The 111,861-nt window shown below is 61.7% G+C and carries 110 protein-coding genes and 5 pseudogenes (2 of these 115 only partly in view); 67 read left to right on the top strand and 48 right to left on the bottom strand.

What is annotated here, in order from left to right; genetic code table 11:
- The 5 genes from B5P46_RS20395 to B5P46_RS35385 form a co-directional block, all read left to right on the top strand.
- Window positions 1-1,158: the 3' portion of a mechanosensitive ion channel family protein gene (locus B5P46_RS20395; protein WP_129420298.1), read on the top strand. The gene continues 999 nt to the left of window position 1, outside the view; only the last 1,158 of its 2,157 coding nucleotides appear in the window; its start codon lies beyond the left edge, outside the window; it ends in the stop codon at window positions 1,156-1,158.
- Between the two features lie 55 nt (window positions 1,159-1,213).
- Entirely contained in the window at window positions 1,214-1,615 is a 402-nt protein-coding gene (locus B5P46_RS20390; protein ID WP_129420297.1) for a hypothetical protein, read from the top strand.
- 107 nt (window positions 1,616-1,722) lie between these two features.
- Window positions 1,723-2,370, top strand: coding sequence for a MarC family protein (locus B5P46_RS20385; protein ID WP_129420296.1), 648 nt, complete (start codon window positions 1,723-1,725; stop codon window positions 2,368-2,370).
- A gap of 328 nt (window positions 2,371-2,698) precedes the next feature.
- On the top strand, window positions 2,699-2,899 hold the full coding sequence (locus tag B5P46_RS20380) for a hypothetical protein (protein ID WP_064653046.1): 201 nt from the start codon (window positions 2,699-2,701) through the stop codon (window positions 2,897-2,899).
- Window positions 2,900-3,193: 294 nt separating this feature from the next.
- Complete coding sequence (locus B5P46_RS35385) at window positions 3,194-4,213, top strand: GlxA family transcriptional regulator (protein ID WP_129420295.1); 1,020 nt, start codon at window positions 3,194-3,196, stop codon at window positions 4,211-4,213.
- 107 nt (window positions 4,214-4,320) lie between these two features.
- Here B5P46_RS35385 and B5P46_RS20370 read toward each other — a convergent pair whose 3' ends face one another.
- Complete coding sequence (locus tag B5P46_RS20370; RefSeq protein ID WP_129420294.1) at window positions 4,321-5,652, bottom strand: diguanylate cyclase; 1,332 nt, start codon at window positions 5,650-5,652, stop codon at window positions 4,321-4,323.
- A 186-nt stretch (window positions 5,653-5,838) separates the two neighbouring features.
- Window positions 5,839-6,669 carry a response regulator gene (locus tag B5P46_RS20365; protein ID WP_003540610.1) on the bottom strand — a complete coding sequence of 277 codons (831 nt, stop codon included), beginning with the start codon at window positions 6,667-6,669 and terminating at the stop codon, window positions 5,839-5,841.
- Window positions 6,670-6,967: 298 nt separating this feature from the next.
- Between B5P46_RS20365 and B5P46_RS20360 the strand changes: the two genes are divergently transcribed.
- Window positions 6,968-7,951: a squalene cyclase gene (locus B5P46_RS20360; protein WP_129420293.1), complete on the top strand. Its 984-nt coding sequence runs from the start codon at window positions 6,968-6,970 to the stop codon at window positions 7,949-7,951.
- Here B5P46_RS20360 and B5P46_RS20355 read toward each other — a convergent pair.
- The 3 genes from B5P46_RS20355 to B5P46_RS20345 form a co-directional block, all read right to left on the bottom strand.
- The gene (locus B5P46_RS20355; RefSeq protein WP_129420292.1) at window positions 7,937-8,551 is read right to left on the bottom strand and encodes a TetR/AcrR family transcriptional regulator; all 615 of its coding nucleotides are present in this window, start codon (window positions 8,549-8,551) and stop codon (window positions 7,937-7,939) included. The genes B5P46_RS20360 and B5P46_RS20355 overlap by 15 nt on opposite strands.
- A 15-nt stretch (window positions 8,552-8,566) precedes the next feature.
- The gene (locus B5P46_RS20350) at window positions 8,567-9,100 is read right to left on the bottom strand and encodes a DinB family protein (protein WP_129420291.1); all 534 of its coding nucleotides are present in this window, start codon (window positions 9,098-9,100) and stop codon (window positions 8,567-8,569) included.
- Between the two features lie 117 nt (window positions 9,101-9,217).
- Window positions 9,218-9,742, bottom strand: a complete 525-nt coding sequence (locus B5P46_RS20345) for a DUF6428 family protein (RefSeq protein ID WP_129420290.1) — start codon at window positions 9,740-9,742, stop codon at window positions 9,218-9,220.
- A 42-nt stretch (window positions 9,743-9,784) separates the two neighbouring features.
- On the opposite strand from B5P46_RS20345, the gene B5P46_RS20340 reads away from it, so the two are divergent.
- The 6 genes and pseudogenes from B5P46_RS20340 (at window position 9,785) to arsK (ending at window position 13,707) form a co-directional block, all read left to right on the top strand.
- On the top strand, window positions 9,785-10,141 hold the full coding sequence (locus B5P46_RS20340; protein ID WP_129420289.1) for an ArsR/SmtB family transcription factor: 357 nt from the start codon (window positions 9,785-9,787) through the stop codon (window positions 10,139-10,141).
- Window positions 10,138-10,668, top strand: coding sequence for an arsenate reductase ArsC (locus B5P46_RS20335; protein ID WP_129420288.1), 531 nt, complete (start codon window positions 10,138-10,140; stop codon window positions 10,666-10,668). Before B5P46_RS20340 ends, B5P46_RS20335 begins: the two co-directional genes overlap by 4 nt.
- Complete coding sequence (locus B5P46_RS20330; protein WP_129420287.1) at window positions 10,668-11,363, top strand: aquaporin; 696 nt, start codon at window positions 10,668-10,670, stop codon at window positions 11,361-11,363. Before B5P46_RS20335 ends, B5P46_RS20330 begins: the two co-directional genes overlap by 1 nt.
- The gene (gene arsC / locus B5P46_RS20325) at window positions 11,360-11,782 is read left to right on the top strand and encodes an arsenate reductase (glutaredoxin) (protein ID WP_129420286.1); all 423 of its coding nucleotides are present in this window, start codon (window positions 11,360-11,362) and stop codon (window positions 11,780-11,782) included. The genes B5P46_RS20330 and arsC overlap by 4 nt, the downstream gene beginning before the upstream one ends.
- Entirely contained in the window at window positions 11,757-12,482 is a 726-nt protein-coding gene (arsH, locus tag B5P46_RS20320) for an arsenical resistance protein ArsH (RefSeq protein ID WP_164986518.1), read from the top strand. The genes arsC and arsH overlap by 26 nt, the downstream gene beginning before the upstream one ends.
- Window positions 12,479-13,707, top strand: a pseudogene (arsK, locus tag B5P46_RS20315) (arsenite efflux MFS transporter ArsK). The gene arsH and the pseudogene arsK overlap by 4 nt, the downstream one beginning before the upstream one ends.
- A 21-nt stretch (window positions 13,708-13,728) precedes the next feature.
- Here arsK and B5P46_RS20310 read toward each other — a convergent pair.
- From B5P46_RS20310 to B5P46_RS20290, 5 genes are all read right to left on the bottom strand, one after another.
- Window positions 13,729-13,995 (bottom strand): hypothetical protein, encoded by a 267-nt coding sequence (locus B5P46_RS20310; protein ID WP_129420285.1) that lies wholly within the window; start codon window positions 13,993-13,995, stop codon window positions 13,729-13,731.
- Window positions 13,996-14,107: 112 nt separating this feature from the next.
- Window positions 14,108-16,654 carry a mechanosensitive ion channel family protein gene (locus B5P46_RS20305; protein WP_129420284.1) on the bottom strand — a complete coding sequence of 849 codons (2,547 nt, stop codon included), beginning with the start codon at window positions 16,652-16,654 and terminating at the stop codon, window positions 14,108-14,110.
- A gap of 92 nt (window positions 16,655-16,746) precedes the next feature.
- Window positions 16,747-17,298 (bottom strand): DUF924 family protein, encoded by a 552-nt coding sequence (locus tag B5P46_RS20300; protein ID WP_129420283.1) that lies wholly within the window; start codon window positions 17,296-17,298, stop codon window positions 16,747-16,749.
- 232 nt (window positions 17,299-17,530) lie between these two features.
- Complete coding sequence (locus B5P46_RS20295) at window positions 17,531-18,595, bottom strand: sensor histidine kinase (protein ID WP_129420282.1); 1,065 nt, start codon at window positions 18,593-18,595, stop codon at window positions 17,531-17,533.
- A gap of 278 nt (window positions 18,596-18,873) precedes the next feature.
- Window positions 18,874-20,319: an MFS transporter gene (locus tag B5P46_RS20290; protein WP_129420281.1), complete on the bottom strand. Its 1,446-nt coding sequence runs from the start codon at window positions 20,317-20,319 to the stop codon at window positions 18,874-18,876.
- A gap of 86 nt (window positions 20,320-20,405) precedes the next feature.
- On the opposite strand from B5P46_RS20290, the gene B5P46_RS34520 reads away from it, so the two are divergent.
- The 14 genes from B5P46_RS34520 to B5P46_RS20220 all read left to right on the top strand — a co-directional run bounded on the left by B5P46_RS34520 (window position 20,406) and on the right by B5P46_RS20220 (window position 32,837).
- A complete protein-coding gene (locus tag B5P46_RS34520) occupies window positions 20,406-20,555 on the top strand; it encodes a hypothetical protein (protein ID WP_164986506.1) in 150 nt (49 codons plus the stop codon).
- Window positions 20,556-20,999: 444 nt separating this feature from the next.
- On the top strand, window positions 21,000-22,325 hold the full coding sequence (locus B5P46_RS20280) for an ABC transporter substrate-binding protein (RefSeq protein WP_129420280.1): 1,326 nt from the start codon (window positions 21,000-21,002) through the stop codon (window positions 22,323-22,325).
- 114 nt (window positions 22,326-22,439) lie between these two features.
- Window positions 22,440-23,408, top strand: a complete 969-nt coding sequence (locus tag B5P46_RS20275; RefSeq protein ID WP_129420279.1) for a carbohydrate ABC transporter permease — start codon at window positions 22,440-22,442, stop codon at window positions 23,406-23,408.
- Window positions 23,405-24,358, top strand: coding sequence for a carbohydrate ABC transporter permease (locus tag B5P46_RS20270; protein ID WP_129420278.1), 954 nt, complete (start codon window positions 23,405-23,407; stop codon window positions 24,356-24,358). Before B5P46_RS20275 ends, B5P46_RS20270 begins: the two co-directional genes overlap by 4 nt.
- Window positions 24,355-24,573 (top strand): hypothetical protein, encoded by a 219-nt coding sequence (locus B5P46_RS20265; protein WP_129420277.1) that lies wholly within the window; start codon window positions 24,355-24,357, stop codon window positions 24,571-24,573. The genes B5P46_RS20270 and B5P46_RS20265 overlap by 4 nt, the downstream gene beginning before the upstream one ends.
- A gap of 3 nt (window positions 24,574-24,576) precedes the next feature.
- On the top strand, window positions 24,577-25,674 hold the full coding sequence (locus tag B5P46_RS20260) for an ABC transporter ATP-binding protein (RefSeq protein ID WP_129420276.1): 1,098 nt from the start codon (window positions 24,577-24,579) through the stop codon (window positions 25,672-25,674).
- On the top strand, window positions 25,667-26,674 hold the full coding sequence (locus B5P46_RS20255; protein ID WP_129420275.1) for an ABC transporter ATP-binding protein: 1,008 nt from the start codon (window positions 25,667-25,669) through the stop codon (window positions 26,672-26,674). The genes B5P46_RS20260 and B5P46_RS20255 overlap by 8 nt, the downstream gene beginning before the upstream one ends.
- A 53-nt stretch (window positions 26,675-26,727) precedes the next feature.
- Window positions 26,728-28,368 carry a dihydroxyacetone kinase subunit DhaK gene (locus tag B5P46_RS20250; RefSeq protein ID WP_129420274.1) on the top strand — a complete coding sequence of 547 codons (1,641 nt, stop codon included), beginning with the start codon at window positions 26,728-26,730 and terminating at the stop codon, window positions 28,366-28,368.
- A 52-nt stretch (window positions 28,369-28,420) separates the two neighbouring features.
- Window positions 28,421-29,035, top strand: a complete 615-nt coding sequence (dhaL, locus tag B5P46_RS20245) for a dihydroxyacetone kinase subunit DhaL (protein ID WP_129420273.1) — start codon at window positions 28,421-28,423, stop codon at window positions 29,033-29,035.
- Entirely contained in the window at window positions 29,032-29,430 is a 399-nt protein-coding gene (dhaM, locus tag B5P46_RS20240; RefSeq protein WP_129420272.1) for a dihydroxyacetone kinase phosphoryl donor subunit DhaM, read from the top strand. The genes dhaL and dhaM overlap by 4 nt, the downstream gene beginning before the upstream one ends.
- On the top strand, window positions 29,430-29,774 hold the full coding sequence (locus B5P46_RS20235) for an HPr family phosphocarrier protein (protein WP_026230806.1): 345 nt from the start codon (window positions 29,430-29,432) through the stop codon (window positions 29,772-29,774). Before dhaM ends, B5P46_RS20235 begins: the two co-directional genes overlap by 1 nt.
- Complete coding sequence (locus B5P46_RS20230; RefSeq protein ID WP_129420271.1) at window positions 29,758-31,362, top strand: putative PEP-binding protein; 1,605 nt, start codon at window positions 29,758-29,760, stop codon at window positions 31,360-31,362. The genes B5P46_RS20235 and B5P46_RS20230 overlap by 17 nt, the downstream gene beginning before the upstream one ends.
- A gap of 1 nt (window position 31,363) precedes the next feature.
- Entirely contained in the window at window positions 31,364-31,774 is a 411-nt protein-coding gene (locus B5P46_RS20225; protein ID WP_129420270.1) for a hypothetical protein, read from the top strand.
- A gap of 61 nt (window positions 31,775-31,835) precedes the next feature.
- Window positions 31,836-32,837 (top strand): dihydroxyacetone kinase subunit DhaK, encoded by a 1,002-nt coding sequence (locus B5P46_RS20220; RefSeq protein ID WP_129420269.1) that lies wholly within the window; start codon window positions 31,836-31,838, stop codon window positions 32,835-32,837.
- Between the two features lie 816 nt (window positions 32,838-33,653).
- Here the strand turns inward: B5P46_RS20220 and B5P46_RS20215 are convergent.
- From B5P46_RS20215 to B5P46_RS20205, 3 genes are all read right to left on the bottom strand, one after another.
- Window positions 33,654-34,382 carry an esterase family protein gene (locus tag B5P46_RS20215; RefSeq protein WP_129420268.1) on the bottom strand — a complete coding sequence of 243 codons (729 nt, stop codon included), beginning with the start codon at window positions 34,380-34,382 and terminating at the stop codon, window positions 33,654-33,656.
- Window positions 34,379-35,338 carry an acetylxylan esterase gene (locus B5P46_RS20210; protein ID WP_129420267.1) on the bottom strand — a complete coding sequence of 320 codons (960 nt, stop codon included), beginning with the start codon at window positions 35,336-35,338 and terminating at the stop codon, window positions 34,379-34,381. Before B5P46_RS20210 ends, B5P46_RS20215 begins: the two co-directional genes overlap by 4 nt.
- A gap of 81 nt (window positions 35,339-35,419) precedes the next feature.
- The gene (locus B5P46_RS20205) at window positions 35,420-36,019 is read right to left on the bottom strand and encodes an NAD(P)H-dependent oxidoreductase (protein ID WP_129420266.1); all 600 of its coding nucleotides are present in this window, start codon (window positions 36,017-36,019) and stop codon (window positions 35,420-35,422) included.
- 93 nt (window positions 36,020-36,112) lie between these two features.
- On the opposite strand from B5P46_RS20205, the gene B5P46_RS20200 reads away from it, so the two are divergent.
- The 3 genes and pseudogenes from B5P46_RS20200 to B5P46_RS20195 all read left to right on the top strand — a co-directional run bounded on the left by B5P46_RS20200 (window position 36,113) and on the right by B5P46_RS20195 (window position 38,339).
- Window positions 36,113-36,784 carry a TetR/AcrR family transcriptional regulator gene (locus B5P46_RS20200; RefSeq protein ID WP_129420265.1) on the top strand — a complete coding sequence of 224 codons (672 nt, stop codon included), beginning with the start codon at window positions 36,113-36,115 and terminating at the stop codon, window positions 36,782-36,784.
- A 9-nt stretch (window positions 36,785-36,793) separates the two neighbouring features.
- A pseudogene (locus B5P46_RS34975) lies at window positions 36,794-36,996 on the top strand (cysteine hydrolase); the annotation flags it as partial.
- Window positions 36,993-38,339, top strand: coding sequence for an epoxide hydrolase family protein (locus B5P46_RS20195; RefSeq protein ID WP_129420264.1), 1,347 nt, complete (start codon window positions 36,993-36,995; stop codon window positions 38,337-38,339). The pseudogene B5P46_RS34975 and the gene B5P46_RS20195, both read left to right, overlap by 4 nt.
- 88 nt (window positions 38,340-38,427) lie before the next feature.
- On the opposite strand, the gene B5P46_RS20190 is transcribed toward B5P46_RS20195, so the two are convergent.
- Window positions 38,428-38,820 (bottom strand): VOC family protein, encoded by a 393-nt coding sequence (locus B5P46_RS20190; protein WP_129420263.1) that lies wholly within the window; start codon window positions 38,818-38,820, stop codon window positions 38,428-38,430.
- Between the two features lie 184 nt (window positions 38,821-39,004).
- A complete protein-coding gene (locus tag B5P46_RS20185) occupies window positions 39,005-39,787 on the bottom strand; it encodes an alpha/beta fold hydrolase (protein WP_129420262.1) in 783 nt (260 codons plus the stop codon).
- Window positions 39,788-40,151: 364 nt separating this feature from the next.
- On the opposite strand from B5P46_RS20185, the gene B5P46_RS20180 reads away from it, so the two are divergent.
- The 4 genes from B5P46_RS20180 (at window position 40,152) to B5P46_RS20160 (ending at window position 43,163) form a co-directional block, all read left to right on the top strand.
- Window positions 40,152-40,838: a GntR family transcriptional regulator gene (locus B5P46_RS20180; RefSeq protein WP_129420261.1), complete on the top strand. Its 687-nt coding sequence runs from the start codon at window positions 40,152-40,154 to the stop codon at window positions 40,836-40,838.
- A 438-nt stretch (window positions 40,839-41,276) separates the two neighbouring features.
- Window positions 41,277-42,047, top strand: coding sequence for a siderophore-interacting protein (locus B5P46_RS20170; RefSeq protein ID WP_129420260.1), 771 nt, complete (start codon window positions 41,277-41,279; stop codon window positions 42,045-42,047).
- A 148-nt stretch (window positions 42,048-42,195) separates the two neighbouring features.
- A complete protein-coding gene (locus B5P46_RS20165; protein ID WP_129420259.1) occupies window positions 42,196-42,702 on the top strand; it encodes a MarR family winged helix-turn-helix transcriptional regulator in 507 nt (168 codons plus the stop codon).
- A 44-nt stretch (window positions 42,703-42,746) separates the two neighbouring features.
- Entirely contained in the window at window positions 42,747-43,163 is a 417-nt protein-coding gene (locus tag B5P46_RS20160; RefSeq protein ID WP_129420258.1) for an NUDIX hydrolase, read from the top strand.
- Window positions 43,164-43,205: 42 nt separating this feature from the next.
- On the opposite strand, the gene B5P46_RS20155 is transcribed toward B5P46_RS20160, so the two are convergent.
- Window positions 43,206-44,252, bottom strand: a complete 1,047-nt coding sequence (locus B5P46_RS20155) for a DUF3095 family protein (RefSeq protein WP_129420257.1) — start codon at window positions 44,250-44,252, stop codon at window positions 43,206-43,208.
- A gap of 117 nt (window positions 44,253-44,369) precedes the next feature.
- On the bottom strand, window positions 44,370-44,765 hold the full coding sequence (locus B5P46_RS20150; RefSeq protein WP_129420256.1) for an Ohr family peroxiredoxin: 396 nt from the start codon (window positions 44,763-44,765) through the stop codon (window positions 44,370-44,372).
- 279 nt (window positions 44,766-45,044) lie between these two features.
- Here B5P46_RS20150 and B5P46_RS20145 point away from each other — a divergent pair, with 279 nt between their 5' ends.
- Window positions 45,045-45,842 (top strand): class I SAM-dependent methyltransferase, encoded by a 798-nt coding sequence (locus B5P46_RS20145; RefSeq protein WP_129420255.1) that lies wholly within the window; start codon window positions 45,045-45,047, stop codon window positions 45,840-45,842.
- 17 nt (window positions 45,843-45,859) lie between these two features.
- On the opposite strand, the gene B5P46_RS20140 is transcribed toward B5P46_RS20145, so the two are convergent.
- From B5P46_RS20140 to B5P46_RS20130, 3 genes are all read right to left on the bottom strand, one after another.
- On the bottom strand, window positions 45,860-46,207 hold the full coding sequence (locus B5P46_RS20140; RefSeq protein ID WP_012757920.1) for a hypothetical protein: 348 nt from the start codon (window positions 46,205-46,207) through the stop codon (window positions 45,860-45,862).
- Between the two features lie 135 nt (window positions 46,208-46,342).
- A complete protein-coding gene (locus B5P46_RS20135; RefSeq protein WP_129420254.1) occupies window positions 46,343-47,668 on the bottom strand; it encodes an extensin-like domain-containing protein in 1,326 nt (441 codons plus the stop codon).
- Between the two features lie 151 nt (window positions 47,669-47,819).
- Window positions 47,820-49,637, bottom strand: a complete 1,818-nt coding sequence (locus B5P46_RS20130; RefSeq protein WP_129420253.1) for a methyl-accepting chemotaxis protein — start codon at window positions 49,635-49,637, stop codon at window positions 47,820-47,822.
- A 289-nt stretch (window positions 49,638-49,926) separates the two neighbouring features.
- On the opposite strand from B5P46_RS20130, the gene B5P46_RS20125 reads away from it, so the two are divergent.
- Both B5P46_RS20125 and B5P46_RS20120 read left to right on the top strand, forming a co-directional pair.
- On the top strand, window positions 49,927-50,313 hold the full coding sequence (locus tag B5P46_RS20125; RefSeq protein WP_129420252.1) for an acyl-CoA thioesterase: 387 nt from the start codon (window positions 49,927-49,929) through the stop codon (window positions 50,311-50,313).
- A gap of 18 nt (window positions 50,314-50,331) precedes the next feature.
- On the top strand, window positions 50,332-50,919 hold the full coding sequence (locus B5P46_RS20120) for a hypothetical protein (RefSeq protein WP_129420251.1): 588 nt from the start codon (window positions 50,332-50,334) through the stop codon (window positions 50,917-50,919).
- A 293-nt stretch (window positions 50,920-51,212) separates the two neighbouring features.
- Here B5P46_RS20120 and B5P46_RS20115 read toward each other — a convergent pair.
- The 5 genes and pseudogenes from B5P46_RS20115 to B5P46_RS20095 form a co-directional block, all read right to left on the bottom strand.
- A pseudogene (locus B5P46_RS20115) lies at window positions 51,213-51,899 on the bottom strand (DUF4405 domain-containing protein).
- Window positions 51,900-51,932: 33 nt separating this feature from the next.
- On the bottom strand, window positions 51,933-52,415 hold the full coding sequence (locus B5P46_RS20110) for a cytochrome P460 family protein (RefSeq protein WP_129420250.1): 483 nt from the start codon (window positions 52,413-52,415) through the stop codon (window positions 51,933-51,935).
- A 73-nt stretch (window positions 52,416-52,488) separates the two neighbouring features.
- On the bottom strand, window positions 52,489-52,905 hold the full coding sequence (locus B5P46_RS20105; RefSeq protein ID WP_206735375.1) for a carboxymuconolactone decarboxylase family protein: 417 nt from the start codon (window positions 52,903-52,905) through the stop codon (window positions 52,489-52,491).
- A 71-nt stretch (window positions 52,906-52,976) separates the two neighbouring features.
- A complete protein-coding gene (locus B5P46_RS20100; RefSeq protein WP_129420248.1) occupies window positions 52,977-54,065 on the bottom strand; it encodes an alpha/beta hydrolase in 1,089 nt (362 codons plus the stop codon).
- 141 nt (window positions 54,066-54,206) lie between these two features.
- Window positions 54,207-55,106 (bottom strand): LysR family transcriptional regulator, encoded by a 900-nt coding sequence (locus B5P46_RS20095; RefSeq protein WP_129420247.1) that lies wholly within the window; start codon window positions 55,104-55,106, stop codon window positions 54,207-54,209.
- Window positions 55,107-55,262: 156 nt separating this feature from the next.
- Between B5P46_RS20095 and B5P46_RS20090 the strand changes: the two genes are divergently transcribed.
- A complete protein-coding gene (locus B5P46_RS20090) occupies window positions 55,263-56,252 on the top strand; it encodes an aldo/keto reductase (protein ID WP_129420246.1) in 990 nt (329 codons plus the stop codon).
- Window positions 56,253-56,508: 256 nt separating this feature from the next.
- Here B5P46_RS20090 and B5P46_RS20085 read toward each other — a convergent pair whose 3' ends face one another.
- The 6 genes from B5P46_RS20085 to B5P46_RS20060 all read right to left on the bottom strand — a co-directional run bounded on the left by B5P46_RS20085 (window position 56,509) and on the right by B5P46_RS20060 (window position 63,834).
- Window positions 56,509-57,693: a DUF1501 domain-containing protein gene (locus B5P46_RS20085; protein ID WP_129420245.1), complete on the bottom strand. Its 1,185-nt coding sequence runs from the start codon at window positions 57,691-57,693 to the stop codon at window positions 56,509-56,511.
- A 110-nt stretch (window positions 57,694-57,803) separates the two neighbouring features.
- Window positions 57,804-59,315, bottom strand: a complete 1,512-nt coding sequence (locus B5P46_RS20080) for a DUF1800 domain-containing protein (protein WP_129420244.1) — start codon at window positions 59,313-59,315, stop codon at window positions 57,804-57,806.
- Window positions 59,316-59,436: 121 nt separating this feature from the next.
- A complete protein-coding gene (locus tag B5P46_RS20075) occupies window positions 59,437-59,784 on the bottom strand; it encodes a DMT family protein (RefSeq protein ID WP_129420243.1) in 348 nt (115 codons plus the stop codon).
- 270 nt (window positions 59,785-60,054) lie between these two features.
- A complete protein-coding gene (locus B5P46_RS20070; RefSeq protein WP_129420242.1) occupies window positions 60,055-61,305 on the bottom strand; it encodes an MFS transporter in 1,251 nt (416 codons plus the stop codon).
- 461 nt (window positions 61,306-61,766) lie between these two features.
- Entirely contained in the window at window positions 61,767-62,570 is an 804-nt protein-coding gene (locus B5P46_RS20065) for a class I SAM-dependent methyltransferase (RefSeq protein WP_129420241.1), read from the bottom strand.
- A gap of 214 nt (window positions 62,571-62,784) precedes the next feature.
- Window positions 62,785-63,834 carry a class I SAM-dependent methyltransferase gene (locus B5P46_RS20060; protein ID WP_129420240.1) on the bottom strand — a complete coding sequence of 350 codons (1,050 nt, stop codon included), beginning with the start codon at window positions 63,832-63,834 and terminating at the stop codon, window positions 62,785-62,787.
- Between the two features lie 98 nt (window positions 63,835-63,932).
- On the opposite strand from B5P46_RS20060, the gene B5P46_RS20055 reads away from it, so the two are divergent.
- Window positions 63,933-65,012, top strand: coding sequence for a GlxA family transcriptional regulator (locus tag B5P46_RS20055; RefSeq protein ID WP_129420239.1), 1,080 nt, complete (start codon window positions 63,933-63,935; stop codon window positions 65,010-65,012).
- 107 nt (window positions 65,013-65,119) lie between these two features.
- Here B5P46_RS20055 and B5P46_RS20050 read toward each other — a convergent pair whose 3' ends face one another.
- A complete protein-coding gene (locus B5P46_RS20050; protein ID WP_129420238.1) occupies window positions 65,120-66,001 on the bottom strand; it encodes an NmrA/HSCARG family protein in 882 nt (293 codons plus the stop codon).
- 100 nt (window positions 66,002-66,101) lie between these two features.
- Between B5P46_RS20050 and B5P46_RS20045 the strand changes: the two genes are divergently transcribed.
- The gene (locus tag B5P46_RS20045) at window positions 66,102-67,025 is read left to right on the top strand and encodes a LysR family transcriptional regulator (protein ID WP_129420237.1); all 924 of its coding nucleotides are present in this window, start codon (window positions 66,102-66,104) and stop codon (window positions 67,023-67,025) included.
- A gap of 486 nt (window positions 67,026-67,511) precedes the next feature.
- Entirely contained in the window at window positions 67,512-68,714 is a 1,203-nt protein-coding gene (locus B5P46_RS20040; protein ID WP_129420236.1) for an NAD-dependent formate dehydrogenase, read from the top strand.
- Window positions 68,715-68,738: 24 nt separating this feature from the next.
- On the opposite strand, the gene B5P46_RS20035 is transcribed toward B5P46_RS20040, so the two are convergent.
- The 3 genes from B5P46_RS20035 to B5P46_RS20025 all read right to left on the bottom strand — a co-directional run bounded on the left by B5P46_RS20035 (window position 68,739) and on the right by B5P46_RS20025 (window position 71,377).
- Entirely contained in the window at window positions 68,739-68,990 is a 252-nt protein-coding gene (locus tag B5P46_RS20035; RefSeq protein WP_129420235.1) for a hypothetical protein, read from the bottom strand.
- A 100-nt stretch (window positions 68,991-69,090) separates the two neighbouring features.
- The gene (locus tag B5P46_RS20030; RefSeq protein WP_129420234.1) at window positions 69,091-69,465 is read right to left on the bottom strand and encodes a response regulator; all 375 of its coding nucleotides are present in this window, start codon (window positions 69,463-69,465) and stop codon (window positions 69,091-69,093) included.
- 154 nt (window positions 69,466-69,619) lie between these two features.
- The gene (locus B5P46_RS20025) at window positions 69,620-71,377 is read right to left on the bottom strand and encodes a phospholipase D-like domain-containing protein (protein WP_129420233.1); all 1,758 of its coding nucleotides are present in this window, start codon (window positions 71,375-71,377) and stop codon (window positions 69,620-69,622) included.
- A gap of 207 nt (window positions 71,378-71,584) precedes the next feature.
- On the opposite strand from B5P46_RS20025, the gene B5P46_RS20020 reads away from it, so the two are divergent.
- A complete protein-coding gene (locus tag B5P46_RS20020) occupies window positions 71,585-72,562 on the top strand; it encodes a hypothetical protein (protein WP_245456201.1) in 978 nt (325 codons plus the stop codon).
- Between the two features lie 180 nt (window positions 72,563-72,742).
- On the opposite strand, the gene B5P46_RS20015 is transcribed toward B5P46_RS20020, so the two are convergent.
- Window positions 72,743-73,531, bottom strand: a complete 789-nt coding sequence (locus tag B5P46_RS20015; protein ID WP_129420232.1) for a DUF899 domain-containing protein — start codon at window positions 73,529-73,531, stop codon at window positions 72,743-72,745.
- 208 nt (window positions 73,532-73,739) lie between these two features.
- On the opposite strand from B5P46_RS20015, the gene B5P46_RS20010 reads away from it, so the two are divergent.
- A complete protein-coding gene (locus B5P46_RS20010) occupies window positions 73,740-74,387 on the top strand; it encodes an ankyrin repeat domain-containing protein (RefSeq protein ID WP_129420231.1) in 648 nt (215 codons plus the stop codon).
- 95 nt (window positions 74,388-74,482) lie between these two features.
- A complete protein-coding gene (locus tag B5P46_RS20005) occupies window positions 74,483-74,989 on the top strand; it encodes a YHS domain-containing (seleno)protein (RefSeq protein WP_129420230.1) in 507 nt (168 codons plus the stop codon).
- A 19-nt stretch (window positions 74,990-75,008) separates the two neighbouring features.
- On the opposite strand, the gene B5P46_RS20000 is transcribed toward B5P46_RS20005, so the two are convergent.
- On the bottom strand, window positions 75,009-77,225 hold the full coding sequence (locus tag B5P46_RS20000) for an adenylate/guanylate cyclase domain-containing protein (RefSeq protein ID WP_129420229.1): 2,217 nt from the start codon (window positions 77,223-77,225) through the stop codon (window positions 75,009-75,011).
- 230 nt (window positions 77,226-77,455) lie between these two features.
- Between B5P46_RS20000 and B5P46_RS19995 the strand changes: the two genes are divergently transcribed.
- Complete coding sequence (locus B5P46_RS19995; RefSeq protein ID WP_129420228.1) at window positions 77,456-78,223, top strand: adenylate/guanylate cyclase domain-containing protein; 768 nt, start codon at window positions 77,456-77,458, stop codon at window positions 78,221-78,223.
- Between the two features lie 357 nt (window positions 78,224-78,580).
- On the opposite strand, the gene B5P46_RS19990 is transcribed toward B5P46_RS19995, so the two are convergent.
- Window positions 78,581-78,922 carry a lipoprotein gene (locus B5P46_RS19990; protein ID WP_129420227.1) on the bottom strand — a complete coding sequence of 114 codons (342 nt, stop codon included), beginning with the start codon at window positions 78,920-78,922 and terminating at the stop codon, window positions 78,581-78,583.
- A 445-nt stretch (window positions 78,923-79,367) separates the two neighbouring features.
- Between B5P46_RS19990 and uvrB the strand changes: the two genes are divergently transcribed.
- Window positions 79,368-82,361, top strand: coding sequence for an excinuclease ABC subunit UvrB (uvrB, locus tag B5P46_RS19985; RefSeq protein WP_129420226.1), 2,994 nt, complete (start codon window positions 79,368-79,370; stop codon window positions 82,359-82,361).
- Between the two features lie 502 nt (window positions 82,362-82,863).
- On the opposite strand, the gene B5P46_RS19980 is transcribed toward uvrB, so the two are convergent.
- Window positions 82,864-83,301 (bottom strand): hypothetical protein, encoded by a 438-nt coding sequence (locus B5P46_RS19980; RefSeq protein WP_129420225.1) that lies wholly within the window; start codon window positions 83,299-83,301, stop codon window positions 82,864-82,866.
- Between the two features lie 433 nt (window positions 83,302-83,734).
- Between B5P46_RS19980 and B5P46_RS34970 the strand changes: the two are divergent.
- The 8 genes and pseudogenes from B5P46_RS34970 to dusA form a co-directional block, all read left to right on the top strand.
- Window positions 83,735-83,852, top strand: a pseudogene (locus B5P46_RS34970) (GNAT family N-acetyltransferase); the annotation flags it as partial.
- 310 nt (window positions 83,853-84,162) lie between these two features.
- Window positions 84,163-85,014 (top strand): hypothetical protein, encoded by an 852-nt coding sequence (locus B5P46_RS19970; protein ID WP_129420224.1) that lies wholly within the window; start codon window positions 84,163-84,165, stop codon window positions 85,012-85,014.
- A gap of 59 nt (window positions 85,015-85,073) precedes the next feature.
- Window positions 85,074-85,460: a GNAT family N-acetyltransferase gene (locus B5P46_RS19965; RefSeq protein ID WP_129420223.1), complete on the top strand. Its 387-nt coding sequence runs from the start codon at window positions 85,074-85,076 to the stop codon at window positions 85,458-85,460.
- 338 nt (window positions 85,461-85,798) lie between these two features.
- Window positions 85,799-88,570: a cadherin domain-containing protein gene (locus tag B5P46_RS19960; protein WP_129420222.1), complete on the top strand. Its 2,772-nt coding sequence runs from the start codon at window positions 85,799-85,801 to the stop codon at window positions 88,568-88,570.
- 169 nt (window positions 88,571-88,739) lie between these two features.
- On the top strand, window positions 88,740-90,938 hold the full coding sequence (locus B5P46_RS19955; RefSeq protein WP_129420221.1) for a cadherin domain-containing protein: 2,199 nt from the start codon (window positions 88,740-88,742) through the stop codon (window positions 90,936-90,938).
- A gap of 411 nt (window positions 90,939-91,349) precedes the next feature.
- Window positions 91,350-91,817, top strand: coding sequence for a DUF3828 domain-containing protein (locus tag B5P46_RS19950; protein WP_129420220.1), 468 nt, complete (start codon window positions 91,350-91,352; stop codon window positions 91,815-91,817).
- Between the two features lie 763 nt (window positions 91,818-92,580).
- Complete coding sequence (locus B5P46_RS19945; protein ID WP_003540801.1) at window positions 92,581-92,793, top strand: cold-shock protein; 213 nt, start codon at window positions 92,581-92,583, stop codon at window positions 92,791-92,793.
- Between the two features lie 185 nt (window positions 92,794-92,978).
- Window positions 92,979-93,980: a tRNA dihydrouridine(20/20a) synthase DusA gene (dusA, locus tag B5P46_RS19940; RefSeq protein ID WP_129420219.1), complete on the top strand. Its 1,002-nt coding sequence runs from the start codon at window positions 92,979-92,981 to the stop codon at window positions 93,978-93,980.
- Between the two features lie 38 nt (window positions 93,981-94,018).
- Here the strand turns inward: dusA and B5P46_RS19935 are convergent, their stop codons facing one another.
- Window positions 94,019-94,975 carry a S1C family serine protease gene (locus B5P46_RS19935; protein WP_129420218.1) on the bottom strand — a complete coding sequence of 319 codons (957 nt, stop codon included), beginning with the start codon at window positions 94,973-94,975 and terminating at the stop codon, window positions 94,019-94,021.
- Window positions 94,976-95,574: 599 nt separating this feature from the next.
- Here B5P46_RS19935 and B5P46_RS19930 point away from each other — a divergent pair.
- The 6 genes from B5P46_RS19930 to B5P46_RS19905 all read left to right on the top strand — a co-directional run bounded on the left by B5P46_RS19930 (window position 95,575) and on the right by B5P46_RS19905 (window position 99,572).
- Window positions 95,575-96,411, top strand: coding sequence for an alpha/beta fold hydrolase (locus B5P46_RS19930; RefSeq protein WP_129420217.1), 837 nt, complete (start codon window positions 95,575-95,577; stop codon window positions 96,409-96,411).
- A gap of 44 nt (window positions 96,412-96,455) precedes the next feature.
- Window positions 96,456-96,737, top strand: coding sequence for a hypothetical protein (locus B5P46_RS19925; protein WP_129420216.1), 282 nt, complete (start codon window positions 96,456-96,458; stop codon window positions 96,735-96,737).
- 196 nt (window positions 96,738-96,933) lie between these two features.
- Window positions 96,934-97,143: a hypothetical protein gene (locus B5P46_RS19920; RefSeq protein ID WP_129420537.1), complete on the top strand. Its 210-nt coding sequence runs from the start codon at window positions 96,934-96,936 to the stop codon at window positions 97,141-97,143.
- Window positions 97,144-97,516: 373 nt separating this feature from the next.
- Window positions 97,517-98,002, top strand: coding sequence for a BA14K family protein (locus B5P46_RS19915; RefSeq protein ID WP_129420215.1), 486 nt, complete (start codon window positions 97,517-97,519; stop codon window positions 98,000-98,002).
- A gap of 266 nt (window positions 98,003-98,268) precedes the next feature.
- Window positions 98,269-98,823 (top strand): BA14K family protein, encoded by a 555-nt coding sequence (locus B5P46_RS19910; protein ID WP_129420214.1) that lies wholly within the window; start codon window positions 98,269-98,271, stop codon window positions 98,821-98,823.
- 158 nt (window positions 98,824-98,981) lie between these two features.
- Window positions 98,982-99,572, top strand: a complete 591-nt coding sequence (locus tag B5P46_RS19905) for a GNAT family N-acetyltransferase (RefSeq protein ID WP_129420213.1) — start codon at window positions 98,982-98,984, stop codon at window positions 99,570-99,572.
- A gap of 129 nt (window positions 99,573-99,701) precedes the next feature.
- Here the strand turns inward: B5P46_RS19905 and B5P46_RS19900 are convergent, their stop codons facing one another.
- From B5P46_RS19900 to B5P46_RS19890, 3 genes are all read right to left on the bottom strand, one after another.
- On the bottom strand, window positions 99,702-100,601 hold the full coding sequence (locus B5P46_RS19900) for a DUF3313 domain-containing protein (protein WP_129420212.1): 900 nt from the start codon (window positions 100,599-100,601) through the stop codon (window positions 99,702-99,704).
- A gap of 177 nt (window positions 100,602-100,778) precedes the next feature.
- Window positions 100,779-102,131 carry a sensor histidine kinase gene (locus tag B5P46_RS19895; protein ID WP_129420536.1) on the bottom strand — a complete coding sequence of 451 codons (1,353 nt, stop codon included), beginning with the start codon at window positions 102,129-102,131 and terminating at the stop codon, window positions 100,779-100,781.
- Window positions 102,131-102,802 carry a response regulator transcription factor gene (locus tag B5P46_RS19890; protein WP_129420211.1) on the bottom strand — a complete coding sequence of 224 codons (672 nt, stop codon included), beginning with the start codon at window positions 102,800-102,802 and terminating at the stop codon, window positions 102,131-102,133. Before B5P46_RS19890 ends, B5P46_RS19895 begins: the two co-directional genes overlap by 1 nt.
- 140 nt (window positions 102,803-102,942) lie before the next feature.
- On the opposite strand from B5P46_RS19890, the gene B5P46_RS34515 reads away from it, so the two are divergent.
- Complete coding sequence (locus B5P46_RS34515; RefSeq protein ID WP_164986517.1) at window positions 102,943-103,089, top strand: hypothetical protein; 147 nt, start codon at window positions 102,943-102,945, stop codon at window positions 103,087-103,089.
- A 15-nt stretch (window positions 103,090-103,104) separates the two neighbouring features.
- Here B5P46_RS34515 and B5P46_RS19885 read toward each other — a convergent pair whose 3' ends face one another.
- Window positions 103,105-103,647, bottom strand: coding sequence for an NADPH-dependent FMN reductase (locus tag B5P46_RS19885; protein ID WP_129420535.1), 543 nt, complete (start codon window positions 103,645-103,647; stop codon window positions 103,105-103,107).
- Window positions 103,648-103,809: 162 nt separating this feature from the next.
- Between B5P46_RS19885 and B5P46_RS19880 the strand changes: the two genes are divergently transcribed.
- The 3 genes from B5P46_RS19880 to B5P46_RS19870 are packed head-to-tail and all read left to right on the top strand — an operon-like array spanning window position 103,810 to window position 106,432.
- The gene (locus tag B5P46_RS19880; RefSeq protein ID WP_129420210.1) at window positions 103,810-104,829 is read left to right on the top strand and encodes an ABC transporter ATP-binding protein; all 1,020 of its coding nucleotides are present in this window, start codon (window positions 103,810-103,812) and stop codon (window positions 104,827-104,829) included.
- The gene (locus tag B5P46_RS19875) at window positions 104,826-105,626 is read left to right on the top strand and encodes an ABC transporter permease (protein WP_129420209.1); all 801 of its coding nucleotides are present in this window, start codon (window positions 104,826-104,828) and stop codon (window positions 105,624-105,626) included. Before B5P46_RS19880 ends, B5P46_RS19875 begins: the two co-directional genes overlap by 4 nt.
- A gap of 2 nt (window positions 105,627-105,628) precedes the next feature.
- Window positions 105,629-106,432 carry an ABC transporter permease gene (locus tag B5P46_RS19870; RefSeq protein ID WP_129420208.1) on the top strand — a complete coding sequence of 268 codons (804 nt, stop codon included), beginning with the start codon at window positions 105,629-105,631 and terminating at the stop codon, window positions 106,430-106,432.
- Window positions 106,433-106,457: 25 nt separating this feature from the next.
- Here B5P46_RS19870 and B5P46_RS19865 read toward each other — a convergent pair whose 3' ends face one another.
- Window positions 106,458-106,979 (bottom strand): winged helix-turn-helix transcriptional regulator, encoded by a 522-nt coding sequence (locus tag B5P46_RS19865; protein WP_129420207.1) that lies wholly within the window; start codon window positions 106,977-106,979, stop codon window positions 106,458-106,460.
- Window positions 106,980-107,070: 91 nt separating this feature from the next.
- On the opposite strand from B5P46_RS19865, the gene B5P46_RS19860 reads away from it, so the two are divergent.
- Complete coding sequence (locus tag B5P46_RS19860; protein ID WP_129420206.1) at window positions 107,071-107,712, top strand: dihydrofolate reductase family protein; 642 nt, start codon at window positions 107,071-107,073, stop codon at window positions 107,710-107,712.
- A gap of 282 nt (window positions 107,713-107,994) precedes the next feature.
- Entirely contained in the window at window positions 107,995-108,198 is a 204-nt protein-coding gene (locus B5P46_RS19855; protein ID WP_129420534.1) for a hypothetical protein, read from the top strand.
- A gap of 138 nt (window positions 108,199-108,336) precedes the next feature.
- On the opposite strand, the pseudogene B5P46_RS34965 reads toward B5P46_RS19855, so the two are convergent.
- Together B5P46_RS34965 and B5P46_RS19845 are read right to left on the bottom strand one after the other, a co-directional pair.
- Window positions 108,337-108,423: pseudogene (locus tag B5P46_RS34965) on the bottom strand (TetR/AcrR family transcriptional regulator); the annotation flags it as partial.
- Between the two features lie 64 nt (window positions 108,424-108,487).
- Window positions 108,488-109,108 carry a TetR/AcrR family transcriptional regulator gene (locus B5P46_RS19845; protein WP_129420205.1) on the bottom strand — a complete coding sequence of 207 codons (621 nt, stop codon included), beginning with the start codon at window positions 109,106-109,108 and terminating at the stop codon, window positions 108,488-108,490.
- Between the two features lie 135 nt (window positions 109,109-109,243).
- Here B5P46_RS19845 and B5P46_RS19840 point away from each other — a divergent pair, with 135 nt between their 5' ends.
- Window positions 109,244-110,275 (top strand): aldo/keto reductase, encoded by a 1,032-nt coding sequence (locus B5P46_RS19840; RefSeq protein WP_129420204.1) that lies wholly within the window; start codon window positions 109,244-109,246, stop codon window positions 110,273-110,275.
- 148 nt (window positions 110,276-110,423) lie between these two features.
- Here B5P46_RS19840 and B5P46_RS19835 read toward each other — a convergent pair whose 3' ends face one another.
- The gene (locus tag B5P46_RS19835; protein WP_129420203.1) at window positions 110,424-111,299 is read right to left on the bottom strand and encodes a bifunctional helix-turn-helix transcriptional regulator/GNAT family N-acetyltransferase; all 876 of its coding nucleotides are present in this window, start codon (window positions 111,297-111,299) and stop codon (window positions 110,424-110,426) included.
- A 146-nt stretch (window positions 111,300-111,445) separates the two neighbouring features.
- Here B5P46_RS19835 and B5P46_RS19830 point away from each other — a divergent pair, with 146 nt between their 5' ends.
- A protein-coding gene (locus B5P46_RS19830; protein ID WP_129420202.1) for a hypothetical protein crosses the window boundary here: on the top strand, window positions 111,446-111,861 show its 5' portion. 397 nt of this gene lie beyond the right edge of the window; only the first 416 of its 813 coding nucleotides appear in the window; it begins with the start codon at window positions 111,446-111,448; its stop codon lies off the right edge, out of view.

Here is a 111,861-nt window from a genome sequence, read left to right as displayed (position 1 = left end):
CTGCTATGGGTGGTCGGCGCCATGAAGCTGTTCTGGATCGCGGTGGTCTGTGCCGCCCTGCCCGGGGCCATCGCCCTCACCAAGGCGTCGGTCAACAATATTCTGCGGTCTTCCGCTGCCGAAGAGGACGGACACAAGAAAGGCACCGTTGTCTCGGTGATCGTCGAGCGTGGTATCAGGGCAGCGCTGATCGTCGGAGCGATCGTTCTGCTTGCGGACGCCCTGGACGTCAGGCTGACGCAGATGACCATGCAGGATTCGCCGATTCTGCGCCTCGTTCGCGGCCTCCTCAGTGCCGGGATCATTCTCCTGATCGTCGATCTCGCCTGGAGCGTCGTGAAAGTCCTGATCGATCGCAAGCTCGGCGACACTGAGGCCGTCCTTGAAATCGGCAGCGAACGGGAGCGGCGGCGCACGCGTATCAGAACGCTGCTGCCGATCCTTCGCAATTTCCTGATGATCCTCTTCGTCGCCATCGCGATCATGATGGCGCTGTCGTCGCTCGGCGTCGAAATCGGCCCGTTGATCGCCGGTGCCGGCGTCGTCGGCGTCGCCATCGGCTTCGGGGCGCAGACCGTGGTCAAGGACGTCATCAGCGGGATGTTCTACCTGCTCGACGACGCCTTCCGGGTGGGCGAATATATCCAGAGCGGCAGCTACAAGGGCACCGTCGAGTCCTTCAGCTTGCGGTCCATCAAGCTCAGGCACCACCGCGGCGCGGTCTACATCGTGCCCTTCAGCGAGCTCGGAGCAGTCCAGAACATGAGCCGCGACTGGGTGATCGAGAAGATGACGATCACCATTACCTACGATTCCGACATCGAGAAGGCCCGCAAGATCATCAAGAAGATCGGCCTGGAACTGTTCGAGGATCCGGAGTTCAAACCGACCACGATCGAGCCGCTGAAGATGCAGGGGATCGACAGCCTGGGCGACTCCGGCCTGCTCCTGCGAATGAAGGTCATGACGCTTCCCGGCCAGCAGTTCACGCTGAAGCGGCGGGCTCTGCGGATGATCCATCAGGCGTTCAACGAAAACGGCATCAAGCTGGCCGTGCCGACCGTCCAAGTCTCAGGCGGAAAGGACGACGCTGTTGCTGCCGCTGCCCAGCAGACGCTCGCAGCGCAGAGTGCGGCGACCGCCGCGAACCCGGCCTGAGAGCGGCACTCTTCAGGCCATGAAACAGGACACGAAAGCAATGGGAGGAAATGCGATGAAGATCCTGGACATCCTGTCGCACATGCTTGCGACACTTGCCGTGCTGATGATGGTCTGCGCCCCCCTCTTCGTTCCGGCGACGGCCGAAGCCGCACGCCGCGGCGTAGCGGCATGCGGCCCGAGAGGCTGCGGTGCTGCGGCCTGCGGGCCGCGCGGATGCGCTGCAGTCGGGCGCACCCGTCCTGCCGTCCGGCCGCCCGTCCGGCGCGGCGTCGTGGTCGTCGCCCCGCGCCGCTACTGGCGACCGGGCACTGCCATCGCCGCAGGCGCCGCCATCGGCTTCGTCGCCGGAACTGCTGCCGTTTCATTGGCAGATACGCCGCCGCAGTCTGGTCAATGCTGGTACTACACCTCGCCCGCCAAGACGACGGGTTTCTGGGACGTATGCCCGCGCTGAGCGGCTCGCAGAAGACTGGCGAGCCCGTTTTGGTTCTCTTCGTACTACCCTCCCCAAAGTGGGCAGGGCCTCGATCTCCGCGCCACAAATTTTAGAGGGTACGTTCCATGGATTTCACAGTCATCGATGCCGCACTCGTCGGAAAACTTCTGCTGCTGCTTCTGATCGGCATGGGGCCGAAGATCGCCCTGGTGCCGTTTCTGGAAAAGACCCACGCCTTCGATACCGAAACCCAGGTGCGCATCGGCCGCCAGATGGTTCTGATCGCCGTCGTCACGGCGCTGATCCTTTTCGCCACCGGCGCTCTGCTGATGCGGCTTCTCCACATCACGGGTGGCGCGGTCGCCGTCGCCGGCGGCATCATCCTCGCGCTTATTGCCATCAAGATGGCATCAGGACCGACAGAGAAGCCGCATGACGACATTGCGGCTCCCGTCGATCCAGACAAGCTGGCCGTATTTCCGCTCGCCGTCCCTTACCTGCTCAATCCTGTCGGCATCACGGTCATCATCATCGCCTCCGGCGAAGTCGTCTCGATCGCCAGCGCGATACTCGTCATCGGTCTGATCCTGATCGTCGGCGCGTTCGACTATCTGGTGTTCACCAACATCGACAAGCTCGCCAAGCGCATGAAGCCAGTCACCATGATCGTCTCGGAGGTCGTCTTCGGCATCCTGCTGACCGCAGTCGCAGTCCAGCTGATCGTCGCCGGGCTTGGAAATCTTGGCATCATCACCCCAACTGCCGCACATTAGATGCGGATGATTTGCGGCCGGGCCAGCCCAAAAATCTGAACTCGGATTTATCAAAGAAACAGAGCCGAAAGCCGCCAGGTTTTCGGCATCATGCTCAGCTGGAATTTGCTATCCCCTGCGTGGAAGGCCCGGAGATTAAGGTCGGTGGAAAGACTGCAAAAACGTGTCACGGATGACCGCCGACACACCGCCATCATTCAATATCTCTGATGTTATCCATAAGTTCTATTCGTTTGAATGATGAGTTCCCAAGGCCCATATTGTGATCATGGACATGGACGAACCTCCCATCGAGACCATGCCTCTGACCCAAGAAAGGAACCGGAAAATGACCACGCTCACCTATCGCGGTGGTGGTAAGTCCCTCACCTCCGGCCAAGGCCGCTTCGACCTGGCACATTATGCCCGCAAGCTCACCCTCGCCTGGACACGCTGGCAGACGGCTCGCGAAATCGAAGCCATGCCCTTCGACATCCGCAAGGACATCGGCTGGCCGAGCACGGACGACAACAAACACCGGACCATGTAATGAATGCGACATTCCTCCCAAGATGAGGGCGGCGTCTGCACCACGCAACGCCGCCTTTTTCGTGGCCTGACCATCCATCCCTAAGCCATTTTCAACATTGAATTTCAGCCCCCTATCAGCCTGTCTTCTGCCTGCCCGCGGTCATTCCGGCGGTTTGACAGGCCAAATCGCCAGTCATGTCGCATATTTGCTCTTCCCGGCCGCATTTTTCCATGCCAGTGTCGCTTTCAGGACATCGGCGCGACGCATTCCGCGCAACGAATGTGTCATCGCCCCTCGAGCATGGATTTCGCTATGAACAGGATGCAGATCAAGAAGCGTTCGATAGTCTTCTTTATGGTACCGCAATTCACCATGCTGCCCTTTTCGGCGGCCGTGGACACCTTGCGCATCGCCAATCGCATGCTCGGCTATCAGGCCTATACTTGGCGGCTGACCTCCATCGACGGGGAAAAGGTCTATTCCTCCTGCGGCATCGGCGTCGAGGCTAATTCCTCGCTCGCAGAGGAACGCCGCCATCTCGGCGGCGAAAATCGGCCGGGTATGGTGCTCGTCTGTTCCGGCATCGATGTCGAACAGTTCAACAACAAATCGGTCAATGCCTGGCTGCGTGAATGCTACAATCGCGGCGTAGCCGTCGGCAGCCTCTGTACGGGCGCGCATGTGCTTGCCCAGGCCGGCCTCCTGAACGGCAAGCGCTGCGCCATCCACTGGGAAAACCTGCCGGGCTTTTCGGAAGCCTTCCCGCAGGCGGAGGTCTATGCCGATCTCTACGAGATCGACGGCAATCTCTATACCTGCGCCGGCGGCACCGCCTCGCTCGACATGATGCTGAACCTCGTCGGCGAGGACTTTGGCGAAAGCCTTGTCAACCGCATCTGCGAGCAGCACCTGACCGATCGCGTGCGCAACCCGCACGACCGCCAGCGCCTGCCGCTGCGCGCCCGCCTCGGCGTGCAGAACGCCAAGGTGCTGTCGATCATCGAGCTGATGGAAGGCAATCTCGCCGAGCCGCTGTCGCTGATCGAGATTGCCGATGGCGCCGGCCTCTCGCGCCGCCAGATCGAGCGGCTGTTCCGTCAGGAGATGGGCCGCTCGCCGGCCCGCTACTATCTGGAAATCCGCCTCGATCGTGCGCGCCATCTTCTGGTGCAGTCCTCGATGCCGGTCGTCGAGGTCGCCGTCGCCTGCGGCTTCGTCTCGGCCTCGCATTTCTCCAAGTGTTATCGCGAACTCTACCATCGCTCGCCGCAGCAAGAGCGCGCCGAGCGTAAGATGACCATGGCGACCGCTCGCCAGGCCGTCGCCGCTTGAGACAATAAGACAGCCGTCGCCGCTTGAGACATTAGAAAGGGGCCACCGCCTGAGGCAATCGTCGCCGCCTGAGATTAAGGCGGCGGCTTGGCCCCGCCCCGGAGGCGCTATTGCGCCGCCTCTTCCGTCATCCTGGCGTCGGAATAGACCTGGTTGCGGCCCCTGTGTTTGGCCATGTAGAGAAACTGGTCGGCGGCGTTGAGGTAATTCTCGAAGGTCTCGTAACCGCCGATCTCGGCGATACCGATCGAAATCGTGACGCCGAGTTCCTCGTCGTCGGCCGTGACCTTCAGCCGCGAAATGTCCGAGCGAATCTCGTCGCAGAGCTTGGTCGCGGCTGCCGAATCCATCTGTGGGAAGAGGATAGCGAACTCCTCGCCCCCGAGCCGCGAGAGAAGATTATCGCTGCCTTCGAAGATCGTAAACAGCCTGTTTGCGACAGCCTTCAGCGCCTTGTCACCGATCTCGTGGCCATAGGTATCGTTCAACCGCTTGAAATGGTCGATATCGAGAATGGCGACGGAGCTCGGCACTTTCAGCCGCAGGCACTCGTTCACCAGCTTCGGGCCGTTGTCGTAGAAATAGCGGCGGTTATAGAGGCCGGTCAGGTAGTCGCAGGCGGCCGCCGCCCTCAGCTGCCGCATCTGCGCCAGCGTTTCGGCATTGTTGGCGATGCGGCATTGCAGCTCCTCGGCGACGAAGGGCCGATAGACGAAATCGCTGGCGCCGGCCTTGAGGAAACTCGCCGACAGCATGCGGTCGTTGGAGGAGGAAACGCCGATGACGCGCAGCCTGTCCGAACCGAAACGATGGCGGATGCGCCGCGTCAGCTCGTAACCGCTCATATCGGGCATGTGGTGGTCGGTGACGACGAGCTCGATATCGCTATAGGCCTCGAGTGCTGCCAGCGCCTCGAGCCCCGAATTTGCCTCGACGACGAGATATTGCTGTGCCTTCAGGAGGTCGACGAGAACCTGGCGCGCCGAGACGACATCGTCGACGACGAGCACCCGCGTCTTGCGGTTGGAGATCGCCCGCCGGACGGTGGCGACCAGATTGTCGAGCGCGAATTCATTGTCCTTCAGCACGTAATCGATAACATTGCGCTCCATGATCTTGTTGCGCGTGTTGAGATCGAATGTCGCGGTGAAGACGATCGCCGGTATATCGTGCTCGATCGTGCAGTCGAGCGCTTCGCCATAGGGCGAATCCGGCAGGTTGAGATCGACGACGGCCATGGTGTAGCCGTGAGCGTCATCGGCAAGTTCCTTACGAAGAGACTTCAGCGACGGGCAGGATTTGACGGCAAGGCCGAGCTCCGTCTGGAACCGGTGACAGAGCACCGCGGAAAACATCCGGGAATCTTCAACCAGAAGTATTTTGAGCCCGCCGGAGCGCAGCCCGATACCATCTCGCTGGAAATCCGCTTGAAAAGCCACAGCCGCTACTCCCCGATGCGTCCAATGGGCTCGACTCGGCCCTCTCCCCGGTGGGGAAGATAACCGAGAGGCCGGTGCGCGTGAAGGGGACAAATAACGGCGATATTACCTGTAATTGCAGAAATTCGACGACTGTCCCCGACAGTGATATCCGCCCCCCTCGCGATACCGATACTGGAAGAGCCGTCAGGCAACCGCCCGTTCCTTGCGCATCGATTGAATTTGCAGCAGCGTATCGAGGTTCTGGTTGACGCGGCAGTAGAACTCCTCGTCGATGAAGGGGCGCAGCATGAAATCATTGCCACCGGCCTTCAGGAATCGCGCTGAAAGCAGCCGGTTCGAGGAGGAGGAAACGCCGATGATGCGCAGTTCGTGCGAGCCGATACTGGCGCGGATGCGCCGCGTCAGTTCGAAGCCATCGATGTCGGGCATGTTGTAGTCGGTGATGACAAGGCCGATATCGCGGTTGGCCTTCAGGATTTCCAGCGCCTTGCCGCCACTCTCGGCGACGCTGACACGGAAATTGTAGCGCTTCAGCCGGCTTGACAGCAGGGCGCGCGCAGTCGCGCTATCGTCGACGATCAACACGTGGTGGCGATGATTGGTGAGGAAGCGGCAAATCGATTCCGCCAGAAGGTCGACGGCGAAGATATTGTCCTTGAGGATATAGTCGACGATATCCTTGGCCATCAGCTTATCGCGCATGTTTTCATGGAAGGTGCCGGTGAAAACGATGGTCGGGATGGAGAGATCGACCAGATATTCGAGCGCTTCGCCGTTTTCGGCGCCGGGCAGGTTGATGTTCGAGATCGCCAGCGTGATCGGATCGGAAGACTTGTCGTAGGAAACCTGCAGATCCTCGAAGCTGCGGCAGATCTCGACATCAATGTCAAACAGCTCCTTGAGGCGTTTGCTGATCATCGAGGTGAATACGTTGGAATCTTCCGCGACAATAATACGCGCACCAGCAAACATTTCCCCGGAATATTGCATCCCCGAAATACCTAGAAACGCCATAGCAAACCTTTGATGTAAAATCTGTCCCCGGGTCAAACTGATACATCAATTGATTTGAATAATTATTAATCGGCGCGCCCTGTTCTAAACGAAGAGGCAGCCCAATAGGCCCGCCTCCGATTTCTTTGCGGATATGATTAAGAAATCAGGCGCGAAGCGCCACATTCTCGGCATCGAACAGGCTTTCGCCGACAACCGTCGGATTTAGACGATTTCCCGTGGACCTGTCCGGGTGGCACTGCTCAGCCGAAGCGATTATAAACGAGCCATCGACCCCGACCCGCCGACAGGTTCGCCCATGATCCAATCCGACCCGGTGATCGAATGGCTTCTCGACTCCGACCCATCGATCCGATGGCAGGTGATGCGTGACCTGCTCGATGCTCCGGCGCGGGAATGGATGACTGAGCGGGCCAAAGTCGAGACCGAGGGCTGGGGCGCCAGGCTGCTCTCCTGCCAGGACGAGGACGGGCAATGGGCAGGCGGCGCCTTCCTGCCCGCCGGTTTCGACCCGCGCGAGTGGAAGGAGCATGGCCAGCCGTGGACGGCCACAACCTTCTCGCTGTCGCAATTGCGGGAATTCGGTCTCGATCCCGCCTGCGGTTGTGCCAGGCGCACCGTCAAATTGATCGGCGCCAACGCCCGTTGGGAAGAAGGCGGCCAACCTTACTGGGAGGGCGAAGTCGAGGAGTGCATCAACGGCCGCACCGTTGCCGACGGGGCCTATTTCGGCGTCGACGTCTCGCCCATCGTCGACAGGCTGGCCGGCGAGCGTCTCGACGACGGCGGCTGGAACTGCGAGCGGATCAACGGCTCTGTCCGCTCGTCTTTCGCCAGCACCATCAACGTGCTGGAAGGCTTGCTGGAATACGAGAGATCGACCGGCGGCACGCCTCCGTCTCGAGAGGCGCGCAGGACGGGCGAGGAGTTTCTGCTGGCCCGCAACCTCTTCCGCCGCCTCGGCACGGGCGAGTCGGCAGACCAGCACTTTCTGCACTTCCTGCACCCGAACCGCTGGCGCTACGACATTTTGCGCGCGCTCGACTATTTCCGCGCCAGCGCGATCCTGACCGGCGCCGATCCCGATCCGCGCCTCGGCGAGGCAATCGACCACCTTCGTTCCAGACGCTTGCAGGACGGCAGTTGGCCGCTCGACGACAGCCCTGCCGGTCGGGTGTGGTTCGAGGTCGATGACGGGCAAGGCAAGCCCTCACGGTGGGTGACGCTCCGGGCGATGCGGGTGCTCAGATGGTGGGATGCCCAGCCCTCAATCAATGCCTGACGGCAATCCCAGCCCACGTAGGAAATGCCCCTCTAGCGCCCGCAGCAATTCGGCGCGGGCCGCGGGCGTCTCACCGATGCCGGGCTGATTGACCACGCCGTGCAGAGCGTTGAACAGAAACACCGCCGTAAAGCCGGGATCACTGACCGACCAGGCATTCTCGCCAGCACCGGCGGCAAGCAATTCGTTCAGATGATCAATCAGGATGTTGCGCGAAAGCCCCTCCCGCGTTGCAGGAGCGGCTGCCACGAAGGCGAGATGATGCAGCCCGGCCGCGTCGAGATAGCCAGTGGCGCATGAAGTCGACCAGGCCGCCAGCTTCCCGCGCCAATCCCCTTGCCGCCGTCCTTCGACTGCCGCGACGATGCCATCCAGCACACCCTGCACGAAGCGGGCGCGCAGCGCCTGGAGAACGTCGGCCTTCGAGGAAAAGTGCAGGTAAAAGGTGCCCTTGGCGACCCCCGCCCCGGTCGTGATCTCCTCGATCGTGGTCTGCTCCAGGCCCTTTTCCAGAAACAGCCGCTCGGCCGCGGTCATCAGCTCGTCGCGCCGCTCTTCGGGCGGCTTGGTTCTCGGTTTTGAAACAGGATTGTCCGGCATCGGCAGGCAGGCCTTTTATTGTTGACGGCGCGCGGGATCGGTCCTGTGCAGGTAGCCGGTAAACACGTCGCGCATGGCGGTGCTCTCGATCTGAGGCAGCAGGCGGCCGACTTCACCGCGATGATAGCCGCTGTGGGTCACGACATGGGCCAGCATCTCCTCGCGGGACATGCGCCCGCGTCCGCCATCGGTGAAGGTAAAGTCGATGATCTCCTCCATCTCCTCGGGACCTATTCGGGAGGTGTAGCCAATATACCACCGATCCGTGGCGCGGATATCGGACGACAGTTGCGCCAGCGGCGGCGCTTCGCGGCTCCAGTTCGCCTTGTAGGCATGATCCAGCCCCTGAAGATTGGCAGCGAAAATGCGATCAACGAGATGGGCGTGATTGAGCACACGAACGGCCGAGCGAAAGTCGTCGGATTGCGCCTCTGCGCCGAGTGCGCTGAGTGCGCTGAGTGCGCTGAGTGCGCTGAGCGCATCGAGAAGCTCGTCGTCAACGCTGGCTTTGTATTGGAACAGCGAGTTCAACAGGGTCTGCGCGGTCATTGCGATCTCCCGGGCGATAGGTGGATGGCTTCGGCATGACGCCGGCAGACTCCATTTATACAACTGACTGGTGGTCAGTCAATACAATCCGAGAGTCTCACTGCCACACATCTACTCTCAAGCGCAGCAGCCGCTCGTTGCCGATGACGGCCCGCAGCAGGCCGCTGCATTGCTGTTTTCCTCCGCCAGCCAGCGGTCGCGCGGCTTGCAGCTTGCCGGCCGCGGCGAAAGCGCAACGTGGACGGCGCCGGCGCGAAGTACCGGCATCGCCGCGCAGTACAGCTGTATCGGCTGCACGCCGTCGCTGACTTCGAAGGTGAGCTTGGCCGAACCATCCAACTGCACATGATCCGTCGCCTTGCGGATAATGGAATAGAACTTGCCGGCCGGCATATGCGTGCGGTCATCCTCCTCGATGTCCCAGAGCTGGATGAAGATCTCCGTCCAGGCCTCAGGATTCGCGCCGCAATCCAGACCGGAGAATTGGCCCGCCTTGACTTCGGTGACATGATAGCCAGGCTTCACCGCCTTGCCGTCATAATAGAAAATCAGCGGAGAATCCTTGGCGCCGGTAAGCACACTGAGCAGCAGGCCGAGATCGATGTCGTTCTCTTGAATTTTACTGTTGTCGATGACGTTCATTTGCGCTAATCCTCGTTTCAACCATTCAAGGATTATTGAAATATGGATCAACGTCAAGCCCTGATCGCATTCGGCGCGCTTTCGCAGGAGACGCGCCTGCACATCATCCGTATGCTGGTGGTCTCCGGCCCCGACGGCATGGCGGCAGGCGCCATCGCGGAAAAGGCGGAGGTCTCGCCGTCCAACATTTCCTTCCATCTGAAGGAGCTGGAGCGCTCCGGCCTGATTGCCCAGCAGCGTGAATCCCGCTCGATCATCTACACCGCCAATTACGAGGCGCTCGGCGGACTGATCCGTTTTCTCATGGAGGATTGCTGCGGCGGGAACCCGGAAATCTGCGCTCCGGCTGCCGCCGTCGCCGCATGCTGTGCACCTGCAACCAAGGGGGAACTACAATGACCATAGACCGCGTTTACAATGTGCTCTTTCTCTGCACCGCCAATTCATCCCGCTCGATCCTGGCGGAATCGATCCTCGAGACCGAAGGCAAGGGCCGGTTCAAGGCCTATTCGGCCGGCAGCCAGCCGAAGGGCGAGGTCAATCCTCTGGCGCTGAAGGAGCTTGCGGCGCTGGGTTATCCCTCGACCGGCTTCCGCTCGAAGAACTGGGACGAATTCGCCGAGCCTGGCGCGCCGGAGATGGACTTCATCTTCACCGTCTGCGACACCGCCGCCGGCGAGGCCTGCCCTGTCTGGATCGGCCATCCGATGACCGCCCATTGGGGCGTCGAGGATCCGGCAGCCGTCGAGGGCAGCGAGGTCGAGAAGGGCCGCGCCTTCGCGCAGGCCGCCCGCTTCCTCAAGAACCGGATCATGGCCTTCCTCAGTCTGCCGCTGAGCTCGATCGACAAGCTGGCGCTGGAAACGCACCTGCATCAGATCGGCGCCATGGAAGGCACGACCGCAAAACCGGCGACGGCCGGCTGATGGCGTCGTTCGATCTGCCGCGCCGTCTGGTCGCTGAAGCCCTCGGCACCGCTATGCTGGTCGCGACCGTCGTCGGGTCCGGCATCATGGCGACATCGCTGACGCAGGATGTGGGGCTTGCCCTGCTCGGCAACACGCTGGCGACCGGCGCCATCCTGGTGGTGCTGATCACCATTCTCGGGCCGATCTCCGGTGCCCACTTCAATCCGGCAGTCTCGCTGATCTTCGCAATGTCGCGCACGCTGGCGAGACGCGACCTCGGCGGATATGTCGTAGCGCAGTTTACCGGCGGCGTGATTGGCACGATCGCCGCCCACCTGATGTTCGACCTGCCGCTGATCGAGCTGTCAAGCAAGGTTCGCACTGGTGGCGCGCAATGGTTTTCCGAAGGTATTGCGACCTTCGGGCTGGTGGCGGTGATCCTCGCCGGCATCAAGTTCGAGCAGAAGGCGGTGCCGTGGCTGGTCGGGCTCTATATCACTGCCGCCTACTGGTTCACCGCCTCTACCTCCTTCGCCAATCCGGCCGTCGCTTTGGCCCGCTCGCTGACCGACACCTTCTCCGGCATCCGCCCGGTCGATCTGCCAGGCTTCTGGATCGCCGAAATATCAGGCGCGGTCGCAGCCCTTTTCCTGTTCACCTGGCTGCTGCAGCCAGGCGCGTCTTCAACCCTGTCGTCAGAGGCAAAGCTATGAACGTCACCATCTATCACAACCCTGCCTGCGGCACCTCCCGCAACACGCTGGCGATGATCCGCAATGCCGGCATCGAACCGACCATCATCGAATACGTGGAAAACCCGCCGTCGCGTCACGAACTGGGCAAGATGATTGCCGATGCCGGCCTGACCGTGCGCGATGCCATTCGCCAGAAGGATACACCTTACGCCGAACTCGGCCTCGACAATCCCGATCTAAGCGACGATCAGCTTCTCGACGCGATGCTAAAAGATCCGATCCTGATCAACCGGCCTTTCGTCGTCACCCCTCTCGGTACGCGCCTGTCGCGACCGTCGGAACTTGTCCTCGAAATCCTGCCGGAAACGTACAAGGGCGCCTTCACCAAGGAAGATGGCGAAAAGGTGCTCGATGCCGAAGGCAAACGCATTGTCTGATCTGCCCGCAGCATCCCCGGAACATCTGCGTCAACCGGATATGGATGCACTCAGGCCGGCGTTCTCGACGCACAAACCGCGCATCCTGATCCTTTACGGCTCCCTGCGGGCGGTGTCCTACAGCCGCCTGCTCGCGCAGGAGGCCGCGCGGCTGCTCGAATATTTTGGGTGCGAAGTGCGGATCTTCAATCCGGAAGGTCTGCCGCTGCCCGACGCGGAACCGGCGAGCCACCCAAAGGTCCAAGAGCTGCGTGAATTGTCTGCATGGTCGGAAGGCCAGGTGTGGGTCAGCCCTGAACGGCATGGCGCAATGAGCGGCATCATGAAAGCGCAGATCGACTGGATTCCATTGTCGGTCGGCTCGGTCCGGCCGACGCAAGGCAAGACGCTGGCGGTGATGCAGGTCTCCGGCGGTTCCCAGTCCTTCAATGCGGTAGGCCAGCTCCGCGTGCTTGGCCGCTGGATGCGGATGATCACAATTCCCAATCAGTCCTCTATCGCTAAAGCTTTTCAGGAATTCGACGCGGACGGCCGTATGAAACCCTCATCCTATTACGACCGCGTCGTCGACGTCTGCGAGGAACTGGTGAAGTTCACGCTGCTGACCCGTGATGCCTCGAACTATCTGACCGACCGCTACAGCGAGCGGAAGGAAGAAGCCGAAAAGCTCGAACAGCGCGTGAGCCTCAGATCCCTATGACAAGCACCGAACGACCGCCGGTAGCGGCCATTGCCGCGCTCGGGCTCACGCAGATCATCGGATATGGATCGCTCTATTACAGCTTCAGCATCCTCGCCCCCGACATGGCCCGTGATCTGGGTTGGTCATCGGAATGGATCTTCGGCGCGCTCTCCGCGGCCCTCCGATCGGCGGTCTTGCCGCACCTCTCATCGGCACGTGGATCGATCGCTTCGGCGCAGGCAGGATCATGACATCAGGCTCGGCGATTGCCGCCGCTGCCCTCGTCGCCTGCGCCTTCGCGCCGGGAAAGATCGCTTTCGTCGCGGCATTGATCGGCATCGAGATCGCCTCGAACCTGGTGCAATATGGCGCCGCCTTCGCCCTGCTCGTGCAGATCAGACCGCGCGTCGCCCAGCGCAGCATCACTTATCTGACCCTGATCGCCGGCTTCGCCTCGACCATCTTCTGGCCGATCACCACGGCACTGCACGCGCATCTTTCATGGCAGAACGTCTATCTGATCTTCGCCGCGCTCAATCTAGTGGTCTGCCTTCCCATTCATGCCTGGCTCTCCCATGGGGTCAGCGAAACCAGGAAACGGACCGGAGAGGTGGCCGCAAAACGCGTCGAGCCGAGCCTTCCGCCGTCGGTGCGCAGGCCGGCCTTTATCCTGATGGTGATCGGCTTTGCTTTGGAAAGCTTCGTGAACTCGGCACTTCTGGTTCACATGGTGCCGGTGATGTCGGCACTCGGCCTCGGTGCCATGGCAGTGGTGGTCGGAACGCTCTTCGGCCCGTCGCAAGTGCTGAGCCGCCTCATCAACATGGTCTTTGGCGAGAGCTTGTCGCAAGTGATGCTGGCGATCATCTGCGCCATCCTGCTGCCGGCAGCCCTTGTCATCCTCATCGCCACCGCACCCTCGGTGCCCGGCGCGCTGGTCTTCGCCGTCGTTTTCGGCCTCGGCTCGGGCCTTAACAGCATCGTCTACGGAACCTTGCCGCTCGCGCTCTTCGGAAGCGATGGCTACGGCCGGCGGCAAGGACAAATCATGTCGGTCCGTCTCGTCGTCTCCTCGATGGCGCCGTTCGCGCTCGCCTTCCTGATGGGCAATCTCGGCGTATCGTGGTCGCTGTCGATCGCTGCATTGCTCAGCACCGTCGCCGTTGCCGCATTCTTCGCCATTATGCGGCTGACGCGCCCGGTTGCCCGGCCGGAAACTGTTCCCAATCCCCGAGAAGCTTGAGCGCATTAATCAGGACAGGCGCTACTTGACGACGGCCGAGCCCTTGACGATGTCGACCGTCTCGCCGCCGTCGAGCCCGATGCGGTCGCCGTCGGGCGTTGTCATGAAGCAGCCGGAAGCACAGAGGTTTTCCGAAGCGCCGGCATCGACCACCACCTCGGCGCGTTGGCCGCCCTCGGTGATGACGAGCACGACGGCGGCTGGGTCGGTGTTGGTGATGGATGCCGCTTCAGCCGCGGGTGCGGCAAGCAGCGGGATAAGCAGAACGGCGGCAAACCTTGCCATCATGTGCGGCGGCGCTGGCGCGCCCTCCCCTCGAACGATCGGTGCTGCCCCCGGCAGCGATCCCGATAGTGGAGATCATGCACATATAGCTGTGAATGATGGCTGAATGACCCGTTCAGCCTTTCCGATTGCCGTCTGCCGTCTTGCTGCGCAATTGCCGCACCGGCAGCTCTTCCTCCTCCATGTGCGTGTCCGCCGAGTTTTCCTGCTCGTTGGGTTGATCCCTGCCCGCATCGGCAAGCGCGGGACGAGCCTCCCGATGGATGGTAAGGTCGGTCTGTGGCAGCGGGATCTCGATGCCCTCGGCCTTGAAGCGCTTGAGGATCTCGATCCTGAGATTGTTGCGCACCGCCATGCCGTCACCCATGTCGGCGAGGAAGAAGCGCAGCTCGAAATCCAGCGAATAGGGGCCGAAGCGCAGGAATTCGACATGCGGCTCCGGATTGCGCATGACGAGCGGAACCTTGGCCGTCAGTTCCAGCAGGATGTCCATCACCTGCTGCGGATCGGCGTTGTAGGCGACGGAAACCGGGATTTCCGAGCGGCCGATCTTGTTGCGGTGCGTCCAGTTGCCGACGAGGCCGTTGATCAAATCAGAATTCGGCACGATGATCGACTGCTTGCGGAAGGTCTCGATCTCGGTGGCGCGCACCGAAATGCGTTTAACGATGCCTTCGGCCGTGCCGGAAACGACATGGTCGCCGACCTTGAACGGCCGTTCGACGAGCAGGATCAGGCCGGAGACGAAGTTGGAGACGATGTTCTGGAGACCGAAACCGATACCGACCGAAAGTGCAGAAGCGACGAGCGCGAAGCTCGACAGGTCGATGCCGGCCGCCGAAACGCCGATGATCGCCGCTATGCCGACGCCGAGATAGCCGATGCCCGTCTTGACCGAATTGCGCACGCCAAGATCGACATGGCTTCTGGCCATCACATTGCCATCGAGCCAGCGCTGCAGCCAGCGCGTCAGCAGGTAGACGCCGGCAAACAAGAGAATGCCCGTGCAGATGCCGAGCAGCGAGATGCTGATACCGCCGAGCCTGACCTCGGTGAACAGCCGATAGGCAAGAATCTGCAGATCCTGCACATGGAAGCCCCAGAGCAGCAGGATCAGCGGGATGCCGACGAGAAGCGCCACCGCATAGATGGCAAGGCCGACGAGCAGGCCAGCCTGATCGATCGCCACCGGCCCGAGCTTGAAGCGGCGCGTCAGGAAGCTTGCGAAGAAGGTATCGCCGAAGCTTTCCTGCCTTGATATCGCCTTGCCGGAGAGCAGGCCGACATACATGGTGGCGACCAGCGCGCCGGTGATGATGAGCTGCGTGGCGACGAAGCGCGCGAGCCCGACATAACCCGTGAGCGCTGTGAGGATGAGGCCGGCGCCGACGACCCGCAGGATGATCGCCATGCCGCGAGGCCAATGCCTTCCCGGCGCATCGGGATCGCCGTTCTTCGCCAGCATCGGTCTGCCGAAGGAGACCGCGATCAGGATCAGGCCGATGATCAGCGCAGCAATCAGGCTTCTGACCACGGTCAGGACCAGCGGCGAGCCCATCGCCTCGCCGATCGTGCCGAACAGATAATCGAGCGCGTTGACGATCGCCATCGCCAGCAGGCAGTAGCCGATCGAGCGCGCGCCGAGATTGGAAAGCCGCACGAGCCGCCAGCGCGGTTCGCGCGGCGCGAAGATGGCGTTGACGAAGCGGCCGACGAAATAGACAAGCCCGATCGCCCCGAACAGGGCGCCAATGACAGGCGCGATATCGGGCCTCAGCACATTGAACCCGTTAAGGAAAAAGAACGAAGTGACGAGCAGCACCGAGAGCGCCAGCGTGCGGATCAACGTCGACCAGAAGGCGATCGACAGCCGGCCGATATAGGACGGATTCTCGACAGCCTCGTCGCGGCGCAGGTAGGAGCCGAACAGCCGGTAACTGCCGGAGAGTAGGATCAGCGCCGAGGCGAGCGACAGGAAGATCGCGGCAAACATTGGGAAACGCTTGAATTTCCAAACGAAGGTGGCCCAGCTCGACAGAGCGTGCGAGAATTCGCTGGCCTCGTGCACGAAGGCGCTGCCGGCATCGTCGAGCACCGAGACCGAAATCTCGGTGCGCCTGAGCAGCGTATCGGCAAACAGCCGCCGCCGCATCTCGGTGATCTCGTTGACGAGCTTCGTCACCGTGATCGAGAGGTTTTCGGCATCGCCCGTCAGCGCGTTGATCTGCGCGCGTTCGGCGGCGAGCGCGTTGCGCTCCTGGGTGACGATCTCGGCTTCAGGCGGCTGCCCGTCCTTCGGCGGATCGCCGATCTCGGCAAGCCGGTTCTTGATCTGGTCGAAACGCGGCCTGAGATTGACCGATATGGTGATGACGGCGCGGCTGAGCTCGTCGGCCTTGGTCGCAAGCCCGACCAAGGCATCGTCATTGTCGGCATTTTGCTTGACGCCGTCCTGAAGCGCCGTCAGCTGGACCTTCGCCTTGTCGATTTCCTTTGTCGCCTGGTCAAACGGCATATCGGCGAGCGGCGCCTGCGCCGCCGCCGGTGCCTGCGCCGCCGCCTGCGGCTCCTGCGCGAAGGCCGCAGCACCCTTGAAATGCGCGCCGGCGACCGCCAGCGTCAGCAGAAGAATGGTGCGAAGCAGGATCGGTCTCAGCCGCAAAAGCGCCTCCGGGAAAGGTTGTCGTCGGAATAGAATGCCAGCTTGTCTTAGTAAAGAAAGGCGACAGAAAGGCGGAAGCTCGCTGGAAACCCTCAGAAACCGGCATCGGGCCGGGAGAGATAGTCGCATTCCTCAGCCGTCGACTCGCGTCCGAGCATGGCATTGCGGTGCGGAAAGCGGCCGTAGGCGGCAATCACGTCGCGGTGGCGGATCGCATAATCGAGATATTCCGCATCGCCGAGCGCGCCGAACAGTTCCACCGATCGCTCCTGCTCCCCAAGGTCCTCGGCATGTTCGAAGGGCATGTAGAAAAAGGTACGGCATGCGGCCTCGACCGCCTGATCGGCGCCCGATGCAAGCGCGAGCTTGGCTTCCCGAAGTGCCAGCCCATCGGTCGCAACGGCAAGCGCCGTGCCGCGATAGATGTTGCGGGGAAACTGGTCGAGCACGATGACAGCCGCCAGCCGGCTCTCCGCATCCCCCCGCCATTCGGCGTCAACACCCGCGGCAAGAGCCAGATGGGTATCGCGGAAGCCTTCGCGGATCTCCACGTCGAGTTCCGGCGTCGCGCGAAACCACAGCTCCCGGCCGCATCGGATGAACCAGAAATCATAAACCTCCTTCGGCGTACGGATCGTCGTCATGTTTCCTCCCCTGGCGTTTGGTTTGTTGATGTTATTTCGGTAAGCTGTTGTACAAATAGGATAAGGGGTGCCGAGTGGCCCCCTCATCCGCCCTACGGGCACCTTCTCCCCGCTGGGGAGAAGAGGGAATCGAGACGTTGCCACGAATCTCTTCTCCCCAGCGGGGAGAAGGTGGCGGCAGCCGGATGAGGGGGCTGCACGGCACTCCCTTCCCATTGCCCTTCACACTTACCTACTTCCCCTCATGCAACGAAAACACCAGCGTCGCCTTGGTTCCGTCGTGGCCGGGGTCATAGGCGAAATCCGACTTCAGACTCGCCGCCATGGCCGTCAGAATGCGCGTGCCGAGGCCGGTTCCCCTGGCCGGGCTCGACGGGTCGAAACCGGCGCCGTCATCCTCGACGATGACGCGCAATGCCCCATCCGTCTGGTCGACGATGACACGGATCTCGCCCGGCACGTTGTCCGAATAGGCATATTTGAAAGCATTGGTGACGAGTTCGCTGACGATCAGCCCGAGCGTGATCACCTTGTCGGTCGCCAGATTGACCGGCTGCGCGGTGAGGACGATCCGGTGCGGCCGCTTGTCGTCGCGCATCGAGGTTTCGAGTTCGGTGAGCAGGCTGTTCAGATATTCATCGACCTGCACCGAGCCGACCTGCCGGTTGGTATAGAGCCGGCGGTGCACGCTGGCGATGGCGTTGATGCGCATCTGCGTTTCGTGCAGCGCGTCGATCGCAACCTGATCCGTGGTCATCGAGGATTGCATGCGGATCAGCGCACCGACGAGGCCGAGGCTGTTGGCGATGCGGTGATTGACTTCGGCCAGCAGCATTTCGGCAAGGTCGCGCTGCTGGCGGATCACCTCCTGCGCCTGCACCGTCTCGCGGCGAAAACGCGTCCGCTCCAACGCCTGTTCGAGGGCGGCGGCGAGCAGGTCGAAATAATCGGCTGAGATCCCCTTCAGCATGTAATCGTCGGCGCCGGCCTTCAGCGCCGCGACCGCGATGCTGGTATCGTCCGAACCTGTCGCATAGATGATCGGGGGATGATCCGGCATCGCCGTAATGCTGGGCAAAATGTCGAGGCCGGTCTCGCCAGCCAGGACATGATCGAGCACAACGGCGTCGATACCGCCTTCGCCAAGTCTTGCAAGGCCGGCAGCGCCGCTCTCGGCCCACTCGACCGAAAAGCCGCGCCGACGCAGGTTCTTCTGCATCAGGAGGGCAAGCCCCTCGTCGTCGTCGATATAGAGGATGTGGATCAGGGCATCCGCATCGCCGCTAGAATTGCTCATTCGGTCTCCCGGCGTTCTCTCGCAGCGACGACCGCCCGCAAGCGTCCGAGTCGTCCGCATGGCAATGTCGTATTGCATTGGCCGCATGGGGTAAACAGCGGTTATCCTTCGCTCTTGTCGCAGGCGGCGCGGAAGGAGGATGTCGGGAAGCCGGCATTTTCAGAACATGACCCTGGCGTGGGAGGATCCCTATGGAAGTCGTTGAAGGAGATGGGGAAACGAAAAACCTGAAATGAGATGCATGAACGCCGAGCGGCTCGATTGGTTCCGTGAATAAGCTAATTTTTCTGGAATTTCCGATGACCGGATACTTCGGCCCCCGCCTCTGCCGGCAACTGCAGGAAGCGCAGCGACGAGCCGACCCCGATCGCCCCGACCACGACGAAAGCCCAGCGGAAATCGGCAAGGACGGGATTGTCGGCACCCCTGAGAGCCGAGGCGATGTTGAGCACGGCCGCCGCCACCGCCACGCCGAGCAGCATCGATACCTGCTGCAGCATGCTCGACAGCGTCGAGGCCGAGCTTCGCTGCGCCGGGCCGATATCGGCGAAGGCGAGCGTGTTCAAAGCGGTGAATTCCATCGACCGCGACAGGCCGGCGAGGAAAAGCAGCGCGTGGATGAAAAACGGCGGCGTCTCCGGCGAGAGGAAACCGCAGCCGACGATCGAAAGCGCTGCGATCAACCCGTTGACCCCAAGCACCGTGCGAAAGCCGAAGAAGCGCAGCAGCGGCGTCGTCACCGCCTTCATGCTGAAATTGCCGAGGAAATAGACGAGCAGATAGGTGCCGGCGGCAATCGAGCTCAGGCCGAAGCCGAGCTGGAACAGCAGAGGCAGCAGGAACGGTGTCGCATTGATCGCCATTCGGCAGGCCGTGCCCGCCGACAGCGTCGACATCGAGAAGGTCTGGATGCGGAAGGCCGAAAGATCGAGCAGCGGATTGTCGACGGCGAGGAAATGCCGCGTCGCCATGACTGACAGCACGATGCCCGCCGCCAGCATTGATGTGATGGGCAAAAGCCCGCCGTCCCATTTGACCGAGAGTTCGAGAGCGGCGAGCAGGAAGGTCAGCCCGGCGGCGCTGAGCACGAAGCCCAGGAGATCCAGCCGGCCGGGATTGGTCTCGCGCTGCTCCGGCACGAAACGCAGCACCAGCGCGATGCCGAGGATGCCGATCGGGATATTGATGAGGAAGTTCCAGTGCCAGCTGGCATAGGTCGTGATGAAGCCGCCGAGCACCGGGCCGATCACCGGCGCCGTCAGCGCCGGCCAGGTGATCAGCGCGATCGCCTGGACCAGTTCCGACTTGCGGGCATTCCTCAGCACGATGATACGCCCGACGGGCGTCATCAGTGCGCTGCCCACCCCCTGCACGGCGCGCCACAGCACGAATTCCGCAAGGCTGCCGGACAGCCCGCAGAACAGCGAGGCGCCGGTGAAGACGGCGATCGACATCAGGAAGATGCGGCGCGCGCCGAACCGATCGCCGAGCCAGCCCGACAGCGGAATGAAGGCGGCCATCGTCAGCATGTAGACGGTGATGCCAATGCTCATCGATACCGGCTGCACGTTAAAGCTTGCCGCCATCTGCGGCAGCGAGGTGGTGACGATCGTGCCGTCGAGGATCTGCATGAAGAAGGAAACGGCAACGACCAGTGCCACGATCTTCGCCTGGCGGCCGCCTGCCGCCTCTTGCCCATTCTCGCTCGTCTCTGCCGTGGTCATCGATCTGCCAATGAAAATTCAGGATGACGCGGCAGGAAAACGGGAAGGAAGCCGATCGGAGATCTGCCGCGCGGAGGAGCGCGGACATGGAAAGCCGCGCACTGGCTGAATACGCCCGTTGCATCCGGCCGGAAAGGCTAAATCTCGCACTGCGCAGGAATATTCCCGATACGGCCCGATACCTAGAGCATGATGCCGAAAAGTGTGAGCGGTTTTCGGACGACATCATGCTCTAACTATATAACGTAGAACAGGATTCAGATTTTAGGCCGACCCGGCCTAAAATCATCCTGTTCTAGCGGCTTCGACCCAGGAAAGGATTCAAGAAAAAGGCCCCACCGAAGCGAGGCCAAGCTTGAACCGCTCCGGGGAAAAACAGGAGCGGCGTGCAGTCCATACCGTGCGATCGATGCGGCAACGAGGCCAGATGTCGCTGCATCGGTACGCTCGCCAAAGATTTTTTCGCGATCCGCCAAAAAAAGATCGCCCCAAACTATCCGCCCATGTGGTGCGACACCTGTCGCATTGCAGCAACGATTGGCGCTTGCAATGTTTATAAAAATGGATATCACTAAACATATTGCTAAACATGATGATTGAGGAGTTCATGTGAGCATTCTCTGAAGTGGGTGAACATGCGACGCCGGCGGGGAGCCGGCCCTTGGTTCTGGGAGGAACTTATGCAGAAAACATCGAAAGCCCTTTTCGGGCTAGCCACGGCATTCGTCATGTCGTCGGCAATGCCCAATCTCGCCAAAGCCGATGAACTGACGCTGTGCTGGGCCGCATGGGACCCCGCCAATGCGCTCGTCGAGCTGTCGAAGGATTTCACCGCCAAGACCGGCACGCAGATGAAGTTCGAATTCGTTCCCTGGACGAGTTATGCCGACCGCTTCCTCAATGAGCTGAACTCCCATGGCAAGCTCTGCGATCTTATCATCGGCGACAGCCAGTGGATCGGGGGCTCGGCCGAGAATGGCCACTATGTCAAGCTCAACGACTTCTTCGACAAGGAAGGCATCAAGATGGATGACTTCGTGCCGGCGACCGTCGTCGGCTACTCGGAATGGCCGAAGAACACGCCGAACTACTGGGCGCTGCCTGCCATGGGCGACGTCGTCGGCTGGACTTACCGCAAGGACTGGTTCGAAAAGCCGGAACTGCAGAAGGAATTCAAGGAGAAGTACAGCCACGATCTCGCAGCCCCGAAGACCTACGACGAGCTAAAGCAGATCGCCGAGTTCTTCCAGAAGCGCGAGATCGACGGCAAGACAGTCTATGGCGCCTCGATCTATACCGAGCGCGGCTCCGAAGGCATCACCATGGGCGTGACCAACGTGCTATACGACTGGGGCTTCCAGTACGAAAATCCGCAGAAGCCCTATGACATGGAAGGCTTCGTCAACTCGACCGATGCAGTCAAGGGCCTCGAATTCTACAAGTCGCTCTATGATTGCTGCACGCCGCCCGGCAGCTCAAACGTCTACATGGTCGAATCCGCCGACGCCTTCAAATCCGGCCAGGTCGCCATGCAGATGAATTTCGCCTTCACCTGGCCCGGCCTCTACAAGGACGAGAAGGTCGGCGGCGACAGGATCGGCTTCTTCCCCAATCCGGCTGAAAAGGCCCACTTCGCCCAGCTCGGCGGCCAGGGCATCTCGGTGGTCTCCTACTCCGACAAGCGCGACTCCGCCCTGCAATACATCAAATGGTTCGCACAGCCCGACGTGCAGGCCAAGTGGTGGGAACTTGGCGGTTTTTCCTGCCTGAACTCCGTCGTCAACGCGCCGGACTTTGCCAAGAGCCAGCCTTATGCCCAGGCCTTCCTGGACTCGATGGCGATCGTCAAGGACTTCTGGGCCGAGCCGAGCTACGCCTCGCTGCTGCAGGCCATGCAAAAGCGCGTCCATAACTACGTGGTCGCCGGCAACGGCACCGCCCAGGAAGCACTCGATGGCCTGGTGAAGGACTGGAGTGACGTCTTCAAGGACGACGGCAAGATCTAGTGCCCGACGGGACCGGCGGCATCCCTCTGCGCCATCCTCACCAGGTTGGCGGCCCGGATCGGTAGACGAGCCGGGCCGCCAGATCTCCCATATCCTAAAAGACCAGGTGAAAACTTGACTATTTCCCAATCCTCCATCGTCGAGAAGGCAGCCGATGCGACAGCAAGGGCAACGCCGGTCTCGGTCGCCCGGCGCGTCCGCGGCCTCTCCGACAGGGCGATCGCCTGGCTGTTCATTGCGCCTGCCATCACCCTGCTCTTGGCGATCAACATCTTCCCGCTGCTTTGGGCGGTCTATCTCTCCTTCACCAACTACCGCGCCAACCGGCCGAATGCGCCGGTCCAGGGCGTCGGCTTCGGAAACTACCAGCGCGTTCTGAACGACCCCGACATCTGGCAGGCAATGCAGACCACCGCGCATTTCGTCTTCTGGACGATCGTGCTGCAGACGGTGATCGGCTTCACGCTCGCCTATCTGATCGACCGCAAGTTTCGCGGCCACGCCTTCTGGACGACGATCATCCTGATCCCGATGATGCTGTCGCCCGCCGTCGTCGGCAATTTCTGGCGCTTCCTCTACGAGCCGCAGATCGGCCTCTTCGCCTATGCCGTGTCGCTGGTCACAAGCATTCCGACATCGGATATCCAGATGCTCGGCAACGTGACGCTGGCGCCCTGGGCAATCATCATCGTCGATACCTGGATGTGGACGCCCTATGTGATGCTGATCTGCCTCGCCGGCCTGCGCTCGATCCCCGACTATATCTATGAGGCGGCCGAGGTCGACCGCGCTTCGCCATGGCGGCAGTTCTGGTCGATCACCGTGCCGATGGCCCTGCCCTTCATCATGCTCGCCGTGCTCTTCCGCGGCATCGAGAATTTCAAGATGTTCGACATGGTGACGCTGCTCACCGGCGGCGGTCCGGGCTCGGTCACAGAGGTCGCCTCGATCACGCTGAAGCGCGCCGCCTTCGAAAGCTGGGCGACTGGCCGGGCCTCGGCCTTCGCCATCATCCTCTTCGTCGCGGTGTTCGGCCTCGCCAACATCTACGTCAAGGCATTGAACAAGGTGAAGCAACGATGAGCGCCGCCAATTCAGCCCATTCGGTCGTCGTACCGAGCCTCACCAGCAAGCGCATCGCCGGCACCACCGTCGTTCTTTATGCGCTGATCACCCTCATCCCGCTCGTCTGGATCTTCCTGACCAGCATCAAGTCGCCGCCGGATTCGATCAGCTATCCACCCAAGATCGTCTTTTCGCCATCGCTCGAGGGCTATTGCAACCTGTTCACCACGCGCACCCGGCAGACGCCGGATTATATCGCCTCGCTGCCGGCGCCGGTCGGCACCTGCGATGAGGTGACGCGCAAGCGCAACATGGTGATAGCAGGCCCGTCGAACTTCGTGCCGCGCTTCGTCAATTCGCTGGTGATCGCCTTCGGCTCCACCTTCCTCGCGGTCTTCCTCGGCACGCTCGCTGCCTACGGTTTTTCCCGCTTCAAGGTGCCGCTCGCCGACGACCTGCTGTTCTTCATCCTGTCGACGCGGATGATGCCGCCGATCGCCGTCGCCATCCCGATCTACCTGATGTATCGCGAGCTCGGCCTGTCCGACACCGCCTTGGGCATGATCCTGCTCTACACCGCCGTCAACGTCTCGCTCGCCGTCTGGCTGCTGAAGGGCTTCATCGACGAGATCCCGCGCGAATACGAGGAAGCGGCGATGATCGACGGCTATACGAGACTGCAGGCCTTCCGCAAGGTCGTGCTGCCGCAGGCAACGACGGGCATCGCTGCGACCGCGATCTTCTGCCTGATCTTCGCCTGGAACGAATATGCCTTCGCCGCCCTTCTGACATCGGGCGAGGCCCAGACCGCGCCGCCCTTCATCCCGACGATCATCGGCGAAGGTGGACAGGACTGGCCGGCAGTTGCAGCCGGCACGACGATCTTCCTGATCCCGATCCTCGTCTTCACCATTCTCCTGCGCAAGCAGCTGCTGCGCGGCATCACCTTCGGAGCCGTCCGCAAATGAGCCATCTGATAGAAACGCGCACCCGCACCCCTGCCCGTCCGAAACGGCCCTTCTTCCTGCGCCGTGGCCCGATGGAGGCCATCGCCACCGTGCTGATCGGGCTCGGCTTCCTGATGCTGTTTCAGCCCTTCCTGCTGGTGCTCTACACCTATTCGCTGGTCACCCTGCTCATAGGCACCGTCATGTTCATCATCGTCTCGAAATTCCCGGAGTGAACCATGGCGGATATCCGGATCGAAAATCTCCGCAAGGAATTCGGCAGCTTCGTCGCCGTCGAGGATTCGAGCTTCACCGTCCATGACGGCGAGTTCCTGGCGCTGCTCGGGCCTTCCGGCTGCGGCAAGACGACGACGCTTCGCATGATCGCCGGCCTCGAGCTGCCGTCGAGCGGCAAGATCTATCTCGACGGTGAGGACGTCACCTTCAACCGTGCCAGCGCCCGCGACATCGCCTTCGTCTTCCAGCTCTTCGCGCTCTATCCGCATATGAACGTGCGCAAAAATATCGGCTTCCCGCTGCTGTCGCAGGGCATGCCCAAGGCTGAAATCCGTCAGCGTGTCGAAGAGACCGCGCGTCTGCTGCAGATCGATCATATTCTAAACCGCTCGGTCTCCGGCCTTGCCGGCGGCGACCGGCAGCGCGTGGCGCTCGGCCGCGCCATCGTCCGGCGTCCGAAATGCTTTCTGATGGACGAGCCGCTCGGCACGCTCGACGCCGAGTTCCGCGAGATCATGGTCCATGAGCTGCGCGAACTGCACAACCGCATCCACGCCACCACCGTCTACGTCACCCATGACCAGCACGAGGCGATGGCGATGGCCGACAAGATCGCCGTCATGAACCATGGTGTCATCGAGCAATTCGGTACGCCGCAGGAGATCTACGCCAAGCCTGCGACCATGTATGTCGCCGATTTCATCGGCTCGCCGCCGATGAACTTCATGCGCTTCACCTCCGGCCTGAAAAGCGGCGACCGCTCCGTCCTGCTCGACGGCGTCGATGTTGCCGTTCCCGAGATCCACCAGGACATGGCCGAAAGCGAGCTGGCGCTCGGCATCCGGCCGGAGCATATCCGCTTCAGCGACGCCTCGCGGCTTCGCGGCGCCGTCTACGGCAGCGAATATCTTGGCACCAACCAGGTCGTCGCTGTGGAAACTCAGGGCGGGTTGATCAAGGCCCGCGTTCCCGCCAATCGCAGCTTCCAGATCGGCGAAAGGGTCGGCCTCGAATTCAACCCGGCGAAACTCGCGCTCTTCGACTGCACCTCGGGCCGCGCGGTGCCATCCTCGCTCTATCAGGAGACCCGGCATGGCTGATGTCGTCCTCAGGAACCTCGCCAAGCGCTTCGGCGACACCCAGGCTTTGGCCGACCTCGATCTTTCGATCCGCGACGGGGAATTCGTCGTGCTGCTCGGTCCCACCGGCGCCGGCAAGACGACAACGCTGCGGCTGATCGCCGGCCTCGAAAAGCCCGATAGCGGCGGTATCGAGATCGGCGGCCGCAATGTCGCGGCCGAAGCGCCCGCCGAACGCGACGTCGCCTTCGTCTTCCAGCAATATTCGCTCTATCCGCATATGACGGTTTACGAGAACCTCGCTTTCCCGCTGAAGGCGCCGGTCCGCAAACTCAGCACTGCGGAGATCGACCGGCGCGTGCGCGAAGTCGCGCGCATGGTCCGGATCGACCACAAGCTGGAGAACCGCTCGACCAGACTTTCCGGCGGCGAGATGCAGCGTGTCGCGATCGGCCGGGCGCTGGTGCGCCGGCCGGCGATCTATCTGATGGACGAACCGCTGTCCTCGCTCGACGCCAAACTGCGCGCCGAACTGCGCCTGGAACTGAAGCGTATCCAGAAGGAACTGGGCTCGACGCTGCTCTATGTCACTCACGACCAGGTGGAAGCCATGACCATGGCCGACCGCATCGGCATCGTTGCCGAGGGACGGCTGATGCAAGTGGGAACACCGCGCGAGATCTACGGCAATCCCGCCAACCTGCATGTTGCCGCCCGCCTCGGCCAGCCGCACATCAACCTGTTGCCTGCGGACCTGCTGCCGGGCGGCCAGCCGCCTGCGGGCACGAAAACAGTCGGTGCGCGCACCGAACATCTCGACATCGTTGTCGGCAAGGATGCCAATGCCGAGATCGACTGGATCGAGCATCTGGGCGACCAGAACCATCTGCACATCAGGGCTGGCAATCACAAGCTCGTCACACTTGCAGATCCATATCTGGCGATCGCGCCGGGCGACCGGATCAGTCTGACGCTGCGCGATCCGCTTTATTTCGATGCGGCTGGACAGCGCCTGTCCTGACCGGCAAACAGACATGATGATGGCATGAAAAACAAACAGACGGGTCTCAATCGATGAAACACTTCTTCAACCGCAGGGAAAACATCGTCACGGAAGCCTTGGACGGTCTGCTTCTGACGAACAGCAAGGGTCGTCTTGCCCGCCTCGACAGCTTTCCCGACATCAAGGTGATCCTGCGCGCGGACTGGGACAAGTCGAAGGTGGCGATCATATCGGGCGGCGGCGCCGGCCATGAGCCCTCCCATGCCGGCTTCGTCGGTAAGGGCATGTTGACGGCTGCCGTATCCGGCGAAATCTTCGCCTCGCCGAGCGTCGATGCCGTGCTGACGGCGATCCGCGCCGTGGCCGGCCCGAAGGGCGCCCTGCTGATCGTCAAGAACTACACCGGCGACCGGCTGAATTTCGGCCTCGCCGCCGAAAAGGCGCGCGCCGAGGGCTTCGATGTCGAGATGGTCATCGTCGCCGACGATATCGCCATCCCCGAGATCAACCAGCCGCGCGGGGTCGCCGGCACGCTGTTCGTCCACAAGATCGCTGGCCATCACGCCGAAAAGGGCGAGGACCTGAAGACGGTCGCAGCCCATGCCGCGGCTGCGGCCGGCGATATCGTCTCGCTCGGCATGTCTCTCTCCACCTGCAGCGTGCCCGGCCAGGCCCATGAGGACCGCCTCGGCGAGAACGAAGGCGAGCTTGGCCTCGGCATCCATGGCGAGCCGGGCGTCGAGCGCATCACGCTGCAGCCGGTCGCCGATATCGTCGCCACCATGGTGGCGCGCCTGTCGCCGACGTTGCGCGAAGGGGCAAGCCACTGCCTCCTCATCAACAATCTTGGCGCCGTGCCGCCGCTCGAAATGACCGTCATCGCCAATGCTGTATTGTCCTCGCAGCTTGCCGATCGCATCCGTCTGATCATCGGCCCAGCGCCGATGATGACCGCGCTCAATATGAACGGCTTCTCGCTGTCGCTGATCCGGCTGGATGCCGCGCGCGAGGCAGCGCTGACGGCCGCGGTCGAACCGCATGCCTGGATGCCGGCCGTCGAACGCCACGAGATCCACATCATCGCCGCGCCGAAAACATCAGCCGGATTGAACGGTACGGCCGTGGCCGGGGAGAACAGCCGCAACCGTCGCCTGATCACGGCGCTCTGCGAGCATCTGATCTCGCAGGAAAGCGAGCTCAACCGCCTGGACGGCCGCGTCGGCGACGGCGATACCGGCTCGACGGTGGCGACGGGCGCCCGCAGCGTGCTGGCCCGCCTCGAAACGCTTCCGCTCGACCGGCCGGCGGCAACGCTCGCCGCGCTCGGCGATATTCTCGGCACCAGCATGGGCGGATCGAGCGGCGTGCTGTTGTCGATCTTCTTCACCGCCGCGGCAAAGGCGATGGCCGACAAAGCCGATATATCTGCAGCCCTTCTTGCCGGGCTCGACAGGATGACGTTCTATGGAGGAGCCGCAGTCGGCGACCGGACGATGGTCGATGCGCTCTCGCCGGCTCTGCAGGCGCTCGCATCCGGCGATGTCGCCGCAGCAGCAAGGGCAGCCGCAGCGGGTGCCGAGTCGACGAAGACGATGATGAAGGCGAGAGCCGGACGCGCCTCCTATGTCGGCGAAAGAGACCTGGCGGGTGTCGCCGATCCCGGCGCTGTCGCGGTTGCCAGCGCGTTCGGCGTAGCGGCAAGCCTCGCCTGAGCGAGTAAAGTTTGAGAGACGCGCGGGAGACGCGGCGACAGGGAGAACGGCAGTGCAGGCGGAACCAGTGCTTGTGGCAGGATTGATCGAGGTGTGCCGCGCGACGATCGCGGAAAACACCGATCACCTCTGCGCGCTCGATCGCGCCATCGGCGATGGCGATCACGGAACCAACATGCGGCGCGGCTGCGAGGCGGTCAGCGCCGAAGGCGAGAGCCTGTCCAGCCTGCCCTTTCCCGACGCCGTGGAAAAGATCGGCCTGACCCTGGTGATGAATGTCGGGGGTGCGGCCGGACCGCTCTACGGCACGCTGCTGATGGAGATCGGCCGCGAGCTTAGGAAAAGCGAGGAAAAGGCCGATTTTTCGCTGGTGCTGAAACAGGCGATCGACGCCGTCGCAAGACGCGGTCGGGCGCATGCCGGCGACAAGACCCTGCTCGACGTGCTCTATCCCGTGCATGCGGCACTCGCCAGCCGCTCGCCGCTCGGCGCAATCGCCCGCAGGGCCGAGCGTTCCGCCAACCGCACTGCTGACATGAAGGCAATGCGCGGGCGCGCCGCCTATCTCGGCGACCGCTCGATCGGTCATGTCGATCCCGGCGCGTCGAGCTGCGCGCTGCTGACCACGGCGATCTGCCGCTATCTCGGGGAGCACCGTCCGCAATGAATGGAAAGACCACAAATGTGGGCATCGTGATCGTCTCCCACTCGCCGCTGGTGGCACGGGGCATCGCCGACATGGTCCGGCAGATGGTCGGCGACTGTGTGCCGCTCGCCTGGTCGGGCGGCAATGTCCATGGCGAACTCGGCACCGATGCCGGCGGCATACTGAGAGCGATCGAGGCCGCCTGGTCCGATGCCGGCGTCGCCGTCTTCGTCGATCTCGGCGGCGCCGAAACCAACAGCGAGATGGCGATCGAAATGCTGGGGCTTCCCCGCTCAGGCCTCGTCTCCATCTGCAACGCGCCGCTCGTCGAAGGCGCCGTCATCGCCGCCGCCGAGGCGTCGGGGGGCGCATCATTGGCCAAGGTCGTCGCCACAGCCGAGGAACTGTCCCCCTGATGACGAGCGGATTGCGTAGTGAAAAACAGGAGCCCGATCCATTGCATGTGAATTGCCAGACGGAGGTGGAAGTCAAGCACGGCGTCGGGTTGCATGCCCGCCCCTCCGTCACCTTCACGCGGCTTGCCAAGTCCTTCCCCTGTTCGATCGAGATCGCTGTCAACGGCAGCGACGTCTGGCTGAACGGCAAGAGCATCATCAAGATCATGGGCGCGAGAATCCGTAAAGGTTCGATCCTCCGGATCCGCGCCGACGGCATTCTCGCCGAAGAGGCGATCCGCGCGCTGAAGGAACTCATCGAGCGCAACTTCGATGAGGAAAAGAAACATGGCCGAACCGCTTAGGCTGAAAGCAAAGAGCGCATCCCCGGGCATCGCATCCGGCCCGGCCTTTCTCGCGGAGGAGACGAAGGCTCCTTCCGCTGCCGAACGGCCGGACGCTGCCACAGCACCCGGAACCGTCGGCGGATTCGGCGCGCTGGAAAAGGCGATCGACATCTCGATCAACGAACTCGAACACCTCGCCGAGGGCGCCGACGCCGAAAGCCGCGATATCATCGATTTCCAGATCGAGGTGCTGCGCGACCCGACGATCGCGGAAGCGACCGGCGCACGCATGGAAGAGGATCAGAACGTCGTCTTTGCCTGGGTCGCCACCCTCGACGCCTATATCGGCGAACTCGAAGCGGCCGACGAGGAGCAGATGCGGGCGCGCGCCGTCGATATTCTCGACATCAAGAACCGCGTGCTCGGCGCGCTCGCCGGCACCCCGATCGCCGATTTCCCGCCCGGCTCGGTCTTCATCGGCAAGGATATGGAGCCGAGCCGCTTTCTCGCCCATGACTGGTCGAAAGGCGGCGGCATCGCGCTGTTTGCAGGCAGCACCGCCGGCCACGTCGCCCTGCTCGCCCGGGCGAAATCGGTGCCGATGGTGGTCGGCACGGGCCGTTTTTCGGCCGCAGATGGAGATCCTGTCAGCGTGGATGGCGACGCCGGTGCGGTCACCCTGAAAGCAGGCGGTATGCTGATCCCGCCGCTGGCACCTGCACAAGCACCTACCGGCGATATGCAAACCGGCAGCAGTGAACTGCGGACGGCAGACGGCGTGCAGATCTTCATCTCCATCAACATCAACGATCCCGCCGAGATCGACGCGCTCGATGCAGCAACGGCAGGCGTCGGCCTGATGCGCTCGGAATTTTCAGTCACCTCGATCGCCGATGCCGCCAATGAGGAACGGCAGCTGGCAATCTATCGCCGGGCGCTGGAGCAAGCGGGCGAGAAGCCGGTGATCATCAGAATGCTCGATATCGGCGGAGACAAGCCGCTCGCCGGCCTCGAAGACCTGCCGGCTCTCTCCCCGGGCCTGCGCGGCGTCCGACTATTGCTCGCCCGGCCGGAAATCGCCCGCGTCCAGGCTCGCGCCCTGTTGCGCGCTGCCGTCTTCGGCAGGCTGTCGGTGATGTTGCCGATGGTGACCTTTCCCAACGAGATCGACAGGATGCGCGAACTGTTCCGCGAGGAAGCCGAAAAGCTCGGCCGCCGCGCCCTGCTCCACCGGATGCCGCCGATCGGCATGATGGTGGAGGTGCCGGCTGCCGCATTGATGCTCGACAAGTTCGGGTCGGCGGCGTTCTTCTCGTTCGGCACCAACGATCTCACGCAATATCTCGCCGCCTCCGCCCGCGACGACATCGACGCCGATGCCGGCAAGGCAGCGCCCGCCGTGCTCCGGCTGATTGCCCAGGCGGTGAAGCTTGCCGCTGGCAAGCCCACCAGCATCTGCGGCGACATGGCCGGCAATCCCAGCTATCTCTCGGGGTTGCTCGCCGCCGGCCTTCGGCATTTTTCCGTGGCGCCGGCCCGCCGTCCCGCGATAAGATCGGCGATCATCGGCCTCAACGCCGATGGCACAAGGGCAGCCGGAGAGTAGAATGGCGCGCGAAGACACCGAAGACGCCATTATCGCCTACAAGTCCATTCTGGCGCAGATCATCGACAACAGGCCATCGGGCACACGCCAGCGCCTGGCGACGGCGCTTGGAAAACATCGCAGCTTCGTCACCCAGATCACCAGCCCGACTTATGCGACGCCGCTGCCGGCGCGCCATCTCGCGACGATCGTCCGCGTCTGCCATTTCAGCGCCACTGAGGAGGAGCGCTTTCTCGAAGCCTATCAGGCCGCCCATCCCGGCAAGCTGCCGGATCTCGGCCATTCCGAGAAATTGCGGCACCTGTCGTTGATGGTGCCGGACTTCGGCGACGACAGGAAGAACCGCCTGCTGGAAGAGGCGATCTCCGATCTGGTGCAGAAGATCGTCGCGATTTCAGGGGCGAGTGAGTAGTGGTTAGTGAGTAGTGAGCAGGTTGACGTAACGTAATGCTTTTGGCCTCGGGAGGGGCTTGATGAAGAAGTTCATGAACACTGCGGAAACCATGGTCGCCGAAAGCGTCGAAGGCTTCGTGCGCGCCCATGAGGCCTTCGTGGTGTTCGGGCCCGAGCGCAAATGCATCCGCCGCCGCCATCTCACCCCTGGCAAGGTGGCGCTCATCTCCGGCGGCGGCGCCGGCCATGAACCGATGCATATCGGCTTCGTCGGCCACGGCATGCTGGATGCCGCCTGCGTCGGCCATATCTTCACCTCGCCGACGCCAAGCCAGATCATTGCCGCCATCGAAGAGGCCGATACCGGCGCCGGCTGCCTGCTCGTGGTCAAGAATTACGACGGCGACCTGATGAATTTCGAAATGGCGATCGAGATGGCCGGCGACCGCCACAGCCTCGACATGGTCGTCGTCAGCGACGATATCGAGACGTCGAGAATAGGCGAAGGCCCCGGCCGGCGCGGCGTCGCCGGAACGCTGATCGTCGAAAAGCTCCTGGGTGCTGCGGCCGAACGCGGCATGTCGCTGGCCGAGTTGAAGCAGCTTGGCGAGGGATTGAACACACGCATCCGCTCGATGGGTGTCGCGCTGAACGGCGTGACAGTGCCGCAGACCGAGCGCACGACGTTTTCGCTCGGACCCGACGAAATGGAAATGGGCGTCGGCATCCATGGCGAGCCCGGCCATGCCAGGCAGCCTTTCGCCGCCTCGGACGCCATCATCGATCATCTCTGCCAGACCATCGCCGGCGACATCGCGATGACGCCGGGCGGCAAGGCACTGCTCTTCGTCAACGGCCTCGGCGGAACCCCACCCGCCGAACTCTATCTCGCCTATAACAGCGCCCGCCGCTTCATCGAGGAGAAAGCCATCCCGATCGAACGCTCGCTTGTTGGAACCTACGTCACCTCGCTCGACATGCAGGGACTGTCGGTCACGCTTGCCCTGCTGACCGACGAGGAAATCGCGCTATGGGACGCCCCTGTGGCGACGGCCGCATTACATTGGGGCGGCATTCCGTGAATCTGCCTGCGGCCGATCTCGACAAATTCGTGGCCGAAACCCAGAAGCAAATTATTAACGCCTATTTGTAGCGAGCCCATTAGTTGTCCCCTACGGAAGAATATCCTTTACACATATTTTTCGTCAGCGAAAACCTCAGTTAGGTTTCCACATCCATCGGAATTCCAAGCTACAGAGAAGTACGACACCCCACACCAAGTCCGAATCTCTTTAAATCTACTATTTATTTTCTTCGCAGCGGCTACCCACTCAGAGGATCTTCGGATCTCATCATCTTCGTCGATAGTAGCTGTATCGAAGGGACCGTAAGACAACGAGCTAAAGCTCTCCTGATCCATCCACGATGAAAGCCGGCTAGCAGGCGTAGTAAGTGGAAAGGCGGCAATAACGTCGCTCTCAAAACTCCAGAAGAACCCAAGAAAACCAGAGGGAGGAGTGGGAAGGCTTGAACCTTCAATGTTTTGGTGACAAGTCAGGCCTGCCGCAGTCGCTTTAAATCCCGGCAAAAATACCAGTGCAGCGACAATAAGCCCGTAAAGACGAGGGCGACCGACAAACAAACTTATACCCCCCAATATTCAATCTTAAGCCGAGTAAATTCATCATATTTGCAGAACAAGTCTGATGCGGTTGTTAAACAACAACCAGAATACTAATCCTCTGCGTGCATTTTGATCGCCAAAAACGTTTTACGTTTGAATTACTCTTTGCAAATGTCAATGCTTCAAAGGCCGACGCACATAAAAACTACGACATTCATAGGTGCCGCTTACACCTCGGCGAGTTTGGATTGCATATGAACGCATCCCGAGGACGTCAGATGTAAAGCGGCGCCATCTTCCGCCAGGCGCCGGCGCGGTGGGCGCGTCCGTCCCAGACATGCAGCTGATGGCCGATATTCTTTTCACCAAGCAGCCGGCTGAGATAGCGGTTGTTGTCGAGGAAGGGGTCGGCATCGCCGATGGTGAGGACGATGTCGCTCTCGCGCAGCCTGTCTAGCCGCCAGTCGCTGCCAAGACCGGGAAGGAAATGCGTCGGCGTGTGGAAATAGACGCTGTCGTCGTAATAGCCGTCGAACAGGTCGCCGAAGGATTCTACCCTCATCGTCAGGTCGTAGCGGCCGGAAAAGGCGACGAGCTTGCGGAAGAGATGCGGATGGCGAAAGAACAGGCTCGCCGCCTGGAATGCGCCGAGGCTGCAGCCATGCACGATGGTGCAATCATGCTGGTTCTTCGCCGCCATCAGCGGCAGCACTTCGTGTAGGATATAATCCTCAAGGGCGCCATGCCGGCGGATGCGCTCGGCAGGGTGCCGGTGAAAGCCATAGAAGGTCTCGGCCGCCAGGCCCTCGATGCAATAGAGTTGAAGTTGCCCGGCCTGCAGCTTGTCGGCGAGGCTTCCGACCAAGCCGAGCTGCTCATATTCGAAGAAGCGCCCTTCCCGCGTCGGGAAAACCAAAACCTTGGCGCCGGCATGGCCGAACACCAGCATCTCCATGTCTCGATGCAGCCGCTGACTGTACCAGCGCAGATATTCGCGGTTCATGGCACCCTGAAAAACTGTCCCACCTTGTCGCGGAGAACCGCCTCTTGCTCTGCGCTGTCAGGATAGTCGAAATGCCCTGCATCCAGGATGAAGATTTCATTAAATTTTGGTATCGCATTCGCGACAGCAAACTGGCAGGGCGGCGCCACCGAAGGATCGAACAGCGCAACGGCAACCAGCATCGGCACCTTGATCCGCGAAGCGGCCGTTGCCGCATCGTAGAGCCGAAGCGTCTCGAGCACATCTGCGTGTTTCTTATGATACTCCTGCACCGATTGCGCGCTGCCGACTGTCGGCAAGGTCAGCCGCAACGGCTGATCCCCGAAGCTCGGCAGCGCCAGATGACCGCGATCGATGCGCTGGTCGTAAGCGATCGCCATCGCCCCGACACCGCCGCCGAAGCTGATGCCGCTATAACCGATATGCTCCGAAAGCCAGGGATAGAGCGCAACAAGCGTCGAAACCGCGAGCCAGATATCCTCGACGCAGCCGCCGATGATATAGGATTTCGGCTTGTCGATATCGTGGAGCACATGCCAGGAGGGATTCTGCGAGATCGGCGGACGAGCGCTAAGCGACAGCCCGCGGCAGCAGGGAAAAAGCACTGCCGTTTCCTTGACCGGCAGATCGAATTCAGGCCGATCCCGCCCGCCATAACCATGCCCGACGACGAGGCCGCGCCGCACCTCCCCCCGACGCGGCAGGATGAGCCAGCCGCCGATCCTGAATGAACCGGTCGAGATATAGACGAGATCGAGCACGTGCCAGTCGGGATGGGTGATCTTGCTCCGGCGCAGCACCGGCTGCGGATCGACCGCCAGCGCCTTGAGATAACGCGCCTTCCAGAAATCGTCGAAACCCGCAGCCGCCTCGGGCGGCTCGACCGCGAGAAGCTCCGCGAGATGCATGCCGTAGGTGGGATCGAAATCGAAGGGATGTGTCTTGGGAATGCTCATCCAAGGCTTTTCTCGTGAAAAGGCCGGTGGCGCAAGACTCTGCCTGCGCCGACCCTCAAAACGGCGCGGCCGGACAGCCCTCTATTGCCGCGAACCGTCAAAAAGCCCGCAGCCGATGGCGCGCGCCGCCTTGAGATGAGCGGCCACATCGTCCGGCCCGGCTTCGAGCAGCAGCTCGGATGTCACTACGGGGGCGCCGCAATAGTTGAAGATGCCGTGATCGATCTGCGTCTTCATGGCGCCGAAATAGCCGTGCCGCGCATAGGTCCCGGCATCGGCGCCGCCAAGCCCGACCAGATGCACCGGCAGACGGCCGAGCAGCTTCGCCACCCCGGTACCCGAGCGATCGTCATAAGCCCAGCCATTGGTGAACACCCGGTCGATCCATCCCTTGAGCAGCCCCGGCATCGACCACCAGTAGACGGGATAGACGAGCACCAGCGCATCGGCGCGGTCGATCCTCGCCTGCTCGGCGGTGACATCGGCCGGCACCGCCTCGTCCCTCAGATGCAGGCCGAGATCGGCAGCGGTGAACCGGGGATCGAAGCCCTCGGCCGCGAGATCGGCAAACTCGACGGAATGGCCGGTATCGGAAAGTGTGACACCTTCGGCAAGATGGGCGGCAACGCCGTGGGTGAGCGACCGGGGATCGGGATGCGCGACGACGATGAGCGCGTGCATGCAGAAAACTCCTATTGAATGATTGCGGACGGAAGACGCGGGCTGTATACCTTTGGTAAGCTACTTTCAGTAAGTTACTTTTGGTATATAGTGATGTCAAGCGCCGAAACAGCAGGGCAGCCGACCGATCCGCAACCGCGCCGCCGCCTGTCGCGGCAGGATCGGCATCGCCAGTTGCTCGACGTCGCTTGGCAGATCGCCCGTGACGAGGGAACGGAAGCGCTGACCCTCGGCCGGCTTTCCGAGCGGGCGGGCATAACGAAACCCGTGGTCTATGATCATTTCGAAACCCGCCCCGGCCTGCTCGCAGCGCTCTACCGCGAATTCGACGCCCGCCAGACGGCTGTGATGGACGCAGCCCTTGCTGCAAGCCAGCCGTCGCTCGCCGACCGGGCCACAGTCATCGCCACCTCCTATGTCGACTGCGTGCTTCTTCAGGGCCGCGAAATCCCCGGTGTGATCGCAGCACTTGCCGGCTCACCGGAACTCGAAAGGATCAAGCGCGAATACGAAGCGGCCTTCATCGAGAAATGCCGCATCGCGCTTTCGCCCTTTACCGGTGCCGGTACGATCGCCGCAGCCGGCCTCTGGGCCATGCTCGGCGCCGCCGAAGCCCTCTCCTATGCCGCCGCGTCGGGCGACATCACCGCTGTCGAGGCAAAGAACGAACTCTTCGAAACCATCGTCGCGATGGTGGCGAGAAGTATGGGCGGCGGCACACATCCCGATCACCTGCGCGATACGGCCGGCCTCGCATCGAGTTGATCCGGCGGGAATACCTGCATCGAATCCACCGCCCGCTTCGCCATCGGTTATCACGGGACCCTGGTGAGCGATGCGACGGCCGCCTTCTCGCACCAAATGATGCATGCTGCGCACAAGCTGAACGCCCGACCTACGCCCATGCTATTCTGATGACGGCCGAACTCATCGAAGTCTTGCCCAAGGCGTCTGCTTCAAAGGAGACAATGCCATGACTATGCTCTTCGAAATGCTCACAAGTGCCGGCTCGGAATCCCTGAACCGCGACCGGCGCAGGTTCCTGACCACCGCGGCGATCGGGATCGCCGCCGCGGGCGTGGCGAGCCTGCTTCCTTCCTACCCGGCATCGGCTGCCACGGGAGATGCGATTCGACCGTTCCAGGTCGACATTCCCGAGGCGGACCTCGTCGACCTTCGCCGGCGTGTGCTGACAACACGCTGGCCCGAACGCGAGACGGTCGACGACCAGTCGCAGGGCATACAGCTCGAAAAGATCAAGCCGCTCGTCGAATATTGGGGCACCGGCTACGACTGGCGAAAGGCGGAAGCGAAGCTGAACGCGCTGCCGCAATTCATCACCGAGATCGACGGCCTCGACATCCACTTCATTCACGTCCGCTCGAAACATCCGAATGCCCTGCCCGTCATCATCACCCATGGCTGGCCGGGATCGGTATTCGAGAACCTCAAGATCATCGGCCCCCTCACCGATCCGACTGCCCATGGCGGCCGCGCCGAAGATGCGTTTGACGTGGTCATTCCGTCGATGCCAGGCTACGGCTTCTCCGGCAAGCCGACCGGCATCGGCTGGGGACCGGACCGCATCGCGCAGGCCTGGGCGGGACTGATGAAGCGCCTCGGTTACAGCAGCTACGTCGCCCAGGGCGGCGACTGGGGCTCGCCGGTCTCCGGCGCGATGGCACGGCTCGCGCCACAAGGTCTACTCGGCATCCACATCAACCTGCCGGCTGTCGTGCCGCCCGAAGTTGCCGCGGTGCTCGCCGCGGGCGGGCCGGCGCCGCAGCGACTCTCCACCGAGGAACGCGCTGCGTTCGATGCCCTCAGCGCCGCAGCCAAGATGGGGAACAGGTCCTATGCCACGATGATGGGCACGAGGCCGCAGACGATCGGCTACGCCATATCGGATTCGCCGGCCGGCCTTGCGGCATGGACGCTCGGTCATCCAGGCTTCACGCACTGGACCTACGACAGCAGCGATCCCGAAAAGTCTCCCGACGAGGTGCTCGACGACATCACGCTTTACTGGTTGACCAACAGCGCCGCTTCCTCGGCCCGGATCTACTGGGAATATGGCGGCGGGCGCAGTCCCGTCCTTGCGGCCGGGGAGAAGACCTCCAAGATCGCGCTTCCGGTCGCCATCACCGTCTTTCCTGGGGAGAGCTATCAGGCCCCGGAGACATGGGCCCGTCGCGCCTATCGCAACCTTATCTATTTCCACAAGGTCGACAAGGGCGGCCACTTCGCCGCATGGGAGCAGCCGGAGCTCTTCTCCGCCGAGCTTCGAGCAGCGTTCAGGCCGCTGCGCCGACCGATATGAGAGGAGCGGCCCCTCGCCGCTCAGGGATGCTGCCGCCTGGTATGATTGACCATGATCGGCACCGGGGTCGCCTCCCTTGGCGCCAAGCTCACGGATTCCAGCCGCCGCTGCCATAGGGGCGCGTGATGATTTCAACCAGGTGGCCGTTCGGATCTTCGAAATAGACCCCGCGCCCGCTGTCGTGGTCATTGGTCTCGCTCGGCTTCCGCTGGCCGGGATCAGCCCAGTAGCGCAGGTTCCGCTCGCGAATTCGATCGAATATTGCCTCGAATTCACCGTCTCCGACCAGGAAGGCGTAGTGTTGGCGGTCGATCTCGCCTTCCGTATCCATATAATCGAGATTGGCGTCGTTGTCGGTCGTGACCATGTAGAACGGCCCCCAGCGCCGCGGCGCCGGCAGCCCCAACATTTCGGCCAGAAAATCTGCCGAGGCCTTGCTGTCGCGAGCCAAGAGGATTGTATGATTGAAGTGGATGGCCATAGCGGTCTCTCGCAAACGAGGTGAACTGCAACCTCGATGGAGGCTTAGCTCGGTTAACACCCCCGGCCGCCTCTTGTTCCGAACCTCGGCCAAACTTGACGCGACCGTCGCGGCATCATGGCCCATCACCAAAGCAAGTCGGTGACCAGCCGGCGAACGACCCTGAGGCTTCCCGGCCTCGGCATCAGTCCGTATTCTGCCCCGCCGCCGTGAGGATCAGCTTTGTGATCTCGTCCGGGTGGGAGATCAACGACAGATGGCTGGCCTGGATTTCAATGGTCTTTGCTCCCATGCGCTTGGCCATGAAGCGTTCGAGATCGGGATTTATCGTCCGATCCTCGGTCGAAACGGCATACCAGCTCGGCTTCGAACGCCAGGCGGCCTGTGTCGTCTTGCCGGTCAGCAGCGCCTTCTGGAACGGTTGCTGTACGGCATAGAGCACTTTCGCCTTCGCCTCCGGCAGGTCGCCGGCGAAATCCCGCAGGAATGCTTCCTCGCTCAGCCGCCCCTCGTCCCCGTCGAAGACGATGCCGGCGGACGCCGGCGGCGTCGGGAAGGTTTTGGCGAGAGCGGTATAATCCTCACCTGCATCCGGCGCCCGCGCCGCCACATAGACGAGCGCCGAAACATTCGGGTGCACGCCGGCCTCAGTGACCATCATGCCGGAAAACGAATGCCCGACCAGAACCGTCGGGCCATCCTGCCGGTCGAGCACCCGCTTCACGGCAGCGACGGCCTCGGGCAGCGTCGTCAGCGGGTTCTGCACCGCCGTGGCATTGAGCCCGGCCGCCTGCAGGCGCGCGATCACCTCGGTCCAGCACGAGCCGTCGGCAAACAGCCCGTGCGCCAGCACGACGCTGCGCGCCGTTACGGGAGCGGATGTCGCGGCCATCCCGCGGGTGGCAAGCAGAGAAGAAGCGGCGCCGGCAACAAGGGCGGCCGAGAAAGTCCGTCTGTTCATCATCATGATCTGGTTCCTTGTGCGTCCAGGAATTGAAGGATCGAAGGCATGTCGGCTCGGGACCGAAGAACGGAAGCCAAGTCAAAATCGGTTGGTCTGTGATGCCGTGTCGGAGCGGTTCGCTTGCCCGGCGCGCGCTGGCCTTCGTCGCGTTGCGGCTCCCGTCGTATTCAAATCGGTATTTGAAGCGGCTTCGTGTATGCAGAAGCCTGCTCGCTGGAAATTTATGTATTCCCATCCGATATAAAGTCAATTATTAAATACGTAACACCTTCGTGATGTCATCTGCGTATACGCTGAGCGCATCCACAACCGCATTTGCATACACAATCGATCGAGGTCGATGCTCAAACAGATCGGAGATGACGGAATGGCAAGTGGTTTCGAAACCGAGGATGACGGCGATGATCGCGGGTTGCTCTCCGACCGCATTCGCAACGCCCTGACGGACGAGATCGCCACCGGCACGCTGGCGGCGGGCGCAGCGTTGGACGAACAGCAGCTTGCCGATCGCTTCGGCGCCTCCCGCACGCCGGTTCGCGAAGCGTTGCGTCAGCTGGCGGCGGGCGGCCTCGTCGAGCTTCGCGCCCGGCGCGGCGGCGTCGTCGCCCGCATGACGCCGGAACGCATCATGGAGATGTTCGAGACGGTGGCCGAGATCGAGGCGGTATGTGTCAGGCTCGCCACCTACCGCATGACGCCGCTAGAGCGGAGCCACCTAATCGAACTGCACGTCCTCTCAGAGCCGATTGTCGAAGCCGGAAATTTCGACGCCTATGACAGCTTCAACCACCAATTCCATGAAGCCATCTATCACGCCACCCACAATAGCTTCCTTGCCGAACAGGCGATCGCCGTGCGCAACCGCCTGAACGCCTTCCGGCGCACGCAATTGCGCCAGGGCGAACGGCTCCGTCGATCCCGGGGCGAACACGAGGCGATCATGCAGGCGATCGCCGAAGGCGACGGCGAGATGGCATCCCGGCGCATGCGCGCCCACATGCTGAACGCCGCCACCTCGCTCAGCCGTTTCATCGAAACCAACAAGCCGGCGTAAGTTCGACGTTCCTACGGCACGGGGCAGTGGTATTTATAGGCGATCAACGTCGTCATCAGCTCGTCGCCGGTGGCCTCGCGAATGCCGGGATTCTCTTCTAGGAATGTACACAACGTATTGCCGATTGCTTCCGCGGTCGTTCCAACCGGCACACAGACGTTTACCCCAACGGAGTTGCCACTTCTCCATAACCGCTGATCGGCCGATCATTGCCCAACCGGAACGGCGCCGGAAAGTTAAACTTTGGCAATCATCGCCATTGCTAGGCCTCTTGCCGTTGCACATGCCGCCGCCGTCGGCTACATCATGCCGTCAATGGTCGGGTCACCCGGCCACGTAAGCGTTAACGTCACTCAACGCGTATGATCGAACGGCTTTGCGGCTTCGATCTGCGCGACTGTGTCCTGCGGATCGAGCTCAAAAAGCTTCTGAGGACACATGGATAACAATCAACTCAAAGATCAGACTTCACCGGCTCCCGGCATCGAACGGGTCCGCCACGACACGCGACGGCGCACTCTCTCGGTCGAAAGCGTCGTCGACATCACTCCTGGCATGCGCCGCATCTCATTGACCGGCGATGATCTCGCCGATTTCATCAGCCTTGCGCCCGACGACCACATCAAGATTTTCGTACCGGCCGCCGATGGCAGCGAAGAACGCCGTGACTACACGCCCCGCCGTTATGACAATATCGAACGGAAATTGATCATCGACTTCGCCTTGCATGAGGCAGGCCCAGTGACCCAATGGGCGATCGACGCACGCCCCGGCGACAGGCTCGAGATCGGCGGACCAAGGGGCTCCGCCGTGGTCTCCAAGACGATAAAGCGGTGGCTGCTAATCGGCGACGAAACCGCGCTGCCGGCGATCGGCCGCCGGATCGAGGAGAGCGGCGCCGGAACCGTCATCACCACAATCGCAGCCGTCACCGGCCCGTTGGAAGAGCAGACCTTCGAGACATCAGCCGAGCTGCACCTCCACTGGGCGCACCGGCCTCTCTCGCAGGCAACCGATTCCAATGCACTGCTGCAGCTCTTGAGCACGGTCGATATCCAGTCGGAGACCTTCATCTGGGTCGCGGCGGAAGCCTCGGTGACACGCGATATCCGCACCTACCTGCTGGAACGAGGTTGCCCACTCGGCTGGATCAAGGCATCCGGCTACTGGGTGTTCGGCAAGGCCGACACGACCGAGAAGTTCGGCTAGGCACCAAGGCGCCGACACTGGCCGCCGCTCTGGCAGCTGGGGCGACGGCCGGGAGAGGTTGTTCGAAAATAGCTGCCGATTCAGTTGCGATTTAATCGGATACGATATATATAAGTCCTAGCATTCAGCGCCTGGATAGGATGAAGTCATGCCCGTATCTAAAACCGCAAGACAGCCTGGCACGCCTGCACCCCCTTCCCCACAGGCGGGCAAGGATGGAAGGAAACTTTCCAATTTTCTGTGCTTCGCGGTCTATTCGGCAAATCTCGCCTTCGGCCGCGCCTATAAGCCGATCCTGGACGAACTTGGCCTGACCTATACCCAATATATCGCCATGGTGGCCCTCTCCGAAGAGGACGACCAGACCGTTGGGGTGTTGGGGGAAAAGATGTTTCTCGAATCCAACACGCTGACGCCCATCCTCAAGAAGCTGGAGTCGAATGGCTATATCACCCGTCACCGCGATCCCGCCGACGAACGGCAGGTGCGAGTCAGTCTGACGCCGGCAGGGCGCCAACTCGTGGAAACTGAACCCGGCAACGCGCTGCTTGGGGCCACCGGCCTCGGCGACGACTTTCCCGTCGTGCAGAAATCGGTGACGACGCTGCGCGACAACCTCCTGCGGTCAACGCAGGGCGAACCGGGGAAATCGTGATCGCGGCATCAGTCGACAGTTGCTGGCATAGCGGAGAAGACGACATGCCCGAGATCGCGATGGGCGCGCTGAGCCAGAACGGAACCGTTCTTCTGGCCAGACGCAGTTCCATGCACAAGGTGCACCCGGATCGCTGGAGCCTCCCGGGCGGCCATATCGAAGACGGCGAAGACGCCGAGACGGCAATGCGCCGGGAGTTGATGGAAGAAATAGGCGTGACGCCGCAGCGCTGGCAGTTTGCGGGAAAGTTCGTATCGGAAGGCCCGCCTGAGGCATCCGTCACCTTCCATGTCTATCGCATCGATCAGTGGCACGGCTATCCGCGGCTGGTCGATGACGAACACACCGAGCTCAGATGGTTTAACGTCGCCGCGATAGAAGGCGAAGCCGAGCTGGCGCCGCCTCAGCTCGGCAAAATGCTCGCAAACCTGGTCAGCCGGGAAACGGGGGAGCCCACTTAGATATCTTGGCGGTCACGAACCCGCGCCGGTTGGGTCCTGAGCCTACGGATCGTGATGCCGGACGATATCGCCAAGCGCACCTTCTTCCATCATTTCGGCGGCCCTGGCATAGCCGCCCCCCATTCCATCGAGGAAATGCAAGTGCGAATCCGGCCTGTCTGATGGCACGAGACAGGTCATCAGGGCATGCGACTGGCGGTGCAGTCCGAAGTTGATCTCGCCGCGCGCCCTCGCCGGAACGAGGATCGCTTCGACCCTGTCGATCTGTTCGCGCGTGCAGTCCAGCGTCAGACGCAAACCATCATCGAATTTGCGGAAATCCGAATTGGCGGCGACCGCCGACCAGCCTTTCGCATCGACCTGCTTCCCGCTGTCTCCGTGGGTGGGAATACCGCCGGGAAGCGGATGAGATTGGCGCGGTGCGGCATCGAAAATCGCAAGCACGCGCTTCGCCAGCGCCGCAAAGACCTCAGGGCTGGTGCGGTCGCGGGGCTCGACCAGCAGCGACAGGATCTCGCCCCTTTGGCTTGGAAACGGAGTCCAGTCGCAGCTGAGACCGGTCAGGTCGGGCCTCGTCGCGTAGCGGCCCGGCTTGACCAGATACCGGCCGTTCTTGATCTGCTGCTCCGCCCATTTGAGCCCGCCCCCTGCAAACATCGCATAGGTCGCGTTTTCCGAAGCCGCATAGCGCGCAACGCTCACGTCGCGCCCACTGGTGCGGATGTCGCGCACGGTGAGCAGCCCGATGCGAAGGGTGAGATCGAGATCAGTTCGTGCAAAGTTCGCGACCTGCCGCAACGCCGAGGTCGCGGCCATAATGCCGTGCGGCGGCAGGGCGAATGCCGCTCCGTCTCCGCGGAACACGAAGGGGAAGTCGAACGAGCCCCAGGCATTGCCGAGAGCAGCGATGATCGATGCGCCTGCGAAGTTGACGTCTTCATAAAGCCCCGCCTTGATCGCCAGCGTCGAGCTGACGACGTCGGTGATGCCGATCAGCCAATCGTCAGGCAACGGCTCGTAGGCATCAGGATCGAGCACGAGCGAGAACTCGTCATAGGCTCGGCGTGGCTGGACGTGGCTGTCGATCATGGCACGTTCTCCGGATGGGCGAGGTTTTCGATGCCTGCCACCAGGCGGGGTGGTTCTGCCGCTCGATCGACAGATCCTCACATCTAAGCCTTCGGGAAGAGGTCTACCCTCGCTCGATCAGACAAGCTTGGTCTCGACGTCGATATTGCCGTGTGTCGCCTTGGAATAAGGGCAGATGCCATGAGCTGCCTCGATCAGCTCCTGCGCGATATCGCGATCAATGCCGGACAGGCTGACATTGAGGCGCGCCCTCAGGAAGAAGGAGCCGTTGTCGGCGTTGAGAGTAATCTCCGCGTCGACCTCGGGACCGGCCGGCAGCGTGATCTTTCTCTGGGCAGCGGCAAGTTCGATGGCGCCGATGTAGCAGGCCGACCAGGCGATGCCGAACAGGTTTTCAGCGGCCGGATGCGGCTGCGGCAGCTTGATATCGATCGTCCCGTCGCTGCTGCGCGCGGAGCCGTCGCGGCCGCCGGAGATGTGGGTTTTGCCGGCAAAGAGAAGCTTCTCGGTCATGGTGATATCCTTTCGGTTTAAGTTTAATACGTATCCGATTAAGTCGGATGCGTTCTAATACGCCCCACCAAAACCGATGTCAACACATTCCGATTTAATCGGATGCGATTTATTTCCAAAGTTGGAAACGCGCCATATCCGGGCAACCCTCAGCGGCAGCTATGCGAACAAGCTGGCCCGTTGCGCAAGGTCACGTCTTGTCCGGGAATGGAGCAATCTATAGGCTCTGCCGACGAACTAGAGCGGGGCGCATCCTGTGAAGAAGCCCGGAGAGATGCCATGTCCTCCATAACAGCAGACAATGCGGGACAGTATGGCGACAGCCGGAAGCTTGCCGCGCGGGCTCGACTGCATAGCCAATATACCATCGCCGAGACCGCCTGGTTTCCGTGGATTGCGGCGCAATTGTCCCTGAAACCGGGCGATCGCGTCCTCGACGTCGGCTGCGGGCCGGCCTGGTTCTGGGCGGCAACTGCAGGTCTGCTGCCGGCGGACCTCGACCTGACGCTCGCCGACCTCTCACCCGGCATGGTCGACGAGGCGGTGGCGCGTTGCAGCGCACTGCCGTTCGGCTCCGTTCGGGGCTGCCAGGCCGACGCCGTCGCGCTCCCCTTCGAAGATGACGCCTTCGATGCCGTGATCGCGATGCATATGCTCTATCACCTGCCCGACCCGGTCGCCGGCATCGCGGACATGTCGAGAGTGCTGAGGCCTGGCGGCTTACTCGCGGTCACCACCAACGGCGCCGACAATATGCGGGAGATCTATGAACTGACGACCATATTTGGCAGTGCCCCATCCGATCCGGCTGCCGAAGCCTTCGGATATGACGCTGCCGAACGATCGATGCGGTCGCAGTTTGGAAACGTCAGCATGTCGCAGCATCCGGCAAGCCTGCGGATCACCGAGCCCGAGGATGTATTCCTGGCGCTCACCTCCTATCCGCCCGGCGATCGCGCCGGCGAAACTCAACTCATCAGCTTCCGTCAAGCCATTGCCGATGCGTTCAGGCAACGCAGCGGCGTGCTTGAGGTCCGCAAAGAGACTGCGCTGTTCCTGAGCAGAAAGACGGCCTGATCGGTGCCGTGGGGCGTTCAGACCTTCTCTTTCTTCCTGATTTTTTCCTTCGGTTCGACCGGTGCATCGGGCGTCGGCGCCAACAGCTTGCGCAGTGACGAGATCTTGTCCTTTACCAGCGGCCGGAAGCGCGTCGCGCGATAGGGCATGTCGGCCGCCCCATAACCTTCCGGCCCGTCGTCATTGCCGCGATTGATTTCCGCGAGTTTCACCCCGATGAACGTGCCGTCGATATAATGGGTGTATTCACCCACCCAGCGGATCGTATAGATCTCGCCTTTGCGGATCAGCTGGTCGATGCTGACATGCTTGAAGGTGTCGTTGATGCAGACGACCTTCTGGCCGACATGGAAATCATAGCTCATGGATCAAACTCTCGAAACGCAATCGGCTCGCCGATCTATAGCGTGCCCTGCGGCAGGGATGAACCCTTTTTTGGCAGCCAAGCCCGATGCTGCGACATCAACTGCACCTGCGCCGCATGGTTTAGGCGATATGCATCAGTCGCAATAGGCCTTGCCGCTCTTGCGGGAGCGAAGATCGAAGTGGAAGTGGTTCCAGTGCTCCGGGTTGCTGCCGGGGCCGAGCACGGTGTTGAAATAGCGGCAGCTGTCGCTGCGCACCGCCTTCAGCAACCGCCCCTCGCGCAGCGAGAACAGGCCCTTCTTGCGCACGTCGATCTCATGGCCGTTCTTCAGCACGAACTTGCCGACGTCGATGGCGTTGCCGCGGGCGTGTTCCGACATCGGATTGTATTTCTGCCGGCTGTTGTTCATGCGTCGGCAGGAATAGCCGCCGAGCGGCTGGATCGTCTTGATGCCGGACCAGTAACGGTAGCGGGCGGACGGCGCCAGTTCGTTCTTCACCCATTTGGCGAAGGCAAGCGTCACCTGGCAGTTCAGCGTCACGGCGGGGCGGACGCCGATATTGCCGGAAAGCCCCTTCAGCGACACCGGATAGGGTACCTGGCAGGCCGGCCCGTTCGAGATCGGCGGCTTGTTGTCGAAGAGTACGCCCATGCGCTTCAGCTCGCGCCGGCAGGCAAGCTCGGAGGATGGCATGACGCTGGGATCGACGGGTGCTGCCGGTTGGCTTATCATCGGATTGTTCGGCCGCAGCATCGCGACCTCTTCGCTCTCGTCCTCTTCGGGAACACGGGCCGGCGCCACCACTGGGCTGCCATCGTTCCAGGCGGGCCGGCTCATCTGTGCCTCGGCCGACGGCTGCGGTATTGGCTGCTGCGCGGGCTGGCGCATGGGCTGGTTGAGCTGCGTTGGATTATCGGTGCCGATGCCGTCGACAACCGGCTCGGTGGCGTTGCCCTCGGCGATCTGCTGATGTTGTTCCTGCGCCAGCCCGACGACCGGCTCGGCCCCGAGATCGTCATCCATGTTGACGCCGCCCGACGGGATCGCAAGCGCCTGCGTGCCGCCCCAGTTGCCGCTCGGTTGGCCTGCCGCCAGCGCCTCGTCGCTGTCGATCATCGGCAGCCTACCCCCCTGCGCCGGTGCGGCCCGCGCCCCCGGAGCGGTCCGCGCCGCGTGGCCGGTGCCGGCAAGGTTTGGCGTATCGACATAATCGACGGAACCCTGGCTATTGCCGACGGGCGCGCTGGAAACCGGATAGGAGGCCTGGCTCTCCACCGGCGCCATGCGCACGGCAGGCGCCATGCGCGCTGCCCCCCGCGACGGCGAAATCGAGCTGACCCTGGTGCCGTTATCGACATTGGCCGGCGGCACCAGCCCGTCGCTGATCGAACAGGTCGTCAGCGCCGCCGAAAGCAGCAAGGGCAAAAGGGATCGCCGAGGAAAGGAAACAAACGCCATACTCTTATCGCTTCCGCAGGCTGGCTGGGCAGTGACCGAAAAAACTCACTCCAATTTTAATTAAAAACGGTGAATGAAAACTTACCGGCACAATCTGAACGCAACGGAAATGAAAAAGGCCGGTTTCCCGGCCTTTCATCTCTACGTTTCCTCACGCTGCCCGTGTGTATCGGGCCACTGGCGGCGGCTCCCCACGCAGGCGGAAATTCGAAAGCAGCGTCTTCAGCTGGGTGCTCTCGTCGGCGAGCGTGCGGCTTGCCGCCGTCGTCTCCTCGACCATCGCGGCATTCTGCTGCGTCATCTGGTCCATGTGATTGACGGAACCGTTGATCTCGTTCAGCCCGGTCGACTGCTCGCGCGCCGCCGTCGCGATTGATGCGACGTGATCGTTGACCTGGTTGACCAACGCCTCGATCTCCAGCAGTGCCTCACCCGTCGAGCGCACCAGCGCCACCCCACCCTCGACCTCCGTTGCCGACCGGCTGATCAGTTCCTTGATCTCCTTGGCCGCATTGGCGGAACGCTGAGCAAGTTCGCGCACTTCCTGCGCGACGACGGCAAAGCCGCGGCCCGCCTCGCCCGCCCGCGCAGCCTCGACGCCGGCATTCAGTGCCAGAAGGTTCGTCTGGAAGGCGATCTCGTCGATGACCGAGATGATCTGACCGATGCGGTTGGACGAATCCTCGATCCGGCCCATCGCCGTCACCGCATTGCGGACGATCTCGCCGGATTTTCCGGCACTCGCCTTGGTCTCGGCCACCATCTCGCGTGCCTCGTTCGCCCGCTCGGATGCCGTCTTGACCGTCGCGGTGATCTCGTCGAGAGCGGCCGCCGTTTCTTCGAGTGCGGCCGCCTGCTGCTCCGTGCGCTTCGACAAATTGCCCGTCGCCTCGCTGATATCGGACGCGCTGTCGTTGACGACGCGGCTCGATTCGGCGATCGCGTGGATGACGCCGTTCAGCGCGTCGACGGCGGCGTTGAAATCGCCCCTCAGCTTGGCGTAGTCTTCGCCGATATCGCCGATCGCAACCGTCAGGTCGCCGCCCGCAAGCTTCTCCAGGCCGACACCGAGCGCCTGCATCGCATGGGTCTGCCGTTCGGAGGCAGAGCGCAGGCTCGCCTCGTTGCCACGGCGCTCTTCTTCGATCTGCCGCTGCCTCTCATCTTCCCGGCCGCGCAGCGCGCTGCGCTCATCGACGGAGTCGCGCAGCACCAGCAGCACCTTGGCCATCTGGCCGACCTCGTCGCGATACTCGCTGCCGGCGATCTCTACCGATGCCTCTTCGGCAGCAATCGCATTCATCGCTTTCCTCAGCCGGGCAATCGGTGCCGTCACGCTGCGCACGATGGCAAAGGCGATCGCGATCGTCGCCGCAGCGCCGATCAGGCAGGCCATCGTGGCCCAGAGCAAATTCTGGCGATAAAGCGCGGCAAGGTCGTCGGCATAGACGCCGGTGCCGACGATCCAGCCCCAGGGCTCGAAACCGGCGACATAGGAGTATTTCAGCACCGGCTCATCGGCGCCCGGCTTCGGCCAGAGATAGTCGACGAAACCCTTGCCGTCCTTCTTCACCTTGTTGACGAACTCGACGAACAGGAATTTGCCGGCCGGGTCCTTCATCTGCGAGATATCGGTACCATCAAGCGCCGGCTTGATCGGGTGCATCACCATTTTGGGATGCATGTCGTTGATCCAGAAATAGCCGTCGGCGCCGTAGCGCATCGCGCCGATCACGTCCTTGGCCGCCGCCTGCGCCTGCTCGCGGGTCATCGTGCCCGCCTGCTCCATCTTATAATATTTTTCGAAGATGCCGAGCGCCGTCGCATCCAACTGCGCCAGCCCTGCCTTCCGCTCGTCTTCCAGCTCGGAGTAAGAATAGTTCAGAAAGAAGACCATCGTCGCCGCGAGCACGGCAAGCGTGAAGCCAACGAGACAATAAAGACGGGTGGAAATCTTGACGTTGCGCATGAGGTTCCCAGCGATTCTTATAGGTGAAATCAATCGCATTCTGAATTGCCGGAATTACTGGAGCGTAAAGCTTAATTAGAAGAAGTTTAAATAACGTAAGGTCAGGTGACATCTCTAAAATTCAACCATTTGAAATCGAATGAAATTTCAATCGGCAACGGCAGCAACATTTTTCCCATCGGCCGTCCGTAGCGCTTGGTCTTGACGTCTTTTACAGCCCTCAGCCTTTGCACTAGGGTGCTTCGCAGTGAATCGCCGGCCCGACGCCACACCAGATGGAGAAGACTTGATGACCGATGCCGCCAAGCCGAGAGGCGAATTGACGCTGAGGACGCTTGCCATGCCAGGCGATGCCAATCCGGCTGGAGATATCTTCGGCGGCTGGGTCATGGCGCAGATGGACCTTGCCTCAGGCATCCGTGCGGCCGAGCGCGCCAAGGGTCGCGTCGTCACCGCCGCCGTCAAGGAGATGGCCTTCGAGCTGCCGGTCAAGATCGGCGACACGTTGTCCGTCTATACGGATATCGACCGTGTCGGCCGCACCTCGATCACGCTGTGCGTCGAAGCCTGGGCGCACCGCGCACGTTACGCCAAGATGGAAAAGGTCACAGCTGGCACCTTCATCATGGTGGCGCTCAACGAAGAGGGCAAACCGAAACAAGTCCCCGAAGAGTGACAGGCCAGGATCGAAAGCATGGAAACGGTCAGCTCGCCGGAGGTCTTCCTTCACATCAAGGTGGTGATGGGCATGGTCATCAGCCTTTCGCTTGCCAGGGTGCTCACCGGCCTTGCCGGCATCGTCCAGCATCCTGGTAAGGCCAAGGTCTATCCGATCCATCTCGGCTGGGCGCTGTCGATGTTCCTGTTCATCATCCATATCTGGTGGTGGGAATATCGCCTGCAGGCGGTGCCGGCCATCGGCTTCGGCATCTATCTCTTCCTCGTCTGCTTCTGCAGCCTGTTCTTCCTGCTCTGCGCCCTGCTCTTTCCTGCCTCGCTCGACGAATATGGCGGCTACGAGGAATATTTCATTTCCCGGCGCAAATGGTTCTTCGGCATCCTCGGTCTCACCTACGCCATCGATATTCTCGACACGGCGATCAAGGGCCATGAGCGCATCCTCTCGCTCGGCTGGGAATATCCCGCCCGCAACATCGTCTACATCATCCTCTGCGCCATCGCCGCCTGGACCCCCAACCGCCGCTTCCACACCGCCTTCATCACCGCCAACCTAATTTATCAGGTGAGTTTCATCTTCCGGCTCTATGATGTGCTGGGGTGAGAAGCGGCCCCGCAAAGCGGGAGCAATCGATCCAGTGAATCGATTGCAACGTCGAACGCCCTGAGCCCAAGCGAAGGGCCGGGCAGCGGCTCGCTCCACACCTTCATTTCAAGCCGCGGCCTCTCTCCAGCCTCATCCTGAGGTGCCCCGCAGGGGCCTCGAAGGACGAGGCTGGCCACCTGCTTCGCCGAATGCGGGTGCTGGCGCGGCATCCAGCCACCCGCCCCCGTGGTTCGAGACGGCCCTTCAGGCCTCCTCACCATGAGGGCTGGTCGGTGTGCCGCGCCTTCCTGTCACAAAATGTGGAGTGCCCCACGCGCCCATCTAAGCCAGACAGCCGCATAGTGCGCAGCGCAAGCACACACCCCGAGGATCGCGATGTGATGCAAAAAGAAGCCCGCGGTCGATTCCTGAAAGTCCCAGAAATCGATCGACGGCCGGCCGACGAGCCTATCCCCAATTCCCATGACGAACATGCCGTGGATACCGCACGCCACTATCGCGCCTGCGATCCCTCGAAGGACAGCGGTCCTGATCGCGTTCGGCGGCCCGACCCGCAACAGCCTGCCTGTGACGGTCATGATCATCGACCAGTGAAGGCCGAGATGGATGGCGGCGAGGATGAACGCCCAATAGGCCGCAAGAATGTGTATTTCGCGCGCAGTCGGTCCGCCGCTCACGGGAAGGAAAACAAACACCGTGCGCGATAGCAGCACGCTGGTCACCAGCAATGCGGCCATTGCCAGGGCAATCGAGATATTCGACGCGATTGTCACGAGGCTCGGTCTGCCGCGCACCGCCTTTGGAAGCCTGCTCCATCACCGCCTGTTAAAGACGTTGTGCGATAGGAGAAGGATGAACATGCCGGTGCCGATCAGCTCATGCGAGGTGTTGTCGAGCCACCAGTAGGCTAGCGCGGCCAGGAGCAGACCGGCGGCCGTGAAGTCGAGCAGGAGGCGGATCACGAAAAAAGGACTCATGATGCGACGCCCTCGCCGGAGATTCGATCCGGCCTAGTCAATGACGGCTCCGTTAAATTCCTTGAGAGCATCGAGGGTATAGAGGAAGTCTTCGTCGGCCCTGGACGAATGACAGGACTGGCATCGCGCCGTGTTCTCGGCCATGTTGACGCTGCCATCCGGCTTGAACCATTGGAACTGCCAGTCGCCGGTGCGACGGTCTTCGTCATAGTCGCCGCCCCAGCCGGAACCCTTTTCCATGACGAAGGTGCGATAGATTTCCCCGTCGCGGTAATCGACCAGCGCGAAGTGCGTGCCCGCGGGAACAGGCTGCCCGTTCTTCACGGCCTGGATGGCTTCCCTCGTCGTCATGATGTGCTCGGTCACGTTGCCGCGCCTGACGGTCGTATAGTGAACGAGACCTGCCAATTGGGGCAGCGTCGTCCGGTTCGGCTCGGCGTCGACTTGCCAGCCGACCAGAACCACGGCGCCTGCCATGGCAAAGAGAATGGAAATGCGCTTGATGAGATGACGCATGAATGTCTTTTCCTGGTTTTGTGCGGAAGATGTTCGGGCGGCCGGCTCCGGCAAAAGCGGAGGGCTACTCGCCTTATTTGCGTCCGAACACGTCTTTCGCGACGGCAACGGCCGACACGGCATTCGGCCAGCCGGCGTAGAAGGCAAGGTGGGTGATCGTCTCAACCAGTTCGTCCTCGGTCACGCCGTTCTGGCGGGCCATGGCAAGATGAGATCTGAGCTGGTCGGGCCGGTTCATGGCGATCAGCGCGGCCACGGTCACCAGGCTGCGATCCCGTTTCGAGAGCTGCGGGCGCTCCCATATGTCGCCATAGAGGACGTCATCGGTCAGTTCAGCCAGCTTCGGCGCGGTCGCGCCCATCAGCTGCTGGGCGCGCGAGCGCCTGGACTTGTCGTCCCCTTCGGCCGGTGTCTGAGCACTGACGGCGCCCGGCAGAACGGCCAGCATCATGCTGGCCGACAGCAACAGGTTTCCCAACAATTGTTTCATAGACTTCACCTCTTGAGTTCCAGGATCAGGCGGATGCTGCGCGAAGAATCTTCCAGCTTCGCGCGGCGCGATCAGTCGAGCTTCTTCTCGCGGAGGAAGGTCGAGACCAGATCGGCGATCTCCACGTTGTTCATGTCGGAGAATGGGAAGTGGGTGTTGCCGCGGATGCCGATCTCGGGAAGGTGCACGACAGTGACATCGCCGCCATGCTTGTTCACCGTATCGCGCCACAGGCGGGCCATTGCCAGGCGCACCCGCCAGCTGTCCTGCGCCGGCATCGTCGTCGGCTGGTCGGGGATGTTGTCGCCGTAATAGATGACGATCGGGATCTTCGTCAGCTTGATGAAGTCGTCCATCGGCACCGGCACGCCCTTCAGCGTGTCGAAGGCGCTCGGCATATCGGCGGGAACCTCGCCTGCCGGAAACACGAAGCTGCTGCCGGGTTCGAAGGCGACAATAGCTTTGACCTTGTCGCTCTTGATGGCCGTCAGCCAGCCGGGTCCGCCGCCCTGCGAGTGGGTGAAGAGGATGCCGGGGCCGATTTTCTCGAACAGCTTTGCCACCGCATCCGACACGACCTCCATATCGAACGGCCCGGTGTTCGGCGTCATCGCGCGGAAGTACTGGTTCAGCGCTTCCGGACCACGGGAGAATTGCACGCCGTCGAAATAGTTCGGCCAGGTGCCGACGCGAAACTGGTTGAACCAGAGCTGCTCGTCCGCTGTCGGCTTCACTGTTGCCTCCGCCATGCTCCGTCCGGCGCCGCCCCGGCGCGGCTGGTCGACGAGATAGGTGGAGAAGCCTCGACGCAGGAAGATGTTCTGGAAGCCTTCGCGGCCGTCGGGTGTCGTCTCCCAGGTCTTGGAGAATTGTCCGGCACCGTGCCACATCACGATCGGGTACTGACGCGGGTTTGCCGGCATCTGATAGAAGGCGAAGGCATGATCGCCGTGATAGGTCTGGCCTGCGGGATCGAGAGGTTTCAGCGGATCGAAGGTTCCGGGCGCTGCCGTGCTGGTTCCCCCGACGGCAAAACTGCCCTGCTCCTGGATGACCAATGGCTCGGGCTTTACCGCGTCGGCAGCCGTCGCCAATGGCGCGGCAAGCTGCGCAGAGGCAAGCAGCAATGCCGCCAAGGTGTTGGACAATCCATATCGCATGTCGGCTTCTCGCTTCGTTTCAGATGGCGAGAAGGTAACGGCTTCGGACGGAAAGGATTAGCCGGCCTGGACAGCTAGGGTCTATTAGGCTGACTAATTAATCACAAGCGGTTGATAAGCCGTGATGGAATAAAATCGGCACTACTTTCCTCTATAGCGCAGCGCATCGACGAAGAGGGTGAAGGCGGGAGATGCATGCCGCCTGTTCGGATAGTAGAGATGGTATCCTGGGAAAGGCTGGCACCAGTCCTGCAGAACTCGGATCAGCCGCCCGTCTTCGATGTAAGGCTGAACCTGATCCTCGGGCATATAGGCCAGTCCCAGCCCGTCCAGAACCGCGCCGATCCGCATGGCGATGTTGTTGAACACCGTTTGGCCCTCGACACGGACGCGCAATTCACGTCCATCCTTCTCGAATTCCCAGGGATATATCGTCCCGTGCGTCGGCAACCGCATGTTGATACAGTTGTGCGCCGTAAGATCCTGAGGGACATCAGGGCGCGGATGGTGCTCGAAATAGGAGGGCGCTCCAACGACGGCCATACATATCTCGGGGCCGATCCGGACCGCGATCATGTCCTTTGCCAATTGCTCGCCGAGCCGGATGCCGGCGTCGTAACGCTCGGCAACGATGTCGGTCAGGCCGTAGTCGACAATCACCTCGACATTGACATCGGGATTATCGGGGAGAAATCGCGCCAATGCCGGGGCGAGAACGGAAATCGCAGGATGCTCGCCTGCCGTGATGCGAATGGTGCCGGCCGGCCGCTCGCGCATTTCGCTCAAGGCGGCGATCTCGAACTGGATTTCTTCAAATCTCGGTCCAACCCGCTCCAGCAGGCGTTCTCCTGCCTGTGTCGGCGACACGCTTCTGGTCGTGCGGGTCAAAAGCCGAAGCCCCAGCTTCTCTTCGAGACCGCGCACCGTCTGGCTCAACGCCGATTGCGACACGCCGAGCTTGGCAGCAGCCCTGGTGAAGCTCCGCTCCCTGGCGACGGTCAGAAAGGCGACGAGTTCGTTGAAATTGTTGTCCTGGGGCATTCATTAGTCCGTCTTATAGGTGCATGCGCATTACAGCATCTAATCGAAAGCTGACACGAGGACTAAGCTCACGTCAACTCGATTGCGAGACTGGCTGCGCCCGCGCCGCGGAACAGACTGCCCCGAGCCTTAACAAAACCAGGAATGGATACGACCATGAAGAAGCGCACTATCGGCAATCTCGAAGTCTCGGCACTTGGTCTCGGCTGCATGAGCATGAGCGCCGCTTACGGCCCGCCCGCCGACGAAGGGGACATGATCAGATTGATGCGCACGGCTCATCAGCAGGGCGTTACCTTGTTCGATACGGCGGAAGCCTATGGCCCTTTTGTCAATGAAGAGCTTGTCGGCAAAGCGCTCGCACCGGTCCGTGACCAGGTGGTCATCGCCACCAAATTCGGCTTCGATATCGATCTGCAAACCGGTGAACGCCGCGGCGGCACGAACAGCCGCCCCGAACATGTCAAAGCGGTTGCCGATGCTTGCCTGCGCCGCCTGAAGATGGACCGCATCGACCTGTTCTACCAGCACCGCGTCGATCCTGACGTTCCGATCGAAGACGTGGCCGGCGCCGTCAAGGATCTGATCGCAGCCGGCAAGGTCAAGCATTTCGGCCGTTCCGAAGCTGGCGTTCAGACGATCCGCCGCGCCCATGCCGTCCAGAAGGTGACCGCCGTCCAGAGCGAATATTCGCTCTTCTGGCGCGGCCCCGAGGCGGAATTGCTGCCCACCCTTGAGCAACTCGGCATCGGCTTCGTGCCCTTCAGCCCACTCGGCGCAGGCTTTTTGACCGGCAAGATCGACGAGAACACCAAGTTCGATCCAAGCGATTTCCGCAACAGCGTGCCGCGTTTTTCACCCGAGGCGCGCAAGGCCAATTTTGCGCTCGTCGATCTCATCAAGCGGATCGGCGACCGCAAGGGCGCAACACCCGCGCAGATCGCCCTCTCCTGGCTGCTGGCCCAAAAGCCATGGATCGTCCCGATCCCGGGAACAACGAAGCAGCACCGGTTGGAAGAGAACCTCGGGGCAGTAGACGTCGACCTGCTCGCCGACGACCTCGCCGAAATCGACGCCGCCCTCGCCGGCATCGAGGTTCAGGGCGAGCGGCTGCCAGAGGCAGCACTGAAGATGACCGGCCGGTAAGGCCTCTCCCCAGCCTCGGCAAATGCGGATGCCGCTGAAGCCACCCGCCTGGCGGACTCTTTAGCTGACCGCCGCACCCTCTCTCCAGCCTCATCCTGAGGTGCCCCGCAGGGGCCTCGAAGGACGAGGCTGGCCACCCATTTCGCTGAATGCGGATGCCGGCGTGGCGCTCAGCCACCCGCCCCCGTGGTTCGAGACGGCCCTTTGGGCCTCCTCACCATGAGGGCTGGTCGGTGTGCTGCTCCTCCCCGCCCCCTCACGCCTTGAGAAACTGCGACCCCTTATCAAACCCCAGCCCCGGAAAAATCTTCCCCGTCAGATCATCCGCACTCACATCGAACTGCCGGTAGAGCATCGCCGCCGCCAGTTCGCGCACATCGGCGGTTGGCATCAGGTCGCGGTCGTCGAGCAGTTGGCCATCGCCGATGCCCGGCCAGCGGCCGAGGATGCGGCCGCCGTTGATGGCTCCGCCGGCAAGCAGCGCGCAGCCGCCGGTGCCGTGGTCGGTGCCGGCTGAGCCGTTCTGACGCACGGTGCGGCCGAACTCGGTCATGGCAAGCACCACCGTCTTTGCCCAGATCTCGGGCCCGAGCGTGGTCTTCAACGTATTGATTGCCTGCGAAAGGTCCTGCACCGGCCGCTTGAACTGGCCGGCCTGGCCGATATGCGTGTCCCAGCCGCTGATCGAGAAGCTGGCGATGCGGTAATCGCCCTTCAGCATGTTGCCGGCAAGGGCTGCCACATCGGCGATCTTGGCGCCGCGCTGGCCCTCCGGCTCGACCATCATCGAGGCGGTGTCGGCCCGCGTCGCCTCGGCAAGTGCTTCGGCGAACGGCGGATCGCCGGCATAGAGCCGCGCCAGGAACTGCATCTCGTCGCGAGCCGGCGCCAGATTGGAATCCGACGCCCAGACGTCGACATTGTTCGGCCCGGAGAGGATCAGCTCCGTCGAAGTGTTGATGTCGATTGCCTTGCGCGCATCCGAGCGCGGAATGACGGCGAGCGCCCGGTTCAACCAGCCGGTCTTTTCCTCGGCCACATGTTCGCCGCCGGATTCCAGCATGTCCTGCCCATCGAAATGACTGCGCTGGTCGCGATAGGGCGTCGACACCGCATGCACGAAGGCAAGCTCGCGGCTCTTCCAGAGCGGCATCAGCTCGGCGGCCGCTGGATTGAGGCCGAAATGCCCGTCGAGATCGAGAAGCCCGGTCTCGGGCGTCAGTGCCAGTGTCGGCCTGAGTGCCGCAAAGCCGGCATCGCCATAGGGCTGCACCAGATCCAACCCGTCCATCGCGCCGCGCAGCACGATGGTGACAAAACGGTTGTCGCTCGGCATCGCCGCGAAGGTGACCGGTGTGAAGACGGGGGCAGCGGCAAGACAGCAGGCAGAGGTCAGAAAGCCGCGGCGCGACAGCGAAATCCGGTTGATGGGCAGCGTCATGGGCGGGGCCTCCTAAGCAGGTCCGGAAAAGTGTCCAACGGTTTTCCGGAACCTGCGACAAAACAAAGGAGCTAAGCAGACGAAGCGTTGGCTTGCCAACGAAAGTCTGCTTAGCGGCGATTGAATTCGGGCGATGCCAGCACTAGCGTCAGTCCGCTGATCTTGTTCGGCGCCTGCGACACCACACGGATCGTCTCGTCGCGGGCGGCATCGGCAAGCGTCGATTTCAGGAATTCGCGCGGATCCTCGTCCCGGCCGAACTGTGCTGCAGTCCGCCTTGCCCAGGCCAACCGCTCGGCGAGCTGGCTGCCGGTGATCCAGGCGGAGAAGCCTTCCTCGAAACCAGCCGGGCTCGGCGGCAGCCAGGTCGGCTGGCCCATGCGCCTGAGCGCGCCCTGCCCCAGCGCCCTCGCCGTCCGGAACGCCTTGAGGCGCTTGTCCCGCGCCTCGCCGGCAGGATCGGTCGGCACCGGCGATCCTGCCATGCCGGGCGTGTTCGCCGCCATGTCGCCCTCGTCCGTGCCCTGCTGGTTGGCGGCCAGGAAGCTGCCGACAACGCCGTTGACGGGCCCCGCATTCAGCGCCCTCAGGCCGGCGACGATATAATCGAAGGGCTGGCGCGCCTTGGCGCCCTCGTCGCGCCAGGCGGCGGGATGGTCGAGCATGGCGGTGTAGACGGCAGTCAGATCGCCATCGGTCTTCTTCCAGGCTTCGGCCATATTGGACACCATGCCCTCGTCGGGCTGGTCGGCGATGAAATGCACCGCGAGCTTGCGGCTGATATGCACCGCCGTCTTCGGGTGGAGCGCGAGATCGTCGAGCATATCGAGATAATCCTCGCGCGAGCGCCTGCGCCCGCCATAGCTGACGCCGAGCACCTCATGTGCGCCGGGCTCGGAAATATTCGGCCGGAAGGCGATGTCCATCTCCTTGCGGTCGATGGTGAGCCCCGTTAGCACCATGGCCGCCGCCGTGACATCCGCCTGGCTGTAGCCGCTGCCGGCGCCGAGTGTGTGCAGCTCCAGCAGTTCCCGGCCGAGGTTTTCATTCAGCCCCTTGTTGCGCTTCATGCCGCCGGCCGAATCCGGCCCGAGCGAATCCGCCTGGTCGAGATAGATCAGCATGGCCGGATGGGCGGTGGCATTGCGCAAGAGATCGCCGAACCTGCCTGATATGAACGGCCGGATCGCCTCAGCCTCGTAGAGCGGCACGATGAGACGCATCGGCAGGCTCTTATTGGCGCTGGTGGAGAAATGATCGGTCCAGAAGGTCGAAAGCCTCTCGTAGAAGCCATACGGCGACAGCACCGCCTGCATCAGCCGCAGGTTCGCATCGTGCTGGAACTGCTGCTGCACTTGCCGCTGCACGCCCCTGCGCATCTCGCGCTGCGTCGTATCGTCGGTGACCGTCTTGGCGGCCTGCCGGATCTGCTTCAACTGCGCCTGCAGGCTGAGAATCGCCTGGTGGCGCATGTCGGGGCCGCCGAGGGGAAAGTCCGGCGTTGCCGCCGCCCCCATGCGCAGCTGGCCGATGAGATCGTCCTTGCTGCTCGGCGGCACCTCGCCCGGCCGGAAGCCATAGCCGAACCGGATCGCCGCCATCGTCGGGAAAGACAGGCTCATGGCTGTTCACCTCCTGTTCACTTGATGGTGACAGGGTCTCAACGAATTGCGACGCCAATCTGTAGGAAATGTGGCGTTTTCCCGACATGGACAATTTGTAATCTATTGAAAAGGCTAAAGTTTATGCACGGAAGATGAAGGATGCTCCGATTGCGATCAGCGCAAAGCCGATCGCATGGTTCCAGGTCAGGTTCTCGCCGAGCCAGAAGATCGAGAAGCCGGAAAAGACGATCAGCGTGATCACCTCCTGCATCGTTTTCAGCTGCGCCGTCGTATAGACCGCCGAACCGATACGGTTGGCCGGCACCGCCAGACAATATTCAAAGAAGGCAATGCCCCAACTGACGAGGATGGCGAGGAAGATCGCGCTGCTCTTGTGCTTGAGATGCCCGTACCAGGCAAAGGTCATGAAAATGTTGGAGGCAAACAGCATGACGACGGGCCAGACGGCGGCGGGAGAAAACGGCATGGGGTAACTCGGGGCTGTGGAGGGAAGGATCGATCCGGCGAGATGCCAGCGGGCCTTACCTAGCACGCCGCCATTCGACGGCAAGTCCTGCTAGCCTCGGACCAATCGTCTCACGTCACCAATGCGGGCCAGCGGCAGCTTGCACAGCGCTTGCCTTCCGGCATCACCCTGTTGCGGCCGGCGTTTTACGATGGCAACTGGGGTTGCAACGTGCTCAAGAGCTGAAAGGCCGGCAGCTGTCGCCGCCGGCCTTCATAACCGCAGGCAGCGCTAGATCCGCATCGCGCCATGCGGTTCCTCGGCCTCCTCCGTGCCGAAGCGGACATCCTTCTTCTCGTAGCCGAAGCCGGCAAGGGCCGCGACGACGAGCGCCACCACCGCCGCGACGATCAGCAACGCATAGGCATAATCGCCGTCCCAGCGGGCAGCCAACCCCGCCTGCAGCGTCGCATTGCCTGACGCCAGCAGGTTGCCGAGCTGATAGGCAAAGCCGGGGAATGTGCCGCGCACCTCGTCCGGGGACAGCTCGTTCAGATGCACCGGCACGATGCCCCAGGCGCCCTGGACGAAGAACTGCATCAGGAAGGCGCCGATAGCGAGCAGCACCGGCCCGGGCGCATAGGCCCAAAACGGCGCGACGGGCACGGCGATCAACGCGGCGATGACGATTGCCTTTTTGCGCCCGATCCGCTGCGACAGCGCCCCGAAGAACAGCCCGCCGCAGATCGCTCCGATATTGTAGACGATGGCGATCGCGCCGACCGTGTAGCTCGAATAGTTGCGCTGCGTCTCGAGGAAGGTCGGGTAGATATCCTGCGTGCCATGGCTGAAGAAGTTGAACGCCGTCATCAAAAGCACCGCCCAGATGAACAGCGGAATGTTTTCGCGCAAGACTGTCAGGAACGGCCGGCGCCCCTCGGCCTGCCGCTTCAGGAAGGCCGGGCTTTCCTCGACGTTGCGGCGGATATAGAGCACCAGCAGCGCCGGCACCGCGCCGACAAAGAACATGCCGCGCCAGCCGATGACGGGAAAGAGCAGGAAGAACACGATCGAGGCGATCAGATAGCCGGAGGGATAGCCGGCCTGCAGGATGCCCGAGACGATGCCGCGGCTCTCCTCCGGCACCGTCTCCATGACTAGCGAGGCGCCGACGCCCCATTCACCGCCCATGGCGATACCATAGAGCGCTCTGAGCACGAGAAACATCGTGAGCCCCGTGGAGAAGCCGGTCAGGAATTCGAACAGCGAATAGAGCAGCACGTCGGCCATCAGCGTGATGCGCCGTCCGTAACGGTCGGCCGCCAGCCCGAAGACCAGCGCGCCGAGCGCCCGCATGGCGAGCGTCAGGAAAATCGCCACCGAAACGGCGGGAACGTCGGTGTGGAATTCCTGGGCGATATATTTGAGAACGAAGACGAGAATGAAGAAATCGAAAGCGTCGAGCGTCCAGCCAAGATAGCTGGCGATGACGGTGTTGCGCTGCTGCGGCGTCAGCCGGCGCAGGCTTTCCAAAGCGGACATCTGATATTCCTCCGTCCGAAAGCGGCGGCGAGGCGGGCAATTCCGGATGCCGTCGGAAGGGGTGCCCGAAACGGGCGGGTGATGCTGTTGCGGCTGCGTTTGCAGTCGGAGACAGCGGGCAATAACGTCAGCAATGCTGCCCGTGTTCCATCACGATTGGCGTGATCGGCACGCACCTCAGCGCCACCATTGAAGGCATGGCACTTTCCAGCACCCTGCCTTTCACGTTGACGCATGCGGGCCACTGCCTGCCTCTTCTCCCCAACGGGGAGAAGTGCCGGAGCGATAGCGAGGCGATGAGGGGGTGAGTGGCAAAGCCGCGAATGCACGGAGCGTAAGCGAAGGCAAGCAAGGGTGTGCCGTGCGGCCCCCTCATCCGACCCTTTGGGCCACCTTCTCCCCGCTGGGGAGAAGAGGGAGCAGCACGATTCTCCCTTTAGAGGAGGTGGCGCTCCCGCTAATCAGTCCGCCGCCCGGCCCCGGCACGCCCACGCCACCGACGCGAACGACCGCGGCCCATCCGGATCGCCAGCCTCGTAAGCGGCCCTGACGGCGGCATCGACCGCTTTTCGCTTCGCCGGGTCCAGCCCTGCCACATACTTGCCGAGCGGTCCCTCGCCGGCGGCAATCGGCTCCCAATAGTCCTCGAAGGAGCCGTATTCCATCCGGATCAGCAGCGACGTCTCCTCGACGTCGACAAGACCCTGACCGACAAAGCTCTGCTTCATCTCCCCCGGCCGCATCATCGGCTGGAAGCAATATTTGCGGCGTAACGGCAGCGCGTTCTCATCGAGCATCGCCACCGTGTCCCACATCATCCGCATGCCGGACATGCCGCCATAATGATCCCAGACGGCGGCCGCGACCACGCCGCCCGGGCGCACGACACGAGCCATCTCCGACACCGCCTTTCCCGCCTCCGGCACGAAATGCAGCACCAGCAGCGACATCGCCCTGTCGAAGCGGCCGTCCTCGAACGGCAGCGCGCAGGCATCGGCCTGCTGGATGGATACGCGCGGGTCGGTATTGCGCCGCGTCGCCGCCTCGACGAAGACGGGCGAATAGTCGACGGCGACGATCTCCTGCAGACCCGGCGTTTCCGCCAGCGTGAACGCCAGGCTGCCGGTGCCGCAGCCGACATCGAGCACGCGATCCCCATCCGCCAGACCGGCGAAATCGATGAGCATCGGCGCCAGCCTCTTGCTCCAGCGCCCCATCAGCCGTTCATAACCATCCGCACTTTCGACATTGAAACTCGACGGCATCGAAGTCTCCCCCTTCAAGGACGCTGGTCTGCCGTCGAACAATAGGGTTACGCGGCAGCCGTCGCAAGTTGAACCGCCGTTCTCAGCCCACCCTAGCATCCGACCAGTAGCGCTTCAGCGACATCGTCGTCCGCCCGACCGTACAGGCGTGAGCGTGCGGTCGGCAGCGGGTGGCCATCGGCCACCCGCATATTAAACTACCTCCGCGCAGACATCAGAGCCGAGCCTCCAGCACCATGTTGAACGCCGTCCCGGTCGCGCGCCGCACCTTCGAGAAGCCGCCGGCCTTGAGCACCTCGGTCAGCTTTGCCTGTCCGGCCTGCGCGCCGAGGGCGGCTCCCACTTCCTGGCCGAGCGAGGCCGGGACGCAGGTGTTGGCCGAGGCGGCATAGAAGACGCGGCCGACGGGGTTGAGGTTGTCGGCCAGGCTGTCGCCCGCCATCGGCTCGACCAGCATCAGCGTGCCCTCCGGCTTCAGAGCCTGGGCGATATGGCTGACGGCGCCGACCGGGTCGCCCATGTCGTGCAGGGCATCGAAGATGGTGACGAGGTCGAAGCCCGAGCCTTCGAAATCCTGCGCGCGGGCGGTTTCGAACCGGACATTGCTCATGCCCTTTGCGTGGCCGCTCGCATGCTCGATCGACGCGGCATGGAAGTCGATGCCGGTGAATTCCGACTTCGGGAAGGCCTTGGCCATCAGCAGGGTCGACGAGCCGAAGCCGCAGCCGATATCGGCAACCCGCGCGCCGCGCTCCAGCTTCTCGACGACACCTTCCAGCGAAGGAAGCCAGCCGTCGACGAGATTGGCCTTGTAACCCGGCCGGAAGAAGCGGTCGGTGCCGCAGAACATGCAGTTGCACCGGTCCGTCCACGAAACGCCGCCGCCATGGCGGAAGGCATGGGTGAGCTTGGCGCGATCGGCATAGATGGCGTCGAGGGCGACAAAGCCGCCGATCATGTTGACCGGGCTGTCCTCGACGGCAAAGACCGCCGCCTGTTCCGGCGAAAGCGTGAACCTGCCGGTCGCCGCGTCATAGTCGACAAATCCCGATGCTGCCTGGGCGGCGAGCCATTCCCTGACGTAGCGCTCTTTTGTGTCGGTGGCCTCAGCAAGCTCGATCGATGAGATCGCTCCCCTCTCCGCCATCTTGCGATAAAGACCCAGCTCCTCGCCGATGATGACAAGGGGGGAATTCTGCGCCGCCCCGAGCTCATTGACCATGACGCCGAGCAGCGTCTGCAGTTTCTCGATATTCAGTTCCATTGATGCGATACCCTCTCCATCGGGCAGCGACATGCCGCCCGTTTCGAAGCGCCTTTTACGTGTTGCTAATGGTATGCAGCAGAGGCAGGATGGCCGCTATGAAGCCGATAGAGCCACATTCCGCCAACGCCAAGCGTCCCTTGCGGGTCAGCATCGTCGCGTTTCCGGAATGCGACCCCTCAATCATGTACGGCATCTTCGACACGCTCTGGATCGCCGGGGCCAACTGGAAGAGCAGCTCGAACGAGCCGACGAGCGAAGTGATGTTCGCGCCGCGCCTGGTCGCCGCCGAGCCTGGCCCGCTGAAGCTGATAACAGGCGTGACGATCATGCCGCAGGAAACGATCGACGACATCGAGGAAACCGATTACGTCCTTGTTCCGAACGTCCTCGTCGACACGCCGGAAACTATCAGGGCACTCGACCGTAGGCTCCTGAACTGGATTGTCGAGATGCATCGGCGCGGCGCGCGGCTGCTGGCGGCTTGCGGCGGATCGATCGTGCTCGCCGAGGCAGGGCTGCTGGAGGGGCAGCAGGCAACCACGCACTGGATGTATGTGCCTCTGTTTCGCAGCCAGTTTCCCAATGTCGAGCTCCGGGAAGAGCGTATCCTGGTGCAGGCCGGCGCCGGGCATTCCATCGTCTGCGCCGGCGGTGCATCATCCTGGCAGGACCTGACGCTCTTCCTCATCGCCCGGCATGCCGGAACAGCGGAAGCGATCCGCATATCGAAGATCTTCCTCTATCAGTGGCATCGCGACGGCCAGCTGCCCTACGCCTCGATGATCGCCAATGCAGATCACGGCGACGCCGTGGTGGGGAAGTGCCAGGAATATGCCCCGCTGCACTATCAGTCGGCCGATATCGTCTCCGAGCTGCTCCGGCTCTCCGGCCTACCGAAGCGGTCCTTCGACCGCCGCTTCAGGAAGGCGACGGGCTATTCGCCGCTCGAATATGTCCAGTGGCTCCGTGTCGAGGAAGCCAAGCAGATGCTGGAGATGGAGGACAGGCCAGTCGAGGAGATCGCGCTCGAAGTCGGCTATTCCGACCTCGCCTCCTTCCGCCGCCTGTTTCGCAAGCTGGCAGGCCTGACGCCCGGCGAATATCGTCGCCGCTTCAGGCTGCCCGCCAATGTCGAGGCGGCGCTGCAGGCAGCGGCGCCGATGGCGCGTGCCTGAGCACGATGCTTCGTTCGCAGCGTCCGGGAGGCGGATCGAGCCGATCCGCTTCCCTTCATATATCTCCAGCCGGTGACACCGGTGGCATCATCGGTGTCACGTCAAACTCACCCAGCCGCCTTGTCGAGCACACTCCAATCAAACCCCTTCGCCCAATCCGCATAACGATGCCAGCCAACCTCAGCAAAATCCCGGCGCAGGGCTGAAATATCGGCGTCGTAGCCGGTGCGGTTGAACCATTCGAACATCAGCGCCGTATCCTCGCTCTGCTGCCGTATCGCCGCGATCGGCAGCTCCTGGTAGCGGATCGGACGGCCAAGCGCTTCGGACAGGATCTTCGCCTGCTCTTCGCCCGACAATTCGTCGCCGGCAATGTCGAAGCGCTTGCCGAACACCTGCTCGCGCCGCTCGGCCAACACTGCGACGAAAGCCCCGATATCCTCGATAGTGATCTGCTGCAGTACGCGGGCGGGTGGCAAGGCCGCGGCATAGAGGCCCTGGCGCAGCCCGTCGATCGCCCATGGCGCCACGGTGTTTTCCATGAAGGCGACGGGCGCGCTGATCGTATAGGGAATTCCGAGGCCGGCGACATGCTTCTCGACGAGATACTTGCTGTCGAAATGCGGAATGCCGGTCTTCTTGTCGGCATCGCCGACGGAAGAATAGATCAGGTGGCCGATGCCGGCGGCCTTCGCCGCATCGGCGGCGATAATACCCTGGCGGGTTTCTGCTTCCGTTCCGGCCTCATAGCTGTTGCCCATCAGGAACATCGTGTCGACGCCGCTTGCGGCCTTCGCCACGGAAGCGCCGTCATTAAGATCGCCGGCGACGACTTCGACCCCTGCCGCGGCCAGCCGCTTGGCGCCGTCACTATCAGGCTTGCGTGAGATCGCCTTGACGCGGTGTCCCCGCGCGATCAGGGCGCGCACGACCGCGCCGCCTTGCTGGCCGGTGGCGCCGGTGACCAGAACGCTTCGTATGTTGCTCATCTGTCTGCTCCTTGTTGTGACCGATGGAGCAAAGTTAGGGCCTGCCGCATTGAACCATAATGGCCTATAATTGAGAAACATCGTACCACCACAGGATACAATGCTCGACCTCAACGATATCATGATCTTCGCCCGCGTCATCGAGGCCGGCAGCTTCACCGCCGCCGCCCGCCTGCTCGGCATGCCGAAGACGACGGTCAGCCGCCGTATCGCCGCGCTCGAGCGCGAACTCGGTGTGCGGCTGCTGCAGCGTACGACCCGTAGCCTCAACCTGACGGCTTCAGGGCGTCTCTATTACGAAGAAAGCAGCCAGGCGCTGCGCACCATCGAAGACGCCAACCTGCGCCTCGCCGAAGCGAGGGCCGAACCATCAGGCACGATCCGCATATCGGCGCCCGTCGGCTTCGGCGGCCATTTCCTCCAGGACGCGATCTTCGATTTCCTGGCGACCTACCCGAAGTCGAAGGTCGAGCTGCGCCTGACCGATGACAGGCTGAACCTCGTCGAGAACGGCATAGACCTCGCCTTCCGCACCGGCGTGCTGGAGGATTCGACGCTGATCGCCCGCAAGCTCGGCTCGACGCATCGAATTCTCTGCGCCAGCCCCGAATATCTCGCCCGCTGCGGCGCGCCCGATGGCCCTGATGATCTCACCCTCCACGACTGCGTCATCGCCGGCCAATCCGCCCATGCGCAATGGCTGCTCCAAGGCCCGCACGGCCAGGAAACGGTCTCGGTCTCGGGACGCTTCGCCGCCAATGAAATGCAGGCGGTCATGGCCGCCGCAATCGCCGGTTACGGCATCGCCCAACTGCCCTATGGCATCGGCGAAGCCTGCATCAAGGACGGGCGGCTATGCCGCGTGCTCGACGGTTACACCACGCCTGCCGGCGGCCTGCATGTCGTCTATCCCAGCAGCCAGCACCTGTCGCCCCTGGTCAAGGCCTTCATCGAACTGGCAGCCAGACGGCTGAGCGCCGTGGGAATCGGCGGCAGCGATGACTTCGTGATCGTATCAATGTAGGCGCCGGCGCTGCGGCACCCGATCCGGTTTCCCCAGGGGTTGCAGCCTGCTTCCCATCGATCGTTCACGAAGAGCTTGATCGGGGCTCCGATCTCGTTTCCGTGGAACTGGCGAACCCGCACAGGACGCAGGCGGTCGGGCTCGTCATGACGGACCGGTCACCACAATCGCCAATGACGAAGGCGTTGGTCAGCGCTCTGCGCGATGCCGACTTCGACACCGATTTTCGCTCTCGCCTGAAAGCGGCTTGATAGATGATACCTATCAATCGTTCCAAAGCTTTGATTTGCCCTCCGCCCCCTGGCATGAAATCATCCCGCTGTTGAACGATATCCCGGCAAAACGGGATGCAGCCTCGAGGAAACACCAGCGGCGCGCTCGCGAACCCATTCGACGAGACCCGCTGCCAGAACGCAACAATGGAATGGCGATGCGAGAAGAGCGCATTCCGGCGTGTTTCCGGCTGCCTGAACAGAGGAACCGACCATGGCCAAAGTATTGTGCGTACTCTACGACGACCCGATCGACGGCTATCCCAAATCCTACGCCCGTGACGACCTGCCAAGGATTGATCAATATCCTGGTGGTCAGACCTTGCCGACGCCGAAGGCCGTCGACTTCCAGCCCGGCACTCTGCTCGGAAGCGTGTCGGGCGAACTCGGCCTTCGCAAATATCTCGAGGCGAACGGCCACACTCTGGTGGTCACCTCGGACAAGGACGGCCCGAATTCGGCCTTCGAGCGCGAACTCGTCGACGCCGACGTGGTGATCTCGCAGCCTTTCTGGCCGGCCTATCTCACCGCCGAACGCATCGCCAAGGCGCCGAAGCTCAAGCTGGCGCTGACCGCCGGCATCGGCTCTGACCACGTCGACCTGCAGGCGGCGATCGACCGCGGCATCACCGTCGCCGAAGTCACCTACTGCAATTCGATCAGCGTGTCCGAGCACGTCGTCATGATGATCCTCGGCCTCGTCCGCAACTACATCCCCTCCTACCAGTGGGTGGTGAAAGGCGGCTGGAACATCGCCGATTGCGCCACGCGATCCTATGACGTCGAAGGCATGCATGTCGGCACGGTCGCCGCCGGCCGCATCGGTCTTGCCGTCCTGAAGCGCCTGAAGCCTTTCGACGTGCACCTTCACTACACCGACCGCCATCGCCTGCCTGATACGGTGGAGAAGGAGCTGGGCCTCACCTGGCATGCGACGCGTGAGGAAATGTACGAGGTCTGCGATGTCGTGACGTTGAATTGCCCGCTCCACCCCGAAACGGAGCATATGATCAACGACGAGACCCTGAAGCACTTCAAGCGCGGCGCCTATCTCGTCAACACCGCCCGCGGCAAGCTCTGCGACCGCGACTCGATTGCGCGTGCGCTCGAAAGCGGCCAGCTTGCCGGCTATGCCGGCGACGTCTGGTTCCCGCAGCCGGCCCCTGCCGACCACCCGTGGCGCACCATGCCACATCACGGCATGACGCCGCATATCTCGGGCACATCGCTCTCGGCCCAGACCCGCTATGCCGCTGGCACGCGCGAGATTCTCGAATGCTTCTTCGAGCAGCGGCCGATCCGCGACGAGTATCTGATCGTCGACGGCGGCAAGCTCGCCGGCACCGGCGCGCATTCCTACAGCGCCGGCAATGCGACGGGCGGCTCCGAAGAGGCCGCAAAGTTCAAGCGCACGTGATCTGAACAGGAGCCGGAGCCTCTTTCACTGCCAGAGGAAGTCCGGTCCCGTGCTCTGGGACGTGAGCTTGAGCGTCCCATCCGGCTGAACGACATAGGACTCGAACACGCGGTAGCCGAAGTCGCCAAGAAAGGTATTCTTGACCACCGTCCCCGGACGATAGGGCGAGTGAACGACCTTTCCGCCATAGGTGAGGCTGCTCGGAAGAGGCTGCGGGTCCCCTGCGCTGGCGCAGGCCGTGAGGGTGAGGAGAACGGCAATGAGCGCGTGTTTCATCCGGACTATCTCCTCTGCAAAGCCCAGCAGCCTGAATGACGTCGATCTCCTTCTATCACAACCGAGCTTGCTGCTGTTCACAACGCAGTCTCGCTGCTGTTCAGAACGCAGCCTTGCTGTCGAAGTTTTTACGTCGCTCCTCCGCCCGCGAGAGCGCACTGGCAATCCTCTCATGGGTGAAGGGCTTGGAGATCACATCGAGCGCGCCTTCGATACCGTGACCAACATTCTCGGGACTGCCGGTCACGAAGATGACGTCAACCCCATGGCGGTCGATCAGCCGGCGCGCGAGCTGGGCGCCGCTCAGCCCATCGGAGAGACTGAGATCGACGAGCGCGACATCGCTTCTATGGGCGTGGGCGAGAGCCTGCTCCACCGTCGAAACCGGCCCGATGGTCTGGTGTCCTGCTTCCTGGGCAATGCGTTCGAGTTCCAGAGCGATAAAATTCTCATCTTCAACGATCATGACCTTCATGAATAAGCCTCCTCATCAAAACCCGACTGGCAGGCGGGCTGCCGGCAACGGGTACAACGCAACCGCCCCCCGAAGTTTCCACTTTGAGATGAGTATGCTGAGAACCGGCGGTTCCGGTCGAGCGGAATGGCGCAGGTTTAGGGCGCGGGCAGCATCACTCCGCCCGCGCAAACAGCTCCCGGTCGCGGGCGCGGATGGGGTCGGTCCAGTCGCGCTCGAACCAGGGCTTGCCGCCGGGCTGGGGCGGGCGTTTAAGTTCCAGCGGGCGGGCGGCACCCTCTCCCCCTCCGGAGGCGACGCGGAAGACGTAGTGGTCGTACATCCTGAGCGCCTCGATCATGTAGCTGGTCGCCACCGTCCGGTCGTGGATGACGACCAGATTTTCGCCGTTCTCGTCATCGGCGGGGATCGAGAAATTGTAGGAGCCGAGATAGACCCGCGCCGTCGGTTTGTCGAAGTCGATCACGAGGAATTTGTGGTGCATCCTCGTGCCGCGCTGGTTGCCGTCGACACCTGACAGTCCCGAGGGCTCGGTCAGAAACGGCGGCGGCACGTTGCCGGTGAGCGCTGCCGAGCGGACCACCCGCCGGCGCTTGTCCGGGGTCAGCACGGTGAGGCCCAAATTGCCCGCCCTGACCTCCGCATCGGCAATACCCATGACGTGCACCGCTGGGCGCTCGAGGGCGCGGCCGAGCGCCGGGCCGATCGCGCCCTTGGTCATCTGGCCGAGGAAGGCGAGCGAAAAAAACACGCTGGATTGGGCGGTATCGATGTCGGCGCCGATCTCGTCCAGCAGGCCATTCTCCTCGCTGTGCGGCGAGAAGGCGACCTTGGCATCGATGCCATCGAGGCCAAGGTCGATCCAGCCGGCCGAGCTTGCCGAGCCGCGGAAATCGGCGGCGCGCCTTGCGGTAAAATAGCTCTCGAAGGCGGCTAAATAGTCGTCGAGCGCCTTGGTGCCATGGACGGCGAGGCTGTTATTCGATTGCACATAGAGGCCACGCCAGCTGAGATTGGTCGAGCCATAGAGCACGGTCTCGATGCCGCCGCCGCGCACCGCGATCGACTTCTGGTGCTGCAGGTTTGCCATATGCTGGCGCTTGACGTTTGCGGCACCGGCGGAGGCGATCAGGCGTTGCGCAGCCTTGGTTTCGGGCGAATCCGGCCGGCCGTGGCCGTCGGTGCGCGCGCTGTCGTCGATGATGATCCTGAGTTTCGGCCCAAGCGCTTCCAGCCGCTCGACAACCTCGGGGAGGTTGAGATCATAGGCGATGACGCGGACCTCGGCGCCAGCCTCGCGCGCCTTGTCGAGCAGCGAGAGCGTTTCGGCCCGCGCCTCGAACCCCATCCAGGCGAGCGCCCGCTCGGCATCGGCATGGGTTGGCAGGAACTCCAGCCCCTCATCGCCAACGGGCGGCACCAGCGTGATGATCGGCCCGCCGGCGGAGAAGTTGCGCACGAAAGCTTGGGACGAGACGAAGCCGCGGGTAAAGGCGACGTTCAGCTTGCCGGGAATGGTTTCGCGCATCAGCGCCAGCTCGGCTTCCTGGGCCTCGCCTTTCCTCAGCGCGCCTGCTGCATCCATGAACATGGGCGTGACGCGATAGGCGAACTTGCCGGGCAGATCGGCATTGAAGGGAAAATGCACCCAGCGGAATTTCTGGATCGGCGCCTCGGTGGTGCGGATGCCGTCATCGGGAACCGGCTGCCCGGGAAAGCCGATGCGATTGCGCACGTTCTTGAAGAAGTCCGTGCCCGGCTCGCGATACTGGATGGCAAAGCCGACGAAATCGACCGGCGGCCGACCGTCCTTCCAGTCCATACCGAGCAGCACCATGCCATCGCCGCGATGGATGGTCAGCGCAAAGAGTGACGCGGCATTCCTGCCGGTCACACGAAAACCCGTATCCATGCCCGCCTCCCCTGAAAATCGGCAAAACCTAGCATGGTTCCATGACAGTAAGGAGATGCTTCAGCAGATTTTGCGCGCAGAAAGTGCAAGCGACATGAATGCTGATGATGCGACAATAGCATACGTCCCGACATCTGCGATTTCGCAAAATGGGACTTCTGGTCTCGCCTCATTGACTGCTTTCACCCAGGAGACAGCGCTAACCCTGTGCATCTGGTATTGGATAATCGTGGACAAAACCGCCGCCCTGCATTAGAACATAACAGGAACACACTTACAGTTTTGTGGGGCAGCTACCTCGGTATTTGCCGCGAAATGCGGGGTAATGGACAAATGTTTGAAAAGTCATATGCTCAATTTATGAGGGAACAAAGAGCATTACTTACACTGACGCTGGATACCGACGAGCCGGTTGAACTTGGAGATTTCATCGGAGCTTTCACTTCACTGGCAAACGAGTTCGATCGCTTCGTAGAGACGGAGTATCCTGGCGCGCACAGCGATCCTAAAATGTATGTCAAAGAAGTCCGTCACGGTAGTATTGAGGCCGATATATTCACGGGCGTGAAGGCGATCGCTCCTATCGTCATCGCTCACATCGACCAGATCATGCTCCTTGAGGATTTTGTGCGGAGGTGGGGCGAGAGATTCAAGGCTATTTTGACCGGCGGCTATGCCAAAGGCCAGCTTGAATCATCATCAGAATTGAAAGATTGGGCAGACACCGCCAAGGCCATCGCGAGTGACCCTGCAGCATCACATACTCTGAAAGCAGCCTACTTTGAGGATGGAAAGAAAGAAATTCGAGCCTCGTTCATATTCAACGCATCTCAGGCTCGGACCGCCTTACAAAATATCGAGGATCGTAAGAAAGCGCTCGCCAAACCCGACCATCATGCTCACGAGAGGGTGCTTATGATATTTACCCGGTCGGACATTAATGACGCGGACGTTGGAAAATCATCCGGCGAGCGAGTCAAAATTGAAGAGCTATCCGACAAGAGCCTCTCGATTATGTACGGATCTGAAGTGGCTGAAGCCCGCATCAAACATGAAATCCGCGATGCTGACGAAAACGTCTATAAAAAGGGTTTCGTTGTAGACGTCCTTGTGAAGGTCAGGAGCGGCAAACCGGTCGCTTACTCGATCACGAACGTTCATGACGTTTTGGATCTTCCCGACTGATAAAGGGGTAGTAACCGTAGGTTTGGTTACAAGGGCCGTACGGATGAGTTCAGGAACTGGCTGTCAACGCCAGTTCCTGAAATTCCCGACAACTCCTCATAGTGGATCTTCGTGCTACGGCAGATCGTACGCCACCTCAGGTTGTCCTCCGACTTCGGGATGCACCGGAAGCTACTTCGCTTACGGTTTCGCATTCGCGCTCTCGGCCCTGAACGCCGCCTCGCCGGCATCTGACACCTCGACCCATTTCTTGTCGGGCTCGGCGTCCGGCACGTAGCTGTCGTGCCAGTTCCACCATTTGTAGGTCGGAGTCTGGGGATAGCCCTCGGGCGAATCCTCCCAGACCTCCTGGCGGCCGAGCGGCGTGATGTCGAGATAGTTCCAGGTACCGCCCATCTGCTCGTCGCCGCGGTTGTTGATGAAATAGGTCCGGAAGATGCGCTCGCCGTCGCGGTAGAACACGTTGGTGCCGTGCCACTCGTCGACGCCGAAGTCCTTGTCGAAGCTGTCGGTGATCGTGACCCACGGCATCGTCCACCCCATCCGCGCCTTCAGCCGTGCAATGTCGGCCTGCGGCGCACGCGAGGCGAAGACCAGCGTCGTGTCGCGGGCGTTGAGATGGGCGACATGGGCGACCTGATCGGCCACCATCGAGCAGCCGCGGCAGGCATGCTCGGGCCAACCGAACACGCCGGGCTCGTAGAAGGCGCGGTAGAGGATGAGCTGGTGTCTGTTGTCGAACAGGTCGAGCAGGCTGACCTTGCCCTGAGGACCTTCGAACGCATAGTCCTTCTCGACAGCCATCCACGGCATGCGTCGGCGCTCGGCGGCGAGCGCGTCGCGGGCGCGGGTCTCAGCCTTTTCCTTGACGAGCAGCTGCTCGCGGGCCGCCTCCCAGGCCTGCGGCGACACGACCGGTGGCTTGTGCATGGCTTGTCCGCTTTTTCCATTCTCGGCTGAAGCAGTCATGGCTTTCAATCTCCTCATTGGGGCGATTTCGCGGGCATGGAAGCCCGGTTCATCGCGCATTGGTCTGAGATAGTTTCGCATCGGAAATCGAACAGGGGGAGTAACAAGTGTGACCGTATTCCCCGAAACCGCCGGTCGCAGCCGCGGCGCGCGAGTGGGGTTGGCCGGAGCACGTCCATTAGCGTAATCTTGTTTACGAACGAGCCGCGTGCTAGAACGCAACAAAACGGCGCATACGAACCCTGATCAAACCGAGATCGTGCCCGTGAATGTTTTTATCGCGACTGTTGCTGCGCTTGTCATTGGCGCCACCCCATCATGGGCAGGTCCTTTGCACGAAGCGGCCAAGGATGGCGATATCGCCCGCGTCACACAGTTGCTGGACCAAGGCTCCGATCTGTCGGAGCTCGATGGGGCGGGCGAGCCGGCGCTGATTATCGCGTCATTGGCTGGCCATGCCGATGTCGTCGCTCTTCTGCTGGATCGCGGCGCCGATATCGAAGTTCGCAACAAGGGTGGGCTGATGGCACTGCACGCGGCAGCCTATGCTGGAAATCTGGAGGTGGTGAAACTGCTTGTCGCAGATGGAGCTGATGTCAACGACAGGAAGAATTTCTATCAGATGTCGCCGCTGCACGGCGCCGCCGAGGAGGGCCATACCGAGGTAGTGGCTTTTCTGCTGGCGAAGAGCGCGGATGTCGAAGCGACGGAAAGAAACGGATACACGCCTCTCACCCAAGCCGGGTGGCGGGCGCATTGGGATACGGCCGAACTACTCATGAAAGCGGGCGCTGTTTGCCAGAAAGCAGAGCTTGTGGGCGAACCGCTCTACAAGGAATGCACCAAACGGCAATAGCATTTCGCTGGAGTAACAGACCGCGTCCGGGAACGGAGCTTGTTATGTCTTATCATGTGCAAAAATACGGCCATGTGCAAAAATGCGGAACGCGGATGGGCGTGGCTGTTGGCGCCACGGTCATGCTGCTCTCCTTTCTTCAGCCCCCCTTCACTCAGGTTATGGCGGCCGAAGAGTTCGTCAATACCGGCTATTTCGGTGATATCGCGATCAAGGGTTATGACCCGGTCGCCTATTTCACTGAAAACCAAGCCGTCGAAGGATCCGATAAATATTCCCATCACTGGCTTGGCGCGACCTGGTATTTCACCAGCGCGGAAAACCGCGATCTCTTCAAGGGCGATCCGTCCAAATATGCGCCGCAATATGGCGGCTATTGCGCCGACGGCGTGTCTTTCGGGACGGTGACCACCAATATCGATCCGAAAGCCTGGCGGATCATCGAGGGCAAACTGTACCTCAGCTATGACCCTGGGGCGGCGGAAGGCATGGAGAAGAACCCGACCAAGGTCACCGACTCCAAGAAGCATTGGTCCGAAGTGCAGCAGACGCTCATTTCGGAGAAAATGCACACCGTCTGGCAGCAACCGGCCACGAAATGAAGTTGCATTGCCCGGCACGTCAGGGTGTGGGTGAAAAGAACGTCAGGGCGCGCGGCGTGACGTGTACGTATGGCCTGTCACGCTGCTCGTCGGAGGTGTTGCGATAAACAAATCCGCACACCATGCGGTCCAGGAAATAGCCGTCGAATTTCTCGCAGAGGCTGTCGCCCCGCACCTCGATCGTGCCGGTGATGTTGGTATTGGCGCTGCGATAGGCTGTGTTTCCTGCCCTGTCGAAATACTGCATGAAATCCGTGCCGTTCTTGTGCTTGCCGGCCCAGCTCTTGCCATCGACGAGATTGCGCAGGTCCGCCTCGCCGAGCCTGTCGGCCTGATTGCCTGTGAAACCGAAAGGCCATTCGGGAATGCCGGCCTTTCGCAATGCGGCCAGATGGCGCTGCAGATCGCCGTCCCGCCAGTAATCATAGAGATAGCTGTAATAGGTCAGATTGCTTTCCGGGAATAGCTCCAGCAGCTTTGCCGTCTCCGCGGCAGCCTTGGTTTCATTGCCCTGGTCTGCATAGGCCGCCGCCAGATATTCGCGCGCCGGCTCGACCTTCGGCAGGCTGTCGAGCGTCGGCTCTATCAGCGAGATCGCGCGCTGATCGTCGCCCGCGGTATAAAAAACGATCCCCGCCAGCAGTTGAAAGCTTGGCGCCGGCGATGGGTCGAGCCGCAAAGCCTTCTCCATCTCGGCGACTGCCTGCCCGCTGCTTCCGGTGTGGACCAGAATGAGAGCGAGGTTGGCGACAGCCTCCGCATCGTTCGGCTGCATCGCGACCGCCATGTTGGCGGAATTCCCTGCCTCCGTCTCGCGCCCATCCACCCACTGCAGCAGGGCAAGGACCGTGTGCGCCCTGGCATTGTTGGGATCCAGCTTGAGGGCCTGCCCGGCCGCATCATAGGCGATCTTGCGGGCGACGGCGGCCGACCAGAGGTAATTATAGTCGTTGCGCCAGACATCGACGGCCACACGCGCAATTCCCGCATGCGCATTGGCAAAGCCCGGATCGAGATCGATCGCCTTTTGGTAGAAGGACAGGGTCCGGCGATAGGTATCGACATCCCTGAGGATGAAACCCTCCTGCTCCGCCCTCATGTAATAATCATAGGCTTCGAGATTCTCGGTCGGGATTCGGGCCAGTTGATCCCGCTCGCGCGCGCTGAGCTTGACCGACAGCGCCAAGATGATCTTGCCGATCACATCGTCCTGAACCGCGAAGAGATCGGCATATTGGCGGTCGTAGCGCTCGGCCCAGAGCGAGAGGCCGGTGACCGCGTCGATCAGTTTGACATTGATCCGCAGCCGTGGTCCGGCCCGCTGCAAGGTCCCTTCGAGCACATAGTGGACGCCGAGTTCGGCGGCCACATCCTGGATCTTGCCGGCGGAGCCCTTTATGGCGAAGACCGAGTGGCGGGCGATGACGAAGAGACCCGATACTTTGGACAATTCGGTGATCAGGTCGTCCGTCAACCCGTCCGCGAGATGGTCGTGCTCGGTGTCGCCGCTGACATTGATGAAGGGCAGAACCGCGACCGACGGCCTGTCCGGCAGCGGATAAGCGAAACGTTCGCCGAGCGCTGGCGGTTTTGCCGGCATCCACGGCTGCCACCAGAGCGCGGCACCCGCAAGAGCGAGGACGACGGCCGCTGTTATGCCTGCAAAGAGGCGGCGCCTCGGCAAGCGCCTGCGGGTTTTGACTGTTTTGCCGGCGGCATTCGGGTCGAGCAGGACGTGATAGACGCGGACCGGTTCGGTGATATTCTTCAACTGCTGCTCGCCGAGCGAAGCGAAACCGACCGGCACCTTCGATTTCACCTGGTCGTATGTCGTTCCCGATATCGCGATGCCGCCGGGTTCCGCCAGCGCCTGCATTCGATCGGCGATATTGACGCCATCGCCCTGGATGTCGTCGCCCTCGACGATGATATCGCCGAGATTGATGCCGATCCGGAACTCGAGCCGGTGCTCCGGCAGGGCGGCCGCATTATGCATGGCTTTCAATTGCTGCACCTCCACCGCGCAGCGCAATGCATCGACGACACTATGGAATTCGACCAGCAGACCATCGCCCATGGTTTTGACCAACCGGCCGTGGTGACGCTCGATCGCCGGCTCGAAGACATCGTTCTGGTCCGCCTGGAAACGCGCACGGGTGCCCTCTTCGTCGATCTGGCTCAATTGACTGTAACCGACGACATCAGCGATCAGGATTGCTGCAAGACGGCGCTCCATCCCCGGTCTTTCCTGGAGAGCGAATGTATTGTTAACAATATCCTACAGGAGGTTCCATCGCGATGCTATCGTCGGTCGCAGGATATTCAACTTGCGGTGATGTGTCTGATAAGGATGGCGCCGGACGAAATACTTCAAGCCATCGTTGTCTTCGATGATTGGGAGAGTTGCTAAAAGTAACCGAGTATCGGAAGCTTGTTTTTTGGCTATCAGGCGATGGATTTGGAGATATGACGACAGCCTCTTCCATGGAGCCGGCCAGGCACGGCAGCGCCAGGATCTGCCGCGGCTGCTGGGACCAGATGCATATGCCGATCCCGATCGGCGGTCCGCTTGCCTTGCCCTTCCGCGCCTTCGGCATCACCCGCAGCAAGATGAACCCCGATATCTGCACGATCTGCGAGCGCTCCTTCCAATATGTCAAGAAGCAGCGCCAGATCACTGTCGACGCCACCATTCTCTTTGCCGATATCAGGGGCTTCACGGATCTTTCGGAGCGCATCGAGGCGGTGCAGCTGAGCGAGATCGTCAGCCTGTTCCAGGATCGCTGCGCCCAGGCGATCTGGGCGCATGACGGCATCGTCAACAAGCAGATGGGCGACGGCCTGATGGCGATCTTCAATTTCCCGATCGTCCGAAAGGATCACGCCGGCGCCGCGATCCTGGCCGCGCAGGAGATCCAGCGAAACTGCGCCGTAGCGCTGAACGGTCTGGCGCTCGAGGCATTGCCCGGCCGCACCCTCGGCGTCGGCGTCGGCATCCATTCCGGTGAGGTCCAGATCGGCGAATTCTCAAGCTTCCGCAGCGATTTCACCGCGATCGGCGGCGTCGTCAATCAGGCCGCAAGGCTGGAATCCCTGGCCGCCGCCGGCGAGATCCTGATCTCCTCCGAAACAGCGGCGAAGGCTGCCGATCTCGCCGCAGGCGCCGAAACGCGCATGCTTGTGCTCAAGGGCATCGAGCAGCCGGTGCAGGCAAGCGTGCTAGCCGAGCGCTGAGCTGCCAACCTCTTCCAAGCGTCTATATTGTCCTCAACGTGGCAGCCGCTGTTTCTCACGCTGTGATTGCCGAACGCGTCAGAGCGTAGCTACACCGATGGCGGCTGCAGCCACTGGAAGATGCCGCGGCCCCGCGACGCTGGAAGCATGTCGCGCCGCCGCTCAACAAAGCCTCGAACGGCGAAGCGGCCGACGAGGCGGGCGCACCAGCGGTTGACGCATGCAAGGGGCAGCGTTGCGGCGGGTGCTTCGAGGCTTCGCCCTCCGGGCTGCGCACCTCAGCATGAGGCCCAACAGCCTCGCCCTGAGGTGCCCCGCCAGGGACCTCGAAGGGCGGGGCGGGTGCGCCCCCGGCCGTCAACCTGGCAGCTTGCAGCCCTTGCTCATACCAGCGGACTGCATGGCCGAGACCTTGCCTTTGGACGCGGCAATCTCCCCTTCCTTGTCTCCCCCGGCGACGCTGCCGATGGGGACGCCGACGAGGAAGACACCGAAAGCATCGCCGTTCGCTGCGCTGATCTGCTGCTTGGACAGGTCGTCGAGCTTGGCCTTCTCTTTCTTATGTTCCGCTGCAAGCGCCTCGCAACTGAGGTTCGTATAGGCGGCCATCGGAATATCGACCTGGACGATGGCGTCAGGACGTTTGGCGCAGCCGGCCAGTGCCGCGGCCGCCGCGAATGCAATGATGATCTTGTTCATAAATGGTCCCCAATTCCCGCAGCAGCTGTAACATCGCCGCGCGCATTGCGGGAGGCGGCAGGCCATTCAACCACAGACTTTTATTTATCGGTCGGCTGCCACATACCTCTTCTCCCCAGCGGGGAGAAGTGCCGGAGCGATAGCGAGGCGATGAGGGGGTGAGCGGCAGGGCCGCGAATGTCCTGAGCGCAAGCGAAGGGCAATAATGAATGGCGTGCCGTGCGGCCCCCTCATCCGACCCTTCGGGCCACCTTCTCCCCGCTGGGGAGAAGAGGGAGCAAGCCGCGACCTCCGTTATCCCATAGATTGCGTTTCTCACAGCTTCCTAGTTTGGCGCGCTGCCCGCCCGTGCCCAAAACTATTCACACTTTCGAACACACAGTTCGTTTCCCTTTTGTACTCTTTCCCTCTTCACTTTCGCGCTGACTCTCTCCATATTCGCGCCATGGCCAAATCTCCGAAGAAATCCCCCGCCCCGAATGGCTTCGAGGAAGCCCCTCAATCGTCTTTTGAGGGAGCCCCCCTCTCAGGCTCGGTTGCCGATTGGGTGAAGCAGCTGGAGGCCGATGCCGAGGCCTCGGGCGTCGAGACCCAGCGCCAGATCGCCTCCAAGGCCGGCAAACATCGCAAGAAGGTGGAAATCGCCGCCAGGACGAAAACCAGCGACGGCGGCATCAGCGCGTCGAAATCGGCGCGCGGCACCTCGATGGGCGGCTCGACCGACCCGAAGACGCGCGCGGCCGCCGGCCTCAATCCTGTGTCGGGCATGGATACGACGCTGGAGGAAGCCTCGTCGCTGCAGGCTGGCACCGCCGTCACCGCCACGGTCGAAGCGCTGTCGGCGCTGATCGAGAGCGGCAATCCGCTGCACAAGAACGGCAAGATCTGGACGCCGCACCGCCCTGCCCGGCCCGACAAATCCGAAGGCGGCATCGCCATCCGCATGCAGTCGGATTACGAGCCGGCCGGCGACCAGCCCACAGCCATCCGCGACCTCGTCGAAGGCCTGGAGAATGGCGACCGCAGCCAGGTGTTGCTTGGCGTGACCGGCTCCGGCAAGACCTTCACCATGGCCAAGGTGATCGAGGCGACGCAGCGCCCGGCCGTCATCCTGGCGCCGAACAAGACGCTGGCCGCCCAGCTCTATTCCGAATTCAAGAATTTCTTCCCCGACAATGCGGTGGAATATTTCGTTTCCTACTACGATTATTATCAACCGGAAGCCTATGTGCCGCGCTCCGACACCTATATCGAGAAGGAAAGCTCGATCAACGAGCAGATCGACCGCATGCGCCACTCCGCGACGCGCTCGCTGCTCGAACGTGACGACTGCATCATCGTCGCTTCGGTCTCCTGCATCTACGGTATCGGCTCGGTCGAGACCTATACGGCGATGACCTTCCAGATGTCGGTCGGCGACCGGCTCGACCAGCGCCAGCTGCTGGCCGACCTCGTCGCCCAGCAATATAAGCGCCGCGACATGGATTTCACCCGCGGCTCGTTCCGGGTGCGCGGCGACACGATCGAGCTCTTCCCCGCCCACTTGGAAGATGCCGCCTGGCGCATCTCGATGTTCGGCGACGAGATCGACGCCATCACCGAGTTCGACCCGCTCACCGGCCAGAAGGTCGGCGACCTCAAATCGGTGAAGATCTATGCTAATTCGCACTATGTCACCCCGCGCCCGACGCTGAACGGCGCCATCAAGTCGATCAAGGAAGAGCTCAGGCTTCGCCTCGCCGAACTGGAGAAGGCCGGCCGCCTGCTGGAGGCCCAGCGCCTGGAGCAGCGCACCCGCTACGATATCGAAATGCTCGAAGCGACCGGCTCCTGCCAAGGCATCGAGAACTATTCGCGTTATCTCACCGGCCGCGACCCCGGCGATCCGCCGCCGACGCTGTTCGAATATATCCCCGACAACGCCCTCGTCTTCATCGACGAAAGCCATGTCACCGTGCCGCAGATCGGCGGCATGTACCGGGGCGACTTCCGGCGCAAGGCGACGTTGGCCGAATACGGCTTCCGCCTGCCCTCCTGCATGGACAACCGGCCGTTGCGCTTCGAGGAATGGGACGCCATGCGCCCCGACACCATCGCCGTTTCGGCCACCCCGGGCGGCTGGGAGATGGAACAATCAGGCGGCGTCTTCGCCGAACAGGTGATCCGCCCAACCGGCCTGATCGACCCGCCGGTCGAGGTCCGCTCGGCCCGCACCCAGGTCGACGACGTGCTCGGCGAGATCCGCGAAACCGCTGCCAAGGGCTACCGAACCCTCTGCACCGTGCTGACCAAGCGCATGGCCGAGGACCTGACCGAATATCTGCATGAGCAGGGCGTGCGCGTCCGCTACATGCACTCCGACATCGACACGCTGGAGCGCATCGAGATCCTCCGCGATCTCCGCCTCGGCGCCTTCGACGTGCTCGTCGGCATCAACCTTTTGCGCGAAGGCCTCGACATTCCCGAATGCGGCTTCGTCGCCATTCTCGACGCCGACAAGGAAGGTTTTCTGCGCTCCGAGACCTCGCTGATCCAGACGATCGGCCGCGCCGCGCGCAACGTCGACGGCAAGGTCATCCTCTATGCCGACCAGGTCACCGGCTCGATGAAGCGGGCGATGGAGGAAACCGGCCGCCGCCGCGAAAAGCAGATGATCTATAACCAGGAACACGGCATCACTCCGGAATCGGTCAAGGCCAGGATCTCCGACATCCTCGACTCCGTCTACGAACGCGACCACGTCCGTGCCGATATATCCGGCGTCTCGGGCAAAGGCTTCGCCGATGGCGGCAACCTCGTCGGCAACAATCTGCAAACCCATCTCAACGCGCTCGAAAAAAGCATGCGCGACGCCGCCGCCGACCTCGACTTCGAAAAAGCCGCCCGCCTCCGCGACGAAATCAAGCGCCTCAAGGCCGCCGAGCTTGCCGTCATGGACGATCCGATGGCCAGAGAAGAGTCAAAGGCAATGGAAGGCGTCAGACGGAACGCCAAAGCGACCCGCGAGTCCCTTCTCCCCGCCGGGGAGAAGGTGCCCAGCAGGGCGGATGAGGGGGCTACACCCTCCTACTTCTCCAGGCCCAGCCTCGACGACATGGGCCCAGGCACCGACACCACCACCCCTCTCTTCCGCAAACCCGCCCTCGACGAGATGGGCCGCGACATCGCCGACCCCGCCAAGAAAAGCCTGTTCCGCAAAAACGACCTCGACGAAATGACCGTCGGCCGAACGGAGAAGCCGGTCATTGGGGCGCTGCCGGAAAAGCCGGATGCCGCCAAGGGCACCAAGCGGTTTTCACCGCTAATGGAGGGACAGCCGGAACGCGATGACGTGCGGCCGGTCGTGCGGGGGAAGACGGGTGTTGGGAGCTATGAGGACCCGGGCGAGCAAAAGCGCAAGGGACGGACGAAGGGGAAGACTGGGCGGCCGGGGCAGTGAGATTCAAATGCTGCCGCAGCAGCCGACCAGTGCATAAGCGACTGTCTGCGGCTTCTGGCACCTATTTTTGCTTTGGCTTTTCCATGGCGCCTTCTGCCTCTGCGAGACGTTCGAGCAGAAAGGTGTCCGGCCCGACTTTAAATCGCGCGGGATTCTCTGGACTGCGCTTTTCAAGCGGTATTTCATATATCGTGAAATGCTCATGGATTGGTCGAGTTAGTACGCATTGCGCAACAATCTCCTCCCCAAATTCCAGCAAGCGAGTTAACGCTAGCTCTAAGTCGGGCAGAATCAACGAAGACTGCCCATGCTGTCCGTTGACGTCTCGTCTCCAGCACGGCGAAGCAATAGTCGGCCCGACAACACGGTAATTTTGAAGTATGAGGGAGCCGGAGTGGCCCCCAGGATGCTCCATGGCATTTCGACGTTTAACTAGCTCTGCAATCCATGTCGCATCGGCCCGAAACATCTGCGTAAGGCGATGCCCCGAACCATAATTGCATTATGCCCATGCTTCGGCTTTGCTAGCCAGACCTTTCTTGTCCCAGAAAATAGACGAATCTTCATTTAGATTTTCTCGATAAATTTTGTTGATCGGTGCAACGATATCTCGAAGATACTGCTTAGCTACCATCAGAAAATTTTCGACCTCGTCCTGTAAGTTTATCAGGTAAGGGATGGCCATCGCACCATTCCCAAAGATATTCCTTATTCCCGCAATTGCAGCTCGATCATTTTCTTTTAATTTTTCTAGGCAGTCATGACAGCGCAACAATTTTTTATGCAATTCAAATATCAGAGATGAGGCATCATCTCTTTCTACATCACTAATATCCACCCATTTCAGCAATTCTATACTCTGAAGCCCAAGTCGAGCAACGATAGGATTCGACGTCCCATGGTTAGATATACTTTGCATAGTGAATATGGGTTTTCGCATTTTTTCGATCCCGCCACAGGAAAAGCCTCGGCCGCTCAAGTGTACCACTCACGTCCCGCCAGATCGAAGCTCAACCTCATCCCAGCCAACTAGCAGCATCCATGGAACAATATTTTGGCAAAGCTTACGCGATAAGCTTGTTTGGATTCGCTCCAGACCGCCAGTTCCAATACAAACCTTACCCACTTAGCACAGTGACATGCACAGCAATGGGGCGTGCGTTGGGCTAAGTCAGCGCCCACCAAGCAATAAAGCCGGTGCCGGCAGCCCCGGCCGTCCTCATTCCGTCGATGATGCGATGCCGGAGCGTTCCACTGGGCGGGGCGCCGGCGGGCGCGGTGAGCGGGATTGGAACACCACCCTTGCAGGCGGATAGAAGGGGTGCTGCGTAAGCGTAAGCGCATTTTCGCCTGAATCCCAAAGAGATGTGCCCATGCCAGACCTCCGCATCGACCCCTTCCCCGCCGCCGCCGAACTCAACACCCTCTGGTCCGCCGCTTGGGACGCCCGCCCCGCGCGACTTCACCCGCGTCCTGTCCCGTAGCCTCGCCCGGTAGAAGACCGCCGCCCTCTTCCGACCGATGCGCAGCATCCGTCATTGATCGGCAACAGCTTTGCCCTAGCTTCTGCTGGCGGCCGGCCGCTGCGGCGGCTTCGGGGGACATGCATGAACGAACGCTTGAAACGCGCCGCGTGATTCCGGTTCGCCGCAACGCGCTTCGGCCGGCGGCCGGACGGTTGCCGCCTCTTTCGCCGGCGCCGGTGCCCAGCATGCGGATCATCAGTCTTTCAGCCTGCCTCGCCTTGATCCTCACGCCGGCGGCAGCTTATGCGGACACGACACATCAGGGAAACGCCGACATGTTCAAGACCCTTCTCTCGAAAATAGGCCTCCGCTCCGAAGCGCAGCCCATCTCTACCACGCCGCCCGAAACGCTGGCGCAGCTGCGCGACGCCGTTGCCGCGCGCCTGCGCAGCGAGCCCGAGGTCGAAGAGGTTACGACCGATCCCGCAGACCCCGCCGTTCTCCGGGTGCGATTTGCCAATGGCGGAAGCGAAGCCATAACGGGGACGGTCGATATCACCAATATCTACGGCAGGCTTTATACGCTCCGCAACGATCTGGACCGCGAGGCCGCCATCGAAAACCTCGTGCAGAGCGTTCTCGTCACGGTCCGCAGGCCGGAGCTCGACCTGCAGCATGTTTTCGCCAATATCCGCTTCCGGCAGCCTGGGAATGAGCAGGATGCGGCTACGTCCCTGGCGGAGGAACTTGCCGGCGACGTGGCGATCGTCTTGCAGCTGGACACGCCGCAGAGCCTGATCGGGCTCTCGCGCGCCGATCTCGGCGAACGCTCCGTCGCCGAAATCCGCCAGGCCGCACAGGGGAATATTCTGCGGGAAATGACGAAGCTCCAGGAAGAACGGGTCAACGATCACACGATCGCCTACCGGATCGACGACAACCCGCCGCTGACGCCGGCCATCGTGCTGACGGATGAATTCTGGGCGATGGTGGACAAGAATTTCCCGGATGGCGCCTTCCTGATCCTGCGCCAGCGCGACGAAGTCGCCGTAATCGACCGAAAAGTGCCATCCGCGCTGATCACGGCCCGGCAGCTGATCGACATGGCGAAACACCGCGGCGTCGACTTTCTCTCCGACAGGATTTTCGAGCGGCGCGACGGCCGGCTCGTCACTGTGACGGAATGAGCCTGCAACGTCGCCCGCCCTGGAAGACCTCCATGCCCACTGAAGGAAGGGAACCGCCCATGCTGGACCTGCGCATCGACCCCTTCCCGCCCGCCGCCGAACTGAACGCCCTCTTTTCCGCCGCCTGGGGCAGCCCGCACAACCGCGATTTTACCGCCATCCTGTCCCGCAGCCTCGCCCATATCGGCGCCTATCAGGACGGCCGGCTCGCCGGCTTCGTCAATGTCGCCTGGGATGGCGGCATCCATGCCTTCATCCTCGATACATCGGTGCATCCCGACATGCAGCGGCAGGGAATCGCCACGCAGCTGGTCAGGGAAGCGACGCGGGTTGCGAGGGACCGGGGCGCAGAGTGGTTGCATGTCGATTTCGAACCGCACCTGACCGGCCTCTACCGCGCCTGCGGCTTCAGACCCACGGAAGCAGGCCTCATCAAGCTGGCGTAAAGCCGGCGGCCGCGCTCGAAGCACTCCAAAACAATGACGGTCAACGGCAATGTTGAAGCAGACCGGCTCAAAGCCAGTTTTCCCACAGCTATTCCGGGAATTTAATATAATTTAAAAGACTAAAATATCACCAAGAGTTCTCTAATTCCAATTCGTAACCTGGTGTTTAAGCTTACTTTTCCGTTAAGAAAGCAATAAAAAAACACAATTACCCATTGAAAAATTAGTTGCGGATTGGCATAGATCCCCAAAGGGTTGTCGTCCGTTGAACCAGTAAGAACAGTTCTTCTAAGATTCCTCGTTTTACAGAATACAACGCATCTTTTGGAAAGTTTAATATGGCCCTCAATATTCTGGACACGAACGGCGCCACAGTTACCAAGACCGGCGCTGAGTTCGAAGCGTACGATGTTATTCGCAACTCCGAAGCCAATCCTCTCGCCGCCGTCACCCTCGCCGTTTCAGGTTCCGGCGTGGCAGATCTGGCCGACGAGCTGGGCTCCGTCTCTGCACACGTGATGGGCTCTTACTACGGCAGTGTGATCACGACGGGCGCGGGCAACGATACCATCTCAGGCAACGACGGCAATGACACGCTGAACGGCGGCGCCGGCGACGATGTGATCAGTGGTGGTAGCGGCAACGACAAATTGATCGGCGGTGGCGGTAACGATACAATTTTTGACGGTGGCATCCCCTGGCCGGGAACGGGCGAGCAGCAGCAACTCACCGACATCGACGCCGGTGACGGCGACGATTCCATAGTCGTGGAGAGATACAATCCACTGATTTCAGGAACAGTCGATGGCGGCGCCGGAATCGATACGCTGCAAACCTCGTCACTTGACGGTCTGACGATCAAGAACATCGAGGTCCTTCAAACCTGGCCAGACACGGTTAGGGGTTCGAGCGCGCAGTTCGAAAGCTTTGATAAGATCCTCGGGTCGACAGATCCGTTCCTCAACTCCTTCGCCTCTTTGGAGGTGACGGACAGCGCCCACCTCGATCTTTCCGACGAGCTGGCGGACCGCCGAGCTCATATCTGGGACTGGAACAATCCCTCCGGCGTTGACGTCAAGACCGGCGGCGGCGACGATGTACTCGAGGGCAGCGACGTCAATGACATTTTCGACGGGAGCGGCGGCAATGACTACTTCGCCGGCATGGACGGCAATGACAAATTGACCGGCGGCGCCGGCGACGACGAGATCGATGGCGGCGGCGGCACCGACACAGCTGTTTTCGCCGGCAATTTTGCCGACTATTCCCTTTCCCTGGAAAATTTCAACAGCATCGTGACGAGCGCGCTGGAAGGCACGGATACGCTGAAAGACGTCGAGTTCGCGCGCTTTGCCGATGGTGTCTACGATTTCGCCACCGGAACTTTCACCGTCGATAGTACCGAGCCGGGTATTCCTTTGAATATACTGGAGACGAACGGCGCCGTGATCACCAAGACCGGCGCGGAGTTCGAAGCTTACGACGTCATTCGCCACTCCGAGCTCAATCCCCTCGTCGCGGCCACCCTGGTCATCTCGGATTCCGGAACGGTAGACCTTTCCGACGAACTGGGCTCGGGCTCCGCCAATGTGAGGGGTTCGAGTGGCGACGATACAATTACGACGGGCGCAGGCAACGACACCATCTCCGGCGGTGACGGCGCAGACACGCTGAACGGCGGCGCCGGAAACGATCATCTCCATGGCGGTTCTGGCAATGACAAGCTGAATGGCAGCGCCGGCAATGACCAGATCTTCGGAGACGGCGGGAATGATGTCATCAGAGGCGGCGCCGGCAACGATACGATCACCGACGGTGATGTTGGCAACTTCTCTCCGGATCTCGGACTCGTGCCGGAAGTCTTGAACATCGACGCCGGCGATGGCAGCGATGTCGTTATTGTGCAGCCATTCGCTCCGTTGATTTCCGGAACAATCAATGGCGGTGACGGATTTGATACGCTGCAAGCACCCGATCTGAGAGGCCTGACGATCGAGAACATCGAAGTCCTCGACACTGCAAGATTTCAGGTTGCCGGTTCGAGCGTGCAGTTCGAAAGCTTTAATAGCATTGTCGGGTCGATCAATCCGTTCGACGTTGTTTCTCGCCCCTCACTGGCAATCACGGACAGCGCCCACCTCGATCTTTCCGATGAGCTGGGAGACCACGGAGCTTTTATCACCGGCTATGGCTCCAGCATTGACGTCAAGGCCGGCGGGGGCGACGACGAGTTTACGGGCACCGACGGCAACGACATTTTCGAGGGCGGCGGCGGCTACGACATCATCGATGGCGGCGCCGGCACCGACACGGCGGTCTTCTCCGCTAAGTTCGCCGACTATATACTCGGCTACCGCTACGACAACGAATCCCACATCGTGAGCAGCCTGGGCGGGCAGGACGCTGAGGATATCCTGACCGACGTCGAATTCGCCCGTTTTGCCGACGGCGTCTATGAATTCGCCACGGGAACCTTCACGAGCACCAATAACGCGCCGACCAACATCCAGCTCTCGAAAACCGCTCTCTCCGAGGACACCCCGATCTGGACCACGGTCGGCCTGCTCAGTGCCCGCGACGCCGATGGCGATGCCGTCACCTATACGCTGCTCGACGGCGGCGACGATCACTTCCGGATCAACGGCAACCGCATCGTCACCTCCAAGGCTTTGGATTACGAGACGGCGAAGTCGCACACGATCAAGGTCGCCGTTTCCGACGGCAAGGTCACGGTCGAAAAGGAAATCACGATCAACGTCCTCGACGTCAACGAAGCACCCGTCAACAAGGCGCCGACCAATCTCGCCTTCTCGCGCAACTCGATCTCCGAGAATATCGCGATCGGCACCTCGGTCGGCCTTCTCTCGGCACGCGATCCGGAAGGCGGCACGGTTAAATGGCGGCTGACGGATGATGCGGACGGCATCTTCAAACTCGTCGGCAACAAGATCCAGACAAAGGCTGCGATCGACTACGAAAGCACCCACAGCCTGACCTTCACCGCCGAAGCCTATGACGCGGCCGGAAACGTCACCAGCCACGATTTTACTCTGGCTGTGAAGGACGTCTTCGAGCCGTCGTTTGCGCTGGCGCATGAGGTATTGATCTAGCCGCAACACCGCCATTACGAAGCAGACCTACCTCCCGCAATGGCTCGGAAAAATTAGGCGCGCCGGCAGAAATCGTCGGCGCGCCCGCTTAAACGAGCATAACCGGGAACGGAAGAAAAGACACCATCCGTTCTGGCAGAGCGCAATGCATCTTCTGGAAAGTTAAAATATGGCTTTGAATATTCTGAACACGAACGGCAGCAACGTTGCAAGGACCGGCGCTGAGTTCGAAGCGTACGACGTAATTCGCTACTCTGCCACTAGTCCCCTTGCAAGAGTCACTTTGTCAGTCTCCGACTCCAGCACGGCAGACCTTGTTGACGAGTTGGGTTCGGTCTCGGCAGACGTGTCCGGCTCGGATAGTGCCAATGCGATCACAACAGGCGGCGGCAATGACACCATTTTCGGTCGTGCCGGCGCAGACACTCTGAGTGGTGGAGCCGGAGACGATTTGATCGACGGTGGCGATGGAAATGACGCCCTTTTTGGTGGCGAGGGTAGCGACCAGCTCTTTGGCCGCCTTGGAGACGATACCATCCGTGGCGGCGCGGGCGACGACACGATAGAGGATGGTTTTTATTATTCTGTTAACCCTGAGGTGTTCGACGTTGATGCGGGCGTTGGGAATGACACCGTGATTTTATCAAACAGTATCCACCCAAGTGTGTCTGGAACTATTGACGGCGGCGACGGTGCCGACACGTTGCGAGCCAGCTTTCTGACGGGTCTGACAATCAAGAATTTCGAGGTTCTCGAGTCTGGGGAACTCGGAGTTACCGGATCGGCCGCACAATTTGACAACATCGACAAGATTGTTGCCCAGAGCGACTCTGACATCGTCTTGAGGCTGTCGAGCAGCGCGCATGCCGACCTTTCGGGCAAATTAGGTACTAGTGGAGTCCAGATCTATGCGGCGGTTACCAGTATCAATGTGACGACGGATGCGGGCAATGACCGATTAGAGGGAACCGACGGCAGTGATGTTTTCGATGCCCGCGCCGGTGATGACGTTCTCAATGGCTATGGTGGAGATGACGCGCTGAGCGGCGGTGAAGGTAACGATCAGATCAACGGCGGCTTCGGGAAGGATGTCATCAAGGGTGGAGCAGGCGACGATTCTATCTTCGATGGTGAGACTTTCGGCGTTTACCCAGAAGTCTTAGACATAGATGCGGGCGAGGGTAACGACGCCATAATCGTGCAGACAGCCAATGGCGTGCTATCCGGAGCGATCGATGGCGGTACCGGGATTGATATTCTGCGTGCCCCTACGCTAACGGGTCTTACGGTCAAGAACGTTGAAATCTTTGAAACGTATGGCTACGTGATCGCCGGTTCCTCCGCACAGTTCGAAAGCTTCGACAAGATCGTCTTCGCGAACAATTCGACCGATAACTATCCCGTCTTATTGTCATTAACGGACAGCGCCCACCTCGATCTTTCCGACGAGCTGGGGGATCTCGGCGCTGTTGTTGGCGGCGATGTCTCTGGCATTGACGTCAAAACAGGCGGCGGAGACGACGAGTTTACGAGCACCCGCGGCGATGATATTTTCGACGGTGGCGCGGGCCTCGACATGGCCGTTTTCTCCGGCGATTTCGCCAGCTATTCCTTCGCGATCGACAATGGCAGCCATGTCCTGACCAGCGCCCTGGAAGGCAAGGATACGTTGATCGACGTCGAATCTGCCCGTTTTGCCGATGGCGTCTATGATTTCGCTACGGAAACCTTCACGCCCGCCAATAAAGCGCCGACCAATATTCAGCTTTCGAAAACTGCGGTCTCCGAAGACACGCCGATCTGGACCACGGTCGGCCTGCTAAGCGCGCGCGACGCCGACGGCGACGCCCTCACCTACACGCTGCTCGACGCCGCCGACGATCATTTCCGGATAAACGGCAATCGCATCGTCACCTCGAAGGCCTTGGACTACGAGACGACGACGTCGCACACGATTAGGGTCGCCGTTTCCGATGGCAAGGTCACCGTCCAGAAGGACATCACGATCAACGTGCTCGACGTCAACGAGGCCCCGCTCAACCAGGCGCCGACCAATCTCGCCTTCTCGCGCAGTTCGGTCTCCGAGAATATCGCGATCGGCACCTCGGTCGGCCTTCTCTCGGCGCGCGATCCGGAAGGCGGCACGGTAAAATGGCGGCTGACGGATGATGCTGACGGCATCTTCAAACTCGTCGGCAACAAGATCCAGACCAAGGCGGCGATCGACTACGAAAGCACCCATAGCCTGACCTTCACCGCCGAAGCCTATGACGCTGCCGGAAACGTCACCAGCTACGATTTCACGCTCGCCGTGAAGGACGTTTTCGAGTCGTCGGTTTCGAGCCTGTCGCATGAGGCATTGATCTAGCCGCGACTGGATTGCCCGCAACTAAGAGTTGCGTCGTGATCGGCTAAAACACAAAGGTGGGGCTTGCGACCAATGCAAGCACCAATGAAAGTTGTTTGGGGTTCTGATCGTCTATGGATACGTTGCGGAGGGATAGGTCGGTTCACCTCTCCTCCACGGCGCATCCGCGCCGTGAATGACTCTGAGGCAAGATAGAAACTCTCCTGCGCCCAGGGACCTGGGCGCACTGGATTCCTGTTACAGGCACAGGAATGAGGGTGGGTAGGCGGGGTGTACGCGCCCCAACCCCAAGCAAGCGCGCCTTTCATCAGCAGCGATGGCCGCGCCAAACCCTGGTAACCCTCCAAAAATGCCGCTCCACCTCAGCGCCCGATTCCGCTATGATTCACCACTCATCCGAGGAGAGCCCGCATGCGCCTGCCCACATTCATCCTCGCCCTCGCCGTGTCGGCGCTCGCAGCCTTGCCCGCATCGGCAGAGACCTACAAGACACCGAAAGCGCTGCTCAAGGCGCTCTACAGTTACAACATCGACAACAGCGATGCCGAGGCGCCCTCGCCTTATTCGATCTTCTTCTCCGACCATCTGAACGGGCTCCTCCAGGCCGATCTCGACAACACGCCGGAAGGTGATGCCGGCGCCATCGATTTCGATCCTGTCATCGCGGGTCAGGATGGCGTGGCGAGCGACGTCAGGATCGGCCAGCCGATCCTGCTGGATGACAAGGCCGAGGTGGAAGTGGAGTTCGAAAACGGCGAAGAGGTGACACTCTTCTACACCCTGGTGCGTGAACACGGCGGCTGGAAGGTGGAGGACATCGCCAACCAGAAGGGGGATAATCCGTGGAGCCTGAGCGGGTTGCTGGGTGATGGGCAGTAGACGGGAAGCCTTTGCGGTCTTGCCCAGGATGAGGATGGAGCGGACAATAGCACCAGCGGTAGAATAAAAGCCGCAGGCGCAAAGAGAGCCCTCATGGTGAGGAGGCCCAAGGGGCCGTCTCGAACCACGAGGGCGGGCGTGGAAGCTCCTTACCTGCATTCCACAAAGCCCCTATGCAGAATCGAAGGCAATGGCGCCGGTGGCCGCCCCCCGTCCTTCGAGGCTTCGCCCTGCGGGCTACGCACCTCAGGATGAGGGCGGAGCAAAGACGGCGCGAGGAACACTGGAGAGCAGACTCTGCGATCCTCTTCACCATGAGGGCTGATCGATGTGCCCTGCCGCTCCGACCGTCGCTCCTCAAAATCCACTTCCGACTATCGAACTGCCGCTCATCCCGTTTCGGCACGGAATCCCGATATGGCACAGCCGTGCAAGAATCCGTTAACCCATCGTCAAGTAACTGAATCTTCGGCATTTCCCGACATCGATGCGGGCATGGCACAATAATCCCGCTTGCTTTTTGCCCGAAATGCTGGCACGAATTGACTTACTCGGGCATTTGCATGCCGGTGACTGGACTGATGTGGTAATCCCTTCCGTTTGGAAGGCGGCGCGGGACTACCCGCCTACGTAGACGTTCTTTCCCCGTACGTGACTTCTCCGACTGACCCTTCGTCCCAATCGATCGGGGCGAAAGCTAAAGCCGTCCGCTTCCTCTCGGGGGCGCGGATACTACACAGACTAAGGGAAAAGGACGATCCCAATGGCCACCAAGGGCACCGTAAAATTCTTCAACCAGGACAAGGGTTTTGGTTTCATCACGCCGGACGGCGGCGCAAAGGACGTTTTCGTCCATATCTCTGCGCTGCAGGCTTCTGGCATCCAGTCGCTGCGCGAAGGCCAGCAGGTTACCTTCGACACCGAGCCGGACCGCATGGGCAAGGGCCCGAAGGCAGTCAACATCTCGGCTTCGTAAGTCAGATTTCCGCTCACGCGGCATGAACGGCGCTCCGCAAGGGGCGCTGTTTCTGTTTGCGGCGCGGCGACCATTTGTCGATCGCATTGGCAAGTGTTATATGCGCGCTTTATGGATGATCCCGCCCCTGCGGCGGTGCGCCGCTGCATTGCGGCACCCAGAGAACAACAAACAATGGAACGTCGATGACGCAGAAGTGGCCGATTTTTGCTGTCGCACCGATGATCGACTGGACGGATCGGCATTGCCGCTATTTCCACCGGCAGATCAGCCGTGAGGCGCTGCTTTATACCGAGATGGTGGTGGCCGATGCGATCATCCACGGTCCGCGCGACCGGCTGCTCGGTCATGACACCGCCGAGCATCCGCTGGCGCTGCAGCTCGGCGGATCGGACCCGGCAAAGCTTGCGGAGGCGGTGAAGATCGCCGAACCCTACTTCTATGACGAGATCAACCTCAATGTCGGCTGCCCTTCCGACCGGGTGCAGTCCGGCACCTTCGGCGCCTGCCTGATGCTGACGCCGGAGACGGTGGCCGCATGCGTCGCGGCGATGAAGGCAGTCGCGACCGCGCCGGTGACGGTGAAATGCCGGATCGGCGTCGACGAGCAGGAGCCGGAACAGGCGCTGCCCGAGCTTATCAGCCGCGTTCTCGATGCCGGCGCCGACGCGATCTGGATCCATGCGCGCAAGGCCTGGCTGAAGGGCCTGAGCCCCAAGGAGAACCGCGAGATCCCGCCGCTCGACTACGAGATCGTCTATCGGATGAAGCAGCGCTGGCCCGACGTCTTCATCGGCATCAACGGCGGAATCCGCACGCTCGACGAAGCCGCAGCCCACCTCGACCATGTCGACGGCGTCATGCTGGGCCGCGCCGCCTATCAGAATGCCGCGATCCTTGCCGATATCGACCAGCGCTTCTTCGGCGCGCCTGCGGCCGAACCGGACTGGGAGGCCCTGCGTGACCGGATGATGGCCTATGCCGAACGCCACATCGCCAGCGGCGGCCGGCTGCAGCACGTGGCCCGCCACATGGTCGGCCTCTTCACCGGCCTGCCCGGCGCAAGACGCTATCGCCAGATCCTCTCCACCGATGCCGCGAAAAACGGCGCCGGGCCGGAGGTGCTGGCGGCAGCCTTTGCGGCGGTTGATTTTTCGGGGACCGAGCAGGAAGCGGTCAGCGCCTGACGTAAGGTGATGTCTCGTCATGGCGCCGACGTGCGGCGTCAAGACCGGGCCATCGGCAGCAAGATCTTCTTTTCGATCCGGCCCGCCACCGAAAACACCAGAATTTCCGTATCCCTGCCGATCCTGCTGCCATCCATCAATCGGACGATATCGTCGACGCCGCCGACCGGGCTGCCGTCGATGGCGAGGATATAGTCGCCCTCCTGCAGCCCTCCCTTCGCCGCCGGCCCTTCCGGCTCGACGCGCCGGATGCGTACGGAGGTCGTCTGCACCGTGCCTGCCGCAAGTGCCACCCGGCGCGGCAGCACGATCGTATCGCCTGATATGCCGATGAAGGCGCGCCTGACCTGCCCATAGCGGAGAATTTCCGAAACCACGAAATTGGCCGTATTCGACGCCACCGCAAAGGCGATGCTCTGCGCGCCCTGAATGACGGCGGTGTTGACGCCGATAACCTCCCCGCCCGAAGACACCAGTGGCCCGCCCGAGTTGCCGGGATTGAGCGCCGCATCGGTCTGGATGACATCCTCCATCGGCCGGCCGCTGGCAGCCCGCATCGACCGGCCGAGCGCCGAGACGATACCGGCGGTAACAGTCCATTCGAAGCCGAGCGGGTTTCCGATCGCGATTGCGATATGCCCCCTGCGCAGGCGTTGGGAGTCTCCGAGCTTCGCCCAGGCGCCGGTGCTTGTATTGGCGCGAATGAGGGCGATATCGGTATCCACGTCCCGACCGAGTACGCGGCCCTCGGTAACGAAGCCGTCAGGCGTAGTGATGCGGACGACCTTGGCGTCATCGACGACATGGTTGTTGGTGATGATCAGGCCGTCAGGCGAGACGGCGAAGCCAGAACCATGCCCCTGCCGGCCTCCCACCCTCTCGATCCGGTTGACTGCCGGCCCAACGATATCGACTGCTGCAGCGATCGATTGCGAATAGGCATCGATCAGCGCCCCATCATTCTGAAGCGCTATGTCCTTATCCATGTAACCCATGATTTGATCCTCAGGCGGCAGTAACGGCCGTCCCGCCGCCGGCAAAGCGGTCGCGATTGCGACGGTTCGCCATTGTGCTGTTGTGTGAGGATTAGATGGTTGGGCGATGAACCGCGTTCAAGTGAGCGCCGGCAGCGGCATGCATGCGGCGGCAGAACGGGAACACACCTACCCCGGACAGATATATTGAACTACCCGGACGGATATATTGAACGAATAATAAAAAAATGGCTCATTACAGAGGTTCGTCTCGCCTATGACGAACCAGCCTGAGGTGGCCGACAGCCGAGATACCGTGGATTAAAAGAATGTTCGCAGCGCGAAACAGCCAAGCGAGGATCACCCAGGCCCCTCGCGTCATGCGAAATGGGCGGGTGCTACACCCATCTCGCGGAGACATACAAACTTCTGTCATATCAACAGAATAGAAAGAGGCATTCAATAAGCACATCAACACATTCCGAGCCGGTTGATCAAGTGCGACCTTCTTGCCCCCAGCCTCAGGCGCAACGGCGCTCGTGGTCTCGCCAATTCTGCCGGCAACGGCGCAAACTTCTGACCGCATTAATCCAACCAACCCCAACCAACGGAGCCAAAAGATGAGCACGGTTACCACCAAGGACGGCGTCGAAATCTTCTACAAGGATTGGGGGCCGAAGACCGCCCAGCCGATCATGTTCCATCACGGCTGGCCGCTATGCTCCGACGACTGGGATGCCCAGATGCTGTTCTTCCTTGAGAAGGGCTACCGGGTCGTCGCCCATGACCGGCGTGGCCACGGCCGCTCCACCCAGGTGGGTGACGGTCACGACATGGATCACTACGCCGCCGATGCCGCAGCCGTCGTCGAGCATCTCGATCTCAGGAACACCGTCCATGTCGGCCATTCCACCGGCGGCGGCGAAGCGACCCATTATGTCGCCCGCCACGGCCAGCCGCAGGGCCGCGTCGCCAAGCTCGTGATCATCGGCGCCGTGCCGCCCCTCATGGTGAAAACGGATGCCAATCCCGGCGGCCTGCCGATCGAAGTCTTCGACGACCTGCGCAAGCAGCTCGCCGCCAACCGCTCGCAATTCTATCGCGATCTGCCGGCCGGCCCGTTCTACAGCTTCAACCGGCCGGGCGCGAAAGTATCAGAGCCCGTCATCAACAATTGGTGGCGTCAGGGCATGATCGGGGGGGCCAAAGCGCATTACGACGGCATCAAGGCCTTCTCGGAAACCGACTTCACCGAAGACCTGAAGATCATCACCGTGCCGACCTTCGTCATGCACGGCGACGACGACCAGATCGTGCCGATCGCCGACTCCGCCCTGCTCTCGTCCAAGCTCCTGCAGAACGCCACGCTGAAGGTCTACGAGAAATTCCCGCACGGCATGTGCACCACCCACGCAGACATCATAAACCCCGACATCCTCGCCTTCATCAAAGGCTGATCCGTGATATTGCGGGGGCGCCGATCAGGCGCCCTGTTGCCACGATGGCTTGCCATCCTACACGCCGGCGTTCTGGCCACGTCGATCGATTGACAGCCAGAGACTCATTTTCCCATGAAACCGTTTTCGCCGATTTGCGTTTAGCGGCCATGAAAAGAGAACGTGAACCCTCATCAAAGGCTTACCGGCAGGATCGTTTCGAAAACACCGAGCGCGCCGCCAAGGAAACCATCGAGGCGGAGCAGCGGGCCCGCCGGGAAAAAACCAAGCGGCTGAAAGAGCTGCGCCTGTCGCAGCAAGGCGCCAAAGACCCCGCAACCAAATAGATCTCACGCTCGCACTATCCGGTCGACAGACCGATCGGTCTCATATTCATGCCCTGCCGCCCTCGCCCGCATCTTCCCGTGCGTGCCCAGAATTGTTTTTGAATTTCGGACCTTCGCCCATCTTGCAGAGCAAGGATCGCGAAATTATCTTTTTTTCACGAAAGCGATTCACGGCATCCAAAAAGGGCAGATTGCGATGTCAGACAAGCTGTTCAGCACGCGTGACGAACCGCTCGCCTCCGGAGATCTGGATGTGTGCAGGCGTGTCCATGAAGCTCTCTGTATCGGGCTAAAGATCGACAGATCAAGCAAGGAGGCCGGCCGTCTGGGCGCCCTCATCATCGAGCTGTACCGCCAGGGTGTGCACGACGAAAGCCAGCTCCGATTGCTGGCCGGCGGAAGGTGAGCCTGATAGCGCGAGACGTCAATTTACCTGCAGCTTCTCCCTCGGCGTCAAGCCTGGCCTGATCCGCCACTATCGCGGGATTTGGGTGCATCTTCCGTACAGCTTTGGTGTCGTGGATGTGGAGCGCCCAGTGACGGCTTGGTCGAAAGGCTACGAGCCCAAGGGCTCCCACCCGATCGGACAGGTCAGTCTCGACGCGGCGTGTCTGGGGTTGAGCCGGCTGTTCATGGAAGGACCGGTGGCCTGTGGCCTTGGCCCTGTGTTACCTACGTCAGCACCCACGCACACACCGCCTCATTCCATCCCAAAATGAAACCAATCCCCTTCCCCTGCGTTATCCCGTCGATAGATCCGTTTACCCAAGGTGAGTGAAATGAACAGATTCGCCATCATTGCCCTGTCGATAGCGACGGCCTTCTCCGGAATGCCGGCCTCGGCAGGCCCGGCCTTTGTGCCGGGGCCGGTGCAATCGGCCGTCCAGCCGGCGCCGGGAAATACCGATGCCCGGATCATGACTGTAGGCTGCAGCAGGTACTCCATCGTCTGCTCGCGTTACGGCGAGAGACGCAGATATGACGGCGACCGCCGCTACTATCGTGACCGTCACTACTATCGAGACGGCCGCTACGGCTGGGATCGGCGCTACGATCGGCGGTACCGCCGCCACGACAACACCGGCGCCATCATCGGCGGCCTGGCGGCCGGCGCCATCATCGGCGGCATCATCGCTTCGCAGCCGCGCGCACGTGCCTATAGTTCTGGTTCGCATGCGGAGTATTGCTATAGCCGTTATCGGTCCTATCGCGCCTCCGACAATACCTACCAGCCGAACTACGGCCCGCGCCGCCAGTGCCGCTAAACCGGCCGATCCATCAGAGCAAGCCTCGCATGAAGATGCGGGGCTTTTTCGATAGCCGAAGGCCCGTTGCGCGGCTTCCCAGGGACACCGTAGGACTGTCACGCCGCCAGCAAATCGCCTTGCCCCCTATCGACCAGCTCTATATGTATGAAAGCACGATACGTTAGCAGATACGCACATACATAACCCCTCCCCATTCCAAAATGAAACCTATTCCTTTCCCCCGCGTTATCCCCCCATACATCCGTTGACCCAAGGTGAGTGAAATGAACAAATTCGGCATCATTGCCCTGTCGATAGCGACGGCCTTCTCGGGAATGCCGGCTGCGGCAGGCCCGGTCTTCGTGCCGAGCCCGATGCTATCGGCCCAGCCGGCGCATCACGGTACCGATGCCCGGATCATGACCGTCGCCTGCAACCCATACTCCATCGTCTGCTCGGGCGATGGCGATAACCGCAGATCCAACCGGAACCGCGATCGCGACAATGACCGCGACCGCCACAGCTACCGCGATCGCGATCGCGACAATGACCGTGACCGCTACAGCTACCGCGAGCGCCGCTACGACCGTGACGACCGCTATGGCGGGGATCGCCGCTACGATCGCCGGTATCGCCGATATGACAATCGAAATGACAACAACGGCGCCATCATCGGCGGCCTGGCAGCCGGTGCCCTCCTCGGCGGCATCATCGCTTCGCAACCGCGCACGCGCGCCTATAGTTCGCATGCCGAATACTGCTATAGCCGCTACCGGTCATACCGCGCCTATGACAATACCTACCAGCCGAACTACGGCCCGCGCCGCCAGTGCCGCTAGTCCGGCCCATCCATAAGAGCAAGCCTCGCATGAAATGCGGGGCTTTTTTGATGGCCGAAAGTCTGTTGCACGGCTTCCAATCGCCAGTCGGGCGTGCTTGTGCGCGAGCAAGATTGGAGTCGGCCCGCTTGGTTAGGCGACGCGAACCTGGGTGCTAGATGACGTCTGGAGAAACAGCAAAGCCCGCCGGCCGCGTCGTGCTGTTGCAGCCGGATCTGGAAAACCTGTCGGGTTTCGAAGCGGCGCTCGCCACCGGCTGGTCTCCTGATCCGCGCCGCGCGCTCGACGAAGCCTATGTTCGCGGTGAGCTTCAGCGGCTGCGCCAGGATCGGGGGAAGTTCCTCGACGATCTCATTCCTGATGGCAGGCGGCGCGCCAGATCCGGACCGCCACCGCTGACCACCCGTCTGTTCTGGATCTGGGACGGCCAATTCTGCGGCAGCATCAGCCTGCGTTTTCAAGCGGGCACCGAGGTGCTGCCGCCCGAGGTGTCGGGCCATGTGGGATATTCCGTCGTGCCGTGGAAACAGCGCAATGGCCACGTGACCACCGCCCTGAGCCTTCTGCTGGCCGTGGCGGCGAAGGAAGGCCTCGACCGCCTCGTCATCCTCTGCAACGAGGACAACGATGCCTCGCGGCGCGTGATCGAGCGCAATGGCGGCGAATTGTTCATGCGCGGCCCGCATCCCTCCGACAGGCCCGATCAAATCAAACTGTATTTCTGGCTGAGGCCCGGAACCGCCGGCTGACATGAAGCGCGACGGATTTTCAGACGGACGGAGCACAAGCCTTGCCCGCCTTTGCTCCGTCCGTCCCGTCAGCCTGGGGCGAGGCTGAGTGCTGGTCGCGCAACGGCCGGCGCCGCTGCGCATCGTCTCTCAGTAGGTCGCGGCCGGTTTCGGCTTCTTCTCGGTCCATTGCGGCGGCGCGCCGTATTTGGCGGCCACGGCCCCCATCAGTCCGGGCGGCCGGCCGAAGGCGTCGCAGGCGGCGTATTTCGGTTTGCCACCGAGCCAGGATTTCATCCGCTGCCCCGACGGCAGCGAGATATCCAATCCCTTCGGCTCCTTGCCTTTGATCAGCATGCGAGAAAACTCGCTGCTGAATTTCGAAGCCAAGCTATAGGCATCGCCGACTTCGGAAACGCGGGGGTTGTTCTGCAGCGAGTTTGCCCCGCGCGACCAGACGATCGCCGCCCGCTGCACGCCACCGCTGTCGACGGCTTCCGCCTCGACCGCCAATCCGCCGAGGCCGGCCGGCAGCCGCGGCACGCCGACGGGCAGTACCAAACCGGTGCCGACGGTCACGACGGTCGAAACACCCGCCATCGCCTTGTTGGTCGGCACGATGTCGGTGACGACGGAGCGGATCGTCAGATCCGCCGGCTGACCGGCAGGGACCAGCTGGTATTTGTCGCTGAGCGAAATGCAGAGCGCCCGGTCCAGCGCGTTCGCCACCATCACGCGGTCGGCGTCCGATTTGACGCGGGTCGCGGCGCTGAAGGCGAAGGTCGTCGGCACGATGCTCACCGTCTTGGCCGGGCTAAGGCGCGTCCCATCGACATAGACGCGCGATTTCGACAGCTTGCCCTTCGGCGCGCCGAGATTGCCGTAGGAAGAAAGCGTGCCGGCCTCCTTCAGTGGCACCGAGCTGCACCCGGCCACTGCCATGGCGAGCGCCACCGGCAGAGCGAGGGACAAACCTCTCGACGCCCATGGGAAGGAAAATGGGAATGGATTGCTGCGCACGCTGTCTGGCCTCCGTCGCCGATAGCGCATAACCCCGAAAATTGAAATCGATTTTCGGAAAGGATTATGCGCAGGTTTAAAGCGCTAGAGCGTCCTTGGCGCGTCTTGTCGGACGCGCTGCGCTCTAGTGTCGGGCGAAAGTGGCGGTCGAGAATTGCCGCAGCATTACATCGTTTCCGTGAACGGATGCCGCCGGAGCAGGCCGGTCTATCCGAGGTTGATCGTCACGCGCGTCCCGGTCGCACCGCTTTCGATGCCGACCTCGCCGCCATGATTTGCAACGACCTGCTTGACGAGGCTGAGGCCGAGACCCGCACCCTTGCTCTTCGGGGTGACGCGGTAGAATGGCTCGAAAACCAGCTCGCGATGCTCGGCCGGAATGCCCGGCCCTTCGTCGGCGACACTGATCCGGCCGCCGCCCAAAGGAGAACCCGACACAGAAACCGTGATCATGCCGCCGTTGCCGCCGTGATCGATGGCGTTGCGCACCAGGTTGCTGACCGCCCGCGGCAGGGCGGAAGGGCTGCCGCGGCGTTTCAGACCTTCCACGTCGCTCTGAAAGGAAATCTGGTAACCAGCGGCAATCGCCAGCGGCGCCAGATCGGCAACCGTCATTCGGGCGATCTCGACCAGATCGACCGTCTCGTCGAGATCGGCCGCCTGATCGTTGCGTTCAAAGTCGAGGAGCTGTTCGGCCGCCCCGGCCAGCCGCGCCACGTCGTCGAGCAGCCGCTGCCGCTCGCGCCCATCGGGCATGCCGTCGATCCGCGTCTGCATGATAGCGATCGGGGTCCGAAGCTCATGCGCCGCGTCGAGCAGGAAGCGCTGGCGTTTCTTAAACTCGTTCTCAAGCCGCTCAAGCGTTCCGTTAAAAGCAATGACCAATGGTGCGATTTCCGTGGGAATACCATCCACCGGCAATCGGGCTCCTTGCCGGCGGGGATCGATTTCCGATGCCTTGCTCGCTATATCCTTCACGCCGGCCAAAGCGCGCGCTACGACGCGAGGGATCGTTAGAAAAACCCCGGGCAAAGCGATGGCCAAAAGTGGTGTGTAAATGAGGTAGGTTTTGCCGAGTATTGCCAGAAATGCGGAGCTTCTGCTGGCGTTTCCGCCGTACATCACTCTGTACTCGCCTTCTGCCGTGTCGACACGGTCGATGGAGGCGACCTCGGTCGTACCAGACGCCCCTCGTATGTCGGCGTCTTTGATGAGGTAGACGTACCGGGCTAGGTCCGCATAGGGCGCCGGTATTACGCCGTAGGAGGCCGTTTCTCCACTGGGTGTTGCGACGAAAAACCAGAGCCTGTTGTTCTCAGCCTTGAACGACCTGAGACGCGGGCTATCAGCTATGGCGATCCTGCCCTGCGAGTCACGCGTAAGAGCTTCCTCGAGGGCTGCAGTAAGCTGAACTTGCATTCCTTCATTGGGCGAGAGGATGCTGGTGGCGTAAATGCAAAGCCCGATGATCACCGTCGCAACAACAGCCACGAAAACGATACTGAGCTGCCAGCTGAGCGTCCACCAGAGTGAAAGGTTCGACTTGGTCGCCCCGCGCATCATTCTTCCTTCATGAGATAGCCGACGCCGCGGATATTATGGATCGCAACACCCGCACCGGCATCGATCAGCCGCTTGCGCAGCCGCGATATATGCGCATCGAGCGCGTTCGACTGGATTTCCTCTTCGTAATTATAAACCGCCGCCTCCAGCGTCGAGCGCAGCACGGTTTTCTCCTTGCGCCTTGCAAGTGCCGCAAGCACCAGAAGTTCGCGCCGGGGCAGATCGAGCGGCACCGCATCGACGGTGACGCCGAGATGCAGCGGGTCGATCACCATCCGCCCGGCCGTGATCTTGAGTTCAGCCAGTTCAGGCGGCCGGCGCAGCACGGCCCTCAGCCGCGCCATCAGCTCCTCGACCAGAAACGGCTTGCCGAGATAGTCGTCGGCCCCGAGGTCGAGCCCTTCCACCCGCTGCCTCGGCTCGTTCAGTGCCGTCAGCACGATGATCGGCGTATCCTTCCCCGTCCGCCTGAGCTCCGGAATGAAACTCAGCCCCTCTCCGTCGGGCAGGCGCCGGTCGAGCAGGATCGCATCGTAGAGGTTTTGCCGCGTCAGCTCGACGGCGTCTGCCAGATGCATCGTGTGATCGGTGACGATCCCATGTTTGCCGAGTGCGGCCGACAGCGCCTCGGCCAGCTCCCTCTCATCCTCTATCAGCAGTATCCGCATCGCCCGTCCATTGTCTCGCTCACCCCCTCTGTCTGCCACAAGGGTTGCGGCAGCATTGCGGAGCTTGCAAGGCAGCCGGTCATGCTGCTGCAATTGTTGAGGTCCAGCACAAAGAATATTCGCGGCAGCTGGAGATCAAGATGATCCGACCTATCCTCCGTCTCCTGACGAGACACTTCCTCTCCGCCTTCATCCTGGCCGCGCTGCTCGCAGCCCCGCTCGTCATTCTGCACACGCTTCACGAAAAGATGGCATTCGAGAACGGCCTGCTGATGGACGTCCGATGATGCCGCGAGCGAACCTCAGGCGGTCTTACTGCCTGCCATGCAATAGGCCGAGAATGCCTGAAGATAGGCCTGCACTCTGGAACGGTTCTCCGCTGCCTCGACGGCCTTGAACACCTCGGCCGGCTCCAGCTTCATCAGAGGAAGCCTGAGGAAAATATCGCCAGCGAACCGGTCGGTGATGATCGCAAGAACGGTGCGAAGACCCGCCAGCATATCATCGCCTCGATGCGATGCGTGCAGCAGGGCGATCGGCTTATGGACGATCTCGTCTCCTGACACGAGCCAATCGATCGCATTCTTGAGGCCGCCGGGAATGGATCGGACATACTCCGGGCTCGCAATGATCAGGCCATCGCTCTCTGCGATGACACCGATCAACTCCCGCACCGCCTCCGGTAGATTCTCCCCCTCGAGATCAGGCGAGAATACCGGCAACCGCCCCACGCCGTCGAAGATCGAAATCTCGATCTCACTTGGCGCAATGGCACAGACAGCCCGCAGCATGGCCGTATTGGTGGAATTGTGCCGGGCGCTGCCGGATATTGCGAGAATCTTCATGACCCCAACAGGAAATGATTGATCATGGCTGTCAACGCAAAAGGCTCGGCTAGGCTCGATTGAGTAGCGCCCAAAAAGCGACTTTTGCTTGAACTGGCCGAGCCCCGCGTTAGCCTGGATGCTGCTGCCGAATCGGCTGGAACCACCCTCGAGGAAATACATATGACGGCTTTGATCGAGGCGCGGGGCGTCAGCAAACGCTTCCGGCAGCACAAGAGATTTCCGGGTCTGCTGGGTGCGCTGAAGACGTTGGTGACCAACGAATATACGGAAGTTCTGGCCGTTTCCGACATCGGTTTCGACATCGCGGCAGGCGAAGCCGTTGGCTATCTCGGCCCGAATGGTGCCGGCAAATCGACGATGATCAAGATGATGACCGGCATCCTGGTGCCGAGCGCCGGCACGCTTTCGGTACTCGGCCGGACGCCGCATCTGAAACGGATGGACAATGCCCGCGAGATCGGCGTCGTTTTCGGCCAGCGCAGCCAGCTGTGGTGGGACCTGCCGCTGATCGACAGTTTTACCTTGCACCAGCGCATCTACGACATCCCCACCGCCCGTTATGCGGATAATCTCCGACGCTTCAGCGAGTTGCTGGATTTGACGCCCTTTCTCGACCGCGCGGTGCGCCAGCTCAGCCTCGGTCAGCGCATGCGCGCCGAGATCGTGATGTCGCTGCTGCACGATCCCAAGATCCTCTTTCTGGACGAGCCGACCATAGGGCTTGATGTGGTCGCCAAGGATGCCGTGCGGCGTTTTCTCGCCGAGATCAACCGTGAGCGCGGCGTCACCATCATCCTCACCACCCATGATCTGCAGGACATCGAGACCATCTGCCCGCGGCTGATTATGGTCGATCATAGCAGGCTCATCTTCGACGGTGAGTTGAAGAGCCTGCGCGCGGCATTGGGCTCGGCTCGGCGACTGACACTCGAATTTGCCAGCGACCCTGGACCGCTGTCGTTGCGCACCGCGGCCCTCGTCAGCGACGAAGGCTTGCGCAAGAACTATCTCATCGAGCGTGAAGACGTATCGCTGGTCGCAATCCTGTCGGAGGTGGGTAGCGGGCGCGACCTCAAGGATGTGGCGCTGCACGAGCCCGACATCGAAGAGGTCATCCGCACCTTCTACCAGCGCCGCAACGCCGACCAGCGTAGCAATGCCAAGGCCCGGGCATCATGAGCGCCTATTTCGCCTTCGCGCGCAGTGCCTTCCATTCGCAGCTCGCCTACCGCAACGAAGTATGGGCCAACATCTTCGGCAAACTCGTGCAGGTCTTCGCGCGCGTCGCCATCTGGCAGGCGGCCTATGCCGGCGCCGGCGCAATCGTGGTCGACGGGGTCTCCCTGCAGCAGATGGTGACCTATGCCCTGCTCGGCGGCGCTGTGATGGGCGCAACCCGCCCCGAAAGGATCATCGGCGAGATCGGCCGGTCGCTCAAAACAGGTGATGTCGCAGTCTGGCTGCTCAAGCCCTTATCCTATCCGCTCTATCTCTTCGCCAACGAATGCGGCAGCTTTGGTTATCGCCTGATGACCCAGGTCATTCCGACCGTCGCCTTCACCGCGTTGTTTTACGGCATGCTGCCGCCGGCAAGCCTGTTCGATGGCCTGATGTTCATCGCCTTCTGGGCGCTATCCTTTACGCTGCTTTTCCTGATGTCGGCTCTCTTCGGCCTCGTCGCCTTCTGGCTGATGACGAGCTTCTCGCTGGACTGGATCCTGGGCGCCCTGCTGCAGTTGTTCTCGGGCCTGCTGATACCGTTCTGGTTCTTCCCCCAACCGCTGGCCACGATTGCCCGCCACCTGCCCTTCGCCTGGGTGGTCTATTATCCCAATGCCGTCTATCTCGGCAGGCTTTCCACCGCCGATGTCTGGCTCCATCTCGGCCTGGGCCTTGCCTGGGCCGCGCTGTTCCTTGCCGGCGTCCTCTGGCTGTGGCGCTGCGCCTCCACCCGCATCACCGTGCAGGGAGGTTGATCATGCTCATGCATCACCTGCGCGTCCTTCCTCTGCTGGTGCGGATGCATGTCCGCTCCCAGATGGAATATCGCGGCGCTTTCTGGCTCGACCGTCTTGCGCAGATACTCTCCTATGGCAGCGTCTTCGCCACCATCGGCATCCTGCTTGCCCGCTTCGATACGCTCGGCGGCTGGACCTGGCCGGAGCTGGCGCTGCTGTTCAGCTTCCAGCTGCTGGCTTATTCGCTCGGCGCCGCGATGAGCTTCGTGCAATTGCGCGACCTCGAAGAACTCGTGCGGCTCGGCACTTTCGACACGCTGTTGGTCAAGCCTTTCAGCCCCTGGGCCTATCTGGTCTTTTCCGGCCTCAATATCGGTTATGCCGGCCATGTCATCCTCGCGGTGGCGCTGATGGGTTGGGCCGTTCTGTCCGTCGACTTCGCCTGGTCGGTCTGGTCCGCCTCGTTCCTCGTTGCCGCGCTCCTCAGCGCGACGCTGCTGACCGCTGCCCTCATCACAATGATCGGCGCCACGGCGCTGATCTGGGTGCGGTCCAACCACCTGTTCTCGATCTTCTTCGGCTTTTGGGAATTGACCCGCTACCCGCTCAATATTTTTCCGGGCGGCATCCAGACCATTCTCATCACCGCGGTTCCGCTGGCTCTCACCAGTTCGGTCCCCGTCGGCGCCCTGCTCGGCAAACCCATCCCGATCCTCGGGGACTGGGCCGGGCCTGTGGCTCTCGTGGCCGGCCCGATCTGGGTGTTGATATCAATCGCTCACTGGCGGTATGCCACCGGCAAGTACCAGGGCGCTGGCGGCTGATCGGGCGGACCGACCTTCCTCGATATCAGGATGCCTGCGACAACGATCTTGCGCGGACCTCGAGGAACGCCGCCGTCAGCTTAGCCAGCACCGGCGAGGTGCATGTGCCGTTGGCGCCACCGATCGGATCGGCGATGTGGATCTGCCGGAGATCCTCCATGAACTCGTCCCACAGCGGCGGCCCGCCTTCTTCGAGAAGCTGCGCACGGATGCTCAGTTCCTCGCTCACAGGCAGATGCCGTCGTCCCCAGGCACCGATCATGGCAAAGACGGGCACGAGCTGGATCGCCGGCTCCATGAGGCTGTAGATCGCTTTCTGGCTGTGGCTCGGGTCGTCTCGCTTGCTGATGAATCCGAGCGACAGCAGGCGCTTCAGCCTGGCGGCCAGAATGTTGGAGGCAATCCCCTCCTCCGAATGGGTCAGAAGATCGCGGAAATGGCGGCGGTTGCCGAACATGATGTCCCTGATGATGATGAGGCTCCACCGATCGCCCAGCACTTCCATCGTCAGGTTGATCGGGCAGCCCGACCGCAGTTCAATATCCACGGAATTCTCTCCTTAAAACTGGTTGCAATATAGGATCGCTTATGCGACAACGCAACTAGTTTCGGTATGCAATCAGGTGGAGGAGAGCAGCATGTCCAAGGTGCGTGTCGCAGCATTTTCCCTTTCCGTGGATGGTTTCGGCGCCGGGCCGGAGCAGAGCCTGACCGATCCGCTGGGTAAGCGGGGAACGGACATGTTCGAATGGTTTTTCCGTACCCGCACCTTCCGCGCGATGATCGGAAAGGACGGGGGTTCTGAAGGCGTGGACGAGGGTTATGCGGCCCGCGGCATGGCGAATTTCGGCGCCTTCATTCTCGGACGCAACATGTTCGGCCCTATCCGCGGCGATTGGCCGGATGATGCCTGGAAGGGCTGGTGGGGACCGAACCCGCCCTATCACGCGCCGACCTATATCCTGACGCATTACCCCCGCGAACCCATCGTCATGGAGGGCGGCACGACGTTTCACTTCGTCACCGGCGGCGTCGAGGAAGCGCTTGACAAGGCGAAAGCCGCAGCCGGCGGCAAGGATGTGAAAATCGGCGGCGGCGTCAGCACCGTCCGTCAGTATCTGCAGGCCGGCCTGATCGACGAATTGCACTTCGCATTCTCGCCGGTCGTGCTCGGCAAGGGCGAGGCGATGTTCACAGGCATCGACCTGCCGGCCCTCGGCTTCCGCGTCGCCGAGCATGTGACGACCGAACACGCCACCCATATCGTGCTGGCAAAATAAACGAGCCGCCGGTCGGGATCCCTTGGCGCTTCCAGATGGAATACCTCGGCCGCATCGAAAGCGTGCGCAACATCAAGACGGAACTCGCAATGCAGAGGATCAGGTAATCCTGGCAGGTACCGCTCTGACGGCCGCCTGTCGGGATCGTTCGGCTGTCACCAAACCGTGTCAAAATGGCCGTGGTATTGCTGTGGAATGAGCGTAGAGTAAACGCCATCGGATCATCGACACGACCGCTTGAGAGACCATAGGTGCTCTTGCCGCTTCATGGAGGGTACGAAGATGCTCCTGTCGCTCATCTCACTCAATGATGATGAAATAACCATCGTCACCGATGCCGTTCGGCAATGGTGCTGCGAGAGGAAGCTCGACATCGACAGCATCGAAGGACGCCACGCCATCACCGTCGCCGTCGATCTCGTCCAGATGAACACCGACCGCGACAGGCTTTTTGCCGAGCTGTCGAAGCAACTGGACCACCTGTAGGACCCTACTCCATCCATCGAAGCACCACAGCATTCTGCGATGACAGGCGGATGGGATGCAGCGCTTTCGCTTACCACTCCCCTCGCGCCGCCGCCCCGGAGCACCAGCATCCAGGAGCATGGGCTCAACAGAGCGCAGCCGGCCAGTCCCAAGCTGTTCGAGGTAGGCACAGAACATATCGGCCATGGCGTCGGCATAGGCTTGGATCTCGGCAGCGCTTCGGGGTAGGCTCGTTGCCCGGCCGAGCGCGCGTGCCGGCCGGGCAACGGCGCGTTTCATTGTCGGAGCGTCACCGCTGTACAGCGCCGTAGCGCAGCCCGTCGACCAGCAGGGACACCATACGCCGGGCATGTTCGGACCCTTGGGCGTAGGCGTGCATGCTAAGGCTTGCGGCCGCATTCAAAAGATCCTCAGCGGCGATGTCGGTGCGCACCTCGCCGGCGGCAGCGGCGGCGTCGAGAAGCGAGCGAAGGGCCGGCTGCAGCCGCTGCTGGAAGTAGGCGGGCAAGGCATCGAAGGCTGGGTTGCCGGAGTGCAGGGCCGCCGCAAGCCCACGCTTTGCCGCGATAAAATCCACGAAACGCTGCATCCATCTGGCCAGCGCTTCGCCCGGCGCATGTTCGGCGGCAAGGATCGGCGCAGCGTCGGCGCAGGCGTCGATTTCGCGGCGGAAGACGGCAACGACGAGGTCGGAACGCTCGGGAAAATGCCGATAGACGGTGCCGATGCCGACGCCGGCCTTCTCCGCAATCTCACGCACCGGGGCATCGACGCCAGAGGTCGCAAACACCGTCAATGCCGCCTGAAGCAGCCCGTCGAGATTGCGCTTGGCGTCGGCGCGCACGCGCCTGTCCGCCCTTTCCCCGGGTTTCAGGCCATCCTCATGCTCTTTTCTCTCGTCGCCCATCATTCACTCACTTGCAAAACGGAACATTGTTCCGTATATAAACGGAATACGGTTCCGTTTATGCAAGTTAACACGGCGAGACGGTGTTGGCCACATCGATGCGCACGAAGTTCGCCTCCCCAATAAAAGGAACAGACCATGCAATACCGCACGCTTGGAAGAACCGGCATCAAGGTCAGCCCCTATTGCCTCGGCGCGATGATGTTTGGCGCCGCCGGCAATCCTGACCACGAGGATTCGATCCGGATCATCCACAAGGCTCTCGATGCCGGCATCAACTTCATCGATACTGCCGATATCTACAGCCGCGGCGAGTCCGAGGAGATCGTCGGCAAGGCGCTCAAGGGCCGACGCGACGACGTCGTGCTCACCACCAAGGCGCATCTGCCGATGGGCGACGACCCAAACCGACAGGGCAATTCGCGCCGCTGGCTGATCCGCGCAGTCGAGGATTCGCTCCGTCGCCTGCAGACCGACCATATCGATCTCTACCTGATCCACCGGCCGGCACCCGATACCGATATCGAGGAGACGCTATCGGCCCTCACCGACCTGATACGGACGGGCAAGGTGCGCGCCATGGGATCGTCGACCTTCCCCGTCTCGGAGATTATCGAGGCGCAATGGGTTTCCGAGCGCCGTGGGCTGGCACGTTTCCGCGCCGAGCAGCCGCCCTATTCGATCCTGAACCGCGGCATCGAACGCGAGGTTCTGCCGGCCTGCGAGCGTTACGGAATGGGCGCGATGGTGTGGAGCCCGCTGGCGATGGGCATGCTCACCGGCAAATATCGCAAGGGTGCACCGCAACCCGACAGCGCCCGCGCCAAACGCTTCCCCAAGCAGATGAACGACGAGCGCCGGCTGGAGGCGGTCGAACGGCTCATCCCGCTCGCGCAGCAGGCAGGTCTTTCGCTGGCGCACATGGCGATGGCCTTCACCATTGCCCATCCCGCCGTCACCTCGGCGATCATCGGCCCGCGCACGATGGAGCACTTCGACGATCTGCTTGCCGGCGCCGGGCTGAGCTTGACGGACGAAATCCTCGACCGGATCGACGCGATCGTCCCGCCCGGCACCGACACCGGCCCGTTGGAGGCGGCCTATAACCCGCCTGCGGTAACGCAGCCGAACCTGCGCCGCCGCCCGATAGCGGCGCGCTTCGCCGCCTGACCGGCAGGGGTGAGGCCCGGTCCTGCAAAGCAGGAGCGATCGATCCAGTGAATCGATCGCAGGGCCGAACGCCCTGAGCCATGCGAAGGGCCGGGCAGCGACTGCGCCTCACGGAGGAGAAGTGGGCAGCAGCTCAAGTGAGCATCGCTTAAAGGCGCTTCTCAAAGAACGTGTCCGGGTATGGGTCGTCATTGAATCGGTCGATCTCACTCCAGCCGGTTCCGCGATAAAGCTGTGTTGCCTCGGGCAGCGCGCTATTCGTATCCAGACGCAGGAGCTTGATGGATAACTCGCGGGCGATGTTCTCGGCGGCCGTCATAAGGCGCGTTGCGAGCCCAAGGCCACGCGCGGATGGGGCAACCCAGAGCCTTTTGATCTCGGCGACCTCGCCGCCATTGCCCTTCAGCCCGACACAGCCGATCGGCAGGCCATCCGACATGGCCACCAGGAACGCACCGCGCGGACGCATCATATCCTTGGCGTCTGGATCGCGAGAAAGCGATACATCGAAACCCTTCTCGAAGCGGCGTGCAAGTTCGCCATAGTATTCGTTAAGACAATAGCTGGCGTCCTCGTGCCGAGGGTCTTTCTCCTCGAGCACGATCTGCTCACGTCTCAGCGAGGAAGCGACGATATCCATGGCACGCAGCAGTTCGTCCGGGCGGCGATGGCGCGCCAGAAATGTTTTCGCCTGCGCATTGGAAAGCGCTTCATAAGCCTGAAACTCAGAACGGCCGGTTTCGGTCAGCCTGGCAACGCGGCGGCGCGCGTCCTGAGGGTTCGGCACCGTCTCGATGAGCCCCTCCTCTTCCAGACTGCGCAGCAGGCGGCTCATCAAGCCAGAGTCGAGACCGAGATAATCGCGGATCACCGCAACATCCGATTGCCCCCGGCCGATCGAATTGAGGACGCGGGCAGCACCCAGCGGACGGCCGCGTCCGAGGAAAGACGTATCGAGAGCGCCGACTTCGGAGGTGACGGCACGGTTGAAGCGACGGACGCGAGAGACAGGATCGTAGGTCATATTGTCTGACTTTAGTCAGATAATTGATCCTGTCAATTCAAAGCACTTCCAGGGGACGCGCAAATGAGCTGCGCACTCCCGGCCGTCCGCCTTGCGCGCGCCCATCCCCTCGCCTATGGGAATAGCAACACTCCCAAGGCCTTCCCGTGTTCCGTTATGCTCTCCACGCCCTGATCGTTCTCATCGTGACGTTGCTGACGCAGATCGGCGGCATCTCCTATCTCGTGGCGCTGGCCGCCTCACGCGCCTGGGGTTTACGGCGATTTCTGGCAAAGCTTGCGATCTTCCTGCTTTGCTATGCCGGCGCCACCTTTGCCGCGGGCCTCGCCGCGCCGATCTTGGGGCGGGTTCCCCTCTCCTGCATCGCCGACGCCGCGGACCGGCTCGTGGTCCGCTCCCCGATCTATTGCCTGCTGAACCGCAACTACGTCAAACCCGAGGTGCACGATCTCGCAAAGGCGCTTGCCGCCCACATGGACAGGGAATTTCCTGGAACCGTCACCGTCGCGCTGGATGCGAATTTCCCCTTCGTGAACGGTTTTCCGCTGCTGCCGCATCTGTC

Source organism: Rhizobium leguminosarum, assembly GCF_004123835.1.
GTDB lineage: Bacteria > Pseudomonadota > Alphaproteobacteria > Rhizobiales > Rhizobiaceae > Rhizobium > Rhizobium leguminosarum_M.
The sequence above is the reverse complement of the archived record's forward strand: the minus strand, read 5'-3'. Positions and strand labels throughout refer to the sequence as shown.

Excerpts from the sequence above, each read along its gene's own strand:
- B5P46_RS20390 (WP_129420297.1), top strand. The coding sequence starts at position 1,214 with ATGAAGATCCTGGACATCCTGTCGCACATGCTTGCGACACTTGCCGTG.
- B5P46_RS20385 (WP_129420296.1), top strand. The coding sequence starts at position 1,723 with ATGGATTTCACAGTCATCGATGCCGCACTCGTCGGAAAACTTCTGCTG.
- B5P46_RS20380 (WP_064653046.1), top strand. The coding sequence starts at position 2,699 with ATGACCACGCTCACCTATCGCGGTGGTGGTAAGTCCCTCACCTCCGGC.
- B5P46_RS35385 (WP_129420295.1), top strand. The coding sequence starts at position 3,194 with ATGAACAGGATGCAGATCAAGAAGCGTTCGATAGTCTTCTTTATGGTA.
- B5P46_RS20365 (WP_003540610.1), bottom strand. The coding sequence starts at position 6,669 with ATGGCGTTTCTAGGTATTTCGGGGATGCAATATTCCGGGGAAATGTTT.
- B5P46_RS20360 (WP_129420293.1), top strand. The coding sequence starts at position 6,968 with ATGATCCAATCCGACCCGGTGATCGAATGGCTTCTCGACTCCGACCCA.
- B5P46_RS20355 (WP_129420292.1), bottom strand. The coding sequence starts at position 8,551 with ATGCCGGACAATCCTGTTTCAAAACCGAGAACCAAGCCGCCCGAAGAG.
- B5P46_RS20350 (WP_129420291.1), bottom strand. The coding sequence starts at position 9,100 with ATGACCGCGCAGACCCTGTTGAACTCGCTGTTCCAATACAAAGCCAGC.
- B5P46_RS20345 (WP_129420290.1), bottom strand. The coding sequence starts at position 9,742 with ATGAACGTCATCGACAACAGTAAAATTCAAGAGAACGACATCGATCTC.
- B5P46_RS20340 (WP_129420289.1), top strand. The coding sequence starts at position 9,785 with ATGGATCAACGTCAAGCCCTGATCGCATTCGGCGCGCTTTCGCAGGAG.
- B5P46_RS20335 (WP_129420288.1), top strand. The coding sequence starts at position 10,138 with ATGACCATAGACCGCGTTTACAATGTGCTCTTTCTCTGCACCGCCAAT.
- B5P46_RS20330 (WP_129420287.1), top strand. The coding sequence starts at position 10,668 with ATGGCGTCGTTCGATCTGCCGCGCCGTCTGGTCGCTGAAGCCCTCGGC.
- arsC (WP_129420286.1), top strand. The coding sequence starts at position 11,360 with ATGAACGTCACCATCTATCACAACCCTGCCTGCGGCACCTCCCGCAAC.
- arsH (WP_164986518.1), top strand. The coding sequence starts at position 11,757 with ATGCCGAAGGCAAACGCATTGTCTGATCTGCCCGCAGCATCCCCGGAA.
- B5P46_RS20310 (WP_129420285.1), bottom strand. The coding sequence starts at position 13,995 with ATGATGGCAAGGTTTGCCGCCGTTCTGCTTATCCCGCTGCTTGCCGCA.
- B5P46_RS20300 (WP_129420283.1), bottom strand. The coding sequence starts at position 17,298 with ATGACGACGATCCGTACGCCGAAGGAGGTTTATGATTTCTGGTTCATC.
- B5P46_RS20295 (WP_129420282.1), bottom strand. The coding sequence starts at position 18,595 with ATGAGCAATTCTAGCGGCGATGCGGATGCCCTGATCCACATCCTCTAT.
- B5P46_RS20290 (WP_129420281.1), bottom strand. The coding sequence starts at position 20,319 with ATGACCACGGCAGAGACGAGCGAGAATGGGCAAGAGGCGGCAGGCGGC.
- B5P46_RS34520 (WP_164986506.1), top strand. The coding sequence starts at position 20,406 with ATGGAAAGCCGCGCACTGGCTGAATACGCCCGTTGCATCCGGCCGGAA.
- B5P46_RS20280 (WP_129420280.1), top strand. The coding sequence starts at position 21,000 with ATGCAGAAAACATCGAAAGCCCTTTTCGGGCTAGCCACGGCATTCGTC.
- B5P46_RS20270 (WP_129420278.1), top strand. The coding sequence starts at position 23,405 with ATGAGCGCCGCCAATTCAGCCCATTCGGTCGTCGTACCGAGCCTCACC.
- B5P46_RS20265 (WP_129420277.1), top strand. The coding sequence starts at position 24,355 with ATGAGCCATCTGATAGAAACGCGCACCCGCACCCCTGCCCGTCCGAAA.
- B5P46_RS20260 (WP_129420276.1), top strand. The coding sequence starts at position 24,577 with ATGGCGGATATCCGGATCGAAAATCTCCGCAAGGAATTCGGCAGCTTC.
- B5P46_RS20255 (WP_129420275.1), top strand. The coding sequence starts at position 25,667 with ATGGCTGATGTCGTCCTCAGGAACCTCGCCAAGCGCTTCGGCGACACC.
- B5P46_RS20250 (WP_129420274.1), top strand. The coding sequence starts at position 26,728 with ATGAAACACTTCTTCAACCGCAGGGAAAACATCGTCACGGAAGCCTTG.
- dhaM (WP_129420272.1), top strand. The coding sequence starts at position 29,032 with ATGAATGGAAAGACCACAAATGTGGGCATCGTGATCGTCTCCCACTCG.
- B5P46_RS20235 (WP_026230806.1), top strand. The coding sequence starts at position 29,430 with ATGACGAGCGGATTGCGTAGTGAAAAACAGGAGCCCGATCCATTGCAT.
- B5P46_RS20230 (WP_129420271.1), top strand. The coding sequence starts at position 29,758 with ATGGCCGAACCGCTTAGGCTGAAAGCAAAGAGCGCATCCCCGGGCATC.
- B5P46_RS20225 (WP_129420270.1), top strand. The coding sequence starts at position 31,364 with ATGGCGCGCGAAGACACCGAAGACGCCATTATCGCCTACAAGTCCATT.
- B5P46_RS20220 (WP_129420269.1), top strand. The coding sequence starts at position 31,836 with ATGAAGAAGTTCATGAACACTGCGGAAACCATGGTCGCCGAAAGCGTC.
- B5P46_RS20215 (WP_129420268.1), bottom strand. The coding sequence starts at position 34,382 with ATGAACCGCGAATATCTGCGCTGGTACAGTCAGCGGCTGCATCGAGAC.
- B5P46_RS20210 (WP_129420267.1), bottom strand. The coding sequence starts at position 35,338 with ATGAGCATTCCCAAGACACATCCCTTCGATTTCGATCCCACCTACGGC.
- B5P46_RS20205 (WP_129420266.1), bottom strand. The coding sequence starts at position 36,019 with ATGCACGCGCTCATCGTCGTCGCGCATCCCGATCCCCGGTCGCTCACC.
- B5P46_RS20200 (WP_129420265.1), top strand. The coding sequence starts at position 36,113 with ATGTCAAGCGCCGAAACAGCAGGGCAGCCGACCGATCCGCAACCGCGC.
- B5P46_RS20195 (WP_129420264.1), top strand. The coding sequence starts at position 36,993 with ATGACTATGCTCTTCGAAATGCTCACAAGTGCCGGCTCGGAATCCCTG.
- B5P46_RS20190 (WP_129420263.1), bottom strand. The coding sequence starts at position 38,820 with ATGGCCATCCACTTCAATCATACAATCCTCTTGGCTCGCGACAGCAAG.
- B5P46_RS20185 (WP_129420262.1), bottom strand. The coding sequence starts at position 39,787 with ATGATGATGAACAGACGGACTTTCTCGGCCGCCCTTGTTGCCGGCGCC.
- B5P46_RS20180 (WP_129420261.1), top strand. The coding sequence starts at position 40,152 with ATGGCAAGTGGTTTCGAAACCGAGGATGACGGCGATGATCGCGGGTTG.
- B5P46_RS20170 (WP_129420260.1), top strand. The coding sequence starts at position 41,277 with ATGGATAACAATCAACTCAAAGATCAGACTTCACCGGCTCCCGGCATC.
- B5P46_RS20165 (WP_129420259.1), top strand. The coding sequence starts at position 42,196 with ATGCCCGTATCTAAAACCGCAAGACAGCCTGGCACGCCTGCACCCCCT.
- B5P46_RS20160 (WP_129420258.1), top strand. The coding sequence starts at position 42,747 with ATGCCCGAGATCGCGATGGGCGCGCTGAGCCAGAACGGAACCGTTCTT.
- B5P46_RS20155 (WP_129420257.1), bottom strand. The coding sequence starts at position 44,252 with ATGATCGACAGCCACGTCCAGCCACGCCGAGCCTATGACGAGTTCTCG.
- B5P46_RS20150 (WP_129420256.1), bottom strand. The coding sequence starts at position 44,765 with ATGACCGAGAAGCTTCTCTTTGCCGGCAAAACCCACATCTCCGGCGGC.
- B5P46_RS20145 (WP_129420255.1), top strand. The coding sequence starts at position 45,045 with ATGTCCTCCATAACAGCAGACAATGCGGGACAGTATGGCGACAGCCGG.
- B5P46_RS20140 (WP_012757920.1), bottom strand. The coding sequence starts at position 46,207 with ATGAGCTATGATTTCCATGTCGGCCAGAAGGTCGTCTGCATCAACGAC.
- B5P46_RS20135 (WP_129420254.1), bottom strand. The coding sequence starts at position 47,668 with ATGGCGTTTGTTTCCTTTCCTCGGCGATCCCTTTTGCCCTTGCTGCTT.
- B5P46_RS20130 (WP_129420253.1), bottom strand. The coding sequence starts at position 49,637 with ATGCGCAACGTCAAGATTTCCACCCGTCTTTATTGTCTCGTTGGCTTC.
- B5P46_RS20125 (WP_129420252.1), top strand. The coding sequence starts at position 49,927 with ATGACCGATGCCGCCAAGCCGAGAGGCGAATTGACGCTGAGGACGCTT.
- B5P46_RS20120 (WP_129420251.1), top strand. The coding sequence starts at position 50,332 with ATGGAAACGGTCAGCTCGCCGGAGGTCTTCCTTCACATCAAGGTGGTG.
- B5P46_RS20110 (WP_129420250.1), bottom strand. The coding sequence starts at position 52,415 with ATGCGTCATCTCATCAAGCGCATTTCCATTCTCTTTGCCATGGCAGGC.
- B5P46_RS20105 (WP_206735375.1), bottom strand. The coding sequence starts at position 52,905 with ATGAAACAATTGTTGGGAAACCTGTTGCTGTCGGCCAGCATGATGCTG.
- B5P46_RS20100 (WP_129420248.1), bottom strand. The coding sequence starts at position 54,065 with ATGCGATATGGATTGTCCAACACCTTGGCGGCATTGCTGCTTGCCTCT.
- B5P46_RS20095 (WP_129420247.1), bottom strand. The coding sequence starts at position 55,106 with ATGCCCCAGGACAACAATTTCAACGAACTCGTCGCCTTTCTGACCGTC.
- B5P46_RS20090 (WP_129420246.1), top strand. The coding sequence starts at position 55,263 with ATGAAGAAGCGCACTATCGGCAATCTCGAAGTCTCGGCACTTGGTCTC.
- B5P46_RS20085 (WP_129420245.1), bottom strand. The coding sequence starts at position 57,693 with ATGACGCTGCCCATCAACCGGATTTCGCTGTCGCGCCGCGGCTTTCTG.
- B5P46_RS20080 (WP_129420244.1), bottom strand. The coding sequence starts at position 59,315 with ATGAGCCTGTCTTTCCCGACGATGGCGGCGATCCGGTTCGGCTATGGC.
- B5P46_RS20075 (WP_129420243.1), bottom strand. The coding sequence starts at position 59,784 with ATGCCGTTTTCTCCCGCCGCCGTCTGGCCCGTCGTCATGCTGTTTGCC.
- B5P46_RS20070 (WP_129420242.1), bottom strand. The coding sequence starts at position 61,305 with ATGTCCGCTTTGGAAAGCCTGCGCCGGCTGACGCCGCAGCAGCGCAAC.
- B5P46_RS20065 (WP_129420241.1), bottom strand. The coding sequence starts at position 62,570 with ATGCCGTCGAGTTTCAATGTCGAAAGTGCGGATGGTTATGAACGGCTG.
- B5P46_RS20060 (WP_129420240.1), bottom strand. The coding sequence starts at position 63,834 with ATGGAACTGAATATCGAGAAACTGCAGACGCTGCTCGGCGTCATGGTC.
- B5P46_RS20055 (WP_129420239.1), top strand. The coding sequence starts at position 63,933 with ATGAAGCCGATAGAGCCACATTCCGCCAACGCCAAGCGTCCCTTGCGG.
- B5P46_RS20050 (WP_129420238.1), bottom strand. The coding sequence starts at position 66,001 with ATGAGCAACATACGAAGCGTTCTGGTCACCGGCGCCACCGGCCAGCAA.
- B5P46_RS20045 (WP_129420237.1), top strand. The coding sequence starts at position 66,102 with ATGCTCGACCTCAACGATATCATGATCTTCGCCCGCGTCATCGAGGCC.
- B5P46_RS20040 (WP_129420236.1), top strand. The coding sequence starts at position 67,512 with ATGGCCAAAGTATTGTGCGTACTCTACGACGACCCGATCGACGGCTAT.
- B5P46_RS20035 (WP_129420235.1), bottom strand. The coding sequence starts at position 68,990 with ATGAAACACGCGCTCATTGCCGTTCTCCTCACCCTCACGGCCTGCGCC.
- B5P46_RS20030 (WP_129420234.1), bottom strand. The coding sequence starts at position 69,465 with ATGAAGGTCATGATCGTTGAAGATGAGAATTTTATCGCTCTGGAACTC.
- B5P46_RS20025 (WP_129420233.1), bottom strand. The coding sequence starts at position 71,377 with ATGGATACGGGTTTTCGTGTGACCGGCAGGAATGCCGCGTCACTCTTT.
- B5P46_RS20015 (WP_129420232.1), bottom strand. The coding sequence starts at position 73,531 with ATGACTGCTTCAGCCGAGAATGGAAAAAGCGGACAAGCCATGCACAAG.
- B5P46_RS20005 (WP_129420230.1), top strand. The coding sequence starts at position 74,483 with ATGGGCGTGGCTGTTGGCGCCACGGTCATGCTGCTCTCCTTTCTTCAG.
- B5P46_RS20000 (WP_129420229.1), bottom strand. The coding sequence starts at position 77,225 with ATGGAGCGCCGTCTTGCAGCAATCCTGATCGCTGATGTCGTCGGTTAC.
- B5P46_RS19995 (WP_129420228.1), top strand. The coding sequence starts at position 77,456 with ATGACGACAGCCTCTTCCATGGAGCCGGCCAGGCACGGCAGCGCCAGG.
- B5P46_RS19990 (WP_129420227.1), bottom strand. The coding sequence starts at position 78,922 with ATGAACAAGATCATCATTGCATTCGCGGCGGCCGCGGCACTGGCCGGC.
- uvrB (WP_129420226.1), top strand. The coding sequence starts at position 79,368 with ATGGCCAAATCTCCGAAGAAATCCCCCGCCCCGAATGGCTTCGAGGAA.
- B5P46_RS19980 (WP_129420225.1), bottom strand. The coding sequence starts at position 83,301 with ATGCGAAAACCCATATTCACTATGCAAAGTATATCTAACCATGGGACG.
- B5P46_RS19970 (WP_129420224.1), top strand. The coding sequence starts at position 84,163 with ATGTTCAAGACCCTTCTCTCGAAAATAGGCCTCCGCTCCGAAGCGCAG.
- B5P46_RS19965 (WP_129420223.1), top strand. The coding sequence starts at position 85,074 with ATGCTGGACCTGCGCATCGACCCCTTCCCGCCCGCCGCCGAACTGAAC.
- B5P46_RS19960 (WP_129420222.1), top strand. The coding sequence starts at position 85,799 with ATGGCCCTCAATATTCTGGACACGAACGGCGCCACAGTTACCAAGACC.
- B5P46_RS19955 (WP_129420221.1), top strand. The coding sequence starts at position 88,740 with ATGGCTTTGAATATTCTGAACACGAACGGCAGCAACGTTGCAAGGACC.
- B5P46_RS19950 (WP_129420220.1), top strand. The coding sequence starts at position 91,350 with ATGCGCCTGCCCACATTCATCCTCGCCCTCGCCGTGTCGGCGCTCGCA.
- B5P46_RS19945 (WP_003540801.1), top strand. The coding sequence starts at position 92,581 with ATGGCCACCAAGGGCACCGTAAAATTCTTCAACCAGGACAAGGGTTTT.
- dusA (WP_129420219.1), top strand. The coding sequence starts at position 92,979 with ATGACGCAGAAGTGGCCGATTTTTGCTGTCGCACCGATGATCGACTGG.
- B5P46_RS19935 (WP_129420218.1), bottom strand. The coding sequence starts at position 94,975 with ATGGGTTACATGGATAAGGACATAGCGCTTCAGAATGATGGGGCGCTG.
- B5P46_RS19930 (WP_129420217.1), top strand. The coding sequence starts at position 95,575 with ATGAGCACGGTTACCACCAAGGACGGCGTCGAAATCTTCTACAAGGAT.
- B5P46_RS19925 (WP_129420216.1), top strand. The coding sequence starts at position 96,456 with ATGGCTTGCCATCCTACACGCCGGCGTTCTGGCCACGTCGATCGATTG.
- B5P46_RS19920 (WP_129420537.1), top strand. The coding sequence starts at position 96,934 with ATGTCAGACAAGCTGTTCAGCACGCGTGACGAACCGCTCGCCTCCGGA.
- B5P46_RS19915 (WP_129420215.1), top strand. The coding sequence starts at position 97,517 with ATGAACAGATTCGCCATCATTGCCCTGTCGATAGCGACGGCCTTCTCC.
- B5P46_RS19910 (WP_129420214.1), top strand. The coding sequence starts at position 98,269 with ATGAACAAATTCGGCATCATTGCCCTGTCGATAGCGACGGCCTTCTCG.
- B5P46_RS19905 (WP_129420213.1), top strand. The coding sequence starts at position 98,982 with ATGACGTCTGGAGAAACAGCAAAGCCCGCCGGCCGCGTCGTGCTGTTG.
- B5P46_RS19900 (WP_129420212.1), bottom strand. The coding sequence starts at position 100,601 with ATGCGCTATCGGCGACGGAGGCCAGACAGCGTGCGCAGCAATCCATTC.
- B5P46_RS19895 (WP_129420536.1), bottom strand. The coding sequence starts at position 102,131 with ATGCGCGGGGCGACCAAGTCGAACCTTTCACTCTGGTGGACGCTCAGC.
- B5P46_RS19890 (WP_129420211.1), bottom strand. The coding sequence starts at position 102,802 with ATGCGGATACTGCTGATAGAGGATGAGAGGGAGCTGGCCGAGGCGCTG.
- B5P46_RS34515 (WP_164986517.1), top strand. The coding sequence starts at position 102,943 with ATGATCCGACCTATCCTCCGTCTCCTGACGAGACACTTCCTCTCCGCC.
- B5P46_RS19885 (WP_129420535.1), bottom strand. The coding sequence starts at position 103,647 with ATGAAGATTCTCGCAATATCCGGCAGCGCCCGGCACAATTCCACCAAT.
- B5P46_RS19880 (WP_129420210.1), top strand. The coding sequence starts at position 103,810 with ATGACGGCTTTGATCGAGGCGCGGGGCGTCAGCAAACGCTTCCGGCAG.
- B5P46_RS19875 (WP_129420209.1), top strand. The coding sequence starts at position 104,826 with ATGAGCGCCTATTTCGCCTTCGCGCGCAGTGCCTTCCATTCGCAGCTC.
- B5P46_RS19870 (WP_129420208.1), top strand. The coding sequence starts at position 105,629 with ATGCTCATGCATCACCTGCGCGTCCTTCCTCTGCTGGTGCGGATGCAT.
- B5P46_RS19860 (WP_129420206.1), top strand. The coding sequence starts at position 107,071 with ATGTCCAAGGTGCGTGTCGCAGCATTTTCCCTTTCCGTGGATGGTTTC.
- B5P46_RS19855 (WP_129420534.1), top strand. The coding sequence starts at position 107,995 with ATGCTCCTGTCGCTCATCTCACTCAATGATGATGAAATAACCATCGTC.
- B5P46_RS19845 (WP_129420205.1), bottom strand. The coding sequence starts at position 109,108 with ATGATGGGCGACGAGAGAAAAGAGCATGAGGATGGCCTGAAACCCGGG.
- B5P46_RS19840 (WP_129420204.1), top strand. The coding sequence starts at position 109,244 with ATGCAATACCGCACGCTTGGAAGAACCGGCATCAAGGTCAGCCCCTAT.
- B5P46_RS19835 (WP_129420203.1), bottom strand. The coding sequence starts at position 111,299 with ATGACCTACGATCCTGTCTCTCGCGTCCGTCGCTTCAACCGTGCCGTC.